At 69.5% G+C, this 112551-nt stretch carries 103 protein-coding genes and 1 pseudogene (1 of these 104 only partly in view); 70 read left to right on the top strand and 34 right to left on the bottom strand.

Going from position 1 to position 112551, the window contains the following annotated elements:
- The 3 genes in view from BSP109_RS07435 to BSP109_RS07425 are tightly spaced (each overlapping or abutting the next) and all read left to right on the top strand, a layout consistent with a single transcriptional unit that may run on beyond the window.
- On the top strand, positions 1-603 hold the 3' portion of the coding sequence (locus BSP109_RS07435) for a DctP family TRAP transporter solute-binding subunit (protein WP_101599864.1). Its footprint begins 420 nt before the window's first position; only the last 603 of its 1023 coding nucleotides appear in the window; its start codon lies beyond the left edge, outside the window; its stop codon occupies positions 601-603.
- Complete coding sequence (locus BSP109_RS07430) at positions 600-1604, top strand: phosphotriesterase (RefSeq protein ID WP_219618510.1); 1005 nt, start codon at positions 600-602, stop codon at positions 1602-1604. Before BSP109_RS07435 ends, BSP109_RS07430 begins: the two co-directional genes overlap by 4 nt.
- A complete protein-coding gene (locus BSP109_RS07425) occupies positions 1601-2248 on the top strand; it encodes a TetR/AcrR family transcriptional regulator (RefSeq protein ID WP_087004107.1) in 648 nt (215 codons plus the stop codon). The genes BSP109_RS07430 and BSP109_RS07425 overlap by 4 nt, the downstream gene beginning before the upstream one ends.
- Before the next feature lie 91 nt (positions 2249-2339).
- Here the strand turns inward: BSP109_RS07425 and BSP109_RS07420 are convergent, their stop codons facing one another.
- Positions 2340-4124: an L-aspartate oxidase gene (locus tag BSP109_RS07420; RefSeq protein WP_257944596.1), complete on the bottom strand. Its 1785-nt coding sequence runs from the start codon at positions 4122-4124 to the stop codon at positions 2340-2342.
- Between the two features lie 334 nt (positions 4125-4458).
- Here BSP109_RS07420 and BSP109_RS07415 point away from each other — a divergent pair, with 334 nt between their 5' ends.
- Together BSP109_RS07415 and BSP109_RS07410 are read left to right on the top strand one after the other, a co-directional pair.
- Entirely contained in the window at positions 4459-5715 is a 1257-nt protein-coding gene (locus BSP109_RS07415) for an aromatic acid/H+ symport family MFS transporter (protein WP_257944595.1), read from the top strand.
- A 79-nt stretch (positions 5716-5794) separates the two neighbouring features.
- Entirely contained in the window at positions 5795-6010 is a 216-nt protein-coding gene (locus tag BSP109_RS07410; RefSeq protein ID WP_101599863.1) for an aldehyde dehydrogenase family protein, read from the top strand.
- A 62-nt stretch (positions 6011-6072) separates the two neighbouring features.
- On the opposite strand, the gene BSP109_RS16900 is transcribed toward BSP109_RS07410, so the two are convergent.
- Positions 6073-6849, bottom strand: coding sequence for an IclR family transcriptional regulator (locus tag BSP109_RS16900; RefSeq protein ID WP_180959642.1), 777 nt, complete (start codon positions 6847-6849; stop codon positions 6073-6075).
- 146 nt (positions 6850-6995) lie between these two features.
- Here BSP109_RS16900 and BSP109_RS07395 point away from each other — a divergent pair, with 146 nt between their 5' ends.
- The 6 genes and pseudogenes from BSP109_RS07395 to pcaC all read left to right on the top strand — a co-directional run bounded on the left by BSP109_RS07395 (position 6996) and on the right by pcaC (position 12591).
- Positions 6996-8204, top strand: coding sequence for a 4-hydroxybenzoate 3-monooxygenase (locus tag BSP109_RS07395; protein WP_257944594.1), 1209 nt, complete (start codon positions 6996-6998; stop codon positions 8202-8204).
- 94 nt (positions 8205-8298) lie between these two features.
- The gene (gene pcaH / locus BSP109_RS07390) at positions 8299-9138 is read left to right on the top strand and encodes a protocatechuate 3,4-dioxygenase subunit beta (protein WP_101599860.1); all 840 of its coding nucleotides are present in this window, start codon (positions 8299-8301) and stop codon (positions 9136-9138) included.
- Entirely contained in the window at positions 9131-9784 is a 654-nt protein-coding gene (pcaG, locus tag BSP109_RS07385; RefSeq protein ID WP_257944593.1) for a protocatechuate 3,4-dioxygenase subunit alpha, read from the top strand. The genes pcaH and pcaG overlap by 8 nt, the downstream gene beginning before the upstream one ends.
- Before the next feature lie 15 nt (positions 9785-9799).
- Positions 9800-11227, top strand: a complete 1428-nt coding sequence (locus BSP109_RS07380) for a lyase family protein (protein WP_101599858.1) — start codon at positions 9800-9802, stop codon at positions 11225-11227.
- Positions 11224-11967: pseudogene (locus tag BSP109_RS17690) on the top strand (alpha/beta fold hydrolase); the annotation flags it as partial. The gene BSP109_RS07380 and the pseudogene BSP109_RS17690, both read left to right, overlap by 4 nt.
- Positions 11968-12195: 228 nt before the next feature.
- Positions 12196-12591: a 4-carboxymuconolactone decarboxylase gene (gene pcaC, locus BSP109_RS17685; RefSeq protein WP_256970173.1), complete on the top strand. Its 396-nt coding sequence runs from the start codon at positions 12196-12198 to the stop codon at positions 12589-12591.
- A gap of 134 nt (positions 12592-12725) precedes the next feature.
- Here pcaC and BSP109_RS07370 read toward each other — a convergent pair whose 3' ends face one another.
- Positions 12726-13868 carry an NAD(P)/FAD-dependent oxidoreductase gene (locus BSP109_RS07370; RefSeq protein WP_101599856.1) on the bottom strand — a complete coding sequence of 381 codons (1143 nt, stop codon included), beginning with the start codon at positions 13866-13868 and terminating at the stop codon, positions 12726-12728.
- 204 nt (positions 13869-14072) lie between these two features.
- On the opposite strand from BSP109_RS07370, the gene BSP109_RS07365 reads away from it, so the two are divergent.
- A complete protein-coding gene (locus tag BSP109_RS07365; RefSeq protein WP_101599855.1) occupies positions 14073-14831 on the top strand; it encodes a helix-turn-helix domain-containing protein in 759 nt (252 codons plus the stop codon).
- A gap of 185 nt (positions 14832-15016) precedes the next feature.
- Here the strand turns inward: BSP109_RS07365 and BSP109_RS07360 are convergent, their stop codons facing one another.
- The gene (locus tag BSP109_RS07360; RefSeq protein ID WP_101599890.1) at positions 15017-16252 is read right to left on the bottom strand and encodes a pyridoxal phosphate-dependent aminotransferase; all 1236 of its coding nucleotides are present in this window, start codon (positions 16250-16252) and stop codon (positions 15017-15019) included.
- Positions 16253-16440: 188 nt separating this feature from the next.
- Between BSP109_RS07360 and BSP109_RS07355 the strand changes: the two genes are divergently transcribed.
- Positions 16441-17196: a trimeric intracellular cation channel family protein gene (locus BSP109_RS07355; protein WP_101599854.1), complete on the top strand. Its 756-nt coding sequence runs from the start codon at positions 16441-16443 to the stop codon at positions 17194-17196.
- 82 nt (positions 17197-17278) lie between these two features.
- Here the strand turns inward: BSP109_RS07355 and BSP109_RS07350 are convergent, their stop codons facing one another.
- Positions 17279-17959, bottom strand: coding sequence for a hypothetical protein (locus BSP109_RS07350; protein WP_087004147.1), 681 nt, complete (start codon positions 17957-17959; stop codon positions 17279-17281).
- A gap of 142 nt (positions 17960-18101) precedes the next feature.
- On the opposite strand from BSP109_RS07350, the gene BSP109_RS07345 reads away from it, so the two are divergent.
- Entirely contained in the window at positions 18102-18713 is a 612-nt protein-coding gene (locus BSP109_RS07345; protein WP_087004151.1) for a DUF308 domain-containing protein, read from the top strand.
- Entirely contained in the window at positions 18710-21412 is a 2703-nt protein-coding gene (otsB, locus tag BSP109_RS07340) for a trehalose-phosphatase (RefSeq protein ID WP_101599853.1), read from the top strand. The genes BSP109_RS07345 and otsB overlap by 4 nt, the downstream gene beginning before the upstream one ends.
- 106 nt (positions 21413-21518) lie before the next feature.
- On the opposite strand, the gene BSP109_RS07335 is transcribed toward otsB, so the two are convergent.
- The 3 genes from BSP109_RS07335 to BSP109_RS07325 all read right to left on the bottom strand — a co-directional run bounded on the left by BSP109_RS07335 (position 21519) and on the right by BSP109_RS07325 (position 24444).
- Positions 21519-22778 (bottom strand): HAMP domain-containing sensor histidine kinase, encoded by a 1260-nt coding sequence (locus BSP109_RS07335; RefSeq protein WP_101599852.1) that lies wholly within the window; start codon positions 22776-22778, stop codon positions 21519-21521.
- Positions 22779-22793: 15 nt separating this feature from the next.
- A complete protein-coding gene (locus BSP109_RS07330; RefSeq protein WP_101599851.1) occupies positions 22794-23771 on the bottom strand; it encodes a response regulator transcription factor in 978 nt (325 codons plus the stop codon).
- A 70-nt stretch (positions 23772-23841) separates the two neighbouring features.
- Complete coding sequence (locus tag BSP109_RS07325) at positions 23842-24444, bottom strand: hypothetical protein (RefSeq protein ID WP_101599850.1); 603 nt, start codon at positions 24442-24444, stop codon at positions 23842-23844.
- Between the two features lie 169 nt (positions 24445-24613).
- On the opposite strand from BSP109_RS07325, the gene BSP109_RS07320 reads away from it, so the two are divergent.
- From BSP109_RS07320 to BSP109_RS07310, 3 genes are all read left to right on the top strand, one after another.
- Positions 24614-24910, top strand: a complete 297-nt coding sequence (locus BSP109_RS07320; RefSeq protein ID WP_087006417.1) for a hypothetical protein — start codon at positions 24614-24616, stop codon at positions 24908-24910.
- A gap of 93 nt (positions 24911-25003) precedes the next feature.
- Positions 25004-27097, top strand: a complete 2094-nt coding sequence (locus BSP109_RS07315; RefSeq protein ID WP_101599849.1) for a sensor histidine kinase — start codon at positions 25004-25006, stop codon at positions 27095-27097.
- A 4-nt stretch (positions 27098-27101) separates the two neighbouring features.
- Positions 27102-27839 (top strand): response regulator, encoded by a 738-nt coding sequence (locus BSP109_RS07310; protein ID WP_087006434.1) that lies wholly within the window; start codon positions 27102-27104, stop codon positions 27837-27839.
- 103 nt (positions 27840-27942) lie between these two features.
- On the opposite strand, the gene purB is transcribed toward BSP109_RS07310, so the two are convergent.
- The gene (purB, locus tag BSP109_RS07305) at positions 27943-29370 is read right to left on the bottom strand and encodes an adenylosuccinate lyase (protein ID WP_101599848.1); all 1428 of its coding nucleotides are present in this window, start codon (positions 29368-29370) and stop codon (positions 27943-27945) included.
- 205 nt (positions 29371-29575) lie between these two features.
- Between purB and BSP109_RS07300 the strand changes: the two genes are divergently transcribed.
- The 7 genes from BSP109_RS07300 to BSP109_RS07270 all read left to right on the top strand — a co-directional run bounded on the left by BSP109_RS07300 (position 29576) and on the right by BSP109_RS07270 (position 36967).
- Complete coding sequence (locus BSP109_RS07300) at positions 29576-29935, top strand: hypothetical protein (RefSeq protein WP_143275840.1); 360 nt, start codon at positions 29576-29578, stop codon at positions 29933-29935.
- Entirely contained in the window at positions 29932-30732 is an 801-nt protein-coding gene (locus BSP109_RS16895; RefSeq protein WP_143275839.1) for a hypothetical protein, read from the top strand. The genes BSP109_RS07300 and BSP109_RS16895 overlap by 4 nt, the downstream gene beginning before the upstream one ends.
- On the top strand, positions 30729-32375 hold the full coding sequence (locus tag BSP109_RS07290) for a hypothetical protein (RefSeq protein WP_101599847.1): 1647 nt from the start codon (positions 30729-30731) through the stop codon (positions 32373-32375). The genes BSP109_RS16895 and BSP109_RS07290 overlap by 4 nt, the downstream gene beginning before the upstream one ends.
- A 332-nt stretch (positions 32376-32707) precedes the next feature.
- The gene (gene pdhA, locus BSP109_RS07285) at positions 32708-33856 is read left to right on the top strand and encodes a pyruvate dehydrogenase (acetyl-transferring) E1 component subunit alpha (RefSeq protein WP_101599846.1); all 1149 of its coding nucleotides are present in this window, start codon (positions 32708-32710) and stop codon (positions 33854-33856) included.
- Position 33857: 1 nt separating this feature from the next.
- Positions 33858-34835: an alpha-ketoacid dehydrogenase subunit beta gene (locus BSP109_RS07280; protein WP_087006404.1), complete on the top strand. Its 978-nt coding sequence runs from the start codon at positions 33858-33860 to the stop codon at positions 34833-34835.
- 31 nt (positions 34836-34866) lie between these two features.
- Complete coding sequence (locus BSP109_RS07275; protein WP_101599845.1) at positions 34867-36360, top strand: dihydrolipoamide acetyltransferase family protein; 1494 nt, start codon at positions 34867-34869, stop codon at positions 36358-36360.
- Positions 36361-36553: 193 nt separating this feature from the next.
- Positions 36554-36967: a Fur family transcriptional regulator gene (locus BSP109_RS07270; RefSeq protein ID WP_087006399.1), complete on the top strand. Its 414-nt coding sequence runs from the start codon at positions 36554-36556 to the stop codon at positions 36965-36967.
- Positions 36968-36976: 9 nt separating this feature from the next.
- Here the strand turns inward: BSP109_RS07270 and BSP109_RS07265 are convergent, their stop codons facing one another.
- Complete coding sequence (locus BSP109_RS07265; protein ID WP_087006397.1) at positions 36977-37960, bottom strand: hypothetical protein; 984 nt, start codon at positions 37958-37960, stop codon at positions 36977-36979.
- 527 nt (positions 37961-38487) lie between these two features.
- On the opposite strand from BSP109_RS07265, the gene rpmB reads away from it, so the two are divergent.
- The 7 genes from rpmB to BSP109_RS07230 all read left to right on the top strand — a co-directional run bounded on the left by rpmB (position 38488) and on the right by BSP109_RS07230 (position 44341).
- Positions 38488-38724 (top strand): 50S ribosomal protein L28, encoded by a 237-nt coding sequence (gene rpmB, locus BSP109_RS07260; protein ID WP_087006394.1) that lies wholly within the window; start codon positions 38488-38490, stop codon positions 38722-38724.
- Entirely contained in the window at positions 38724-38891 is a 168-nt protein-coding gene (gene rpmG, locus BSP109_RS07255; protein WP_087006391.1) for a 50S ribosomal protein L33, read from the top strand. The genes rpmB and rpmG overlap by 1 nt, the downstream gene beginning before the upstream one ends.
- 6 nt (positions 38892-38897) lie before the next feature.
- Complete coding sequence (rpsN, locus tag BSP109_RS07250; RefSeq protein ID WP_087006388.1) at positions 38898-39203, top strand: 30S ribosomal protein S14; 306 nt, start codon at positions 38898-38900, stop codon at positions 39201-39203.
- 120 nt (positions 39204-39323) lie between these two features.
- Positions 39324-39608, top strand: coding sequence for an HU family DNA-binding protein (locus tag BSP109_RS07245; RefSeq protein WP_087006385.1), 285 nt, complete (start codon positions 39324-39326; stop codon positions 39606-39608).
- A gap of 140 nt (positions 39609-39748) precedes the next feature.
- Positions 39749-40600 (top strand): nitrilase-related carbon-nitrogen hydrolase, encoded by an 852-nt coding sequence (locus BSP109_RS07240; protein WP_087006381.1) that lies wholly within the window; start codon positions 39749-39751, stop codon positions 40598-40600.
- A gap of 20 nt (positions 40601-40620) precedes the next feature.
- The gene (locus BSP109_RS07235) at positions 40621-42879 is read left to right on the top strand and encodes a cytochrome c oxidase assembly protein (RefSeq protein WP_101599889.1); all 2259 of its coding nucleotides are present in this window, start codon (positions 40621-40623) and stop codon (positions 42877-42879) included.
- A 148-nt stretch (positions 42880-43027) separates the two neighbouring features.
- Complete coding sequence (locus tag BSP109_RS07230) at positions 43028-44341, top strand: MFS transporter (RefSeq protein ID WP_101599844.1); 1314 nt, start codon at positions 43028-43030, stop codon at positions 44339-44341.
- A gap of 92 nt (positions 44342-44433) precedes the next feature.
- Here BSP109_RS07230 and BSP109_RS07225 read toward each other — a convergent pair whose 3' ends face one another.
- The 3 genes from BSP109_RS07225 to BSP109_RS07215 form a co-directional block, all read right to left on the bottom strand.
- Positions 44434-44901: an SRPBCC domain-containing protein gene (locus BSP109_RS07225; RefSeq protein ID WP_101599843.1), complete on the bottom strand. Its 468-nt coding sequence runs from the start codon at positions 44899-44901 to the stop codon at positions 44434-44436.
- Positions 44902-44906: 5 nt separating this feature from the next.
- A complete protein-coding gene (locus BSP109_RS07220) occupies positions 44907-45257 on the bottom strand; it encodes a helix-turn-helix transcriptional regulator (protein ID WP_087006373.1) in 351 nt (116 codons plus the stop codon).
- A 132-nt stretch (positions 45258-45389) separates the two neighbouring features.
- Complete coding sequence (locus tag BSP109_RS07215) at positions 45390-45854, bottom strand: OsmC family protein (RefSeq protein WP_179207096.1); 465 nt, start codon at positions 45852-45854, stop codon at positions 45390-45392.
- A 229-nt stretch (positions 45855-46083) separates the two neighbouring features.
- Here BSP109_RS07215 and BSP109_RS07210 point away from each other — a divergent pair, with 229 nt between their 5' ends.
- From BSP109_RS07210 to BSP109_RS07180, 7 genes are all read left to right on the top strand, one after another.
- Positions 46084-46872 carry a methionine ABC transporter ATP-binding protein gene (locus BSP109_RS07210; RefSeq protein WP_087006367.1) on the top strand — a complete coding sequence of 263 codons (789 nt, stop codon included), beginning with the start codon at positions 46084-46086 and terminating at the stop codon, positions 46870-46872.
- A 13-nt stretch (positions 46873-46885) separates the two neighbouring features.
- Positions 46886-47557 carry a methionine ABC transporter permease gene (locus BSP109_RS07205; protein WP_101599842.1) on the top strand — a complete coding sequence of 224 codons (672 nt, stop codon included), beginning with the start codon at positions 46886-46888 and terminating at the stop codon, positions 47555-47557.
- 32 nt (positions 47558-47589) lie between these two features.
- Entirely contained in the window at positions 47590-48384 is a 795-nt protein-coding gene (locus BSP109_RS07200) for a MetQ/NlpA family ABC transporter substrate-binding protein (RefSeq protein ID WP_101599841.1), read from the top strand.
- Positions 48385-48603: 219 nt separating this feature from the next.
- Positions 48604-50160, top strand: coding sequence for a long-chain fatty acid--CoA ligase (locus tag BSP109_RS07195; RefSeq protein ID WP_308297907.1), 1557 nt, complete (start codon positions 48604-48606; stop codon positions 50158-50160).
- Positions 50161-50165: 5 nt separating this feature from the next.
- Positions 50166-51443 carry a beta-ketoacyl synthase gene (locus BSP109_RS07190; protein ID WP_101599888.1) on the top strand — a complete coding sequence of 426 codons (1278 nt, stop codon included), beginning with the start codon at positions 50166-50168 and terminating at the stop codon, positions 51441-51443.
- A complete protein-coding gene (locus tag BSP109_RS07185) occupies positions 51440-52636 on the top strand; it encodes an acyl-CoA dehydrogenase family protein (RefSeq protein WP_101599839.1) in 1197 nt (398 codons plus the stop codon). Before BSP109_RS07190 ends, BSP109_RS07185 begins: the two co-directional genes overlap by 4 nt.
- A gap of 58 nt (positions 52637-52694) precedes the next feature.
- Entirely contained in the window at positions 52695-53561 is an 867-nt protein-coding gene (locus BSP109_RS07180; RefSeq protein WP_101599838.1) for an SDR family NAD(P)-dependent oxidoreductase, read from the top strand.
- A 111-nt stretch (positions 53562-53672) separates the two neighbouring features.
- On the opposite strand, the gene BSP109_RS07175 is transcribed toward BSP109_RS07180, so the two are convergent.
- Positions 53673-54683 (bottom strand): LysR family transcriptional regulator, encoded by a 1011-nt coding sequence (locus tag BSP109_RS07175; protein ID WP_101599837.1) that lies wholly within the window; start codon positions 54681-54683, stop codon positions 53673-53675.
- A gap of 135 nt (positions 54684-54818) precedes the next feature.
- Between BSP109_RS07175 and mmsB the strand changes: the two genes are divergently transcribed.
- Positions 54819-55730, top strand: coding sequence for a 3-hydroxyisobutyrate dehydrogenase (mmsB, locus tag BSP109_RS07170; RefSeq protein ID WP_101599836.1), 912 nt, complete (start codon positions 54819-54821; stop codon positions 55728-55730).
- A gap of 214 nt (positions 55731-55944) precedes the next feature.
- Here the strand turns inward: mmsB and BSP109_RS07165 are convergent, their stop codons facing one another.
- The gene (locus BSP109_RS07165; RefSeq protein WP_101599835.1) at positions 55945-56781 is read right to left on the bottom strand and encodes a YggS family pyridoxal phosphate-dependent enzyme; all 837 of its coding nucleotides are present in this window, start codon (positions 56779-56781) and stop codon (positions 55945-55947) included.
- Between the two features lie 195 nt (positions 56782-56976).
- Here BSP109_RS07165 and BSP109_RS07160 point away from each other — a divergent pair, with 195 nt between their 5' ends.
- Entirely contained in the window at positions 56977-59013 is a 2037-nt protein-coding gene (locus tag BSP109_RS07160; RefSeq protein WP_101599834.1) for an NHL domain-containing thioredoxin family protein, read from the top strand.
- Between the two features lie 65 nt (positions 59014-59078).
- Here BSP109_RS07160 and BSP109_RS07155 read toward each other — a convergent pair whose 3' ends face one another.
- Genes BSP109_RS07155 through BSP109_RS16890 form a run of 3 tightly spaced genes read right to left on the bottom strand, consistent with a single transcriptional unit; the run spans position 59079 to position 62933 of the window.
- Positions 59079-60185: a hypothetical protein gene (locus BSP109_RS07155; protein WP_101599833.1), complete on the bottom strand. Its 1107-nt coding sequence runs from the start codon at positions 60183-60185 to the stop codon at positions 59079-59081.
- Positions 60182-61408 (bottom strand): hypothetical protein, encoded by a 1227-nt coding sequence (locus BSP109_RS07150; protein WP_101599832.1) that lies wholly within the window; start codon positions 61406-61408, stop codon positions 60182-60184. The genes BSP109_RS07155 and BSP109_RS07150 overlap by 4 nt, the downstream gene beginning before the upstream one ends.
- A 4-nt stretch (positions 61409-61412) precedes the next feature.
- Positions 61413-62933 carry an LPXTG cell wall anchor domain-containing protein gene (locus BSP109_RS16890; protein WP_146001099.1) on the bottom strand — a complete coding sequence of 507 codons (1521 nt, stop codon included), beginning with the start codon at positions 62931-62933 and terminating at the stop codon, positions 61413-61415.
- Between the two features lie 221 nt (positions 62934-63154).
- On the opposite strand from BSP109_RS16890, the gene dcd reads away from it, so the two are divergent.
- The 11 genes from dcd (at position 63155) to BSP109_RS07090 (ending at position 74911) form a co-directional block, all read left to right on the top strand.
- A complete protein-coding gene (dcd, locus tag BSP109_RS07140; RefSeq protein WP_101599831.1) occupies positions 63155-63805 on the top strand; it encodes a dCTP deaminase in 651 nt (216 codons plus the stop codon).
- Positions 63806-63811: 6 nt separating this feature from the next.
- Entirely contained in the window at positions 63812-64768 is a 957-nt protein-coding gene (locus BSP109_RS07135) for a hypothetical protein (protein WP_087006330.1), read from the top strand.
- Between the two features lie 145 nt (positions 64769-64913).
- A complete protein-coding gene (locus BSP109_RS07130) occupies positions 64914-67976 on the top strand; it encodes a Na+/H+ antiporter subunit A (protein WP_180959641.1) in 3063 nt (1020 codons plus the stop codon).
- Positions 67973-68524 carry a Na(+)/H(+) antiporter subunit C gene (locus BSP109_RS07125; RefSeq protein ID WP_087006327.1) on the top strand — a complete coding sequence of 184 codons (552 nt, stop codon included), beginning with the start codon at positions 67973-67975 and terminating at the stop codon, positions 68522-68524. Before BSP109_RS07130 ends, BSP109_RS07125 begins: the two co-directional genes overlap by 4 nt.
- Positions 68521-70170, top strand: coding sequence for a Na+/H+ antiporter subunit D (locus tag BSP109_RS07120; RefSeq protein ID WP_087006324.1), 1650 nt, complete (start codon positions 68521-68523; stop codon positions 70168-70170). The genes BSP109_RS07125 and BSP109_RS07120 overlap by 4 nt, the downstream gene beginning before the upstream one ends.
- Positions 70170-70808 (top strand): Na+/H+ antiporter subunit E, encoded by a 639-nt coding sequence (locus BSP109_RS07115; protein ID WP_087006321.1) that lies wholly within the window; start codon positions 70170-70172, stop codon positions 70806-70808. Before BSP109_RS07120 ends, BSP109_RS07115 begins: the two co-directional genes overlap by 1 nt.
- Positions 70805-71452, top strand: coding sequence for a monovalent cation/H+ antiporter complex subunit F (locus BSP109_RS07110; protein ID WP_257944592.1), 648 nt, complete (start codon positions 70805-70807; stop codon positions 71450-71452). The genes BSP109_RS07115 and BSP109_RS07110 overlap by 4 nt, the downstream gene beginning before the upstream one ends.
- Complete coding sequence (gene mnhG / locus BSP109_RS07105) at positions 71449-71940, top strand: monovalent cation/H(+) antiporter subunit G (protein WP_087006318.1); 492 nt, start codon at positions 71449-71451, stop codon at positions 71938-71940. The genes BSP109_RS07110 and mnhG overlap by 4 nt, the downstream gene beginning before the upstream one ends.
- Complete coding sequence (locus tag BSP109_RS07100; RefSeq protein ID WP_087006315.1) at positions 71915-72667, top strand: response regulator transcription factor; 753 nt, start codon at positions 71915-71917, stop codon at positions 72665-72667. Before mnhG ends, BSP109_RS07100 begins: the two co-directional genes overlap by 26 nt.
- 4 nt (positions 72668-72671) lie before the next feature.
- Positions 72672-74183, top strand: a complete 1512-nt coding sequence (locus BSP109_RS07095) for a sensor histidine kinase KdpD (protein ID WP_101599830.1) — start codon at positions 72672-72674, stop codon at positions 74181-74183.
- Complete coding sequence (locus BSP109_RS07090) at positions 74180-74911, top strand: hypothetical protein (RefSeq protein WP_087006308.1); 732 nt, start codon at positions 74180-74182, stop codon at positions 74909-74911. The genes BSP109_RS07095 and BSP109_RS07090 overlap by 4 nt, the downstream gene beginning before the upstream one ends.
- A 9-nt stretch (positions 74912-74920) precedes the next feature.
- Here BSP109_RS07090 and BSP109_RS07085 read toward each other — a convergent pair whose 3' ends face one another.
- Positions 74921-75736, bottom strand: coding sequence for an HpcH/HpaI aldolase/citrate lyase family protein (locus BSP109_RS07085; RefSeq protein ID WP_087006305.1), 816 nt, complete (start codon positions 75734-75736; stop codon positions 74921-74923).
- Positions 75737-75819: 83 nt separating this feature from the next.
- On the opposite strand from BSP109_RS07085, the gene BSP109_RS07080 reads away from it, so the two are divergent.
- Complete coding sequence (locus BSP109_RS07080) at positions 75820-76365, top strand: isochorismatase family protein (protein WP_087006302.1); 546 nt, start codon at positions 75820-75822, stop codon at positions 76363-76365.
- A 110-nt stretch (positions 76366-76475) separates the two neighbouring features.
- Here BSP109_RS07080 and BSP109_RS07075 read toward each other — a convergent pair whose 3' ends face one another.
- The 3 genes from BSP109_RS07075 to BSP109_RS07065 are packed head-to-tail and all read right to left on the bottom strand — an operon-like array spanning position 76476 to position 79850.
- Complete coding sequence (locus tag BSP109_RS07075; protein ID WP_101599829.1) at positions 76476-77483, bottom strand: glycine betaine ABC transporter substrate-binding protein; 1008 nt, start codon at positions 77481-77483, stop codon at positions 76476-76478.
- Between the two features lie 37 nt (positions 77484-77520).
- Complete coding sequence (locus tag BSP109_RS07070) at positions 77521-78447, bottom strand: proline/glycine betaine ABC transporter permease (protein ID WP_101599828.1); 927 nt, start codon at positions 78445-78447, stop codon at positions 77521-77523.
- Positions 78444-79850, bottom strand: coding sequence for a glycine betaine/L-proline ABC transporter ATP-binding protein (locus BSP109_RS07065; protein WP_101599827.1), 1407 nt, complete (start codon positions 79848-79850; stop codon positions 78444-78446). Before BSP109_RS07065 ends, BSP109_RS07070 begins: the two co-directional genes overlap by 4 nt.
- A 478-nt stretch (positions 79851-80328) precedes the next feature.
- On the opposite strand from BSP109_RS07065, the gene aroD reads away from it, so the two are divergent.
- Positions 80329-81075 carry a type I 3-dehydroquinate dehydratase gene (aroD, locus tag BSP109_RS07060; protein ID WP_101599826.1) on the top strand — a complete coding sequence of 249 codons (747 nt, stop codon included), beginning with the start codon at positions 80329-80331 and terminating at the stop codon, positions 81073-81075.
- A 33-nt stretch (positions 81076-81108) separates the two neighbouring features.
- Here the strand turns inward: aroD and BSP109_RS07055 are convergent, their stop codons facing one another.
- From BSP109_RS07055 to BSP109_RS07045, 3 genes are read right to left on the bottom strand one after another with little or no spacing between them, the layout of a single operon-like run.
- Positions 81109-81531 carry a DUF4235 domain-containing protein gene (locus BSP109_RS07055; protein ID WP_256970263.1) on the bottom strand — a complete coding sequence of 141 codons (423 nt, stop codon included), beginning with the start codon at positions 81529-81531 and terminating at the stop codon, positions 81109-81111.
- A complete protein-coding gene (locus tag BSP109_RS07050; protein WP_256970262.1) occupies positions 81513-82451 on the bottom strand; it encodes an aminotransferase class IV in 939 nt (312 codons plus the stop codon). Before BSP109_RS07050 ends, BSP109_RS07055 begins: the two co-directional genes overlap by 19 nt.
- A 34-nt stretch (positions 82452-82485) precedes the next feature.
- Positions 82486-83151: a TetR/AcrR family transcriptional regulator gene (locus tag BSP109_RS07045; RefSeq protein ID WP_101599825.1), complete on the bottom strand. Its 666-nt coding sequence runs from the start codon at positions 83149-83151 to the stop codon at positions 82486-82488.
- Between the two features lie 188 nt (positions 83152-83339).
- Between BSP109_RS07045 and BSP109_RS07040 the strand changes: the two genes are divergently transcribed.
- The 3 genes from BSP109_RS07040 to BSP109_RS07030 are packed head-to-tail and all read left to right on the top strand — an operon-like array spanning position 83340 to position 86332.
- Entirely contained in the window at positions 83340-84455 is a 1116-nt protein-coding gene (locus BSP109_RS07040) for a TRAP transporter substrate-binding protein DctP (RefSeq protein WP_180959640.1), read from the top strand.
- A gap of 1 nt (position 84456) precedes the next feature.
- On the top strand, positions 84457-85767 hold the full coding sequence (locus BSP109_RS07035; protein WP_087009203.1) for a TRAP transporter large permease: 1311 nt from the start codon (positions 84457-84459) through the stop codon (positions 85765-85767).
- Between the two features lie 16 nt (positions 85768-85783).
- A complete protein-coding gene (locus tag BSP109_RS07030; RefSeq protein ID WP_087009201.1) occupies positions 85784-86332 on the top strand; it encodes a TRAP transporter small permease in 549 nt (182 codons plus the stop codon).
- A 10-nt stretch (positions 86333-86342) separates the two neighbouring features.
- Here the strand turns inward: BSP109_RS07030 and BSP109_RS07025 are convergent, their stop codons facing one another.
- Positions 86343-87554: a VIT1/CCC1 transporter family protein gene (locus BSP109_RS07025; protein ID WP_101599823.1), complete on the bottom strand. Its 1212-nt coding sequence runs from the start codon at positions 87552-87554 to the stop codon at positions 86343-86345.
- Between the two features lie 334 nt (positions 87555-87888).
- On the opposite strand from BSP109_RS07025, the gene BSP109_RS07020 reads away from it, so the two are divergent.
- The 3 genes from BSP109_RS07020 (at position 87889) to BSP109_RS07010 (ending at position 92110) form a co-directional block, all read left to right on the top strand.
- The gene (locus BSP109_RS07020; protein WP_257944591.1) at positions 87889-90105 is read left to right on the top strand and encodes a M20/M25/M40 family metallo-hydrolase; all 2217 of its coding nucleotides are present in this window, start codon (positions 87889-87891) and stop codon (positions 90103-90105) included.
- Positions 90106-90265: 160 nt separating this feature from the next.
- The gene (locus tag BSP109_RS07015; RefSeq protein WP_256970422.1) at positions 90266-90763 is read left to right on the top strand and encodes a DUF3817 domain-containing protein; all 498 of its coding nucleotides are present in this window, start codon (positions 90266-90268) and stop codon (positions 90761-90763) included.
- 48 nt (positions 90764-90811) lie between these two features.
- A complete protein-coding gene (locus BSP109_RS07010) occupies positions 90812-92110 on the top strand; it encodes a hypothetical protein (RefSeq protein WP_101599821.1) in 1299 nt (432 codons plus the stop codon).
- An 85-nt stretch (positions 92111-92195) separates the two neighbouring features.
- On the opposite strand, the gene menC is transcribed toward BSP109_RS07010, so the two are convergent.
- Positions 92196-93314 (bottom strand): o-succinylbenzoate synthase, encoded by a 1119-nt coding sequence (menC, locus tag BSP109_RS07005; RefSeq protein WP_101599820.1) that lies wholly within the window; start codon positions 93312-93314, stop codon positions 92196-92198.
- 43 nt (positions 93315-93357) lie between these two features.
- On the opposite strand from menC, the gene BSP109_RS07000 reads away from it, so the two are divergent.
- Positions 93358-94698, top strand: coding sequence for a D-serine ammonia-lyase (locus BSP109_RS07000; protein WP_101599819.1), 1341 nt, complete (start codon positions 93358-93360; stop codon positions 94696-94698).
- Between the two features lies 1 nt (position 94699).
- Entirely contained in the window at positions 94700-95410 is a 711-nt protein-coding gene (locus BSP109_RS06995; protein ID WP_101599818.1) for an AAA family ATPase, read from the top strand.
- Positions 95411-95437: 27 nt separating this feature from the next.
- On the opposite strand, the gene BSP109_RS06990 is transcribed toward BSP109_RS06995, so the two are convergent.
- Positions 95438-96097: a TetR/AcrR family transcriptional regulator gene (locus tag BSP109_RS06990; protein WP_257944590.1), complete on the bottom strand. Its 660-nt coding sequence runs from the start codon at positions 96095-96097 to the stop codon at positions 95438-95440.
- An 81-nt stretch (positions 96098-96178) separates the two neighbouring features.
- Between BSP109_RS06990 and BSP109_RS06985 the strand changes: the two genes are divergently transcribed.
- The gene (locus BSP109_RS06985; RefSeq protein ID WP_101599817.1) at positions 96179-97759 is read left to right on the top strand and encodes an MFS transporter; all 1581 of its coding nucleotides are present in this window, start codon (positions 96179-96181) and stop codon (positions 97757-97759) included.
- Between the two features lie 59 nt (positions 97760-97818).
- Here BSP109_RS06985 and BSP109_RS06980 read toward each other — a convergent pair whose 3' ends face one another.
- Positions 97819-98997, bottom strand: a complete 1179-nt coding sequence (locus BSP109_RS06980; RefSeq protein ID WP_101599816.1) for a M20 family metallopeptidase — start codon at positions 98995-98997, stop codon at positions 97819-97821.
- A gap of 114 nt (positions 98998-99111) precedes the next feature.
- Here BSP109_RS06980 and BSP109_RS06975 point away from each other — a divergent pair, with 114 nt between their 5' ends.
- From BSP109_RS06975 to BSP109_RS06950, 6 genes are all read left to right on the top strand, one after another.
- The gene (locus BSP109_RS06975; protein WP_101599815.1) at positions 99112-100605 is read left to right on the top strand and encodes a glutamate--cysteine ligase; all 1494 of its coding nucleotides are present in this window, start codon (positions 99112-99114) and stop codon (positions 100603-100605) included.
- Between the two features lie 157 nt (positions 100606-100762).
- On the top strand, positions 100763-102235 hold the full coding sequence (locus BSP109_RS06970) for an IS1182 family transposase (protein ID WP_101599814.1): 1473 nt from the start codon (positions 100763-100765) through the stop codon (positions 102233-102235).
- 184 nt (positions 102236-102419) lie between these two features.
- Complete coding sequence (locus BSP109_RS06965) at positions 102420-103625, top strand: pyridoxal phosphate-dependent aminotransferase (protein WP_101599813.1); 1206 nt, start codon at positions 102420-102422, stop codon at positions 103623-103625.
- Positions 103626-103639: 14 nt separating this feature from the next.
- A complete protein-coding gene (locus tag BSP109_RS06960) occupies positions 103640-104101 on the top strand; it encodes a DUF1801 domain-containing protein (RefSeq protein ID WP_257944589.1) in 462 nt (153 codons plus the stop codon).
- Positions 104102-104133: 32 nt separating this feature from the next.
- Entirely contained in the window at positions 104134-105561 is a 1428-nt protein-coding gene (locus BSP109_RS06955; RefSeq protein WP_101599812.1) for an NAD(P)/FAD-dependent oxidoreductase, read from the top strand.
- 80 nt (positions 105562-105641) lie between these two features.
- Entirely contained in the window at positions 105642-106511 is an 870-nt protein-coding gene (locus BSP109_RS06950) for an SDR family oxidoreductase (protein ID WP_374700143.1), read from the top strand.
- Positions 106512-106762: 251 nt separating this feature from the next.
- Here the strand turns inward: BSP109_RS06950 and BSP109_RS17900 are convergent, their stop codons facing one another.
- On the bottom strand, positions 106763-107227 hold the full coding sequence (locus BSP109_RS17900) for a helix-turn-helix transcriptional regulator (protein ID WP_101599811.1): 465 nt from the start codon (positions 107225-107227) through the stop codon (positions 106763-106765).
- Between the two features lie 107 nt (positions 107228-107334).
- Between BSP109_RS17900 and BSP109_RS06940 the strand changes: the two genes are divergently transcribed.
- Positions 107335-107820, top strand: coding sequence for a hypothetical protein (locus BSP109_RS06940; protein WP_101599810.1), 486 nt, complete (start codon positions 107335-107337; stop codon positions 107818-107820).
- A 112-nt stretch (positions 107821-107932) separates the two neighbouring features.
- On the opposite strand, the gene BSP109_RS06930 is transcribed toward BSP109_RS06940, so the two are convergent.
- The 4 genes from BSP109_RS06930 to BSP109_RS06915 all read right to left on the bottom strand — a co-directional run.
- The gene (locus BSP109_RS06930; RefSeq protein WP_101599809.1) at positions 107933-108511 is read right to left on the bottom strand and encodes a hypothetical protein; all 579 of its coding nucleotides are present in this window, start codon (positions 108509-108511) and stop codon (positions 107933-107935) included.
- A gap of 512 nt (positions 108512-109023) precedes the next feature.
- Positions 109024-109662 carry a peptidoglycan-binding protein gene (locus BSP109_RS06925; protein ID WP_101599808.1) on the bottom strand — a complete coding sequence of 213 codons (639 nt, stop codon included), beginning with the start codon at positions 109660-109662 and terminating at the stop codon, positions 109024-109026.
- Positions 109663-110030: 368 nt separating this feature from the next.
- Positions 110031-110672, bottom strand: a complete 642-nt coding sequence (locus BSP109_RS06920; RefSeq protein WP_101599883.1) for a heme oxygenase (biliverdin-producing) — start codon at positions 110670-110672, stop codon at positions 110031-110033.
- Between the two features lie 71 nt (positions 110673-110743).
- Positions 110744-112551: fibronectin type III domain-containing protein (locus BSP109_RS06915; RefSeq protein WP_146001097.1), on the bottom strand; the 1808-nt coding region annotated here is incomplete at its 5' end.

Genomic DNA, 112551 nt, shown 5'->3' with positions numbered 1-112551 from the left:
CAGCTCTTCACGGACTTCGCAGACGAGACCGGTGTGAACACGCTCGGAGTGTGGTCGGCAGGTGCCCGGCACTTCACCGCGAACAAGCCGATCCTCGCCCCGGCGGACCTCGAGGGACAGCGCATCCGCTTCCCCGGATCGCCGCAGTTCCTCCTCAACGCCCAGGCGCTCGGCGCCAGTGCGACCGAGGTGGCGTACGAGGAGCTCTACCTCGCGCTGCAGCAGGGCACGGTCGACGGCCAGGAGAACCCGATCACCAACATCGCCTCGCAGAATCTGCAGGAGGTGCAGAGTGACATCAGCCTGACCGAGCACCAGCTGAACACGAACCTCGTGCTCATCGGTGAGATCTGGAACGAGTTCGACGCCGACCAGCAGCAGGTCGTCACCGATGCGGTCGCCATGGCCGTCGACGAGGTCACCGCCTGCGTCGACGAGGAGGACGCCGCCACGATCGAGGAGTGGGAGTCCGGCGACGAGTGGAACGTCCACAGCGATGTCGACGTGGACGCGTTCCGCGAGCAGGCCGTCAGCTGGTTCGAGGAGAACCTGGACGACGAGGCGCTCTCCGTCTTCGAATCGATCCGCGCTGCGGCTTCGTGAGGTCTGAGTCGCCCCTGCGCATCGTCCCGACGTTCACGGGCGACCTCGCGGCAGACGACCTCGGCCAGACGCTGCTGCACGAGCACCTGTTCGTGCAGCAGCCCGAGGTCGACCGCGCCCTGCCGGATGACGAGTGGGATGAGGACGAAGGTGTGCGCGACGCCGTCGCCCACCTCGACCTCCTCCACGAGCGGGGAGTGCGCACGGTCGTCGATCTGACGGTGCCCGGGCTGGGGCGCGATGCGGCCCTGGTGGCACGAGTCGCCTCGCGCACGCGCGTGCGGATCGTCGCGGCGACCGGCTGGTACACGCATGACGTGCTGCCGACCTTCTTCCGCCTCAACGGTCCGGGTCGGCTGGTCGACGGCCCGGACCGGCTCGCCGAACTGTTCGTCGGAGACGTCACGAAGGGGATCCAGGGCACCGGCGTGCGCGCGGGGGCGCTCAAGGTCGTCTCCGACGTCGACGGCATGACCGACGACGTGCACCGCGTGTTCGCGGCCGCCGCCCTCGCGCACCGGGAGACCGGAGTGCCCGTATTCACGCACTCGCATGCGCCTTCGCGCGGGGGCCTCGAGCAGCAGGACGTGCTCGAACGGGCTGGTGTCGGGCTCGACCGCGTGGTCATCGGACACGCCGGTGACTCCGATGACCTCGACTACCTGCAGGAGCTCGCCGCCCGGGGATCCTTCCTGGGCTTCGACCGCTTCGGCATGGAGCACATGGCGACGGACGCGCAGAGGATCGAGATGCTGCTCGCGCTCCTGGAGAGGGGCCTCGCCCCGCAGATCGTCCTGTCGCACGACGCCGCGATCTACAGCCGCGTCACTCCACCCTCGTGGCGACGCGAGCACACGCCGCACTGGACCATGCACCATCTGCACGATCGGATCCTCCCCCTGCTGCGGCAGAAGGGGGTCGGTGACGGTGAGATCCGTACGATGTTGAGAGACAACCCCCGCCGCGTACTGGTGGGACCAGGGAACGAGGGCCAGCGATGACCACGAACGACTCCGAGGACGTGCCGGCGCGTCAGCGGGATGCCGAGCGCACGAAGCGCGAGCTGCTCGAGGTGGCGACCACGGTGTTCGCCGAGGTCGGCTTCGCGGGTGCGCGCGTGGACGAGATCGCTGCCCGCACCAGCACGACGAAGCGGATGATCTACTACTACTTCGGCGGCAAGGAGCAGTTGTACACCGCAGTGCTCGAGAAGGCCTACCGCGGGATCCGCACGGCCGAGCGTGAGATCGATGTGGCCGAACTGGGCCCCGCTGACGCGCTGCGGGCACTGGCCGAGGCGACGTACGACCACCACGTGCAGCACAGCGACTTCATCCGGCTCGTGATGATCGAGAACATCCACCACGCGCAGTTCCTCAAGAGGATCGACACCCTGGGCGAACTCGGTCAGCCCGCCGTCGACGTGCTCGAGCAGATCATCGCCCGCGGGCGCGCCGAGGGCGTCTTCCGCGACGACATCGAACCGTTCGACCTGCACATGCTCATCAGCTCATACTGCGTGTTCCAGGTGGCGAACCAGCACACCTTCGGCCATCTCTTCCAGCGCCGGCTGCTCGAGGAGCCGATGGCGAGCCGGGCCCGCGCGATGATCGGCGACATCGTGGTGCGCTGGGCCGCGGCTTAGCCGGGTCGCGGTTCAGCCGGGCTGTGGCCCCGGCCAGGCTGTGGCTCAGCCGGGCTGTGGCCCAGCCGGTTCGCGCCCCGGCCGGCAGGCCTCACTCCACGAGCTTGCCGTCCTGGGATACGTCCCGCATGAGGGCCGCGATCTCTGCGGGGGCCTCGGCGAGGGGCTCCCGCTCCACACGGCCGGGACCGGCCCACACGAGGTTCACCCGCATCGCGGGGTCCTGGTCCGGGAAGTCCGCGCGGTTGTGGCAGCCGCGCGTCTCGCGACGCTCCAGTGCGCACTCGAGCGTCGCCCGTGCCGCGAGCAGCGACGACTTCAGGTCGAACGCGTGCGCGAGGTCCTGGTAGCCGGCCTGGTCGGGGTGCACCCCGATGTCCGCGCTGCGGGCCTCGATCGCGGTGAGCTCGTCGAGCCCCCTCCGCAGGCCCGCCTCATCGCGGACGACCCCGCAGTGCTCGGTCATCGTGTCGCGCACCGCCCGCTGGAGGGCGCGGATGTTCTCCGTGCCGTCGGCGGTGAGTAAGTCAGTGAGCTCGGCGCGGGCGGCGGTAACCGCCTCGGGCGACCTGGTCTGCACGACGATGCCGCGATGGTGGCGGGCGGCGGCCTCGCCGGTGATCCGGCCGAACACCAGCAGCTCGATGAGCGAGTTGCCGCCCAGTCGGTTCGCCCCGTGCAGGCCGGACGCCGCCTCGCCGATCGCGAAGAGGCCGGGCACGTCGGTGCTGTGGTCCTCGGGACGCACCCACACGCCGCCCATCGAGTAGTGGGCAGTGGGCGCGATCTCGATCGGCTCCCGCGTGATGTCGAGCATCTGCAGCTCCATGAGCGTCTGGTAGACGCGGGGCAGGCGCTCCATGATCTGCTGCCGCGGCAGGTGCGACACGTCCAGCCATACACCGCCGTTCGCCGTGCCCCGGCCCTCCTTGATCTCCGTGTACGAGGCGAGCGTGACGCGGTCGCGAGTCGACAGCTCCATGCGCTCCGGGTCGTACGTGGACATGAAGCGCTCGCCCAGGGAGTTGCGGAGGATGCCGCCCTCACCGCGCGCGGCCTCCGAGACGAGGGTGCCGGCGTCGGCCTCCGGTTCGAGGATGCCGGACGGGTGGAACTGGACGAGCTCCGCATCGCGGATCCGACCGCCGGCCCCATGTGCGAGCCGGAACGAGTCGCCCGTGTTCTCGTTGCGACGCGATGAGGTGCGGCGCCAGATCCGGTTGTGGCCGCCGCACGCCAGGATCACGGCGTCGGCGTAGATCAGATAGCGCTCACCCGTGTGCTCGTGGAAGCCGTAGGCGCCGAAGACCGCACCCTCGTCGTTCGTGAGCACCCTGGTGATGTAGACGTGCTCGAGGATCGGCACGCCCGTCTGCTCCGCGCGGCGCACGAGTGTCTTCTGGATCTCCAGGCCGGTGTAGTCGCCGGAGAAGGCGGTGCGCCGCCAGGTGTGGGCGCCGAAGAAGCGCTGGGAGATCCGGCCGTCCTCCTCGCGGGCGAACTGCATGCCGAAACGGTCCAGGTCCTCGATCCCGCGGGCTGCGCCCTGTGTGACGATCTCGACGGTGCGCGGGTCGGCCAGCCCATAGCTCTCCTGGAGCGTGTCCGCGGCGTGCTGCTGCCAGGAGTCCTGCGCATCGAGTGTGCCCAGCGCTGCGTTGATGCCGCCTGCCGCGAGCGTGGTGTGGGCGTCGTCGCGGGGCCGCTTCCCGACCGCCAGGACGTCGACGCCCTGCTCCCGCAGCTCGATCGCCGCCCGCAGTCCGGAACCGCCCGTCCCCACGACGAGGACGGAAGTGGAGATCTGCCGTTCGCGGGCCGCCGAGGTGCGGGGCGCCTCGTGCGGGGTGTGCGGGTGCGTGGTCGTCGCCGTCATGGGAGCCCTCCCTGAGGGGGTCGTCTGCGGAGCCGCCGGATGATGTGCGGCTCACTGGAACCGACGGTACGGGCGCGCACCCACGGCGGACAAGGGTTGCCTAACGTGCTGAGTCACTGTGTCTCGCGATGTGGATGTGAGATGAGACTGATGTACCTCACCTGCGGTGATGATGACTACGTGCTGTAGTTGGTGTGGCACGTGGGCGTGCCGTCCGGCGAAGCCGACGGTATCGATCGCGCTGCGATTGCACCGCACAGCGTGTGTGCCGCAGACTCTGTGGGTTCGGTCTCATGGTTCGGCATCGGGCCCGCGCCACACTCAAGGGAGAGCCATGCACACTCCGTCGCGCACCTGGATCGTGGTCCTCTGCTGGCTCACGGTCATGTTCGAGGGCTTCGACATCGTCGCTCTGGGCGCCATCATCCCCATCCTCACGAACCCTGAGATAGGTGACATGGGAGTCACCGCCGCGGATATGACGTTCGTGTCGACGATCTCGCTGGTGGGCGTGGCGATCGGTGCGGTCTGCATCGGTCCGATCGCCGACCGCCGCGGGCGCAGACTGCCGCTCATGGGCTGCGTGGCCCTGTTCTCCCTCTTCACACTCATCTTCCCGCTCATGCCGAACGTCGCGCTCATGGGCGCGGCCCGGCTCGTCGCCGGGCTCGGGCTTGGGGCGTGCATGCCGATCGCCGTGACGATGATGCAGGAGTCCGCACCTCAGGGCCGGAAGGCGAACGCGTCGACCGTGACGATGACCGGCTATCACGCGGGCGCCGTGCTGGCGTCGCTCGCCGCACTCGTCTTCCACGAGCACTGGCACTGGCTCTTCTACCTGGGCGGCGGTCTGGGGCTGCTCTCGCTCATCCCGATGTGGCTGAAGCTCCCCGAGACCGCACCCCCGGCGATCGTCGGAGCGGCGGCGACTGCGAATGCGAGCCCTACGGCGTCCGGCCCCACACTGAGCGTCCGCGACCTGTTCCGGGACGGGCGGTCACGCATCACCGTGGGCCTGTGGGTCGCGACCTTCATGGGGCTCATGCTCGTGTACGGCCTCAACACCTGGCTGCCGAAGATCATGGAGCTCGCCGGGTACAACGTGTCCAGCTCGCTCGTCATGCTGTTCGTGCTCAATGCGGGCGGCATCATCGGACTGCTGGTGGGCGGTCGTGTCGCCGACGCCCGCGGGATCAAGGGGACGATCCTCGCGTGGTTCGGCGCGGCATCGGTCCTGCTGGCAGCGCTCAGCATCCGCATCGCGGATCAGGTCGTGCTCAACGGGATCATCCTCGTCACGGGCGCGTTCGTGTTCTCCGCGCAGGTGCTCGTGTACGCGTTCGTCGGGTACCTGTATCCGAAGACGCTGGTCGCCACGGGGATGGGCTTCGCCTCCAGAGTCGGCCGGATGGGTGCGATCCTCGGGCCCCTGGCCACGGGCGTGCTCGTCACGATGAGCATCGCCTACCCGGGCGGCTTCTACATGTTCGCGGCTGCCGCACTCATCGGGTTCCTCGCGGTGCTGTCGATCCCCAAGCCGCGAGCGTCGACGTCGAAGGAGCTGCACGCCCTCGAGCAGTCGGGGGCGTGACGCGCGGCTAGCCCGCGCTCGCCCTGGGCAACGCGGTGCTGCTGAAGCCGGACCCGCGATCGGCGAGACGTGCGGCAGGATGCTTCCACGCGCCCACCTGGAGCTGGGCGGCAACGATGCGATGCTCGTGCTGCCGTGCGGTGCGGACGTGGACGCCGCCGTCTCAGCCGCCGCATTCGGATCCTTCATGCACGCGGGACAGACCTGCATGACGACGGGCCGCCTGGGCTCCGGCAAAATCCACATCAACGAGCAGACGGTCTCCGACGAGTCGCAGGCGCCTTCGGCGGTGTGAAGTCCTCCGGCAACGGATCCCGCGCGGGCGGATCGTTCCGGTGACCGGGACCTCTGGCGCGGTCAGTCGTTCGCCTCGGCGGCCTGCGCTTCCCGCAGCGCCAGGCGGATCGCCCGAGCGCCCGTCGCCAGCGCTTCGTGGATGCGCTGGTCCGGCAGTGCGGAGGCAGTGTCGACGACCGCGCCCAGGGCCGCGACGACCTCGCCGGTGGGCCCCGCGACGGGCACGGCGTAGCTGGTGGAGCTCGCGACCATGTGGCCGGGCAGCGTGGCGAAACTGGTGCGGCGCGCATCTGCCAGCACGTCGCGCAGCACAGCAGGATCGGTGATCGTCGACGAAGTCATGCGCGCGAGGTCCCGGCGCAGGTACGCCTCGCGCACGTGCTCCGGCTGCTGGGCGAGGAGGATGAGCCCCGAGGCCGAGGCGTGGGTGGGCAGCCGTCCCCCGACATGCGCGATGTTGGGGCCCGCCTGCGGCGCGGACACCCGCTCGAGGAAGAGCACGTCCGACTCGCGGATGATCGCGAGCTGCACGTGCTCGCCGATCCGGGCGTTCACAGCGAGCATGTGCGGACGGGCGATGCGGCCCATCGAGACCGTGTCCGAAGCGCGGTTGGCGAGCTCCCACATCCCCACTCCCACACGGATGCGGCCGGCGGGATCGCGGTGGAGGAGGTCGTGATCGATCATCTCGTCGACGATCCGGTAGGCAGTCGACGTCGGCAGGTCCGCGCGTGCGGCGAGCGAGGCGAGCGTGAGGTCGGGGTGCTGCGGGTCGAACGCGGAGAGGATCCGTACGACGCGACCCAGCACCGAATCGCCGCTCGAGGAGTTCGCCATGGCCTCAGCGTACGACGCATCCGCCTCGGATTCCCATTGAATGAGAACAGGCGGGATCGATGCAGAGTGAACTGGAACACTGTGGAGAGTCGGCCCCGACGTCCCTGTCGACCGCACCTCGACGTCCTCGATCCTCAGGAGGAGCATTGGCGCCCCCACCGGAAGAGCTCCGCACCACCGTCTGCATCGTGGGTGCCGGACCGGCGGGCCTCACGCTCGCTCACCTGCTGCACACGGCCGGCATCGACAGCATCGTGCTCGACGACCGCGACCGGGAGACGATCGCCACGACGCACCGTGCGGGAATCCTCGAGCAGGGGTCCGTGGAGCTGCTCGCCTCGACGGGCGCGATCTCCCGTGTGCACGCGCACGGTCATGAGCACGAGGGCACAGTCTTCCGCGTGGACGGGGTGGACCACCGGATCGACTTCCAGGGGCTCGTGGGCGCCTCCGTCTGGCTGTACCCGCAGAACGAGGTGTTCGTCGATCTGGCGCAGACGCGCGATGCCGCGGGCGGCACCGTGTTCTACGGCGTCAGCGACACGAGCCCGGCCGCCTTCGACACGGATCGCCCGCACGTCGACTTCACGGATGCGGACGGCACGCCGCGGCGGATCGTCTGCGACTGGCTCGTGGGCGCGGACGGATCCCGCAGCGTCTGCCGGAACGCGATCCCGGAGGCCGAGCGACAGCGCTTCTCCCTCGAGTACCCCTTCGCCTGGTTCGGGATCCTCTGCGAAGCCCCGCCCAGTGCGCCGGAGCTCATCTACTCCCGCTCCGAGCGCGGCTTCGCGCTCATCTCGCAGCGCAGCGACACCGTCCAGCGGATGTACTTCCAGTGCAGCCCGGATGAGGACGCCTCCGCCTGGTCGGACGACCGGATCTTCGCGGAGCTGCAGGCGCGGGTCGACGGCCCGGACGGCTTCGAGCTCACCACCGGTCCCGTCTTCGAGCGGACGGTCCTCCCGTTCCGGTCGTACGTGTCCGAACCGATGCGCTCCGGTCGCCTGCTGCTCGCGGGCGATGCCGCCCACACCGTGCCGCCGACGGGCGCGAAGGGCCTCAACCTGGCGCTCCAGGACGTCCGCGTGCTCTTCGAAGCGCTGCGCGACGCTGTGCTGTCCGGTGACGAATCCGGTGTCGACGGCTACTCCGACCGCGCGCTGCAGCGCGTGTGGAAAGCGCAGAACTTCTCCTACTGGGTGACGTCCCTCATGCACCGGGACCCGCAGGCCGGCGACTTCGAGACCCGTCGCCGGGCGGGCGAGCTGCGCGGCCTGCTGGAGTCCGATCACGGCAGGGCCTACCTCGCGGAGGCGTACACCGGCTGGCCGCGCGAGAGCAGGCTGACATGACGCAGCGAACGACAGAACCACAGACACAGGGACTGACAGTCGACGCGAACCACAGATCACGGACACACAGCGCCGACTCGGAGAGGAGTGCGACATGAGCGCGGAGACCACGCGACAGGATGCAGTCCAGGCCCAGGGCCAGCCGGAGACACAGGGCCCGGATGACGCCGCGGCGACGCAGCGCCAGATGACCACGGAGATCGAGGGCATCCACGGGGAGTACACGGGGCAGAGGGACAGCGGCGGGCGGGAGGAGTCGCAGCCGCGACTCGACTTCCCGCCCTACCGGTCCTCGATCCTCCGCCACCCCACGAAGGACCTGTTCCACACGGATCCGGAGACGATCGAGACCTTCTCGCCCGCTTTCGGCCACCGGGACGTGGGCGAGCTCGAATCGGATCTCACGATCCAGGCGAACGGCGAGCCGATCGGCGAGCGCATCCGCGTGCGCGGTCGCGTGGTCGACGGCGACGGTCGCCCGGTCGCAGGTCAGCTGGTCGAGGTCTGGCAGGCGAACGCCGCCGGGCGGTACATCCACAAGCGCGATCAGCACCCGGCCCCCATCGACCCGAACTTCACGGGCGTGGGCCGCACGCTCACGGGGCCGGACGGCTCGTACGACTTCATCACGATCAAGCCGGCGCCGTACCCGTGGAAGAACCACCGCAACGCGTGGCGGCCCGCGCACATCCACTTCAGCCTGTTCGGCACGGACTTCACGCAGCGGATGATCACGCAGATGTACTTCCCGTCCGACCCGCTGTTCGCGCTCGATCCGATCTACCAGTCGATCACGGATCAGAAGGCCCGCGATCGGCTGGTCGCGCAGTATGACCACGATGAGTCGGAGCACGAGTTCCTGCTGGGCTACCGGTGGGACATCGTCGTGAGCGGCAGCGCACGCACCTGGACGGAGGACGAGGGCGATGAGTGACATGACGAGCAGCACCGCAGCGGGCACCGCGGACCGGGCCGCGGCCTCGGGCCGGTACACCGGGGCCGACCTCACCACCGGAGACCTCGTCCCCACGCCGGCGCAGACGATCGGGCCGTTCTACGGGTTCGCCCTGGAGTACGAGCACGGGAACGAACTGGTGCCCGTGGGCAGTGCGCGAGCGGTGCGCCTGCACGGCACGGTGACCGACGGTGCAGGCACCCCGGTCCCCGATGCGCTGCTGGAGATCTGGCAGGCCGATGAGTCCGGAGCGATCCCGGATGTCGAGGGATCGCTCCTGCGCGACGGCTTCACCTTCACCGGCTTCGGCCGCGAGGGCACGGACGGGTCGGGGAACTTCACCCTCTCGACGGTCGACCCGGGGCCCACCCAGCCCGGATCGGCCCCCTTCATCTCGCTGTGCGTCTTCGCGCGAGGCCTGCTCAACCGCCTCTTCACCCGCATCTACCTGCCGGAGGACGAGGCGGCGCTCGCGGCCGACCCGCTCCTGTCCCAGCTTCCCGCGGACCGCCGGAAGACGCTCATCGCGACCCGCGAGGAGGACGGGAGCCTCCGCTTCGACGTCCGCCTCCAGGGCGACGACGAGACCGTGTTCCTGAAGTTCCCGAGGAACGATGACTTCTGAGGCAGGCTTGAGGGTATGACCGCAAGCGATCGTCCTCAGCCCGCCGGGACCTCGGCGGCGTCCGCAGACGATGCCACGATGCTGCTGTTCGCACCGGGCACCGCACCGGACGCCGCAGCGGTGGGCGACCGCGCGCTGCTGGGCGCGCTCGTGGAGGCCGAGGCCGGCTGGGTCGGCGCGCAGGCGGACCTCGGACTCGTGTCGCAGGAGACCGCCGCCGAGGTCGTGGCCGCCCTGGGCGCGCCCGCGGACTACCCGGTGGCGGACATCGCTGCGGACGCGGCCTCGGGCGGGAACCCCGTCATCCCGTTCCTGGCCCACGCGCGGCAGAAGGTCGCCGGGCTGCCGGGCGCCGATGCGCTTCACAGAGGGCTCACCAGCCAGGACGTGATGGATACGGCGATGGTGCTCGTCCTCGGCCGGACGATCGCGGTGGTGTCCGAGCGGTTGGAGGCCGTGATCAGTGTGTTATCGACGCTGTCGCGGTCGCACCGCAGCACGCCGTGCCTCGCCCACACCCTCACGCAGGCGGCGCTGCCCACGACCGCGGGGCTGCGGTTCGCGCACTGGACGCGCAGCCTCGCGGATGCTCGCGATGAGCTGGCACGTGTCGTCCCGACCGTCCAGCTGGGCGGCGCCGCGGGCACGCGCGCCGCGCTCGGCGAGATCCGTGCCGAAAATGAAGCTGGACTCAGCGGGGCTGACTTCGAGGCGGCATGGGCGGCCCGGCTGGGTCTTGCCGCGGCCGGGTACCCCTGGCACGTCGACCGGCTGCGGGTGCTCGGCTGGGCACAGGCGCTCGCGGCTGTGAGCCTCGTCGGCCAGCGGGTGGCCCGCGACGTGCTCACCGGCGCCCGGACGGAGGTCGGCGAACTGCGAGAGTCAGGCGGTGGGGGCTCGTCCGCGATGCCGCAGAAGTCGAACCCCACGGTGTCCGTCCTGCTGTCGCGGACCGGGCAGGAAGCACCGGGACTGCTCGCGACCGTCGCGCAGGCGGTGGGGCAGGCCGTGGATGAGCGCCCGGACGGGGCGTGGCACGCGGAGTGGACCGCGCTCGCCCGCCTGCAGCTCGGAGCGCTCACGAGCGCTCGCCTGCTCGGGGACCTCGCCGACCGGCTCGAGGTGGACGCCGGTGCGATGCGCCGGAACCTCGAGGCGGCCGGTCCCGGGGTCGTGTCCGAGCGACTCGTCCACGCCCTGGCGCCGGATGTGACGAAGACGCAGATCACAGAGGCCCTGGGCGCGGCGGCGGACGCGGGCGACGCGCGCGAACGGCTGGCGGCTGTGGTGCCCGCTGCCCGGCGGAGCGACCTCGGCGCACTGCTCGACCCGGCCGCGTACACGGGCGAGGCGACCGCTCTCGTGGATCGGATCCTCGCCACCCTCACCACCCTTGACCCCGACAGTTCCGCGGAAGACCCTTCGAAAGGATCGGACTCATGACGACTCTCACCGCCACGCACCTGCCGACGGGAGGTGCCGCTGACGCAGCCGCCGGCTCCCGCGTCCTCGTGGTCCTGCCGTCCCTGGGGACCGCCGTGCAGCCGCTGTGGCAGTACGCGACGGCGCAGCTGCCCAGCGACTGGACCGTGGTGGGCATCGACCTGCCCGGCCACGGACGATCAGCCCCCGTCGCGGCGCGCGCGGGCATCGCCCTGACGATGGAGGAGCTCGCGGAGCAGGTGCTGGAGTCCGTGCGGTCCGTCCTGCCGGACGTGGGGTCATTCGCTGTCGCAGGCGATTCCGTGGGCGGTGCGATCGCGCTGCAGCTGGCACTGTCGCATCCGGAGACCGTGGACGCGGCGGGCGTGTTCTGCTCCGGCGCGAAGATCGGGACGGCGGAAGCCTGGGAGGAGCGCGCCGCCTTCGTGGAGGAGGCGGGGACGCCCACGATGGTCGAGGGGTCCGCACAGCGCTGGTTCGCGCCGGGCTTCATCGAGGTGCAGCCCGTCGTGTCGACGGAGCTGCTGCATTCCCTGCAGGGGACCGACCGATTCTCGTACGCGGCGGTGTGCCGTGCGCTCGCGGCGTTCGACGTGCGGGATCGGCTGGGCGACGTGCGCGTCCCGATCCTGGCGGTCGCCGGTGAGCACGATCAGCCGACTCCGCCCGCGAGCCTGCAGGCGATCGCCGATGGCGTGCCGCACGGGCGGTTCGAGGTCGTCGCCGATGCCGCCCACCTCGTCCCGGCAGAGGCCCCCGAGGTCGCGGCCAAGCTGCTGCACGGGTTCCTCCTGGGAGCCGGGTCGGCGGTCCAGGGGAGCGGTGAGGGTTCCCCGGCGGGGGCCTCGGCGGGGGGAGCGGCCGCAACGGTCGGGCCGGTCGAGTCGGTCGCGACTCCCGGAGCCGGAGAGGCAGCTGGTACTGGCGAGGCGGCCGGGACAGCCGCGCCTGGTGTCACTGACGCCGGCCTGCCGGACCTGACGCGTTCCCAGGTGCACGAGGCCGGCACGGCGGTACGCCGCGAGGTCCTCTCCGACGAGCACGTCGACCGGGCGAACGCGTCGATCACGGAGTTCACGCAGGACTTCCAGGACTTCATCTCGCGGTACGCGTGGGGTGAGATCTGGACGCGGCCGGGCATCGACCGGCGGATGCGCTCTGCGGTGACGCTCACGGCGATGGTCGCGGGCGGCCACCAGGAGGAGCTCGCGATGCACGTGCGCGCAGCGGTCCGCAACGGGCTCACGCGCGACGAGATCAAGGAGATCCTCCTGCAGAGCGCGGTCTACTGCTCCGTTCCGAGCGCGAACACGGCCTTCAAGATCGCGGGTCAGGTGCTCGCGGACCTCGACGCGGAGAGGTGAAGCCGGACGAACCCCGCGAGTGAGTGCTAGGTGGTCCATCTGATCGATGAGTGGGACCACCTAGCACTCACTCGATTCTGAGCGGAGCCCCCGTGGAAGGTGGGGCTTCGGCTTGGTCGAGCCCGTCGTCAGCCTCAGTGCTGGGCGCTGAACTCCTCCTCCACGAGCGCCATGTTCGCCTGGGCGCCCGCCGTGACCCCGTCAGCCATCGCGCCGGCGACCATCATGCCGACGTTCGTGACGTTGCCGGCCGCGAAGACACCGGGGACGTTCGTCGCCTTCTGCATGTCGACGGGCACGAACTGACCCATCACGTTCTCCTCGACTGCCAGTCCGAGCGCATCGACGAGCACGGAGTCGATCCGCATGCGCGTTCCCACGAGGATCGAGTCGAGGGCGACCGGCGCCTCCAGTCCGGCGACGACGGCACCTGTGAGGCGCCGCTGCTCGTGGGCATCATCACCGCGGGAGCCAGCATCGCGGTACTCACCGCGGCGGGAGTCGTCGGCGCGGGAGCTGGCCTCGTCCGCGTCGGCCGCGTGATCGCTGAGGACCTCTCGCACCGCACCCTCGATGACCCGCACACCGCGCGATGCGAGGACAGCTCGGTCATCGGCGCTGGGGGCCGGCTGGTCGTGCAGCAGCACCGTGACGTCATCCGACCACTGCCGGATGAGCTTCGCCTGGTGCAGCCACATCGGACCGGTCGCCAGCACACCGATCCGGCCGCCGCGGACCTCGTATCCGTGGCAGTACGGGCAGTGGACGACGTCCTGCCCCCAATGGTCAGCCAGGCCGGGGATGTCCGGCAGCGTGTCGACGGCGCCGGAGGCGAGCACGATCCGGCGAGCGCGGACTGTCGAGGGGTCGCGGGACTCAGGGGCAGCGGCCTCGGCGGCGGGCGCCTCTTCTGCAGGGCGCAGTCCGGGTGAGGGGACCCGGGGGTCTGCGGCCACCGCCGCGATCGTGACTGCGAAGCCGTCTGCAAGGGAACCGCTCACATCGGTCACGGTCCCGTCGATGAGCTGGGCGCCGTAGGAGGCGGCCTCCGCGCGGCCCTTCTCCACGAGCTCCAGCGGATCGATGCCCTCATTGCCGAGCAGGTTGTGCGCGCCTGCGGCCGGTGCGTTCCGCGGCGACCCGGCGTCGACGACGAGGACGCTGCGCAGCGCCCTGCCCAGCGTGAGCGCGGCGCTGAGGCCTGCGACGCCGCCGCCGATCACGACGACGTCATAGGTGGGGACGTCATAGGTGGGAGTGTGCGGGGTCTGAGTCATGGTGCGCTCCTTCAGGTGGGGATGCATGCACTCTGGACCCGGGAGGGCTCGGGCGACGATAATCGTTGCTGAATCGGCAAGATGATGTGTCGGTATGTCCGCAAGACTGCCAGTGGGTCAGACGGCAGGCCGGCCAATGGGCAAGACGGCAAGTAGGGAAGCACGCAAGCCGCCTCGACGGCGAGGCGACGAGAGGGGACGCGTATGGATGCGGTCGACCGCGAGTCTGAGATCGCGACCGGGCGCGGCGCCGTGCGCGGGCCCGGGACAGTCCGAGAGCCTGCGCAGAGTGAGGTGGGGGAGGTCGTGGAGTCCGTGGGGCCTCGGCTGCGGGAGCGACGGACGGCCCGCGGGCTGTCACTCACCGCGCTGAGCGAGCGGACCGGGATCTCCGTGAGCACGCTGTCCAGGCTGGAGACGGGCGCGCGGATACCCGGTCTCGAGCACCTGGTCGCGCTCGCCCGCGCCCACCACGTGAGCCTCGATGCGCTCGTGGGGACGCGCTTCTCGTGGGATCCGCGGCTGCGGTACGACACGTACGAGGACTCGGGGCGGACTGTCATGCCCATCGCCCCGGCCGCAGGAGGGCTGTGGGTCGAGCACGCGATCATCAGGCCGCCGGCGTCGGGGATCGCGGAGCCTGCGGTCCACGTGCACGGGCACGAGGGGGAGGTCGGCGGTCATGGTGCGCACGGGGGTGGGCGCGGGCGCGGGCGAGCGCACGTCTTCGAGCCCGAGGCGCTCCAGACCCATCGCGGCTACGTGTGGCTGCTCGTGCTGGCAGGGTCGCTGCGGCTTCTCGTGGGTGCCCACGACCTCGTCCTTGATCCCGGCGAGGCCGCGGAGTTCGACACCCGTGTGCCCCACTGGCTCGGGCCTGCGGCGGATCAGCCGGCCGAGGTCCTCAACGTCCATGGCCCGGAAGGTCAGCGCATCCGCGTGCGGGCGCGGCCCAAGCAGTGAGAGCGTGCCCAGGGGAGTGCGCGGGGCGACCTGACCCAGACGGGGCGACGCGACCCAGATGGGGCGCCGCGACCCACCAACTTTGATCAGACCGCATAGGAAAGAAGCTGTGCGGCCTGATGAAAGCTGGTGGGTCGTCGGACCAGGGTGGTGGGTGCCTAGATCCGGCCGCACCGCCCGCTCGCTCAGGCCGCGGTGTCGGCCTGCTGCTCGTAGCCGTTCAGGAATTCGCCCAGGCGGTCCAGCGCCTCGTCGAGTACCTCCATGCTCGGCAGGGTCACCAGCCGGAAGTGGTCCGGCCTGTCCCAGTTGAACGCGGTGCCGTGGGACACGAGGATCTTCTGCTCCCGCAGCAGATCGAGCGCGAAGCGCTGATCGTCGACGATCCCGAACTTCTCCACATCGAGCTTCGCGAAGAGGTAGAGCGCGCCATCGGCCGGCTGGGCACTCACCCCGTCGATCTCGTTGAGCTTCCGCGCGGACAGCTCCATCTGCGCGCCCAGCCGGCCGGTGGGCAGGACGAGGTCCTCGATGGTCTGGTGCCCGCCCAGCGCGGCCTGGATCGCATGCTGTGCGGGGACGTTCGAGCACATCCGCATGTTCGCGAGCAGGCGGATCCCCTCGACGTAGCTGCTCGCCCGCTGGAGCGGTCCGGTGATCGCGAGCCAGCCCGACCGGTAGCCGGCGATCCGATAGGCCTTCGACAGGCCGGAGAACGTGAGGCACAGGACATCGTCGCCGGTGAGCGTCGCGAGGTTGATCATCTCCGCGTCGCCGTAGGTGATCTTCTCGTAGATCTCATCCGCGAACATGAGGAGGTCGTGCTCCCGGGCGAGCTCCACGAGGCCCTCGAGCGTCTCCTTCGAGTACACCGCGCCCGTGGGGTTGTTCGGGTTGATGACGACGATCCCGCGCGTGCGCGGAGTGATCTTCGCGGCGATGTCCTCGAGATCGGGCATCCAGCCCGCGTCCTCCGCGCACCGGTAGTGGACCGGGGTGCCGCCGGACAGCGCGACCGAGGCCGTCCACAGCGGGTAGTCCGGCATCGGCACAAGGATCTCATCTCCCGGATCGCACAGCGCCTGCATGGCGAGCGTGATGAGCTCGCTGACGCCGTTGCCCAGGTACACGTCATCCGCTTCGAGCGAGCGGATCCCCTTCGTCTCGTAGTACTGGACGACCGCGCGCCGCGCAGACAGGATGCCGCGCGAATCGCTGTACCCCTGCGCCTCCGGCAGGTGCTTGATCATGTCGACGAGGATGGCGTCCGGCGCCTCGAACCCGAACGGCGCAGGATTGCCGATGTTGAGTTTCAGGATGCGGTTTCCCGCCGCCTCCATGCGATCGGCCTCTTCGAGGACTGGTCCCCTGATGTCGTAGAGGACGTTGGCGAGTTTGGAGGACTGCGAGAACACGTTCATCCCTTCGAGGAGGATCACTGGTCGCCGAGGCCGTGCCCCGGTCTGAGGCCCACAGTACGACCGACGGACTCCGGATGTCGCACTCCGTAAGGTATGAACTGCCCTCCATTGCGCTGATCCAGTGCCCCTCCATTGGTATGCGGGACGATTTCGCGGCAGCGGTGCAGGTCCGCGGCTAGTCTGGTGACGTGGAACCGCTCATGCTCTCCCTCGACCTTCTGGGGGTGCTCGCCTTCGCCGTGTCGGGCAACCTGCTCGCCGCCCGGAAGAACATCGACATCATGGGCAGCCTGGTGCTCGGCCTGTGCGCGGGACTGGGCGGCGGCATGATGCGGGACGTCATCCTGGGGCGCGTCCCGAATTCCCTCCAGGAGCCGATCTACCTCATCCCGCCCGTCGTCACCGCGCTCACCGTCTATCTGCTGGGCCAGCGTGCGCTCCACGCCCGCGTCCCCATCGTCGCCTTCGACGCCCTGGGCCTGGGCGTCTTCGCGACGACGGGCACCACCATCGCGATGGATGCGGGGCTGCCGTTCGCCTCTGCGATCCTCCTGGGCGTGCTCACCGCAGTGGGCGGCGGGATGATCCGCGACGTCCTCGCCAACGAGATCCCGGCGGTCTTCAACGGGTCCGATCTCTACATCATCCCCGCGATCGTCGGTGCCGGTCTCACGGCGCTGCTCTGGGGCATCGGATGGTTCGAGTCGTGGGTCGCGCTCGTCATCGCGGCGCTGGTCTTCCTAGTCCGGATGCTCGCGTGGCACCGCGAATGGCGGGTCCCGTCCCCCATGCGCGGCTGGTCGTACTCCGGTGCGCGCAGCGTTCTTCCCCTCCGCGGTCGACTGTTCGCCTTCCGGCGTCCGTCAGGACGCGATCGCGGCGTGTTCGCCCCGCGCCGCTCGCGGAGGACCGCTGAGCCGGACGATCGCGACCCTGAGGACTGATGCGCGTGAAGCTGCTCAGACCATGAGGACTGACCGCGCATGCGGCCACCCAGTTCACGAGGTCTGACGCGCATGAGCACGCTCAGACGGTGACGAGGAGCAGGCCCGCCAGCCCGCCCACCAGCAGCGCGATGCGCGACGACCACCGTGTGCGCTGCACCATCTGACGCAGCCGGCGGCGGGCGGAGAATGCGGTGTCGAGGTCGACGCCCGGCGCGAACGCCCGCGAGTCCGCCTGCGTGTCCAGGACGGCGCGGCGCGGGGCGGACGGATCGAGGCGCACGGGCAGGACGCTTCGCTTCCGCACGCTCCCCGCGTCCACGGGATCGAGCGTCCAGTGGACGTCCGTCGAGAACATGCGCCCGGTCGACGTGCGGATCAGCAGTGTCGCGTCGAGACCCGCCCGCGGGCCGGGAGTGGGGTCCGAGGCCCTCATCACCTTGGCGATCGCCGGCGCTCCGGTGCGGCGGATGTGGGCTGCGGTCCGCCGATCGATCTCGAGGCGCGCCGCGGGCCGCATCCCCGCCAGCAGCAGCGCGCCGGCGGCCACCGCGAGACCCCACGGCCACAGAGCCAGGGTGGCGGCGACGAGGGGAGAGGCCTGCGCCGCATCCGGCAGGCCCATGACGCCGAGGGTCAGGAGGCTCACGAGCTCGCCAGCCACCATCCCGACGCCCAGGCCCAGGCACCACCAGAGGGCCGTGCGACCGACGGGGGTCGCACGGCCCTCTGCGATCGGCACGATGGTGCCCTCGTGAGCCATAACCGAACGCTAGATCGTTCGAATGCCGTGAGGGTGTCCGGAAAGTGAACGCGCGCGAGCCTCCGGCTGGTGGTTTGCCGGGCTTCAGCCGGTCTGCCGGGCCTCAGCCCACACCCAGCGGGTCATCGCTAGACTTGGCCCAGTGACTTCGACCTCGGCTTCTCCTCACCTGCGTCCGCTCGGCACCTGGATGGCCGCCCGCGGCGCTCTCGCGATCGTCTTCGGGATCGTCACCGTGTTCTGGCCGCGTGAGCAGATCGGCTCACCCGCGAACCTCAACATCTCGGTGTCCACCGTCGACGCGATCCTGCTCGCCTACCTCGTCCTCAGCGGACTCCTCGTCCTGTTGCAGGGCCTCGCGACGCGCACGGACGCGCGCATGGCGCTGCTGGGACAGGCCGTCGTCGTGATCCCGGGCGTCGCGTTCCTGCTCCTCGCGGACGTGCCCGGTGAGCTGCGCGCCGCGATCGCGGTGTGGGCGGTCCTCCACGGGATCCTCGAGCTGTGGATCTGGCGGCAGAACCGGGACGAGCGCATGAGCTCCGACTTCCTCATCGCCGGCGGCATCCACGTCATCCTGGGCGTCATCCTGCTCGCGGGGACGGACATGAATGCGCTCAGCGTCATGGGCTTCGCCGGGGCCGCGGCGATGATCCACGGCGTGTTCTACATGGTGGGCGGCTACTCCCGCCGCTCCCGCACGCAGGGCGGCGCTGCGGATGAGGCTGAGGACGTGGAGGTCGACGAAGCATGACCCTTCCGACGACCTCACCCGGCACGCTCCAGTCCGCAGCCCCCGCCGGCGCCGCGCGCGGCGACGGACTCCTCATCGACCTCGCGGAGGCGGCCCGGACACTCGGAGACGGCCTCTTCTCCCGTCTGGTGGAGCTGGCGCGCAGCCCCCGGCTGCTGGTCGCGACCGACTACGACGGGACGATCGCGCCCCTGGTCGACCGCCCCACACGCGCTTTCCCGCTGGACCTCAACGTCGCGACGATGCGCGCCCTGTCGTCGATGCCGTCGACGCAGTCCGCCGTCATCTCCGGCAGGTCCCTGCGCGATCTCGCGGCGATGTCGCGGCTGCCCCGGGAAGTGCACCTCGTGGGCTCGCACGGCGGGGAGTTCGGCATCGATGAGTTCGACGACCTCGCCCCCCAGACGCAGCAGCGGCTCACAGCACTTCGCGCCGCGCTGCTCGACCTGCACGGGGACCACCCGGACGTCTTCATCGAGTTCAAGCCGCTGGGTGCCGCCGTCCACCTCCGCGGCCGCTCGCCCGAGCAGCGCGAAGCGGTCACCGCGTGGGTGCGGGAGACCTGCGCGAGGATCGGGATCGAACCAGTCCGGGGCCGCGACGTCTTCGATCTCACCGTCATCCCGGGTTCCAAGGGCGACGCGCTCGAGGCGCTGCGGACGCGGCTCGGAGCGGATGCGGTCCTCTACATCGGCGACGACGTCGCCGATGAGACCGCACTGGCGACGCTGCGCGACGGTGACCTCGGCCTGCGCGTGGGCACGGACGGCGACACGCGGGCACACTCCCGCATCTCCGATCCCCAGACCGTGGGCATCGCGCTCGCAGCGCTCTACGAGCTGAGGCGCTCGTGGCTCTTCGGCCGCTCCTCGATCCCCGTCGAGAGGCACAGCCTCCTGGGCAACGGCCATTCGACCGCGCTGGTCGACCCGAACGGGCGCATCTGCTGGATGCCCCACCCGCTGCCGCACTCCGCGAGCGTGTTCTCCGAGATCCTCGGCTCCTCCGCCGCCGGATACTTCTCCGTGGGTCCCGCAGCGTCGGCAGCGGGCGGCAGGAGCCGCGCCGACAGCCGCGCGGACATCGCCAGGACGCGGCCGCTGACCCAGCGCTACCGGGACGACACCATGACGGTCGTGACCCGGTGGGCCGGCCTCGCAGTCGCCGACTACCTGGCTCCCGTGCCCGATGATTCGCAGGACACCGTCCTGGTGCGCGTGCTCACCGGCACCGCGCCCACGGAGATCCGCTTCGCCCCGCGCCTGGACTACGGCGCGGCACCCACCTCGCTCGAGGTCGAGCCGGGCGTCGTCCGCGTCGACAACACGAGCGAGCCGATGGCCCTCCACGCCGCCGGCATCGACTTCGAGATCGTCGAGGAGCACGGGTCCCAGACCGCAGTCGCACGAGTGGTCCCGGCCGATCTGCCGGGCGGTGAGCTTGTGCTCGCCTTCACCTGCGGCGGAGCCTCCGACTTCCTCGACTCCGTGCTCGCCGGCGATGAGCACCGCGTGCGCGCTCTCGCGGAGGGCTTCTGGGAGAACTGGGCGCGCTCGCTCGCTCTGCCCGAGCACATGCGCGAAGGCGTCGTCCGCTCCGCACTCACGCTGCGCGCACTATGCCACGCGCCCACCGGCGGCGTCCTCGCCGCACCCACCACGTCGCTCCCGGAGGGGATCGGCGGCGTCCGCAACTGGGACTACCGCTACACGTGGCTGCGCGACGGCTCCATGACCGTGCGCGCACTCCTCGACCTGGGATCGACGGCGGAGGCCGAGGGCTTCGTCCAGTGGCTGCGCGGCATCCTCGCCGAGGCCCCGGGGCCGGAGTTCCTCCATCCCCTGTACGCGGTGGACGGGTCCGCACTCACGTCCGAGGCGGTGCTCGAGCACCTGCCGGGCTACGCCGGCTCCCGCCCCGTGCGCGTGGGCAACGCCGCCGAGCACCAGGTGCAGCTGGACGTCTTCGGCCCCGTCGCCGAGCTGCTGCGGGACATCGTCACCGCTCGTGGCGCGATCGACGATGCGGAGTGGGAGCTGCTCGTCGCGATGGGCACCGCCGTCGAGGCCCGCTGGCACGAGGAGGACCACGGCATCTGGGAGGCGCGCCGCCCGCCCAAGCACAACGTGTACACGAAGGTGATGTGCTGGGTGACCCTCGATCGCGCGATCGACGTGGCGGACAGGTTCGGGCTGACCCTGCCCGGCGCGTGGCGGGGCCTGCGCGAGCAGATCGCGGAGGAGGTCACCGACCGCGGCTGGAGCGAGACCGCCCAGTCCTACACCGTGGCCTACGACGACGACGACCTCGACGCCGCCAGCCTGTTCGTCGGCCTGTCCGGGATGCTCGCGGCGGACGACCCGCGGTTCCTCGCCACTGTGGACGCGGTCGAGCGCGAGCTGCGGGAGGGACCCACGGTCTTCCGCTACCGCTACGACGACGGTCTGCCGGGGCTGGAGGGCGGTTTCCACATCTGCACGACGTGGCTCATCGAGGCGTTCCTGCTCACGGGCCGCATCGACGAGGCCCGGTCGCTCTTCCGACAGCTGGACAAGCTCCGCGGTCCCACGGGCCTGCTCGCAGAGGAATACGATCCGCTCGCCGAACAGCACCTCGGCAACCACCCGCAGGCGTACTCGCACCTGGGGTACATCCGCGTGGTGCGGCTGGCTGCGGAACTGGGCTGCTCCCTGGAATGACCTGACGACCGGACGACCGGACGACCCGGGCCCGAGGCGGTGGCTGAGTCGTCGGACCGCCGCCCGAGCGCGCGGGGCCCGGGGAGCGTGCGGGGCCGGGGGCGCGTCAGCCCGCCGGGACCTCGGGCGCGGGGGCCTGCGGGAAGCGGACGGTCGTGTGGGCACCGCCGTTCGGGCCGTTCGCGAACTCGATCGTCATGCCCAGCAGGCGGGCCTGACCCTGGGCGATGACGAGGCCCAGCCCCATCCCGCCGCCGCCGGCGGACACGAACCGCGTGGGCCCGGTCGCGACGATGTCCGGCGGGTAGCCGGGTCCCGAATCCCTGATGACGACGGCATCCGGCCGCGTCTCGACCTCGATGGGGTCCGCGCCGTGCTTGACGGCGTTCACGAGCAGGTTCGTGATGATCCGCTCGAAGCGCCGCTGATCCGTGACGATCCGGGTGTCGCCCGCGCCGTAGGCGATGTCGACCGGATGGCCGGCCAGGGTGCCGGAGCCCTCGAGTGTGGTCATGAGCGAGTGCATGCTCGCGTCGACGGAGATCGGCCCCATCATCGTCTCCGCGCGGCCCGCGTCCAGGCGCGAGACCTCCAGGAGGTCCTCCACGAGCACCTGCATGCGCGTGACGCGCTCCTTCACTAGTTCGGCCGGGCGGGACTCCTCCTCGAGCAGATTCGCGGCGTTCACGAGGCCGGTGAGCGGCGTGCGCATCTCGTGGGCGAGGTCCGCTGTGAAGCGCTGCTCGGACTCGATCTTCTCCGTGAGCCGCTCGACGGCGAAGTCGACTGCCAGCGCGAAGTCAGCGACCTCGTCGTTGCCGTAGTCGATGACGTCCGACACGCGGTCCGTGGTCTCCCCGTGCGCGATCCGCCGTGCCGCCTGGGCGCCCACGGTGAGTCTGCGGGAGATCTGGCCGGCGGCGAACGTGGCGATCCCGCCGATCAGCAGCGCGGAGCCGAGCATACCCAGCAGCACTGCCCGGTCGATGCCGGCGAGCAGCCTCTCCGACTCCGCCGTCGACTGGCGCACGGAGATCACGGCGGTGTGCGAGCCGACCTGGATCGGCGCCGCCGCCCACATGTAGTCCTGGTCGTCCGCACTGCTGAGAGTCGTCACGGACTGCCCCCGCAGAGCGGACTCGCGTGCATCCGCCGGCAGATCCGGATCGTCGATCATCGTGTTGAGCGCGAGCACGCCGGTGTCGGCGTACACGGTGACGGCCTGGTTGAGCTGCTCCGTCGCGTTCGCCCGTTGGCGCTCCCCCTCCGCGCGGGCCGCGGACTGGCGGACGACGACGCCGCAGGTGAGGGCGGCGATGACGACGGAGGTGATGACGAGGAGGACGATCTTCCAGCGCAGCGACATGAGTGGGGGCGACCGTCAGCCGGCGAACCGGTAGCCGAAGCCGCGGACCGTCTCGATCCGGGACGAACCGATCTTCTTCCGCAGCCGCTGTATGTGGACGTCGACGACGCGCGAATCACCCGCCCACTGGTAGCCCCAGACGGTGTAGGCCATCTTCTCCCGGGAGTACACGTGCCCGGGCTCCTCCGTCAGCAGCATGAGGATCCGCAGCTCCGTCGGGGTGAGGTGGACCTCCTCGTCGTCGATCTCGACGGTGAGGCGGCCGGTGTCGATCGTGAGCGACCCCAGCTGCAGACGACGGACGGCGGGCGACGCGGATGCCGGTTCGGGAACGGCCGTCTGCGGTCCGGGAGTCGGTCCGGGGGCAAGGGGAGACGGAGGGGCTGCGGGGGCGGTATCCGCGTCGCCCGCTCCGGGATCGGTCGGCCACTGCGGGTCCGTGTGCGTCGGGATCTGCTGGACCGGCAGAGGACCGGTGTCGACGGGGTCTGAGGAGTCGAAGCCCGGGGTGGGGCCCAGCACGTCGGGCAGCTCGCCGCCGCCGATGATGCGGCCTCCGGGGCCGATCGCCGCTTCGCGGGCGGTGTGGGCCGCGGCCGGCGCGGGGGAGTAGCCCATGGATCCGGTGCCCGCGGTGATGAAGCGGCGCACGACGGCGCGGATCCGTGCGTTGAGGACCTGCATGTCGAACGGCTTCGTCAGGTAGTCGTCCGCGCCCGCCTCGAGGGACTGGACGATGTCGATCGGGTCCGAGCGCGCGGAGATGACGATGATGGGCACCGTCGACCGTTCGCGGATCGCCCGCGTGATCGAGGCTCCGTTCATCGTGGGCAGCATGAGGTCGAGCAGGACCGCGTCCGCACCGTTGGCGGTGACGAACTCGTAGCCCTCGCGTCCGTCCTCGAACGCCGTCACCGTGTAGCCGAACCGCTCGAGGCTGATCTGCGTCGTCTCGCGGATCACCTCGTCGTCCTCCACCAGGACGATGTGCATGCTCTTCCTCTTCCCCCGCCGGTCTCCCGTGCTGCCTGTTCTTCGTGCGCGCTGTCCGTTCCCGTGCTCGTCAGTGCTCTCCCGCACTGGAGACACGCTGACCGGCTTCGAAGCGTCCGTCATGGAACCTGTAGACCTGGACCGACCAACCGGAGGGGCAGCAGACCTCGTCCGCAGGAGCGTAGCGCTTCTCCTGCTTGACCAGGGTCCCTCCGCGTCCGGGAGTCAGTGTGAGATCGTGCCCTGAAACTACCAGCTGGAGGGACGGTTCGCCGTCCTGCTCGCCGATGACGGCGGCGGAGAAGACGGTGTCGGTCCCCGGCTCCGTCACCAGCGCGACCTGGAAGGGGGTGCCGTCGATCTCCAGTGCGGTGCCCAGCGAGATGCACTCGTCGCAGTAGAGGAGGGCCTCCGTGGTCTGCGAGTCGATGGTGTGGGACCCCGTCGACGGGCGATCGAGCAGGTGGGAGCGGATGTCTTCGACGTCGAACGGCAGGTCCTCCGGAGCGACCGTCGTGTCCGGGGTGGCGGCGGCCTGATTGGGCTGCGCGGTCGCCTCGACCCGCAGGCCCCTGTCCGGGCTGTAGAAGAACAGCAGTGCCAGGAGCGCGACGAGGATGACTGCGGTGAACAGCGCAGCCCATCCGGGCAGTGAGAGCCGAGGTCGGAACACGTCTTCAGTGTGCCACGGCGGACGTGCCTGCGGTCGTGGGTGTCAGTTCATAGGTGCCGGGTCGTGGGTGACGGGTCATAGGTACCGGATCATGAGTGACGGGTCAGGAGTGCCGGGTCATGGGTGCCCAGGGAGATGCGGGACCACTCGACGGTAGACTGGGGTCATCATGGAGAAGCAGAAGACTCGGCGTCCCGACCGTCACGCGGGCAGGAAGAGCGTGCCTTACAAGGACGCGGTTCGGTTCGGCCTCATCGCGGCACTCGTCACGTTCGTCGTGAGCTCCGTCGTCACGCAGGGGAGCCGGTTCTCGCAGGAGGGCTTCGCCGCCATCGCCCACCTGGGGCTCCCCGCGCTCCTCGCGGGGGTCGCGTTCGTCGCCGCCACCGCAGTGGCGATGCTCCTCAACTGGGTCGTCTCCCGCAAGGACGTGGAGCCCACTGTGGACAAGCCCGTCCTCGACTGAGCCGGTCCACTCGCGCCTGCGGTCGGCCTCGTCGACCGTCGCGTCGAGGTCCGCGGGCCCGGCGAGTGCGCCGACTCGTGCACAATTGAGGCGATGTCCCCCATCATACGATCGTCCTCCGGACGCACGGAACCGGCACGGCCCGCGGCCGACCGGGTGCCGGGGCTGCCCGATTCCACCCCGCAGGGCGGGCAGGCGCGGCGCCGACTCCCGTTCGCGGATGCCGGAGTCGCGGGGCGGATCATGTTCGCGAACGGCGTCATGCTGGTCGGCATCGTGCTGCTCGTGACGACGCTGCTCTACTTCGTCATGAGTGAGCAGAACGACCGTCGCGCAGAGGACCAGTTGGGGAACACCGCGGAATCGCTCGCGCGCTCGACGCTCGTCGTCGACCACATCGTGTCGGTCGAGGCGGGCAAGGACTCAGGCGATGAGGAGCCGCTCCCCGTCTTCCTCAGCGGCACTCCTGAGAACGCGGAGATGATGGACCGGCTGGACGCCATCCGCGCTGACTACGAGGTGGACCTCGTCGAGGTCATCCCGCGCTCAGAGCTGGAGCGCAGCGAAGGGCTGGGCGGCACCGGAGTGGGTGCGGCGAATGTGCCCGAGGAGCGCCCTGCCGTGGTGACGTCGAACAGCGCGGGCGATTCGCATGCGCGCGCCGCCGTCTCCCGCCTGGACCTCGAGGAGCTGAGTGAGGGGGAGACGAGGGTCCGCTACATCGACGGGTCCGTCGACCTCCTCGTGGCCGCCGCCCCGATCATGGCTCACCCGTCGGATGCCGATGCAGCCGCCGGTGCCGACGGGAGCTCGTCCCGCACGCCGATGACCCGCTCGGACACCACGGCGGCGTCCGGCGACGCAGGGGAGTCTGCCGAGGAGCCGGAGGTGGTGGGAGCCGCGGTCGTGGGCCTCTCCCCGGACGCGGTGCGCGGGGGCTTCGTCCCCCAGGCGCGCACGATCTGGCTCCTGGGCGGCCTCACGGTCGTGCTGGGCGTCCTCGCGAACTGGATGACGCTGCGTGGTCTGCGCCGCGTCACGGGCGACTACGGCACGAAGGAGCTGGGCGCCGTCCTCGACTACTACTCGTCCGTGCTGCGTGCGGTGTCCGAGGGCCTCGTCCTGGTGGACCGCAGCCAGGGAGTCGTGTTCTTCAACTCGGAGGCGGCAGAGCTGCTCGGCATGTCGGACCAGCGTGCGCGGACGCCCGTTCCCCTGCAGGACATCGACCTCGACCATTCGCTCAAGGCGCTCCTGGCGGAGGGCCGCTACGCCCGCGACGAGATCCACTACACGACCCGACGCATCCTCGTCGTGAACCAGCAGCCGGCGTCGACGGCCCCCGACACCTGGGTCATGACGATGCGCGACCACACGGAGCTCCAGGAGCTGATCGGAGAGCTCGTGTCCGTGCGCTCGTTCTCCGAGTCGCTGCGCTCGCAGACGCACGAGTACGCGAACCGCCTCCACATGATCGTGTCGCTCGTCGAGACCGGTTCGTTCGACGAGGCCGTGGAGTTCGCGACGCGTGAGATCGAGCAGGCCGAGCGGCCCGCCGACAACCTGCTGGACGGGTTCGACCATCCGGTCCTCTCCGCGCTGCTGCTCACGAAGATGTCCCAGGCAGCGGAGCAGGGCATCCGGATGGAGCTCGACACCGATGAGCTGCGCGGGTCGATCACTGCGGACGATCGGGACCTCGTCACCATCGTCGGGAACCTCGTGGACAACGCCTTCGACGCGGTGAGCGTCGGGACGGTCCCCCCGGACCGGCGGACGGTGCGGGTGCGGTTCTCCGGGGCCGGGGACTCGGGCCTCGTCATCGAGGTGAGCGACGACGGCCCGGGCATCGCCGAGGACTCGCTGGACGACGTGTTCGAGCGGGGTTGGTCGACGAAGCACGACGGGGTCGCCGGGGACACCGGCGCCGGACGGCTCGAGCACACCTCGCGCGGGGTGGGGCTGTCGCTCGCCGTGCAGGCCGTCCGGCGGATGAAGGGCGCGATCGACGTCCAGGCGTCCGGGACCGAACTGGTCGATGAGGCGGAGCTCGCGGACATGGCCCCGCCGCTCAGCGGCGCGCTCTTCACCGTGTGGGTGCCGGGTGCCCCGCAGGAGCCGACGCACGACGTGATGCGCCCTCTGACCGGGGATGATGGCGCGGGAACGCCTGGGGATCTACGGTGAGCGCATGAGTGAAGCAGGTGATCCGACGGGGCGCGGAGAAGCCCCGTTCGGAGTTCTCGTGGTCGAGGACGAGGAGATCGCGGCGAAGGCGCACGCGTCCTACGTCGACCGCGTCGACGGCTTCCGCCTCGTCGGGATCGCGCGGAACGCCCAGCACGCCCTCGCCGCGCTCACGGACCGGATCATCGGGATCGACGCCGGCCAAGTCGATCTGGTGCTGCTCGACATGAACCTGCCCGACGGCCACGGGCTGATGCTCGTGCGCAGCCTCCGCGCGCGCAAGGTGCCGGTCGACGTCATCGCGGTGACCGCTGCACGCGATATGCAGGTCGTGCAGGAGGCGCTGTCCCTGGGAGTCGTCCACTACATCCTCAAGCCGTTCACATTCCCGGTCTTCAAGACCAAGCTCGAGGCGTTCCGCAGCTTCCGCCTGTCACTGGGAGCAGAGCAGGGCGGGAACGGCCAGATCACCCAGTCGCAGGTGGACGCCGCCGTCGAGGGCCTGCGTGCAGGGACCGGCCCGCAGCGGGCGAAGGGCGTGCCGGACGCCGTGCAGGACCAGATCCTGGGACTCCTCGCCGACGAGGGGCACTCCGCGGCAGAGGCAGCCGACCGGATCGGAGTCTCCCGCGTGACCGCCCGCCGCTACCTCGAGGCGATGGCGGACGTGGGGCTCCTGGAGCGGAGGCCGCGCTACGGCAGTGCGGGCCGCCCCGTCCTCGAATACGTCGCGATCGCCTGACGGCGGAGCCGACAGTAAGGACCGAGGCCGAGGCGGCTCGGACCGAGGCTGCTGGGACCGGGGCCTCCGGGCTCAGGTGCCCGGGACCTCGGCTGCGGTCGGTTCAGCGGGAGGCGCGCCAGGAGGCGGTCTCCTCCCGAGCGATCTCTGCGGCGATCCCCACGTACGAGCCGGGCGTGAGCGCCGCGAGGCGTGCGGCATCCTCGTCGGGCAGCCCGAGCCCGCCCACGAACTCCCGGAGTGCGGGGCCGTCGACGCGGTGACCGCGGGTGAGCTCCTTGAGCTTCTCATAGGGGTTGTCCATCCCTCCCACACCGCGGAGGAACGCCGCGCGCATGACGGACTGGATCGCCTCCGCGAGCACCTCCCAGTTGCGTTCGAGATCCGCGGACAGGGCGTCGGTGTTGCATTCGAGGCGCCCCAGGCCCTTGACGAGGTTGTTGAGCGCGAGCAGCGAGTGGCCGAACGCCACACCGATGTTGCGCTGCGTGGTCGAGTCCGTGAGGTCGCGCTGGAGCCGTGAGGTGGTGAGCGTCGACGCCAGCGAATCCAGCAGGGCGTTGGAGATCTCGAGGTTCGCCTCTGCGTTCTCGAACCGGATCGGATTGACCTTGTGCGGCATGGTCGAGGAGCCGGTCGCGCCCTCGACGGGGATCTGGGTGAAGTACTCCATCGAGATGTAGGTCCACATATCCGTGGCGAGGTTGTGGCAGATGCGGTTGAAGCGGCTGATGTCCGCGAACAGCTCCGCCTGCCAGTCGTGCGATTCGATCTGCGTCGTCACGGGGTTGAAGGTCAGGCCCAGGTGCTCGACGAAGCTCTGCGCGATGCCGGGCCAGTCGACGCCGGGGGAGGCGACGACGTGGGCGGCGTACGTACCGGTCGCGCCGTTGATCTTGCCGAGGAATTCGGTCTTCTCGATGCGATCCAGCTGGCGGCGCAGGCGGTGGATGAACACCGCGATCTCCTTGCCCATGGTGGACGGCGTCGCCGGCTGCCCGTGCGTGTGGGACAGCAGCGCTGTGTCCGCGAGCTCCTCGGCCATGTCTGCCAGGGAGTCGACGAGCGTCCGAGCGGTCGGCAGCCAGACGTCCTGGACGGCGCCCCTGATCCCCAGCGCGTACGAGAGATTGTTGACGTCCTCCGAGGTGCAGCAGAAGTGGACGAGCTCCGAGAGGTCGCCCGCGCCGATCTGATCGAGGAACTCCTTGATCGAGTACTCGACGGCCTTGACGTCGTGGACCGTGACGGCCTCGAAGGTCCGCAGCTGGTCGATCGTCTCCGCGTCGAACCCTGCGGCCCACTCGCGCAGCTGCGTCTTCTCGTCCTCGAGCAGCTCCCGCGTGCCGCGCACGGCGCCGGATTCGGCCAGGTGGATGAACCATTCCGCCTCGACGTGGACCCGATTGCGGTTGAGCGCAGCCTCGGACAGGTAGTCGATGAGCGGAGCGGCGTCGGCGCGATAGCGGCCGTCGAGCGGGCTGAGCGCGAGGGCGGGGTCGATCTGGGCGAGCTGCACACGGTTCGTCATGCGGCGATTCTCTCACGCGGGTGCGTGCGCACCCGAGGTCACCGTCCGGTACGCGGACGGCTCCCCGCGCGCACGGGTCCCTGGGGACCGGCGCGGCCGCATCCACAGGTCGCGGGCGGAGGTGGTGCACCGAGCCGCACGGGCGAAGGGTGTCAGGAGGCGAGGGGCCGGGCGGCGGAGAGCACGTGAGGGAGAGGTGGGCATCGTGACGGGTATCGAGGGGGCTGCGGCCGCGGTGATCGAGGCGCTCGAGGCGGACAGGGCGGTGTGGGTGGCGCAGGCAGGTGAGATCGGCGCGATCGTCGCTCGCAGTCAGGACGCGCAGCACGTGGAGTGGAGCTCCTCGTCCAGCGGAGCATTCAGGGACGCGCTGGCCGGCTGGGTGCGCGACGGGCACGATCTCATGAGTCTGGCCGACGACGTCATCGTCGCGATGACTGCCCACATCGATGCGCTGCGCGAGGTCGTGGACGCCCTCGCCGCGGCCGCGGCAGCGGGAGGCGAGGGGCCCGGCCTGCCGCTGCCCGGGCTGGGGAATCCCGTTCCCTTCGGAGGTCTCCTGTGAGTCGGACGGATGCGCCGGACGGCCGGCGGGTCTGGTGCGCGGTGAGCGCGCTCGACGTCTTCTCCGCATCACTGAGCCGCGGTGGAGGCTGGCCCACGGTGCTGCGTCCGGCATCGGTCGCGCAGAGGCTCGATGCCGCAGGCTCTGCTACGGCGGGGTCTGCTGCGGCGGGCTCTGCTGCGGCGGGCTCGGCTGAGGCGACAGCGTCATGCGCGAGGACTGCTTGGCCTCCCTCGGCTGCGGGTGAGAGGCCGGCGCAGGGCGCAGGACTCTGCGACCGCGTGATGGGCTTCGCGGACACGGCGCCGGTGCGCGCGGTCCACTGGTTCCTCGGACCGCGCGGGACGCTCATCGCCGAATCCGCGTGGGGGAGTGCCATCGCCGCGGTCCTCGTCGGCTGGGCACCCCACGACGACGGACGTGCGCAGGGTCGCCACGGAGCAGCAGCCGAGGTCGACGTCGCCGGCAGCCATTCTGCGGAGCGCCGTGCGCCTCTGCCCGGGGCGCTGCTGCTCGGCGTGTTCGACACCGCGGACACCGCGCGCCGCCTCGCAGAGCTCGTACCGGAGCCCGCACATGCTGACCTCGCAGTCGTGGGGCGGTGGGCGCTGCCTGACGGATGCCCTCCCATGCGTGTGCACTCCGTCGTCCATCCGGAGCCTGGAGTGCTGCGACGGGAGCTCGTCACACAGCTGACTGAAGCGTTCGAACGCTCGCAGGAGGGTGCACGGCAGGAGGGTGCGCAGGCCCGTGCCGAGGCCAGCACACGTGCCCGTGTGCAGGACCCGCGCCGATGAGTGCGGGGCCGGCGCAGGATGTCACTGTCACCGGCGGGTCGGGTGGGACGACGGCGCGTCTGGACGACATGCGGGCAGGTGCCGACGTCCTCTCCGCACGCGCCGAGGAGTTCGAAGCGGTGCTCGTGACGCTGGCGCGTGCGGAAGCGGACGCGACGGTCCTCGCGCTCGCCGCGTCGCCCGTGACGGGAGCGGCGCTCGAGGTCGCGTGCGCGCGGTTCTTCGCCCGGTCGGCGGGCGCGGGCCTGCGGATCCGGGGCATCGCCTCAGCGCTTCGGGGATGCGCGGACGCCTATGAATCCGCCGATGCGCTCATCGCGGCCTCCTTCGCCCTCGTGCTCGACACCGCCGCGAACGTGGCGGGACACATGGTGCGCGCTGTCGTGTTCCATCCCGTCACGATGCTCGTCGTCGGGAGTGCGGCGGTGCAGGGGCTCGTGGTCGGCACCGGTGTCGTCCATGTGTGGAATGCGGCGAAGGACGCGGGAGTCCTCGAGCACATCGAGCAGGTCACCGGGATCGACGTCGACGAGGTCGCGGAGCACGGAGCGGAAGCGGTGCTCGGCGTCCTGGCGGACGGTGCCGTGTGGGTGGTGCAGGGTGCAGGAGAGCACTCGGAGCTCACCGGGGCGGCGATGGAGCACGTCCTCCCGGGCTTCGTCGCAGGGTTCCTGGGCGTCCCTCCGGGCCTCGTGTTCACCCCTGCGGACTGGGGTGCGATCCCGCGGGACTCGCAGACGCTGACCGGCTTCGTGCTCGCAGGCCTCTCGCCGTTCGGGTTCTTCGGGGACCAGAGCCTGCTGCCGGATCCGCAGCATCGCCCACCGGTCGACGTGCGCGAGGTCGACGACGGTGACGGTCATGGACGGCCCGGCGGGGCCTCCGCAGGCCACGCGCACGCACCGGGGTCGGTCCGGGCGCTCTGGGAGCGGCAGTGGGCGCAGTCGCGGGGACGGGACAACGGGCGGGTGCGGGTCGAGCAGATCGAGGGCGCGGACGGTCGGAGGAGGCACATCGTCTACGTGCCCGCGACGACGCAGAACACGCTGCGTGCGGGGCAGGAGACCACCGACCACACGACGAACCTCGAAACGGCATCCGGTCGACGCTCCGCACAGCACGAGGTGGTGCGGACCGCCATCGAGGAGGCGGGGGTCGAGCCCGAGGACGAGGTCATGCTCGTCGGCTACTCCCAGGGCGGGCTGGTCGCCGCGTCACTGCTGGCGGATGAGGAGTTCCGTCAGCGCGTCAACGTCACGACCGTGTTCACGGTGGGGTCGCCCGTGTCGGACTTCGCGCCGCCGGACGGGGTGGACATGCTGTCCATCGAGCACGAGCAGGACCTGGTGCCCGACCTCGATGGCGCGCGCAATGCGGATACGGCGGACTGGGCGACGCTCACGGTGGACCTCGACGAGGCGGAGCAGAGGGAGGCGCTCGCCGGGAAGGGGTGGAGCCAGGAGCGGATCGACGCGGCCTTCGACGGGCCCGTCTACGCACACGGGGGCGAGCTCTACGACAACACCCTGACCGGCCTGGAGGAGAGCGGGCACCCGGAGCTCGCGCAGTGGCAGGAGCGCAACAGCCGGTTCTTCGACGGACCGCTGGGGAGCACGCACTCCTTCGAAGGCACGCGACCGTGAGCATCACCGTCACGCGACCGTGAGCATCGCGTGCCCATGGCACTCTGACCTGCGAATACTTGGACATAAAAGTATGACGTCAGAGTGATTGTGGGCGATCGCAGGTGGTCGCTGAGGGGGCTGTTCGGAACCTCTAACGCGGAATGCGCGGCCGTACGTTGGGAAGCACGACAGTAGAACGACTCAGGTTGGCACGGCTCACGCGCTCAGGTATCGTAAATCCCACGATGTGAAACGCATCACGACAGGAGTGCCCACACAACCGTGGACACTCCACCATCCGAGCGCTGTACCCACACCCGGGAGCAGCGTCCAGGAGAGGAGAAGGAACGATGACGTCCGAGATTTCAGCGGGAGCGCGTGCGAAGAGGCAGGCGGGACCGCACATGATTCAGATGCTCACCCCGGAGGGGGAGCGTGTCAGCTCAGGCGAATACGACGTGTTCGCGGCTGAACTCGACACGCAGGACCTCTTCGGCTTCTACCGCGACATGGTGCTGGTGCGCCGCGTCGACGCGGAGGGCCAGGCACTGCAGCGCCAGGGCCAGCTGGGCCTGTGGGCGCCGCTGCTGGGCCAGGAGGCCGCGCAGATCGGCCTGGGCCGCGCGCTGCGGAAGCAGGATTTCGTCTTCCCGACGTACCGCGAGCACGGCGTCGCATGGACGCGCGGGATCGACCCCACGGAACTGCTGGGCATCTTCCGGGGCCAGAGCCACGGCGGGTGGGACCCGCAGGCCAACCGCTTCCACACCTACACGATCGTGATCGGCTCCCAGGTCCTCCACGCGGCCGGCTACGGCATGGGGATCCAGATGGACGGCGACGTGGGCACCGGTGACATCGATCGCGATTCGATCGCAGTCGCCTGCTTCGGCGATGGTGCGAGCTCGCAGGGCGACGTCTCGGAGGGCCTCACGTTCGCCGGCGCGTTCAACGCCCCGGTCCTCTTCTACTGCCAGAACAACCAGTGGGCGATCTCCGAGCCCACCTCCATCCAGACTCCGACCGCCCTGTACCAGCGGGGCAAGGGCTTCGGTATCCCGGGCATCCGCGTCGACGGCAACGATGTGCTGGCGACCTACGCGGTGGCGCGCGCCAGCGCGGACTCGATCCGCGCGGGCAACGGGCCGCTCCTCATCGAGGCCTTCACGTACCGCATGGGTGCGCACACGACGGCCGACGATCCCTCGAAGTACCGCAGCGATGCGGAGACGGAGGCGTGGGCGGCGAAGGACCCGATCGTGCGGCTGCGCCGCTACCTCGAGAACCAGGGCGTGACCGCGGACGAATTCGCGGCGATCGACGCGGAAGCAGATCAGATGGCCGCCCGCATCCGCGCCGCGTGCGTCGAGATGGCGCCGCCTCCGCCCGCAGAGATGTGGACGCACGTCTACAGCGAACCCCACGCACTGGTCGATGAGGAGCGCGACGCCTACCTCGCCTACCTCGACTCCTTCGCCGACGTGGAGGAGCACGCCTGATATGACGAGCACCATGCCTCTGTCGAAGGCGATCACAGCGGGACTGCGCAAGGCGATGGAGGATGACCCCAAGGTCGTGCTCATCGGCGAGGACATCGGGAAGCTCGGCGGCGTGTTCCGCGTGACCGAGGGCCTGCAGAAGGACTTCGGCGAGCAGCGGGTCATCGACGCGCCGCTCGCGGAGTCCGGAATCGTCGGCACGTCCATCGGAATGGCGATCCGCGGCTTCCGTCCCGTGATCGAGATCCAGTTCGACGCCTTCATCTTCCCGGCCTACGACCAGATCGTCACCCAGGTCGCGAAGCTCCACGCCCGCACCGGCGGCAACGAGAAGATCCCCGTGGTCATCCGTGTCCCGTACGGCGGCGGGATCGGTTCCCCCGAACACCACTCCGAGAGCCCGGAAGCGGTCTTCGCGCACCATGCGGGCCTGCGGGTCATCTCCCCGTCGACGGCCCACGACGCGTACTGGATGATCCAGGACGCGATCCGCAGCGACGACCCGGTGATGTTCTTCGAGCCCAAGCGCCGGTACTGGATGAAGGGCGACGTCGACACGGACGAGCGCGGTGCCGCGACGCACTCCGCTCAGGTCGTGCGCGAGGGCACCGACCTCACACTCGTGTCCTACGGACCGCTCGTCCCCACCGCTCTGGATGTCGCGAATGCGAAGGCCGACGAGGGTGCGAACGTCGAGGTCATCGACCTCCGCAGCCTCAGCCCGATCGACTTCGACACCGTCGAGCAGTCGGTGAAGCGCACCGGTCGGCTGGTCGTCGCCCATGAGGCCCCGGTGTTCCTGGGGCTGGGCGCTGAGCTCGCCGCGCGCATCACCGAACGCAGCTTCTACCACCTCGAGGCCCCGGTCCTGCGGGTCGGCGGGTTCCACACTCCCTATCCGCCGTCGAAGCTCGAAGAGCACTACCTGCCCGACCTCGACCGCATCCTCGACGCCGTCGACCGGTCGCTCGCCTACTGAGCCCGGTCGACCGAGTCTCCGAAAGGACACCATGTCTGACGTCTTCCTCCTCCCCGATCCGGGAGAGGGACTCACTGAAGCCGACATCGTCTCGTGGAAGGTCGCCGCAGGCGACGCGGTGACGGTCAACCAGATCCTCGTCGAGATCGAGACTGCGAAGTCACTCGTCGAGCTCCCCAGCCCCCACGCGGGCACGATCGGCGCCCTGCTCGTCGACGAGGGCGAGACGGTCGCGGTGGGTACGCCCATCGTCCGCTTCGGCCCGGTGGGCGGGGAGGACCCTGCCCCGGCCACCACCTCGGGCGCGGAGGCATCCGCCGCCGAGGCCGCTCCCGCCGAGCCGTCCGAGGAATCCTCGGGCGCCACACTCGTGGGCTACGGGGCAGTCGCCTCGTCGTCCCGGCGCCGCCCGCGCAAGGCGGCGGCCGGCGGTGCAGCCGCACCGTCCGCGCCCGCCCCGTCCGGGAGTCCGGCGACCGGTGGCGCGGCCCCTGCCGCGCCCGCGGCCGCCGTCCCGCCGCCCGATGACTTCTCTTCCGCCGCGGGGGGTGCGCCACAGGCCGGGGGCGACAGCCGGCCGATGGCGAAGCCGCCCGTGCGGAAGCTCGCGAAGGAGCACGGCGTCGACCTGGCGGCCGTGACACCCACCGGGGCGCGCGGCGAGGTCACACGGTCCGACCTCCTCGCGCACCTCGAATCCGGCGGTTCCGCAGGCACGTCGACAGCCGGTGGCGCCGCAGTCGGTGCCGCTGCAGTCGGTGCCACCGCCGGCGCAGCGGCGGCCGGAGCCGCAGCGGCGAGCGTCGGGGCGGGTGCCTCGGCGGCGAACGCGTCGCGCGAGGAGCGCGTCCCCGTCAAGGGCGTGAAGAAGGCCATGGCCAACGCGATGGTCACCTCCGCGTTCACCTCACCGCACGTGACGATCGGCGTGGAGGTCGACGTCACCGGCATGATGGATCTGGTGCGCCGGCTCAAGGCCGACCGCGCACTGGGCGATGACGTGCGTGTCTCCCCGCTCCTCATCATCGCGAAGGCGGTGACCCGGGCGGCGATCATGTACCCCTACATGAACGCCCGCATGGACGGTGACGAGGTGACGCTGCGCCACTACGTGAACCTCGGCATCGCCGCGGCCACGGACCGCGGTCTGATCGTGCCGAACATCAAGGATGCGGACGCGATGGGGCTGGCGGATCTGGGCCGCGGCATCGGCGAGCTCGTGGAGGTCGCCCGGTCGGGGAAGACCCCACCGGCAGCGCAGTCCGGCGGGACGATCACCATCACGAACGTGGGTGTGTTCGGCGTGGACTGGGGCACTCCGATCATCAATCCGGGTGAGAGCGCGATCGTCGCCGCGGGACGAGTGCAGAAGAAGCCCTGGGTCGTCGGGGATGCCATCGTGCCGCGCGAGGTCATGACGCTGACGGTCTCCGCGGACCACCGCGTGGTCGACGGCGAGACCATCTCGAAGTTCCTCCGGGACGTCGCCGATGTGCTCGAGGATCCCGTGCGCCTCATCTTCTGACGCGGTGCCCCGTGCGGGGCACCGGCAGGACGCAGATGCGCATCTCTGTGCTGCACAGAGCGCGGGCCGGTGACGCGGGCCGGAAGCGCTGTTATCCTGCCGAGCAGGCGGTTGCGACGGATTCGGGCCGCTCTTCGACGGTTTCGGGCCGTGTGACGAAAGGGTAGGGGTGTCGCCTCATCAGAACGCGCCGATGCGCCGGCGGAGGCGATCCGCTCAGCGTGATTCGCTGGTCGCGATCATGGATCGTGATCGCCGGCTCATCTCTGCGCAGGAGCTGCACACGAATCTTCGCGCCGCAGGCGCAGAGATCTCACTCGCGACCGTCTACCGCCACCTGCTGAGCCTCAGCGAGAAGGGCGAGATCCACACGGTCCACGGTCGCGACGGCGAGGCACTGTACCGACGCTGCGGCGATCGCCTCCACCACCACCTGCGGTGCCACGGCTGCGGGCGGACGGAGGAGATCACGGCGCAGGTGGAGCAGGACGCGATGCTCTCGGCCGCCGCAGACGCGGGCTACGACGACGTGCAGTTCACGATCGAGCTCGCGGGCCGCTGCGCCGTCTGCCGGTCATGCGGCGACCAGGGGCATCGGGACGCCTGACGAGACGACTCAGTCGTTGAGTGCGGTCGTCCCGTCCGGGCCCTCGGACGTCGAGAGCTTCTTCGCGAAGCAGTTGTCGCGGTCCAGGCCCAGGTTCGTGCAGGTCGCGAGTGCCTCGTCGGGACTGTCGTAGGGCTCCGCGAGGACGGTGACCCAGAAGTCCGCGAGCCGGAAGCTGCTCCAGTCGCCGCTCCACAGGAGGATCGCCTCCGGATGCCGCCTCTGGTTCTCCTCGAACTCCTCCAGGATCGCCTGGTCGTCCCACGTGCGTCCGTTGGCCTCGAGCCCCGGCTTCTTGGCGCTCAGCTGCACGACCCACTGATCGGCGAGCTGCTCCTCTGCGACACGGGTCCCGTCGGTCACGTGCGCGCTCAGCTGCTCGTCCGCCGTCGCGGGAGCGCCTCCCGTGTCGTCGGGTGCGGGGCTGTCCGCGGCCGAGGAGGAGCCCGGGGATTCGATGTCGGTCGCCTGGATGCCGCGGTCCGGTCCGAGGAACGCGACTCCCAGCCCGATCCCCAGCGCGAGGACCGCCAGCGTCGCGATCACGCCGATGAGGACGGGGCCGGTGCGTCTCCGGCGGACGCCGTGGTCTCCCGGGGCAGCGGCGGAGGTCCGCCCGGCTGCGGTGCCGCCCGCGGATGCGGAGGCGGCGCCGGGAGCCGCAGGGGCGGGGCCCGCAGTGGGCCGCTTCGTGGGGCGGGGAGGGACGGCGCCGTGGGTGACCGGGGCCTCGGCGGGGGCGCCCTGTGCCCGGGCGGGGTGCGATGGGACGGAGCCCGACCCGGACGGGCCGTGCGGGGGGCCCTGCTGTGCGGGGAGTTCCGCGGAATGGCGCGCGATGTATTCGTAGTAGGTGGACCGGTCGTGCGCTGCGGAACCGCCGGCACCGGGTGCGTCTGCTCCTCCCGTGCGCGGCCCCGAATACTCGTGCTCGAAGCTGTGGGCCTTGCGGATCCGCGGACGGGGCGAAGAGGGTGGCTCCGGGGAGCTCATCGGGCCCCGAGCGTTCGGTGCCCGACCCTCACGGGGTCTGGCAGGAGATGCATGCTGTCACTCTTGCACGCGAGGGCGGGTGCGGCAACACCGACCGCAGGCACGCGAGTACGGGTGGGCGGACGCGACCGGCGGGGAGCGCTCCAGCGCGACTTGCCGCACGAGGGCCCGCTCGCATAGGATTGTGGACTGTTGTGAACGCGGCGCGTCGTCCTGCACGATTCGCCGCACGTGCTCATTGAGCGCTGCACGTATGCTAGGCCCTCTCTCACAGGCTTCGGCTACAGCGCTGGTGAGACATCACGTGCCCCGTCACTCGACGAGGCGCGTACGCACACCCGCACCGGGTGTCTGCATATCACCGCTCGCGGTTCCAGAGGCGTGTGCCCGCACACGCAGGAGCTGCACCCGGTGGAATCTGTGCTGATGTCTGCGAAGGATGCAGGCAGACGATCGGATCAGCGCGTGTCCGCACGTGGGATGCCGGTCGGTGCTTCACCGCCGCCAACTGTGAACTGGAGGAAGTCATGGCAGCAACCTGCCAGGTGACCGGGGCCGTCCCCGGTTTCGGACACAACGTGTCCCACTCGAACCGACGCACCAAGCGTCGCTTCGACCCGAACATTCAGAAGAAGCGCTACTACGTGCCGTCTCTGCGCCGCAACATCACGCTGAACGTGTCCACCAAGGGCATCAAGCTGATCGACGCGCGCGGGATCGACGCTGTCGTGAGCGACCTCATCTCGAAGGGAGTGAAGCTCTGATGGCAAAGGCCCAGGACATTCGCCCCATCATCAAGCTGAAGTCGACTGCCGGCACCGGGTTCACCTACGTGACCCGTAAGAACCGCCGCAACAACCCGGACCGCATCGTGCTCAAGAAGTACGACCCCGTGGTCCGCAAGCACGTCGATTTCCGAGAGGAGCGCTGAGCGCACATGGCTAAGAAGTCCAAGATCGCACGCGAGAAGCAGCGTCAGGTCATCGTGGAGCGCTACGCCGAGCGCCGCGCCACGCTGAAGCGCCAGCTGGTCAGCCCGGACAGCACCGATGATCAGCGCGAAGAGGCCCGTCTGGGCCTGCAGAAGCTGCCCCGCGACGCGTCGCCGGTCCGCCTCCGCAACCGCGACCAGGTCGACGGCCGCCCGCGCGGTCACCTCCGCAAGTTCGGCCTGTCGCGCGTGCGCTTCCGCGACATGGCGCACAAGGGCCAGCTGCCCGGTGTGACGAAGTCCAGCTGGTGATCTCCTGAGGATCCGCGTGCCGGATCCTCTGAACGGGGGTCGACGTCTGGTAGTTTCGGACCAGTCGTAACCCGAACACAGCACTGAAGCAGTACTCCAGTCCTGAAGGAGGACACATCCATGGCTAAGAACCGCAGCGAACTGGTTGCAGAGGTCGCAGAGAAGTCCGGTCTGACCCAGAAGCAGGTCTCCGACGTGCTCGACGGCGTCTTCGAGTCCTTCACTGAGGCTGTCTCCAGCGGCGAGAAGCTCACCATCCCGGGCTGGCTGTCCGTCGAGCGCACCGAGCGTGCAGCTCGCAAGGGCCGCAACCCGCAGACCGGTGCCGAGATCGAGATCCCGGCAGGCTACTCCGTGAAGCTGTCCGCCGGTTCGAAGCTCAAGGCTGCTGCCGGCACCAAGTGACACGAGTGCGCTCACGCGCATGATCGCCGAAGGGCGGTCGGGATCCTCCGGGACCCGGCCGCCCTTCTGCATTCAGCCGGCACTCTGCGACCACCTGCCCGCGTTCGCCCGCGGTCATCCCGCGGCGATACCCTGGGGCCATGCGCATCTCTGGAATCCAGCTGGGTTACGACGACCACGAAACGCTCGCAGACCGCGTCGTGAGGGCCGCGGACCTGGTCCGCACCCAGCATTCGTCCGACCTCATCGTCCTGCCCGAGCTGTGGCCGTCCTCCGGCTTCGGCTACCGCAGCTGGGGCCCCGCCGCCCAGACCCTGGACGGCCCGATCGTCACAGCCATGCGCGCTGCGGCACGGGACACCGGCGCCCACCTCCACATGGGCTCCCTCATCGAGGGGACTCCCGAGGCCCTCGAACGGCTCGCCTCCGTCGACCACGATGTGAAGCGCCTGCCCGAGCTGCCCGACGGCGAGCGCGGCCTGTGGAACACCTCGGTGCTCATCGACCCGGCAGGGGAGATCATCTCCGTCTACCGCAAGATCCACCGGTTCGGCTTCGGCAACGGTGAGCCCAAGCTGCTCGAGGCCGGTGAGGACATCGTCACCGCGCCGATCGAGGTCGACGGGCGGACCGTGACGCTGGGTCTCGCGACGTGCTACGACCTCCGCTTCCCCGAACAGTTCCGCGCGCTCCTCGATGCAGGTGCAGAGGTGTTCGTCGTCCCCGCGGCCTGGCCCGCGCCGCGCGTCGATCACTGGAGCCTCCTCGCCCGTGCGCGCGCCGCAGAGGACTTCTGCGCGATGGTCGCTGTGAACACCGCCGGCTTCCACGCGAAGACCCAGATGGGCGGGCACTCGGTGATCCTCGACGCGTCCGCGAGCGTCCTCGCGGAGGCCGGACCAGACGAATCGATCATCACCGCGGACATCGACATCGAAGCGATCCACTCCCGCCGGACGTCGTTCCCCGCGCTGGGCGACCGACGGCTGTGACGGAGGGTGTGCGGAATGCGGTGAGTGCGTCGGCCAAGGCGACCCCGGCGACCCGCGGCGACGCGACCACGGGGATCGAACCCCAGGTCCGGATCGCCGCGGTCCCGCTGTTCGTCCTGATCGGCGCTCTCGCGGGCTCGATCGGACTCATCGCGACGGGAGCGGCAGCGCCGACGGTGCTCGCGGACTCCGGCCCGCTGGGCCGGTGGGGCCTGCCGATCGCCGAGTTCGTCTTCAACTCCGCGATGGCGCTGACCATCGGCTCCCTCCTGCTGGCCGTCGTCGTGTTCCCACGCACCACCGGACGCAAATCCTCCCGCATCGACCCCGAATGGAATCGTCTGCTGGGCGTCGCCCAGGTGGCCTCGGCGGTCTGGACCCTCTCGTCCGTCGCCGTGCTCGTGCTGACCTATGTCGACACCGCGGGTGCTCAGGCGTTCCAGGGGGAGTTCTCCGGTCAGCTGTGGTCCTTCATCACGGAGATCGACCTGGGCCGCGTCTGGCTGGCGATCGTCGGCCTCATCGCCGTGGGCTCCATGCTGGTGTTCGGCCTGCGCTCGTTCGCCGGAGTGGCAGCGGCTCTCGTCGTGTCCGCGCTGCCGATCCTGCTGCTGTCGATCCTCGGCCACTCCGCAGAGGCCGATGGGCACATCGAGGCGGTCGGCAGCCTCTCGATCCACCTGGTCGGCGTGGTGATCTGGCTGGGCGGCCTCCTGTCGCTCGCGCTCATCGCACCCGGTCTCACGCGTCGTGCGGACCTCGGCTCGATCGTCGCCCGCTACTCGACGATCGCGCTCATCGCCTACGCGCTGGTGATGTACTCGGGACTCACGAACGCGCTGCTGCGCGTGGGCGGGATCGACGACTGGCTGACACCGTACGGGGTGGTGCTCGTCACCAAGCTGGCGCTCACGATCCTGCTCGGCTTCGCCGGATGGTCCCATCGCCGCGCGGTGATCGGGCGACTGCCCGGCGCCGTCCCCGCGCCGACCGCGCCCCGGACCGGGTCCGACGCACCCGCCGCGAACCGCGAGGGAGCAGCGAGCCGTGCGGGAGCAGCGAGCCGTGCGACGGCCTCGGGCGCGGCACTGCTGTTCTGGCGACTGGTGCTGGGAGAGATCGTCCTCTTCGGTGCGGCGACCGCGCTGGGCGTGGTCCTGTCGCGGACCGCGCCGCCCGTCCCGGACGAGCCGCCCGCCGAGCCGACTGCGTTCCAGATCCTGTCCGGCGAGACTCTGCCACCGGAGCCCACGGCCGCCCGGTACTTCACGGAGTGGCTCTTCGACCCGATCTGGGTCGTCATCACGGTGGGCGCGGCGGTGCTCTACCTGCTCGCGGTCAAGCGGCTGCGCGATCGCGGTGACTCCTGGCCGATCCACCGGACGATCTGCTGGCTGCTGGGGCTCGCGGTCCTCTTCTACGTGACCTGCGGCGGCGCGTCGGTCTACGGCCGCGTGCTGTTCTCCGCCCACATGCTCCAGCACATGGCACTGGTCATGATCGCGCCGATCCCCCTGGTGCTCGGGGCGCCGGTCACCCTGCTCATGCGCGGACTCGCGCCTCGTCGGGACGGATCGCGGGGCGTGCGCGAATGGGTGCTCGCGATCGTCCACTCGCGCTATGCGAGGTTCTTCTCGCATCCGATCGTCGCGGCGATCAACTTCGCGGGCTCGCTCATCGTCTTCTACTACTCCGGCATCATGTGGTACGCGCTCGACACCCACATCGGTCACGAGCTCATGATCCTGCACTTCCTGGCGGCGGGGTACTTCTTCGCGCAGTCGATCATCGGCGTCGACCCGGGGGTGAACCGCTATCCGTACCCGGTGCGGCTCCCGATCCTCCTCGTCACGATGGCCTTCCACGCCTTCTTCGGCATCTCGATCATGTCCTCGACGGCACTCATCGCCGGCGACTGGTACGGGAACGTGGGCCACGGATGGGTCAGCGCGATCGAGGATCAGGCGCGCGGCGGAGAGATCGCGTGGGGGATCGGCGAGTTCCCCACACTGGGGCTCGCGATCATCCTGGCCGTGGAGTGGTTCCAGTCCTCGACACGGGAGGCGAAGCGCAGCGATCGCGCGGAGGACAGGTCCGGCGATGCGGAGCTGGAGGCGTACAACGCCATGCTCGCCGGACTCGCCGCGGCGAACGAGGGGCCCCCGAAGGGGAGTACGGGTGCCCCGGTGGGGAACGGGGAGCGCTCGAAGGAGAACGGGGAGCGCTCGACTGATCGTTCCCGACCGCCACAGGCCGGGAGCCCTCCCGCGGAGGAGTGAGCACCGCTGCTGCGGACGGCCTCTGCAGACGGCATCTGCAGATTCGCAGGGCGCGGGCTGACTCCTCTCTGGGAGTGTCGCCTGAATCCTTGCACTGCGGGCCGCATGCTGGGTGACGTACGGCACACGAGTGGGCGACGCGGCTTCGATGGCTGGAACGGTCGTCGAATGGTGCGAGTTCTTCCTCTATGCGTCCGCCGCGACGCTGGTCTTCAACCACATCCTCTTCCCGCAGTCGGACAACCCGTTCGACGCGGTGCTGCTGGCCTTCGGGTCCTACGCGGTCGGCTTCATCGCACGGCCCGTGGGCGGCATCGTCTTCGGCCACTTCGGTGACAAGTACGGTCGCAAGGCCCTCCTCCAGTTCTCGATCATCCTGGTGGGCGTCTCGACCTTCCTCATGGGCTGCCTGCCCACCTTCGATCAGATCGGCTACGCCGCTCCGGTCATCCTCGTGCTGCTGCGCCTCATCCAGGGATTCGCCGTGGGCGGCGAGTGGGGCGGCGCAGTCCTCCTGGTCGCTGAGCATTCGCCGCCGAAGGACCGCGGGTTCTGGGCCTCCTGGCCGCAGTCCGGCGTGCCCCTGGGCAATCTGCTGGCGACGGGGGTCCTCTTCGTCCTCACCGCGGTCCTGTCCAACGAGGCATTCCTGTCGTGGGGCTGGAGGATCGGCTTCTGGCTGTCCGCCGTCATCGTCATCATCGGCTGGTACATCCGCACCCGCGTGTCCGATGCCCCGATCTTCCAGGAGGCGCACCAGGAGATCCACGAGGAGGATGCGGGCTACGGCGTCGTCGAGGTCTTCAAGCGCTACCCCCGCGGAGTGTTCAGCGCGATGGGCCTGCGCCTGGTGGAGAACATCCACTACTACCTCGTCGTCACGTTCTCCATCACCTACCTGTCGATCCAGGTGGGCATCGACAATGCGGAGATCCTGGGGCTCCTCCTGGGCGCCCACGCGCTCCACGCGATCATGGTGCCGTTCATCGGCAAGCTCACCGACATCGTCGGCCGCAAGCCGCCGTACCTGATCGGCATCCTGCTGACGGCGACCTGGGGATTCTTCGCCTTCCCGCTGTACGACACGGGCGACGCGCTCCTGATCTTCATCGGCATCCTCGCGGGCCTGATCTTCCACGGGTTCATGTATGCGCCGCAGCCGGCGATCATGTCGGAGATGTTCCCCACCCGCATGCGCTACTCCGGTGTGTCGCTGGGCTACCAGGTCACGGCGATCGTGGCCGGTTCGTTCGCCCCGATCATCGCGACCGCTCTGCTCAGCGCAACGGGTTCGTCGATCCCGATCGCCATCTACCTGGCCGTCGCCGCTGCGATCTCGCTGGTCGCGCTGTACTTCACGAAGGAGACCCGCGGCGTCGACCTCATGGACGTCGACCGGGTGGACTCCGAATCCCGTGCCGCCCGTCGTCACGGCAGGCTCGAGGAGCACCCGGGCCGGTGAGGTCCTGACCCTGCCCGCGGTGCGCACTGAGGCGCCGGTCACCCGAGGGGTGGCCGGCGCCTCAGTGCGCGCGGTGTGGGGACTTCGCGGCTTCAGCCCGGCAGTTCACCGCGGAGGTGCCGGTCCAGGTTGGTGAGCGCCTCGTCCCAGCCGTCGTGGACGAAGCCGTCACCGGGGTGCCCCGCGATCCCGCGCAGGTGGAGGACGAGCTCCGTCTGCTCGCCCTGCGGGCTGAAGGTGAGTGTGATGACGGGAGCGCTCTCCACGGGCGTGTCCGGCTCGCCCCACGTGAAGACGAGCCGGTCCTGGGGGAGGACCTCGAGGAACTCGCCGCCGGTCGGGAACTGCTCACCGGTCTCGTCGTTCGTCATCGTGTAGCGATAGCGGCCGCCCGCGCGGACGTCGAACGCCACGGAATCGGTCGTGACCCCGAACGGACCCAGCCACTGGGCGAGTTCGGATTCGTCGGTCCACGCCCTCCAGACGAGGTCTCGTGGTGCGTCGAGGGTGCGGGTGATCGAGAATTCGGGGATCTGATCGGTGCTGTCTGCGGTGGTCATCGTGCTCACTCCTGAACATCGTCGTTCGTTCTCGCTGTCATCGCCTCGAGGTGGTGCTCGAGTGCGTCGAGGCGAAGATTCCAGTCGCGGCGCTGCTCCTCGACCCATGCCGCGGCGTCGCCGAGCGGCTGGGCCTCCAGCGACAGCGTCCGCCACTGGGCCTTCACCGTGCGCGTGACGAGACCCGCGCGCTCGAGCACCTTGAGGTGCTGTGAGATCGCAGGCGCACTCATGTCGAACGGTTCGGCCACCTCGCCCACCGTGGCCGGTCCCTGTGCCAGGCGACTGAGGATCTCCCGGCGGGTGGGATCGGCGAGTGCGGCGAAGATGAGGCTGAGGCGGTCTGTGGCTGCCATTGAAGCAACTCCTTCATGAAGGAATACCTTAACTGTAGACCCGGTCGAGGTCGGGGTCAAGGGGTGATCGTCTGTGGCGGCGGTGGGTGGCGCTAGGTGGCACTGGGCGGCACTCGGCGGCCCTGGGCGGCCCTAGGCGGAGGAGTCGGGGGAGTCGGGGGAGTGCGGCTCTGCCACGACCGTCGCCGTGCCCCGGCCGCTGAGCAGCTTCGAGATGGGGCACCGCGCGTGCGCGGCGGCGGCGAGCCGGTCCGCGGACTCCGGATCGGCGCCGGCGAAGGACACGAAGGCCGTCGGGGTGAAGGCGAACCCGGGTCCGGAGGCATCCTCGTGCAGGGTGACCTCGACCCGGACCGTCACATCGCGACCTGGTGCGACGATGCGGGCGCTCCCGGAGAGGCAGGTCGCCCACGCGAGGGCCAGGAGCTCTTCGGGATTCGAGGGGTGGTCTCCCGGCTCCGGCGATTCCGGCGGCGGGCTGAGGAGGGGCGAGCGCACCGCGACGCGCCACCCGGTGTCCGTCACGCTCTCGCCGTCAGAGCCGGTCCGGTTGACCGCGGTCGCGGTGTACAGCACGGGCTGCGGGTCCTCGGTCATTCGACGTCCTCTCCCCGGCCGCAGCTCTGCGTGTGAGGCGGCAGGTCCGTCCATCGAGGGTGTGCGCAAGCTAATACCCGCACCCCCTCCACGGTGGTCACGACCACCATAGACTGCTGGGGTTGCCATGAAGATCCAAGGGAATTCACACGCGCCCTGAAGCCGGTCTTCCTGCGTGCCGCCCCGTGCGGGCACGCAGCCCCGCGAGCACGCTGGAGAACCCCGCCCCATGTCCGACCGCCCCGCACCGCCCGGCACGAGCTCGGCAGACGAGCGTGCGCCTGCCGCGAGCAGCCCTGCAGTGGACCTGCGCGGTGTCACGAAGCGATTCGGCTCAGTCACCGCACTCGATGACGTGACGCTCGCGATCGAGCGGCAGGAGATCTTCGGAGTGCTGGGTGAGAGCGGGGCGGGGAAGTCCACGCTGCTGGAGCTGCTGGGAGCGCTCGCCCATCCGACGGACGGCACTGTGCTGCTGGACGGGGTGGACCCGTCGACGCTGTCCCCGCGGCAGCTCAACCGGCTGCGGCACGGGATCGGCACCGTCTTCCAAGGCTTCAACCTGCTGGGCAATCGCACGGTCCGACAGAACATGGAGCTGCCGCTCACGATCCAGCGGCGCAGCGATCCGGAGCTGCTCGCCTCACTGCTCGCCTTCGTCGGGCTCGAGCACCGCGGCGACCACTATCCGGCGCAGCTGTCCGGCGGGGAGAAGCAGCGCGTCGCGATCGCCCGTGCACTGGCCACGCGGCCCTCCGTGCTCCTGGCCGACGAACCGACCTCCGCCCTCGACACCTCGACGACGGCGGACATCCTCACGCTCCTGCGCAGCGCGCGCGACGAGTACGGCACCACCATCGTCGTGGTCACCCACGAGCTCGACGTGGCGAAGGCGATCTGCGATCGTGCGGCGGTCTTCGAGCGGGGGAGGCTGCGCGAGACGCTGACGGTGAACAGTCGACGGCGAGACGCGGACGGCAGCTACCTGGAGCACGCGCGGAAGGCGCTCACGGAATGACGGAGGTGCGCGCGTGAACGAGATCCTCGACGTCTTCGCGGAATCCGGCGACAAGATCGTCGAGGCGCTCGTGGAGACGGGGTACATGGTGCTCGCCGCCATCGTCGCGGCGGTGCTGCTGGGCCTGCCGCTGGGCACCCTGATCTTCCTGACGCGGCGGGGCGGCCTCGTCGAGAACCGCGGCGTCTGGATCGTGGCGGAGCTCTATGTCACGATCGTGCGCTCCTTCCCGTTCCTGCTGTTCGTCGTCTTCATGATCCCGGTGACGCGGCTGGTGTTCGGGACGACGTTCGGGACGACCGCGGCGTCCTTCCCCCTGGCCTTCGTCGCGATCGCGATCTACGCGCGCCTGGTCGAGCAGATCCTGCTGGAGCTGCCCAGCGGCATCCTCACCGCGGCCCGATCCATGGGCGCGAACATCTGGCAGACGGTGACGAAGTTCCTCTACGTCGAGGCCCGCTCCGGGCTGGTGTACGCGCTGACATCCGCGACGATCAGCTTCGTGTCCTACTCGACCGTCCTGGGCGTCGTCGGCGGAGGCGGGATCGGCGACTTCGCGCTGCGCTACGGCTACCAGGAGTACCAGTTCACCCTCATGTACACGGCGATCGTCCTCACGATCGCCGCCGTCCTGGTCCTGCAGACGGCAGGCCACCTGATCTCCCGCGCTCTCGACAAGCGATGACCGACCACCGCACTCACGAAGGAAATGACACCATGACCCGTCGCACGCTCCTGCCCGCCGCAGCGCTGACCGCTGCCGCACTCACCCTGTCCGCCTGCGGTGCGGACGGAGGGGGCGGCACGACCACCCTCCAGGTCGCCGCCGCCACCCCGCCGATGACGGATGTCGTCGAGGCGGCCGCCGAGGCGATCGGCGACGGCTACGAGATCGAGATGATCGAGGTCGCTGACTACGTGCAGCCCAACGCGATGCTGGCGGCCGGGGAGATCGACGCGAACTTCGTCCAGCACATCCCGTTCATGGAGGAGTTCAACGAGGGCAACGACGCGTCGCTGGTCGGCGTGCAGCCGGTCTACCTGACGGCCGTCGCGTTCTACTCGCAGGAGCTCGATTCCATCGACGAGCTGCCCGACGGCGGACACGTCACGCTCCCGGCGGACAGCTCGAACCTGGGGCGCGCGCTGCAGATGCTGGCGGAGGAGGAGATCGTCACCCTGGATCCCGCAGCCGAAAGGTTCGAGGCCGGCATGGACGACATCACGGAGAACCCGCGCGATCTGGAGTTCGTCCAGGTCGAGCTGCTCCAGGCGAACGCCGCCTACGAGGAGTCGGACGCGGTGTTCAACCTGCCCGCCTTCGCGAATCAGATCGACCTGAGCCCGTTCGAGGACGGTCTGACCTTCGAGGAGGACCAGCAGTTCGCGGTGACGCTCGTGTCCCGTGAGGACAACCAGGACTCCCCGGAGGTCGCCGCGCTCAAGGAGGCCTTCACGAGCGAGCAGGTGGTGGCGGTCCTCGAGGAGTTCGAGAACACCCCGGCGTTCTGAGCGGCGGGATGCGCGTATCCCACCCTCTGAAGGTGAGCTGAGGGACAGCTGAGGCGGCTCCTGAGGCGCCGCGTGACGGACTGCACCCTGCTGTGTCCGTCAGGCTCCCTAGACTGGGCGGTGTCCGTGCGGCACCAGACGCACCCGCACGGCTCACCACCCGGCCCGGTGGCGAAGTCCATCCGGGACGGTCGACGATGAGGGGGTCCGCACGTGCCGATGACGCAGGCGATGCTGGAGACGGCCGCGCAGCATCCCGACCGGCCGGCGATCGTCGGTGAGGGTGAGAGCCTCACGTACCGCGAACTCATCGCCGACTCCTCTCGCCTCTTCGCCGTCGTCGGCGGCCTCCACCGCGCACAGGCTGATCCGCCGGCACCCGCCGCGGAGACCCGCGGGATCCCGATCGCGGCCATCAGCGCGGAATCGGCGTTCGCGACCGCCCGCTTCGTCGTGGGACTCGCGGGGTTCCGGGCGGTGTCCGCGACGATCGATCCGCGCTGGCCGCTCGAGCACCGCGTCGACGTCGTCCTCACGACGGGGATCGGCCTGGTCGTCACGGACACCGACGATCTGGCCCCCGCGTTGGCGCAGCGCGGGTGGACGGGGACCGTGATCGGCCTCGACGACTTCACCCGCCGCATCGACGGGCTGCGCGGGGCCCCGACCGGCCCGCCCCTGGAGCGGCCTGCGGTCCGCGACGGGGACGAGGCGTTCCTCATGCTCTTCTCCTCCGGCACGACGAGCAACCCGAAGGCGTTCCTCAAGACCCGCGACCAGTACCGGGCGAACGCGGCGGTCTCCACGGCGCACCTCGAGCCGTTCGCAGGCGTCGCGACGCTGGCCCCCGGGCCGGTCTCCTACAGCCTCACCCTCTATGCGGTCGTCGAATGCATGGCCACGGGCGGCAGCGTGCACGTCGCCGACGGGTTCGACGCGCTCGCCCTCGCCCATCGCATCGACGACGAGGCGATCACCCGCGTCGTCGTCGTGCCGGCCGTGGTCCGCGCGCTGACAGACGCAGCCCGCCGCGCTCCCGAACGCTTCGCGCGCCTCGACCTGGTGGTGACCGGCGGGGCGAACCTGCCCGCGTCGATCCGCGCAGGCCTCGCCGACGTGCTGCCCCACGTGAGGCTCATCAGCTACTACGGCGCCGCAGAGATCGGCTTCATCGGCGACAGCCGGGACGGCGACGGGACGCTCATCAGCATCTACGACGGCATCGGCGCACAGATCCGGGAAGAATCCGGGGACCTGGCACCCGACGGGGAGATCGGCACTCTCTGGATCCTCGCGGCGGCATGCTCCGCGGGCTACCTCGCGGGCACGACCGACGAGGTCCTGGTGGGCCCGGACGGCTGGGCGTCCGTCCACGACCAGGGCCGGATCGTCGACGGACGGCTGGAGCTCGTGGGCAGGGCCGGGGACATCGCGATCACCGGCGGGCACAAGGTCGCTCTGCCCGAGGTCGAACGCGCCTTCGACGACCTCGTCGGCCTGAGAGACGTGTGCGCTGTGCCCCTGCCGGATCCCGCGCTGGGCACCGTGGTCGCACTGGTCATCGAGGCCGGGGCTGGTGAGGGGCCGGCGGGCTCTTCGGCGAAAGCTGCTCTGACGAAGGACGTCCTGCGCGAGCACGCCCAGGAGCGGCTCGCGCCCCAGTACGTGCCGCGGCGCTGGTTCCGGGTCGATGCGCTGCCCCGCACCGTGGGCGGCAAGATCCGCAGACCGGCGACGCGAGACCTCGTGCTCGAGGGGAAGGCAGAGCGGCTGTGACGGAGATGCGGCGCGTCGTGGTCACCGGGCTGGGTGCGATCACACCCAGCGGGAACAGCGCAGACGCGCTGTGGGAGGCGGCCCGCGCCGGCCGCAGTGCCATCGGCGTGCTCGAGGGTGAGGAGTTCGCAGATCTGCCGGTGCGGATCGGCGGCCAGGTGCGCGACTTCGACCCCGAGGCGCATCTGCCGCGCGCACTCGCCCGTCGCCTCAGCCCGGTCCAGCAGTGGGCGATCGCCGCAGCGGACCAGGCGGTCGCGCAGGCGACCACGGCCTCGGGAGCGGTGCCGGTTCCAGGGGACCTGCCGTGGGATCCGCAGCGCCTCGTCGTCCTCGCCGCCACCGGATCCGGCCCCGTCGACGCGATGCAGGCCGCGACGCGCGCCTATGACGCGGGCGGGCCCCGGTCGGTGCCGCTGACGCTTGCGATCTACGGTGCGCCCGATGGTGCGGCGGCCCTGTTGAGCCACCGGTACGGCGCGCTCGGCACGTCGCACGGCGTGAGCGCGACGTGCGCGTCCGGCGCGGTCGCGCTGGGGGACGGGCTCCGCCTCATCCGGCACGGGTACGCGGACGCGGTGCTGGTCGTGGGGATGGAGGACTGCCTGGGCCCGGTGAACCTGTCGTCGAACGCGAACCTGCGAGCGCTCGCTGCGGGATGCGAGGACGACCCGGCTTCCGCGAGCCGCCCCTTCGACCGGGACCGGTCCGGTTTCGTCATGTCCCAGGGCGCTGCGGTGATCCTGCTCGAGGCCGAGGACACCGCCCGCGGTCGCAGCGCCGAGGTCCTGGCTGAGCTGGCGGGCTTCGGCGCCTCGAGCGATGCCCACCATCCGACCGCCCCGCACCCTGAGGGCCGCGGTGCGGCGCTGTCGATGCGCGTCTGCCTCGCGGATGCAGGGCTGGGGCCGGAGTCCGTGGACCATGTGAACGCCCACGGCACCGGCACGCCGGCCGGGGACGACGCGGAGGCGACGGCTCTGTCCGACGTGCTGGGGCCTCGGGCGCGGGAGGTTCCGGTCACGGCGACGAAGTCGACGACCGGGCACCTGCTGGGAGCCGCCGGCGTCGTCGAGGGGATCCTCGCGATCCGCACGCTGAGGGACGGACTCATCCCGCCCACCCTCAACCTGGACGATCCGGAGTTCGACCTCGACGTGGTGCGCGGCGAGGCGCGGCGGGTCGACGTGCGCACGGTGCTGTCGACGTCGTTCGGCTTCGGCGGGCACAACGCGGCGGTCCTGTTCACGCATGGAGAGAGACACGAGGAGGAAACACGATGACGGATTCGCATGAGGCACCGGCGGCTGCACGGGAGGCGCGGCACGAGCAGCTCGCGCAGACCTACCTGCCCGATGACCTGCTGGAACGGTTCCGGGGGAGGGCGGCCGACTATGACCGGGAGAACGCCTTCTTCTACGACGACCTCGAAGAGCTGAAGGCGTCCGGGTACCTGCGGCTCTTCGTGCCGGAGTCGATGGGCGGCCCGGGTCTCACGCTGCACGAGGTCACGCGACTGCAGCAGCGGCTGGCGACGGCGGCACCGGGCACCGCGCTGGCGGTCAACATGCACCTCATGTGCACGGGTGTCGTCCACGCGATGGGGGCGCGCGGGGACCACTCGCTGGACTGGGTGCTCGAGGAGGCCCAGGCCGGTGAGGTGTTCGCATTCGGGATCAGCGAACCGGCGAACGACTGGGTGCTGCAGGGGTCGAACACGCAGGCCCTGCCGCAGGACGACGGCGGCTACCTGCTGAGCGGCGTGAAGATCTTCACCTCCCTCACCCCGGTGTGGACGCGGCTGATCGTGCACGGGCTCGACACCTCTGATGCCGCGGAACCGCGGCTGGTCTACGGGTTCCTCGATCGCAGTGCCGACGGGATCAAACCCTCCGATGACTGGGACGTCATGGGGATGCGTCCGTCCCACAGCCGCGCGACGATCCTCGACGACGTGCGGATGGAGCCGGAGCGGGTGGCCAGGCGCATCGAACCGGGTCCCGTGCCGGATCTGCTCACGTTCGCGATCACGAGCAACTTCCAGCTGCTCATCGCATCCGTCTACGCGGGTGTGGCGCAGCGGGCGCTGGAGCTGGGGGCGGAGGCGCTGAAGAAGCGGAAGTCCGCGAAGAGGGGCGTGTCCTACGCCGAGGTGCCGGAGACGCGCGTGCGCCTGGCCGATGCGCACATGGACTACCTGGCGGTGCCCGCGCAGCTGGACTCCTACACGCGGGACTTCGATGAGCTCGCCGACCACGGGGCGGGCTGGCCGCTGCGGCTCGTGAGTGCGCGGATCAACGCGTCGCGCGCGGCGCGGAGGACCGCGGAGGCCGCACTCATGTGCTCCGGTGGAAGCGGATTCGGCAACGGGAACGAGATCAGCCGCGTGTTCCGGGATGCGACTGCCGGGCTCTTCCACCCGCCCAGCGAGGACGCGGCCCGGCCGATGTACGCGGCAGCGCTGCTGGATGAGTGAGGTTGCTGGACAGGTGAGTGGGGGCGTGAGGGCCCGCTCCTGACGTAACGTGGGTCACATGAGTGAACTGCTGACCAACCGCCGCGCCCTCGTCACGGGCGGAGCCTCCGGGATCGGCCGGGCCGTCGCGCTCGCCTTCGCCGCAGAGGGGGCCCACGTCATCCTCGCCGACCGGGACGGGGACGGTGCACGCGCGGTCGCCGACGAGATCGCGGAAGCAGCAGGCGCGAGCCGCGCGGATGCCGGTGAGACGGGTGGCCCCTACCGCGACGCGGCGCCTGCGGCGGCCGGCACGACGGCCACGGCGAGAGTCAGCACCGCGGAGGTGTGGGAGGTGGACCTGGCGGACACCTCGGCGCTGGAGGAGCGGTTCCGCGGCTCACCGCTGGACGTCGACATCCTCGTGAACAATGCAGGCATCCAGCGGATCCATCCGCTGGAGGAGTTCCCGCTGGAGGAGTGGCGGTTCATCCAGACGCTCATGCTCGAATCGCCCTTCGTGCTCACGAAGGCGGCGCTGTCCGCGATGTACGAGCGCGGGTGGGGCCGCATCATCAACCTGTCGTCGGTCCACGGGATCCGCGCGTCCGCGTTCAAGTCCGCGTACGTCGCCGCGAAGCACGGGCTCATGGGGCTCATGAAGACGACCGCACTGGAAGGCGGGCCCAAGGGCGTCACCTGCAATGCGATCAATCCCGGCTACGTCATGACGCCGCTGGTGGAGTCGCAGGTCGCGGACCAGGCGACGACCCGCGGGATCAGCGAGGACGCAGTGCTGGAAGAGGTCTTCCTGGAGCATTCTGCGGTCCCGTCGCTGCCGGGGGCGGAAGACGTCGCCGCGATCGCCGTGCTCATGGCGTCGGAGGCCGGTCGGGCGATCAACGGCTCCGGGTACTCGATCGACGGGGGCTGGTCCGCGGAATGAGTGCGTTGAGTGAGTGGAGAGAGAGTGCGGAGTGAGTGAGGCGCCGCCCGTCGTGCCGAGCGGACATTCCAGCACATTGAGTCGTCACTCCTGCACACGAAACGGGGCTTCTCAGTGCTGAATTGATGACTCAGTACGTGCTGCTGAGGGGAGGCCGTCGCGCAGAGCCAGCAGGACCTGTTCGACGGCGGGACGGCGGAGGACCTCCGGGCGCACCGCCGCCCAGTACTCCATCGGCCGTGAGAAGGCCGGGAGGACGCGCACCAGGGTGGGGTGGGTGGGACCGCCCGGACCATCGTGAGTGCGACCGGCGCGACCGGCGCGATGTTCGCCGCGGTCCGCCGGAGCCTCCTCGACGGCGGTGGTGGGAAGCAGGCCGATCCCGACGCCCAGCTGCGTCGCACGCACGTGCAGATGGACCTCATTGGAGCGGAAATGGCCCGCAGGCTGGGGCAGCCCCTCCGTCGCGTGTGCCAGATCCTCGACGCTCAGCGAGTGCTCCGGATAGTAGATGAGGCGGTGCGCTGACATCTGGGCGAGCGACTCCGGCTCCCCGTTCTCCTCGATGTACTCCTGCGAGGCGAAGAGGCCCAGCGAGTAGTGCCGGAGGAACTGTGCGATGGACTGCGGGGCGTCCGGACGCCCGACCACGACCTCGATGTCCACCCCCGACCGGTAGCGGCGCGCCCGCTGGGTGGCTGTGAGGACCTCCACCTGCAGCCCGGGGTGCACCCGCTGCAGCTGCGCGAGGACCGGCAGCGCGAACCAGTCGGCGTAGCCCGCGGGTGCGGCGAGGCGGACCGTTCCGGTCAGCGCATCAGCCGCTTCGTCCCGACCCGTCGTGGAGGCGGCGGAGGAGAGCGCGGCCTCCACGGCCTCGGCGGCGGGCAGCAGTCGACGACCGCGAGGGGTCAGCTCCCACCCGTCGGGGGAGGCGGCGAGGACGCGCTCGCCCACCGCCTTCTCCAGTGCCGCGATCCGGCGGGACACCGTCGTGTGGTTGACGCCCATGCTGGTCGCGGCGGCCGTGTACTTGCCCAGGCGCGCGACGGCCAGCAGCGCGAGGAGATCATCCGGTGCGATGCGCAGGCTGGGGGAGGGGTGTGCGTGCGGGCTCGTCATGTCCGCATGCTATCTGCACACACGCACACCATCGGTGCGCAACCTGCGAGCGGTCGTGCTCTGCGCCGCTGCTCGGCGGGGAATAGGCTGGTGCCACGCACATCACATCTCGTATGCATCTTGCAAGGAGGCAGCATGGCACACATCGGTTGGATCGGGCTCGGGAATATGGGCCACCCCATGACCAAGAATCTCATCGCCGCGGGGCACACGGTCACCGGCTATGACGTCGTCGAGGCCGCGATCACGGCCGCCGCTGCGGACGGGGTCACCCCCGCAGCATCCATCGCCGAGGCCGTCGTCGGCGCAGACGTCGTCTTCACGATGCTGCCCAAGGGTGAGCACGCCCGCACCGTGTACCTCGACGCGGACGGTGTGCTGGACTCTGCGAAGACGTCGACGCTGCTGGTCGATTCGTCGACGATCGACTTCGACTCCGCACGGACGCTCCACAAGGAGGCCCGCGAGCGGGGCTTCCGCTTCCTCGACGGCCCGGTCTCCGGCGGCATCGGCGGCGCGCAGGCAGGGACGCTCACCTTCATGCTCGGCGGTGACGAGGACGCGGTCGCCGAAGCCAAGCCGATCATCGAGGTCATGGCGGGGAACATCTTCCACGCCGGCGGCGAGGCGGCAGGCCAGGCGGCGAAGATCGCGAACAACATGCAGCTGGCGATCAGCCTGCAGGGCGTCGTCGAGGGCGCAGTCCTCGCGCAGCGCTTCGGCCTGGATCCCAAGGTGTTCTTCGACATCGCATCGGTGTCGTCGGGCGATTCGTGGCCGCTGCGCAACTGGTACCCGGTCCCCGGCGTGGTCGAGACCTCGCCGTCGGAGCGCGAGTTCGCCGCCGGCTTCTCCACGATGCTCATGCACAAGGACCTGGGCCTGGCGCTCGCCGGTGCAGAGTCGCAGGGCGTCGACCTGCCCGCGGCATCGCTCGTCCACGAGAAGCTGCAGCAGCTGATCGATGACGGCTGGGGCAATTACGACACGTCGATCCTCATCCGCAACGTCGACCCTGAGTCGAAGGGCCTCCCGAAGGAGAAGTGACGGGCTGACGAGCCGTTGGGCCGACTGGCGAGACGCGGTCCGGCGGGGGGCCTGTCGTGGCCGGCTTGAAGCCAGCACGCTCGCAGCCTCCACACCCAGAGCCATAGCCACCAACTTTCATCAGACCGCACAGGAAAGAAGTTGTGCGGTCTGATGAAAGTTGGTGGCTTCTGCTGGTTGTGAGGGCGAGAGGCGGTCCGGCGGCAGCTGGAGGTCAGCCCCGCGCACCGAAGATCGTCGAGCCGACGCGGACGATCGTCGCGCCCTCCTCGATCGCCAGGGCGTAGTCCGCGCTCATCCCCATCGAGAGATCCGTCGCACCCTCCGGCAGCACCCCTGTTTCGCGGAGGCGCGCGGACAGCTCCCGGAGCTCCGCGTAGGACGGGCGGATCTCCTCGTCGCTCGTGCCGGGGAAGCCGATCGTCATGAGGCCGCGGATCCGCAGGTGGGGGAGCTCGCGGACCTGCTCCGCGAGTTCCTCCGCTGCATCCGGCGTCACTCCGAACTTCGAGTCCTCCCGTGACGTGTTCACCTGGAGAAGGACGCCGAGCAGGGGTGCGTCTGCGGCGGCGTGCAGCGTCCCCGGGGCCTCGGTGACGAGCGCCTCATGACCCTCCGCTGCGAGAGCGGCGATCCGGTCCGACAGCTTCTGCGCGACCGCGAGGCTGTCGATCGACTGCACGCACACGGCACCCGCTCGCAGGGTGTGGTTCACCTTGTTCCGCTGCAGCGGGCCGATGAGGTGGGGCTCGTGGGGGATGTCCGCGAGCTCGGGGGCCTTCGCCTGCAGCTCCTGCACCCGGTTCTCGCCGATGAGCGTGTGTCCCGCCTGAAGCGCGACGCGGATGCGCGCAGCCGGCTGCGTCTTCGTCGCCAGCATGACCCGGACGGCTTCGGGATCGTCGTGGGCGGACTCCGACGCGGTGCGGACATTTTCCGTCACCTGTGCCAGGCGCTCGCGGATGGTGCGGGCGTCGTCGCGCGCGGCCTCCTGCGGAACGGCGCCCTGTGTGGCGGCGGATGAGGCATCGGGTGCGGTCTGGTCACTCATGCCGTGATTGTCTCAGAGTGCGCGCACGCCCTGTTGAGACCTCCACGTGCAGCGAGTACCGCGGCGCCGCGACTGGCCCCCGGGCGTGTGCCAGCCCCCTCGTACAGTCGCCGGGAACACGGGAGGCGGCGCGCATGTTCCCTCGTGTGACACGCGCGCACCGCGCGGATGCGCGCAGATGGGAGAATCACCGGCATGACCGCTCAGCAGAACACCTCCACACAGGCCGAGGTCCCCGCCGCGGCTGCCGCTCCCGGGACTGCCACCGCGACGGCGCCTCCCGCCCGGAACGGCATCCGCCTGCGCGCCCCGGAGCTCACCGGCCGCCGGTGGATCAACACCGGCGGGGAGGACCTCACACTCCAGGACCTGCGCGGCAAGATCGTGCTCCTGGACTTCTGGACCTTCTGCTGCATCAACTGCCTCCACGTGCTGGACGAGCTGCGTCCGATCGAGGAGAAGTACGGCGACGTGCTCGTGACGATCGGCGTGCACAGCCCCAAGTTCGAGTTCGAGCGGACAGTCGAGGCCGTCGACCAGGCAGTCGAGCGCTACGGCGTCGAGCACATCGTCCTGGACGATCCGGACCTCGTCACCTGGCAGGCCTACACCGCGCGCGCGTGGCCGACGCTCACGCTCATCGACCCGGAGGGCTACATCGTGGCCTCGATGTCCGGCGAGGGCCATTCCGCGGGTCTCGCATCCCTCATCGAGGAACTGGCCGCTGAGCACGAGGCGAAGGGCACGCTCCACCGCGGCGACGGCCCCTACGTGCCGCCGGCACCCGTCGAGCGCGACCTGTCCTACCCCGGCAAGGTCATCCGCCTCGCTGACGTGCCCGGCCACGAGGGGAACCTCCTCGTCGCGGACTCCGGCCACCACTCGCTCGTCGAGTTCGACCCCAACGGCACCCGCATCCTCCAGCGCATCGGCACGGGCGTGCGGGGACGCACCGACGGAGCGGACGACACCGCACAGTTCTCCGAGCCCGGCGGGATCACCGAACTGCCGCGCGATCTCGCCGACGCCGCCGGCTACGACCTCGTCATCGCGGACACCGTCAACCACCTGCTGCGTGGCGTGCGGCTGGGTGCACCCGGCGAAGCGGCCGTCGTCACGACGCTGGCCGGCACCGGCGAGCAGTTCATGGTGGGCGCGCACGACAACGTCACCGACAAGCCCGGAGCGCAGGCGCCGTTCGAGGAGCCCGGCACCGCGATCAAGCTGTCGAGCCCGTGGGACGTCCTCTGGTCCGCGGAGTCGGAGCGCGTCGTCATCGCGATGGCCGGCAACCACACGATCTGGGACTTCGACCCTCGCACCGGCGTCGTCCGCCAGCTGTCGGGCACGATGAACGAGGGGCTGCGCGACTCCGCCTCCTCGGACGAGCCCGCGTGGTACGCGCAGACCTCCGGCCTCGCCCCCGCGGCAGACGGGACGATCTGGATCGCGGACTCGGAGACTTCGGCGCTGCGCCGCCTCGACCCGCGCGACGGCACCGTCACCACACAGGTGGGCGTGGGGCTCTTCGACTTCGGATTCCAGGACGGCCCCGCAGCGGAGGCCCGCCTCCAGCACCCGCTGGGCGTCGCCGAACTGCCCGACGGGTCGGTCGCGATCGCTGACACCTACAACGGCGCGGTCCGCCGCTACGACCCGCTGACGAAGACCGTGAGCACTCTGGCGCGCGGCCTCGCGGAACCGTCCGACATCCTCGTCGTCCTCCCCGAGCACGCGGAGGGTACGGCCGCCGACGCCCGCGAGGCTCACCTGCTCGTCGCCGAATCCGCGGCGCACCAGCTCACCGCCGTGTCGATCCCCGCGGAAGCGCTCGTCGTCGCAGAAGGCGCGCAGCAGACGACGCGGCCCGCGACGACCATCGGCGATGGCGCACTCGAGATCGAGGTCGGCTTCACCGTGCCGACCGGGCAGAAGCTCGACGACCGGTGGGGCGATCCGACGCACCTGCAGGTCTCCTCGACCCCGCCGGAGCTCATCGCCTCCGGCGCCGGCGGCCAGGACGGCATGTCGCGGTCACTGACGCTGAACCCCGAGGTCCGCTCCGGCGTCCTCCACATCACCGCGCGCGCGGCGTCGTGCGATGGTGAGCCCGGCGGTGAGATCCCGCTGCATGCGGCCTGCCACCTCTACCAGCAGGACTGGGGCATCCCCGTCGAGCTGGAGGCCGGGGGAGACGACGTGCTGCGGCTGGACCTCCGCGGCACGAACTGACGAGGCTGCTGGGCTGACGAGGCGGCCGGACCGCCGCCGAGGCCGCCCCACCGCAGGCGCAGCAGTCAGCTGCCGTCCGCGACCGGTGCCTCGTCGGCCGGTCCATCGTCTGGACCGTCGGGTTCGTCCGCATCCTGCTCCGCGTCGGACTCCTCGCCCAGACCGGCCCCGCCGGACAGTCCCGCTTCGAGCGGCTGGATCGCAGGCTTGCCGTCCTCGATCGTGACAGCGGCGCTGAACGTGAACGAGACCGGTTCGTCGAAGTCCGATTCCATCGCCGTGACGATGTCGCGGTAGCGGCCGGACACCTGGGCGACGCCCTCCGCCGGCGCGGTGACCAGGCGACGGCGCTCGGTCGACAGCTGCACGTCCGGGTACTCGACCATCTCCCACGACACGTCGCCGAGCATCGTGTTGACCGTGTCGTGCCCGAAGGTGCATCCGGCCGGCATGAGCGTCGTCGCGGTGACGCATTCGTCCAGGTGCTCGTGCACGAGGCGCTCGACCTCGGCCCGCAGCTCCTCAGTGGGCTCGGCGGCCAACTGGACCTCGACCTCGGGAGCGGATCCGTCGACCACTGCGTTCTGCGCAGTGGAGCGGAAGTAGTCCTCAGCGAAGCCCACGCTGTACTCGACGGGGTAGAGGACGGGCAAGCCGTCGCGGGACGCAGGCACGTCCGCGTTGTTGATGCGGACGGTCGAGGCTCCGTCGACGACCAGGTCGAGCCGCGGCAGCGTTCCCGGATCGATGAGCCAATCGGGGAACATGCCCCACGTGCCGGGAGCCCTGACCAGCGAGAACTCCTGCGTCTGCGTCGTCCCCGCCAGATCGAATTCGGCGGTGACCGCCGCTGTGTCGCCGTCCACCTCGGCGTGCGTGACGGACACGCGGGTCGGGAGTGAGGGGGCGCCTTCCAGCGCGGCGTCGGTGAGCGCCCACCCGTCGGTGATCTCACCGGTGACGAGTCGTCCGAGCGCGGCATCCGCGTCCGCTCGGTCCAGCGCCTCGAAGTAGGCGCTCACGGTGCGCGCGGGACCGTACGCGACCATCCCGAGGACCGGCACGCTGGTGACGGTGAGCACGACGACCAGCAGCCCGGCGATGGCCAGGCTGCGTGCGCGTGCTGCAGAGGTGCGAGTGCGGACACCCGCGGATTCGTCGTGGTCTGTCATTCCTCGACCGACCATACGTGGATCCGCTGCGTGTCCACCTCCGCCCAGAGTCGCGAGCCCATGGTGATCCGCCCGAGCTGGCTCTCCAGATCGGGTCCCAGCCCGGGCTGGAGGAGCGCCCACGTCCCGGGCGCCGGTGCATCCGCCGCTGAGGCCCCGCCGGGCTCCGCGGCGGCCGTGCGGTCGTCGGGAACGCCCTCACCCGGACTGTTCGCGATAGGACCGCCGGGGGTGGCCTCGCCGCCCAGGGCGGGGGTGATCGCACCCCAAGCACGGCGGGAGGAGGCGTCGAGGACGTCGGCGACGAGGGGGAGGCCCGCCTCGTTGTCCGCGGGGGACAGGCGCACCTGCAGGAGGCTGCCCTCGTCGCGGATGCCGATGACGATGACTTCGAACACGGACTCGCCGCGGAATGCGGGGTCGAATTCGTCGACGGACAGCGTGACCGCGTCCGTGGGGATCGCGAGGTACACCTTGCCGTCCAGGTCGGTGCGTCGCCGCACCTGCGAGTGTCCGATGCTCAGCCAGCCGCGGCGGGCGAGGCCCGACATGACGTTCGCGCCGGCCAGCGAGGCGGTGAGGCCGCCGCGCGGGCGGCCCAGGATCGTGGTGGCGTCGCCCTCCTGAGCGACCTGCTCCGCGTCGAGCTCGATGGTCCGGGCGCCCAGGACGAGCGCGTCGACCGGGGAATCCGTCGACAGGACGGCGCCCAGACCGCTCGTGCGCAGCTCACGCACGAGGATCGATCGCAGTCCTGCACGCTGATGCCCGGGGACGTCTGCGAAGGGGGAGTCGAGGACGACGTGCGTCACGTCCGCGGCGGTCTCGCCCACGAGGACGACGGCGGCGAACCGCAGCCGCGCGCGTGAGACGAGTGAGAGGTCCTCGATCCGCGTCCGCGGACCCACATCGGATGCGAGCCCGACGCGGGTGAGGACCTCCTGCTGACGAGTCGTGTCCGTGACACCGGTGTGCGTCTGCAGCCAGCGGCCCAGCCGCTCCCGGGCCTCGCGGCCCTCGCCCGCAGGGGCGGGGAGGGCGCGCGTGCCGGGCTGGTCCGCGACAGCACGCAGAACGGCGCTGACGTCCTCGGCCCGCCCCATGAGCACGAGGTCGTCACCGCCGTTCAGCGGCGTGCTGGTCAGCGGGTCACCGGAGAGCCGCACGGCGCTCAGATCCAGAGCGGATCCTGCGCGCTGCGCCGGCTCCCCGATGCCTGCCATGGAGTCAGAACTCCGAGGGGTCGGCCTGCGCGGAACGACGGCGCGTCACGACGACTGCCGCGGCACCCACGACCAGCAGGCCTGCGCCCAGCGCCAGTCCTGTGAGCTCGGTGCCCGTGCGCGGCAGATCCGCGGCGCTGCCCGAGCGCGATCCGTCGCCGGATCCGCCCTGGTCGCCCGAACCGCCGCCCTCGGAACCGTTGTCGTCGGACCCGTTGTCGTCCGAGTCGTCGGCTCCACCCTGCGAGTCGTCCTCGTCGTCTCGTTCGACCTCGGTCCCGTTCGTCACGACGGTGAACTCACCGGTGAGGTCGTCGAAGCCCTCACCCGAGGCGACCACTGAGTAGGCGCCCAGCACGGCCTTGCCGTCCGGGTGCAGCTGGAACACGGCGGTGCCGTCGTCGTTCACGGTCTTCGAGGTCTCGAACGTGGAAACCTGTCCCTGCTCGTGAGCCACGCTCAGCGACACCTCGGAACCGGCAGCGGCATCCGTGACGGTGATCGTCACGCCGCCGTCGGAGGACGAGAACGCCTCCGAGGTGATCTCGGTCGGGTCGATCGCGAGCTCCGGATCGACGTCCTCCTCGGGATCGTCCGTGGTGGTCTTGGTCGGTGTGGGTTCCGCGGTCTCAGTGGGCTCCGCAGTCTCTGTCGGTTCAGCGGTCTCGGTGGGCTCCGCCGTCTCCGTCGCCTCGGGGGACTCCGGGGGCGGCGGCGGTGCGGGCATCCTCGGCTGCCGGGTCTGCGTCGGTGTCGGCGACGGCTCAGCAGTCTCCGTGGGCTCCGCCGTCTCTGTGGGCGTGGGCTCCGCCGTCTCAGTCGGCTCTGCCGTCTGCGTGGGCTCTGCCGTCTCTGTGGGCGTTGGCTCCGCCGTCTCAGCCGGTTCCGCAGTCTGGGTCGGCTCTGCCGTCTGCGTGGGCTCTGCGGTCCTGGTCGGAGTCGGCTGAGCCGTCTTCGTCGGCGTCGGGGTCGGCTCCGCGGTCTCCTCGACCTCGTCGACGACCTCGAAGGAGACGGGCTCCGTCTTCTCCTCGGTCTTGAGGTCTGTGAGGTAGAGCTTGTAGGAGCCCTGCGGCACCTTCGCGTCGCCAGTGATCGTGAAGAAGTAGCGCCCGTTGACCTCGCCGTCCTCCGTGACGGTGAGCTCGGATTCGGGCGAGTACTCGGTGCCCTCTGTCCCGACGACCGTGACGGTCGCCTTCTGCTCAGGCGTGAATCCGGTTCCGGAGAAGCGGATGCCCTTCTGCTCGTCCGCGATGTCCTCCTGGGACACCTCGGCGACTTCGACGATCGCCTGCGGATCCGCGTCGTCGGAAGCGTCGTCCGTGGACTGGCTCTCCGGCGCTGCGGAGTCAGGTGGGCTCACCGTGGCAGGACCACCGGTGGGGATGTTGTCCGGAAGCTCGACGGAGTCGGAGCTGTCCGTGGTCGGGGAAGCAGTTGAAGCGAAAGCGGGAACGGCGATGAGGCCGGAAACCGCGGCGGCTACTGCGGGGGCAAGAACAAGAATTTTCGAAGTCTTCACAGTGTTGCCTTTCGGTCGTTGTTGCACACGACCGCGCAGTCGGCAAAATCCTCCCGGCACCCTCTGGCTGAAAGGGGAAGGCACCAACGTGCGCGGGCGTAGTCAAAGGCCACTGTAGAGCATGAACGTGACGAATTCGAGATTCTCGGAGGAAACGAGGTGCATGGACTGCATTCCGTGCTGTATGGGCGTCCTCGCGCAGGGCGCGGTACATTGGCCGGGTGAGCCTCCTTTCCGACCGTGACATCAGCGCTGAGATCTCCGCCGGCCGGGTGAGCCTGGACCCGTACGACCCGGCCCTCATCCAGCCCGCGAGCATCGACGTGTGCCTGGACCGGTACTTCCGCCTCTTCGACAACCACAAGTACTCCGTCATCGATCCGGCTGCGCACCAGCCGGAGCTCACCCGGCTCGTCGAGGTCGATCCGACGGAGCCGTTCGTGCTCCATCCCGGCGAGTTCGTGTTGGCGTCGACGCTCGAGCTGATCACGCTCCCGAACGACGTCTCGGCCAGGCTCGAGGGGAAGTCATCGCTCGGCCGACTGGGACTCCTCACCCACTCGACCGCAGGTTTCATCGATCCGGGCTTCTCCGGCCACGTCACCCTCGAGCTGTCGAACGTCGCGACTCTGCCCATCACGCTGTGGCCGGGCATGAAGATCGGTCAGCTGTGCTTCTTCCGCATGTCGTCGGCCTCCCAGTCGCCCTACGGATCGGTCGGCAACCTGAACAGGTACCAGGGGCAGCGAGGCCCCACGGCCTCCCGCGCGCATCGTGACTTCTACGTGTCGCCCGCCTGCGGCGACGGCGCCGCGACTGCACCGTCCGGCTCCGCGGAGGCCGCTTCGGGGCCTCAGTCGTCGGAGGGGTGACGCGGCATGAGCATCGACCCCCGCGTCGCCGCATTCGCGGAATCGCACCTGCTGCTGCTCGACCCGGAGCTGGAGCCGTTCGACGTTGTGAGCCTGCTGCGGAACATCCGGCCGACGCTTCCCACGGGTGACCCCGTGCAGGGTGAGAACGGCGCCAGGTCATACCGGATGTCCCGGTACTCGCAGCTGGTCGGGCCGTTCTCAGTCGATCAGCGGATGGCGGACGCTCTGAGCCTGCCGCGGGACGTCTCTGCACTCTTCGCGCTCGAATGCCCCCGCGACCGGGAGCCGGTCCCTCCGCCGTCCTGGATGCCCGACATCGACGGGTTCGTGTCCGCATTCCCCTCCGGGCTCCCGTGCAAGGAGGAGGGGCGCGTGCTCGACGAGGTCCTCGCGGTCGCCCGCCGGCTGCGGCTCGCCGTCCGCCTGGCCGACGAGCCGGACCTGGGCCTCCGCATCCTCCGCCCCGACACGGAGACGAACCCGAACATCTTCGTCTACTCCGAGAACTGGCTGAAGCCCCAGGTGCTGCTGACGCAGGTCGCGAGCGTGGCGCCGCAGGTGCGGTGGCCGCGGCCGCCCAGCCCCCTGGAGGCGGCCCGTGCGCGGGAGCTGGGTGGGGGTGACGGCCCCGTCGAGCTGGACGGGTATGCAGTCGAAGTCCCCCTCACCGAACAGCTGGGCCCGCGTGCCGGGTTCATCGAGATCCAGGTCGCGCTCGACGAGTACACCCCGACGGCCCTGCGCGATCATGTGTCGGGGCCGCAGATCGCCTACACGCTGCGATGGGTCGACACGGACAACCGCGGCCGGTTCGCCGACATCGACGACGAGCTGCGGGCGATCCGCACGGAGGCGATCGGCGTCCTCGAGCGATGCGCCGCGGTGATCATGACCGCCGTCGGCGGAGCGGGTGTCGATGAGAGCGGCTTCCTGGTGTCCGCACAGCAGCTGCAGGGCTGATCCGAGGAGGCGGGTCATATTCCTCCTCATTGACCTCGCGCGCAAGCAGGCTTCCGGAATGTGAGATATCGATTCGTTCGGCCCAGGTGCCCTGTGGAAGAATCGGTAACCGCGACCGGAGACTGAAGGGCTGGGGTGTGAGCCGATGGGTGTGCTGCTGGGATCCCTGTTCCTCGCAGCGCTCGCCGCCCCCCTGATCTTCCGTGCGCTCGGCCGCACCGGATTCGTCGCACTGTCGCTCGTGCCCTTCGCCGGCCTCGTGTACTCGCTCACCCTCATCCCCACGGTCTTCTCCGACTCGCCGGAGCCCGTGGTCGAAGTGCTCGGGTGGATGCCGCAGCTGTCGATGTCGATCGTGCTGCGCATGGACGCGCTGTCCTGGATCTTCTCGCTGCTGGTCACCGGAGTCGGCGGCCTGGTCTTCATCTACTGCAGTCGCTACTTCGACGCCGACGAAGTGCGCCTCGCCCGGTTCGCGGGCGTCCTCATGGCATTCGTCGGGATGATGTACGGCCTCATCGTGGCAGACGAGCTGCTCACGCTCTTCATCTTCTGGGAGGGCACGACGGTGTTCTCCTACTTCCTCATCGGTCAGTACGCGGGCAGGCAGCAGTCGCGCCGCGCCGCGCTGCAGGCGCTCATCGTCACGACGTTCGGCGGGCTGGCGATGTTCGTCGGGATGATCCTGCTGGGGGTCCAGTACGGGACCGGACGGATCACGGAGATCGTCGCGATCGGGTACGACGGGCACGGGCTCACCGCGCTCGCGATCGTCCTCATCCTCATCGGCGCCCTCTCGAAGTCCGCGCTCATCCCCTTCCACTTCTGGCTGCCGGGCGCGATGGCGGCCCCCACGCCGGTAAGCGCGTACCTGCACGCGGCCGCCATGGTGAAGGCCGGCATCTATCTGATCCTCCGCCTCGCCCCCGGATTCGCGGACATGCCCTACTGGCGCGAGGGCCTCATCGCCGTCGGACTCCTCACGATGCTCCTGGGCGGCTGGCAGGCGCTGAAGGAGACGGACCTCAAGCTCATCCTCGCCTACGGCACGGTGTCGCAGCTGGGCTTCATGACGATGATGGCGTCGTTCGGGGACCGGGACGTCACCACCGCCGCTGTGGCGCTGCTGCTGGGCCACTCGATGTTCAAGGGGACCCTGTTCCTCACGGTGGGCATCATCGACCACCGCGTCGGCACCCGTGATCTCCGCAAGCTGTCCGGCTACGGGCGCTCCTACCCCCTCATCGCCGTGTTCGGCACGGTGTCCGCCGCATCGATGGCGGGTCTGCCTCCCACGATGGGCTACCTGGCGAAGGAAGCCGTCTACGGCACGCTCCTGGACCACGGGACGAAGCTCGCGATCGTCGCCCTCATCGGCGTGTTCCTGGGCTCCGTCCTCACCGTCGCCTACTCCGCGCGCTTCGTCTGGGGGGCGTTCGCCTCGAAGCCGGGAGTCGAGGCGACCGTCCGCACAGAGCGCGACGGGCCGCTGTTCACCGCTGCGCCGGCAGCCCTCACGCTCATGACGATCGGCGGTGCGTTCGCAGCCGGGGCCATCGACCGGATCGCGACCAGCTGGTCCTCCCAGCTCCCCGTGGATCCCGCCGCGGACCCCGCGGAGCCCTACCACATCGCGCTCTGGCACGGTTTCGAGCCGGCGCTCCTGCTCTCCGCCCTCACGATCGCCGCGGGCCTCACGATGTTCGTGTTCCGGCGGCAGGTGAGCCTCTTCCAGGCAGCTCTGCCGGATGGGATCGACTTCCACCGCAGCTACCGCAGGATCATCGGCGGACTGGAGAAGACCGCTGCGTTCGTGACCGCACGCACCCAGCGCGGGTCGATGCCGTTCTACCAGGGCGTCATCTACGTGTTCGCGATCGGCGCGCTCGGCATCACGCTGCTGAACAACGACGTCTGGCCGGAAGAGGTCGTGTGGGTCGACAGCGCGGTGCAGGTGCTGCCGGCCGCCATCATGGTGATGGCGGCCGTCATGGTGACGCGCATGACCAAGCGGTTCGCCGCGGTCGTCGTGTGCGGACTGACCGGCTACGCGATGGTCGTCTTCTTCGCGCTCCAGGGAGCCCCGGACCTCGCACTCACCCAGATCCTGGTGGAGACCATCACGATCGTGGTCTTCGTGTTCGTGCTCCGGCGCCTCCCCGCTCGGATCGGCAAGGGCGACAGCAAGGTGACCCCGGCCCTGCGCACCGTCATCGCGGTGTCGTTCGCGGTCGTCATGATGGTCCTGGCGGTCGTCGCCCTCGGAGCCCGCCAGCACCTGCCGATCTCCGATGCGTTCCCCCGCCTCGCCTTCGACGGCGGCCACGGTCAGAACATCGTCAACGTGACCCTCGTCGACATCCGTGCGTGGGACACCATGGGCGAGCTCGCCGTGGTCATCGCGTGTGCGATCGGCGTCGCCAGCCTCGTCTTCGTCACGGGACAGGGCGACAGCATCTCGCCGCTCGGCGCCCCCCGGCGCGGTCGTTCGCGATTCGTGCCCGTCACAGAGCCCGTCCGCCCCCGTCCGCTCGACCTCAGCGCCACGCCGGAGTCGCGGATCCACACGGATCCGGCCTGGGAGGCGCCGTCTGCGCAGGAGAAGCGCAATGCGTGGCTGCTGGCCGGACGCACGCTCGCGCCCGGCAACCGCTCGATCGTCCTCGAAGTCGCCGTCCGACTGCTGTTCCACGCCTTCCTCGTCTTCTCCGTCTACCTGCTCTTCGCGGGTCACAACAACCCCGGCGGTGGCTTCGCCGCCGGACTCGTCGCCGGACTCGCCTTCATCACCCGCTACCTCGCCGGAGGCCGCTACGAGTTCGCCGAGGCCGTTCGGCTGCCCTCCGGTCTGCTCATGGGCGTCGGCATGCTGCTGGCTGCGGGCACTGCGGCGGGGGGCTTCCTCTGGGGCGATTCGGCGCTGCAGTCGTTCTACGTGTCCACCGACCTGCCGATCCTGGGATACGTCAGCTTCGGCTCCTCGGTCATCTTCGACATCGGCGTGTACTTCATCGTCGTGGGGCTGGTCGTGGGCATCATCCGCAGCCTCGCGGTCGAGGTGGACATCCAGCTGGTCGAGGACGAGGACCGCATCGCGGACGAGCTGCCCAACGACGTGGACACCGCGGAGTACGAGCGGATCCGTGAGCTGCTGGGCCGCACGGACCGGCTCGACGTCGACGGAACGAGTGCAGGGGGCCGACTGTGACCCCGCCACTCGTCATGGTCATCGCGATGGGAGCGATGTACGCCGCAGGCATCTACCTCATGCTCGACCGTTCGCTGACCCGCGTGCTCCTGGGGTTCCTGCTCATGGGCAACGCGACGAACCTGCTCCTCCTGCTCACCGGCGGGCTGCCCGGGCGTCCCCCGCTCACGGACGGGGAGAACTTCTCGACCGACGGGATGCTCGACCCGCTCCCGCAGGCGCTCATCCTCACGGCGATCGTCATCTCCTTCAGTCTGACGGCCTTCCTCCTCGCGATGGTCTACCGCTCCTGGCGGTTCGTGCGCGACGAGTCCCTCCAGGACGACCTCGAGGACATGCGCGTCGCACTCGAGGCGACCGGCGGATCCGGGGAGGAGGCCGGGACGAGCGGCGAGTACGAGGACACCGAGTTCGGCGATGAGGCGCTCACGCCCCTGGACGACGATGCACCGGACCTCGACGAGGACGGCACGCCGGAGGAGCGGGCCGAGCTGCGAGAGGCGCACGAGGCGGCGTCGGATCACGACACGGAGGAGGAGACGCGATGAACGACCTCCCCGGCCTCATGCTCGCCCTGCCGATCATCCTGCCGCTGCTGGCTGCGGGCGCGACGCTGATCACCCTGCGCAGCTCACGTGCGCAGAGCATCATCACGATGGTCACGCTGGCCGCGACGACGACACTGTCGCTCCTCCTCCTGGTGCACGTGGACCAGAACGGACCCGTCGTCCTCGCGGTGGGCGGCTGGGCACTGCCGTTCGGCATCGCCCTCGTGGCGGATCGACTGGCGGCGCTCATGCTCGTCGTGTCGAGCATCGTGACGCTCGGGGTCTACATCTACGCGACGGGTCAGGACACATCGCGGACGGAGAAGAGCGACGACACGCCCGTGTCGATCTTCAACCCCGCCTACCTGATCCTCTGCGCAGGGGTCTCGAACGCGTTCCTCGCGGGTGACCTCTTCAACCTGTACGTCGGCTTCGAGATGCTGCTGGCGGCGTCCTACGTGCTGCTCACCCTCGGTGCCACGACCCAGCGGATCCGCGCGGGCGTCACGTACATCGTCATCTCGCTCGTCTCCTCGCTGATCTTCCTCGCGGCGATCGCGCTCATCTACGGTGCGACCGGCACGGTGAACATGGCGCACCTGTCCGACCGCCTGTCCGAGCTCCCGGTCGACATCCAGCTGATCCTCCACGTCGCCCTGCTGATCGGCTTCGGCATCAAGGCGGCGGTCTTCCCGCTCTCCTTCTGGCTGCCGGACTCCTACCCGACCGCACCGGCGCCCGTCACCGCCGTCTTCGCGGGCCTGCTCACGAAGGTCGGCATCTACGCGATCATCCGCACGGAGACGGTCCTCTTCGCCACGTCGGATCTGCGGGCACCGCTGCTGGTCGTCGCAGGTCTCACGCTGCTCGTCGGGATCCTCGGTGCGATCGCGCAGTCGGACATCAAGCGGATCCTGTCCTTCACCCTGGTGTCCCACATCGGGTACATGCTGTTCGGGGTTGCGATGGGCACCCACCTGGGCCTGACGGCCGCGATCTACTACACGCTGCACCACATCGTCGCGCAGACGGCCATGTTCCTCGCGATCGGACTCCTCGAGCTGCGCGCGGGATCGACCTCGCTCCGCAAGCTCGGCGGTCTGTCGACGCTCGCGCCGTTCATCAGCGTCCTCTACCTCATACCCGCGCTCAACCTGGCGGGCATCCCGCCCTTCTCCGGCTTCATCGGCAAGGTGGCGCTCTTCGACGCGGGCTTCCACTCGTCGGACTGGCTCGTGGGAATACTCGTGGGCGTCGGCACCCTCACCTCGCTCCTGACGCTCTACGTCATCGGGAAGTCGTGGAACCTGGGGTTCTGGCGGGAGCCCGCGGACGCGGACGAGCCCACGCCGGCACTCGTGGCCGAGGCGAAGGAGCGGCGCGACTCGCTCGCCCGGACCGGGACCTGGAAGAGCACGGTCCGACTCCCCTCGCTCATGACCGGGGCCACGGCTGCCATGGTGATCGTGTCCTGCCTGCTCACGGTGCTGGCACAGCCGCTGTGGCAGGTGTCGTCCCGCGCCTCACAGGGACTCATGGGCCCGGAGACCTACACTTCGATCGTCCTGGACGACGACGAAGCGGACGGTGTGGGCGACGGCCGCCACGCGCCCGTGCCGGAGAATGGCCAGGGGGGTGAGCGGTGATGGTGGCACGCAGGCGTCGCCAGGGCTTCGTCGAGCAGCTGCTCTACGTGCTCGTGCTCATCGTCGTCTGGGTATTCCTGTGGGACGAGGTCAGTGGGATGGTGGTCATCAGCGGCGCGCTGCTGGCGTTCGCCCTGATGCGAGCCTTCTACCTGCCGCCCATCCAGCTGTCGGGCCGGCTGAACTTCTACTACGGGGCCTATTTCCTCCTGTGGTTCATGCTCAACGTCCTCATCGCGTCCTTCCAGGTCGCATGGCTCACCGTGCGTCCCCGACCGGTGGACGCGGGGTCGGTCATCGCTGTCGACCTAGCGACCCGCTCAGACCTGCTCATCACCCTGGTCACCATGGTGAACGGGCTCATCCCCGGATCCCTCGTCATCGAGATCGATCGTGCCCGCGCCGTGGTGTTCGTCCACGGACTCAACTGCGCGGACGAGGAGGAGCTGGAGCGCGTGCGGGAGAAGACCCACCAGATCGAGACCCTGCTCATCTGCGCGATCGGCTCGCCCCACGACATCGAGGCGCTCAACGACGCACGGGCGGAGCGCGGTCTGAAGCCCGTGCTCGAGAAGCGCGCGATCCGCGAGCGCGCTCGGCGTGCACGAGCGGCGAAGGAAGCGAGGGCACGAGGATGAACGGTCAGCAGGGCATTCCGCTCGTGTCCGTCGATGACGGCATGGGGCTGACGATCGCGCTCGCGATCGGTGCGGTCTTCCTCGCGGCTGTGGTCATCGCGATCGTCCGCATCGTCCGGGGGCCGTCGATCCTGGACCGCATGATCGCGACGGACGCATTCCTCGCGACGATCATGTGCGGTCTGGGCGGGGTGGCGGCCTTCAGCGCGAGGACGGACCTCTTCCCCGTCATGCTCATCATCGCGATGTTCGGCTTCGTCGGTGCGGTGGGGGTTTCGCGCTACGTCTCCCGCGCTGACCTGCGGACCACGTCGCGATTCCGCAGGATGGGGCGCGGGCAGGGGTCCGGCACCATCGGAACGGCCGACGGGTACGAGCCGTCGGTCCCCGAACTCGCGATCGAGCTCGTGGAGGCCCGGCGGATGGATCCGGAGCGAGCCGCCCGGATGGAGACAGCCGGAACGGACCTGCACACGTCATCGATGCGAGTGAACGCCGATCCCGACGATGTGTCGCAGGGACACGCGACACCGTCCGAGGGGAACCTCGACGCGGACCCGGCGGCGGAAGCCATCGCGGATTCGGACACGCAGTCGTCCGATGCGGAGCACCGTGACGACGAGACGCGCGGAGGTCAGTCATGACCCTCGACATCGTGTCCACGATCTTCATCGCAGGTGCGGCACTCCTCTCCCTCGCCGCGGCGATCGGTTCAGTGCGCTTCCCCGACCTCCTGTCGCGCATGCACGCATCGTCGAAGCCGCAGCTGTTCGGCCTCGTCATGGTGATGTTCGCGGTGGCTCTGCAGATCCAGCAGTGGGGTCCGGTGACGACGATGCTCGTCATCGTCCTGTTCCAGCTCTTCACGGTCCCCGTCGCCGCGCACATGATCGGCAGAGCCGGTTACCGGACGAAGCACCTGCGCCGTTCGATGCTGTACCGTGACGAATTGGACGACGCCGTCGCCCGCGCGCAGGCCCGTGACGTCCACGCGCGCGAGGCTGCGGAGCGTGAGCAGGCGGCGCAGGCCGCACGCGACAAGGACCAGGAGACCGCCGACCAGTCCGGCGGGTCCGCGAGTGGAGAAGACAGGACCCCCAACGATCATGACGAGCCAGACACCGGACGCTGAGCCCGACGCCCCACTCGTCCTCGTCGCGGACGATGAGCCGGATGTCCTCGGCGCAGTGGTCCCCTTCATGCAGAGGTCCGGGTTCCGCGTCATCTCCGCTGACGACGGCAAGCTCGCACTGGACGAGATCCGCCGGCACCGTCCGGACGCATGCGTCCTGGACGTCCTCATGCCCGGTGCGGACGGCCGTGAAGTGCTCCGCACCCTGCGCCGCGAGGAGAACTGGGTCCCCGTCGTGCTGCTCACCCAGGTGGGCGAGGCCGTGGAGCGGGCCATGGCGCTGGAAGAGGGCGCCGACGACTACCTCAACAAGCCGTTCGACCCGCACGAGCTCGTGGCCCGCGTCCGGGCCGTGCTGCGCCGCACGAAGAACGACGGTCCTCCGCTCGCGACCGCAGCAGTGCTCCGCTCGACGTTCGGCCTGGCCCTGGATCGCGTGGGACGCCGCGCCTGGCTGGGTGACCGTGAGCTCGTCGTCACGCCCAAGGGCTTCACGCTGCTGGAGTACCTCATGGTCCACGCCGATGAACTGGTCGAGCGCTCGCGCCTCCTCGAGGTCCTGTGGGGGTTCGACGATGCGGTGGGGACGCGCGCGGTCGACTCACGCGTCGCGGAGCTGCGGCGCGTGCTCGGTGAGGACGCGGCAGACCCCCGGTGGATCGCGACGGTGCAGGGTCGGGGCTACCGCTTCGTCTCCTCCGTCACCGGTGCCGATTCCCTGAGGTGAGCAGATGAACTCGTACCTCGTCTTCGAGATCCGCATCTGGCTGGTGCTCGTCCTCGTCCTGCTCGTGCTGGCCGCCGCAGCGGTGGGGGTGTGGTTCCTGCTCCGATGGATCCGCCGCTCCCGCGATGCCGCGGTCCAGGAGACGCGGGCGGCTGCGGAGGCGGACGCGCTGCAGCGACGCAATCGCATGCTCATCCGCCTCGATCACGAACTGAAGAATCCGCTCACGGCACTGCGGACGTCCGTGGCCACCGTGAGATCGGCGGCGGAGGAGGACGCTCCGGACGGGAAGATCATCTCCCAGTCCGCGCGGCAGATCGACACGTCGGCCAGGCGCGTCGCCCGCCTGCTGGCGGACCTGCGCAAGCTCGCAGACGTCGAATCGCGTTCGATCGACTATCGCCGCGTCGACATGGACGCTCTCATCCAGCAGGCGGTCGAGGACGCCCGCACCGCTCCCGGAGCGGAGGACCGGATGATCGTCGCGACTGTCGCGCGCGCCCCGTGGAAGCTCCCCGATGTGCTGGGAGAGGAGGACCTCCTCCTCTCCGCCATCCTCAACCTGCTCGGCAATGCGATCAAGTACTCGTCCGATACGGACACGGTGGAGCTGCGGGCCAACGAGCAGATCATCGACAAGCACCGCTGGGTCGTCGTCGAGGTCGCGGACACGGGGTCGGGGATCCCCGTCGAAGAGCAGCAGTCCGTCTGGGACGAGCTGCATCGCGGTTCGCGGGTGCGCTCTGTCGCGGGCTCCGGCATGGGGCTCTCCCTTGTCCGTGCGATCGTGACGCGGCACGGGGGGTCGGTCGAGCTGTTCAGCCAGGAGGGGATCGGCACGTCCGTGCGCCTCGTCATCCCCGTGCTGGGAGACGCCCCGCCGCCCGGAGAGCTGGAGGGCTACGGCGCACGGGCTGCGGCCGGATCGCGTCCCGTGCAGCCGTTCCAGGATCAGAAGGCCCACACCGGTCCGGGTGCGGGGCAGATCCTGCCGCCTCGCGAGCCGAACTCCGAGGAGCGGCGGATCATGGGAACGCCGCGCCGCACGTCGAAGCGCAGGATCCAATCCGTCAACGGTGAGCTCGTCGATACGAGCACGGGGGAGAACTTCGGCCCGACCGGCGGCCAGCAGGTACAGAGCGGACCCGGGTTCGATTCCGGACCGTACCGTCGCTTCAAGCCCCCGCACCCCTCTGGCGGAGCACCCAGCGGCCCGCAGCCGCAGGGCACGCCCCCTCCAGGAGGGCAGGCCTCGGGCGTCCCCGGACCGGTCGGGGCGGCGGGCGCGCAGACGCCGTACGGATCCGCGCCCGGAGCACCCGCGCAGTATGGTTCCGGTCCCGCTCCGCAGGCTCCCCACGGATCCGGTCCGGCACCGCAGCCTCCGTACGGATCAGGTCCGGGTCCGCACCCGCCCACCGGATCAGGACCTCCGCCCTCGCGGGGGCCCGGTGGTCCTGCGCCGCAGAACGGTCCCGGCACCGGAGACCCAGGTGACGGAGAGCGCACGCCGTGACCAGGCGCCTGTCCCCGCAGCAGCGGCGCTGGACCGTCGCCGCGGCCAGTGCCGCTGTCATGCTCATCGTCAGCGGCTGCGGCCTCGTCGGCGTGCGCGTCTCGGATGAAGCCGGCGGTCCGCTGCGCATCGGTGCGCAGCCCACGATGGGTCCTGAGCCGGACCCCACGGAGACCCTCGACCCGGCGCTCGCGGACCACACGCTGCAGAACGTGCGGTTCACCGACGGCTGTCCGGCACGGGTGTCGATCCACGTGCCGACCGACTGGACCGGCAACGCGTCGGCCTCCTCCTTCAACGCCAGGCCCTCCGATTCGGGGCTGGACGACGCACGGCTCTCCGTGTACTGCTCCGAGGCGTACAGCGGGTCCGCGTCGGAGTCGGTGGCCTCGATGCAGAGCTACCAGTTCACCGATTCCGCGACCACGATCAGTGCCGAGCGCACCGGGCAGGCGGGGCCGGGGTACTTCTGGACATACGAAGCGGAGCTGGGTCCGGAGGAGGCCTTCTACATCGACGAGCCGACGTCCGCCGTGGGCAGCGTCGTCGGCTACCCGATCGCCGGGAAGGTCTACCAGATCCAGTTCAACTACTACTTCGCCAGCGACGACGCGGACGCCCGTGCACTCGCAACCGCGTCGATCGCGAATCTCGCCGTCGAGGGCTCCGAGATCGGTGCGCCGCAGTGGTCGAGCAGTCCGGGGTCGAGCACTCCGGGCGACGGCTGACGGCGGGGGTCAGTACCCCTGACGCGGAGCGGCCTCGGCGGCCTGTGTACCGGTGGCATGCGCACGGATGGCGGAGTGGCCCTGCGCAAGCCCCCGGGCGAAGACTGAGAGGTCCGCGCCGTCGGAGAGGACGGTGAAGCCCTTGTCCCACGCCATCTGCGCGAATTCGACCGACGGGCAGAAGATGCCGGTCGCCGTGCCGGAATCCCGGCCCGCTGCGACGACCGCATCGAGGGCGTCGAGGAAGGACGGGTCGTCCCAGCGACCGGGGACGCCCAGGTTCGTCGACAGGTCCAGGGGACCGACGAAGAGCACGTCGACTCCGTCGACCTCACCGATCGCGCGAGCGTTCCGCACCGCCTCCGGCGTCTCGATCTGCGGGAGGAAGACGGTGAACGCGTTCGCATTCGCCTGACTCACCGCAGGATCGCCGCCCCGGTAGAGGTCGTGCGGGAGGCCGAACGCCGAACCCCGCTGGCCCAGGGGCGGATACTTCATCCACGAGACCATCTCCGCGGCCTGCTCGGCAGTCTGTACCCAGGGCATCATGATGCCCTCTGCGCCGGCGTCCAGAGCAGTCGTCACGAGGTCCTTGCGGTGTCCCGCGACCCGCACGAAGGACGCGATGTCCAGGCGCCGCGAGACGGCGAGGGAGTTCCTCACGTCGTCCAGCGACCAGCCCGTGTGCTCGAGGTCGTAGAGGATCCAGTCGGAGCCGCCCTGCGCGGCCAGTGCACCGATCCCCGTCGTCGCGAATTCGAGGGTGAACATTCCTACCTGGGGAGCGCCCGTGCCCAGGGCCTCCTTGAACGTCGTCGTCGTCATGCCGCCACAGTAGCGGACGCGCGCGTCTCCTGCGCCGTCAGCGCCGGTCGCGGTCCGGGGAGCCGGCGTGGGATCCTGGAGCCATGGATGCTCTTCTTCTCGTCGACACGACCCGCGAACATCTCCCGTCGCCGGCACCGCAGCCGCTCATCGATCTGGTCGACCGCGCCCGAGGCGTCGGCGGGGTCATCGTGCACGTCGCCGACCGCTCGGTCGACGATGTCGCGGACGCAGCGGACGCATCAGGCGCGACGGACGCCGTAGACGAAGCAGACGCAGCTGGCGCAGCCGACACAGACGCTGCGGACGACGCAGACGTCCAGCCGCAGATCGATTCCGTGGTCGGCACGACGACGGACGAGCTCGTCCTCGTCTCCGCGGTGCCGGACGCCTTCGAAGGAGTCGACGACCTTGCGGAGGGGCTGGACGACCTGGGGGTCGATCGGATCATCATCGCGGGATCGAACGCACGCGGAGCACTGCTGGAGTCGGCGGCGGCAGCGCTCGCGATCGGCTTCGAGCTCACCGTCGTCCGCGACGGGATCGGCGAGCCCGGTGAGTGGGTGGAGGAGCTGGAGGCCGCGGGTGCGGTGGTGAAGAGCGGCGCGGACGTGTGGCTCAAGATGTGACGGCGCGCAGTCGTCGCGCGTGCGATCTTCTCGCATGCGAGGAGGGCCGGGAGCGGACGTGATGTCCGCTCCCGGCCCTCATCGTGGGAGCCGTGGTGCCTGCGCGGGTATCAGCCCGCCAGTGCGCCGGCCTTCCAGTCTTCGACGAACGACTCGTTGTCGCCGACCCACTCTTCGACGGCGCCGTCGAGGTCTTCGCCGCCGTAGTTGTCCTCGGAGAACATGACGTTCTCCAGGCTGGACAGGTTCTCGTCATCGATCACGAGGTTCTTCAGGAGCTGCGTGGCCCCCGGGTTGTCATCGGAGAACCCGGGACGTGCGAAGTTGTAGATGACCTCCGCGTCGCCCATGGCGCCTTCAGGATCCTCGAGGTCGCGGACCGGGAACGCGTCGTAGGCCCAGTGCGGACGCCACAGGGTCACGAGGACGTCGTCACCCGCCTCCGTCGATGACTGCAGCTGCGCGAGCATCGCCGGGGTGGACGAGATCGCGAACTCGTAGTCCTCGAGGCCGTAGGTCGGGATGGCCTCTTCCTCGGTCACACGGGTGAGACCGGCTCCGGCCTCGATGCCGTAGATGGTGCCGCCGAAGTCGTCGACCATATCGGGCAGGTCGGCGATCGACTGCGCTTCCGAATCCTCGTTCACGGCGAGGGTCAGCTTCGCGTTGTCGTACCAGCAGCCGGCGGCTTCGAGGTCGTCGCCGAACTGCGCGATGTAGTCCTCGTGGGTGACGGGCAGCCAGCCGTCCATGACGAAGTCGATGTCGCCTTCCGCGACGGCGGTGAACGCCGGTCCCGCGTCGAACGCCTCGACGGCGACGGTGAAGCCGTCCTCCTCGAGGACGTGCTTCGTGAGGTGCGCAGCGGCGAAGGACTCGTCCCAGCCGTTGAACGCACCGATCGTGATGTCCTTGTTCTCGTCGGATGCGACGTCCGCCTCTGCGGACTCTTCGCCCGGCGTGCAGTCTGACCAGTCGGTCTCGCCGCTCGCTGCGGTGTCGCCGCTCTCGTCACCTCCACCGCCGTCGCTCCCGGCTTCCGTGGCACCGCAAGCGGTGAGGGCGAGGATACCGGCCGCCAGTGCGCCGGTCAGCGGCATGAGCTTCGTAGCCTTCATGTCTGGACTCCCTTTCGTGAGTAGTCGTCTGTTCCGCTCAAGCGGTTGCGCGCTTGGCGCGCTCGAGCGGGGTCTTCTGTCCGAGTCCTGCGGTCATGCGGTCCAGGAAGACCGCAATGATGACGACCGCGAGCCCGGCTTCCACACCGATGCCCACGTTGAGCCGGCTGATCGCGCCGACCACTTCACCGCCGAGGCCGCCGGAGCCGGCCATGCCGGCGAGGACGACCATCGACAGGGCGAGCATGATGACCTGGTTGATGCCGGCCATGATCGTCGCCATGGCCAGCGGCAGCTGGATCTTGAAGAGGATGTGCGACGGGGTGGCGCCGAATGCCTGTCCGGCCTCCACCTTCTCGCCGTCGACCTGGCGGATCGCCAGTTCGGTCAGCCGGACGCCCGGGGGCATTGCGAAGATGATCGTCGCGAAGGCGCCGGGGACGATCCCCACGCTGAACATCACGATCGCCGGGACGAGGTAGGCCAGCGCCGGCATCGACTGCATGAAGTCGAGGACCGGCTTGACGATCGTCGACACGACCTGCGATTTCGAGGCGAGGACACCCAGTGGCAGAGCGAGCGCGAGCGCGACGATGACCGCCACGATCACGAGCGCCAGCGTGGACATCGAGTTCTCCCACTGGTCCAGCGCCCAGATGGCGTAGAAGCCCAGGAACGTGAAGAGTGCGACCTTCCAGTTCGACGCCGCCCACGCGATGCCCGCGAAGATCAGCATCATCATGATCACGAGGAGGGCACGCAGCACGCTGGATTCGGCGATCGTCTCATTGTCCACGAGTACCTTCGGGAACGACAGGACGAGGAAGAGGCGCTCGTACGAGGTCTGCATGAGCCACGTGAAGCCGTTGATTAGCCATTGGAAGACCACACCGAACCAGCCGATGAACGCATCCGCCCAGTCGCCCAGCGGGATCCGGGGGTAGAGGAAGTCGAGGTAGCTCATCGGTCAGCTCCCTTCGTGTCGTCGGCCGGGCCTTCGAACGCGGGGCCACTCGCCCCGTCTGCGAACGTGGACGATGCGGCGTGAGCCGGCTCATCCTGGTTCCCAGCGGCTGCGATGCCCGGCTTGGGCTCCGGAGCGTCCGAGTCGTCGAGTGATGGATCGACATCGTCCTGGGGCTCGACTGATGTTGGCAGGGGAGTCACAAGGGGCATCTCGCCCGTCTCCGGCCCCAGCTGCGACATCGAGTTGAGCACCGCGATGCGGGGGATGACGCCCAGCAGGCGATTGTCGTCGTCGACCACTGCGAGCGGCACGCGCGCTGTGGAGGACGGTGCGAACAGTTCCGACAGCGGAGTGTCCGGCCCGACCGTGAGGATGCCCTCGGTCTCGATGTGGTCGCTGAGCGCGGTTGCCTCTTCCCGCGCGGCGCGGACCGCGGCACTGTCCGACACGGCGCCCAGCAGGTGCCGGGTGTTGTCGATGACGAACAGGCCGGACACGCGTTCGCGCTCGAAGAGGCGCATCGCGGTGCGCGGGTTCGCCGAGTGACGGACTACGGCGTTGGTGTCCTGCATGATCGACGACGCGGTGAGCACACGGGTGCGGTCGACGTCCTGCACGAAGTTTGCGACGTAGTCGTCCGTAGGGCGGGTGAGGATGTCCTGTGACGTACCGATCTGAGCGATCCGGCCGTCGCGCATGACCGCGATCCGGTCGCCCAGGTACATCGCCTCGTTGAGGTCGTGGGTGATGAAGACGATCGTCTTCCCGAGGGAGGCCTGCAGTTCGACGAGCTGGTCCTGCATCTCGCGACGGATCAGCGGGTCGAGTGCGGAGAACGCCTCATCCATGAGGAGGATGTCCGTCTCCGCGGCGAGCGCGCGGGCGAGGCCGACGCGCTGCTGCATTCCGCCGGACAGCTGGCTCGGGTACTTGTCGCCCCAACCGCCCAGACCGACCGTGTCCAGCCACGTGTCGGCGCGCTCGATGGCTTCACCGCGCGCGACGCCCTGGAGGTTCAGTGCGTAGGCCGCGTTCTCGCGAACCGTGCGGTGCGGGAGGAGCGCGAAGTGCTGGAAGACCATGGAGATGTGATCGCGGCGGGCCTGACGCAGTTCGGTCGTGCTCATGGCGCCGATGTCGTTGCCGGCGATCTCGATCGTGCCGGCGGACGGTGTCCAGAGGCCGTTGATCATGCGGATCAGAGTGGACTTGCCCGATCCGGACAAGCCCATGACGACGAAGATCTCGCCCTTGCTGACTTCGAAGCTCGCATCGATGACGGCTGCGGTGCCCAGGTCGGTGAGATCGGAGCGGTCAGCGCCTGCCTTGATGCGCTTGACCACCTCCTTCTCGTTCCGTCCGAAGACCTTCCAGACGTGCGAGGCGCGGACTACTGCCACGTGACCGCATCCTTCCTATCGTGGACGTTTCTCTCGACGAACCCGGGTGACGACCGAAGGGACCTGGTGTCGGGACCTGGTGTCGACCTCGGTCGTCGGAGAACCGACCGGTGGTGGGGTGAGCGAACGGCTGGACGACCGGACGCACAGCGCGTACACCGGACGTCGCCGTGATTCCATCGACTCAGTCTAACCCGGTGCTTGTGGATAACTCTGTGGAGTATGGAGGTGAGGGTCAGGCGGCACCAAGAATGCTCACATCGTCAGCGCTCTCACCTGCAGGAACGTCGTGCCACCTCGTTACCCTATTGTTAGGCGGTTTCCGAGTGGTCCTTGTGCGGACTCTCAAGAACGAGGTCATCCGCGTACGCTCGTGAGCGGTGTGCCACGATGCGGAACTCCCGGAGCAGCGCTGCGGACACGGGTGCGGACCGGCTTCCCCTGACCGGGACGTCACGGGCGTCGGTAGAGTGCCGACATGAAGCCGCTCCCGTTCGTGCCCGATGCCCGTCCCGCGATCATCGTCCCGATCCTCGCCCGGACCGGCGAGGCAGCTGCGCGTCAGGCGATCGCGGCGTCCTCCCACGAAGGGGTCGACGTCTACGAATGGCGGATCGACCCCCTGTTCGCGCCCGATCGGCATGAGGGGCGAGAGGGCATCATGGCTGAGCTCGAGCGCTCATACGACGCCTTCGCCCGGTCGCAGATCCCGGCCCTCGTCACGGTCCGATCGGAGGCCGAGGGCGGATACTGCCCGGTCGACGCGTATGCGGACGCCGTCTCAGCGGCGATCTCGTTGGCGCCCGAGGCGGTCGACGTGGAGCTCGGGCGCGGTGGATCCGCAGAGCTCCTGTCCGCAGCGCGTGAGCGGGGTGCGGCGACCATCGCGTCCGCGCACGCGTGGGAGTCGACGCCTTCGGCGAGTGAGCTCGACGAGCTGTTCGCCCAGATGGCAGGGGCCGGCGCGGATGTGGCCAAGGTCGCGGCGATGCCGCACTCCATGGACGATGTGCTCACGCTGCTGGGCGCGACGTGGCGCGCCTCCCAGGCGCACGAGATCCCGGTCATCGGGATCGCGATGGGGGAGCTGGGCCGTGTGACGCGACTCTGCGGTGCGGAGTTCGGATCGGCGGCGACGTTCGCGACCGTGGGCACGGGCTCCGCGCCCGGTCAGATGACTGCGGAACAGGTCGACATGGTCAGGTCGATCCTGCTGCGCGGCTGAGCGCCGACTCCGCGTCGCTCAGCCGCTGCGCGCTCAGTTCTCGAGGCGCGCCTTGTTCGGGCGCATCGCCTTGGGCAGCGATTCCTCGCCGAACCTGTTGCGGATCGTCTTCGCCGCGTAGCGCTGGATCGTCAGCTGCACGACTGCGACTCCCACTCCGGACACGATCGTCCAGGCGAGGGCTTCGCTGAGGCCGATCTCATCGTCGTTCGGGTTCATCGGGACTGCGCGGTGCGTCGACTTCTCCCACACCGCGGCGAGCGCCTTGCGGGTCGCCATCGCGGCGAGTGCCGTGCCGCCCACGCCGATGATCTGCCATGCGATCTTGCCCATGTTCTCCTCCTGCTGATGGCGGGTGCGCTGCGTCTTCCTCCTCAGCCTAGCGTCTGCGGCGAGCGGTCGCGCAGTGGCGGCGAGGGTGCGGCCCGAGGCCGTGATCAGGCTGCTCGGATCCATCCGTGCAGGCGGGACGTGGAGGCCGGGTCGTGCGGGAGGGTCTTGCCGTCGACCTCGAGCACCGGGACGGCCGTGCGGACGGAGGAGACGAGCCATGCCGCGTCCGCTTCGAGGACGTCGTCGATCGTGAGGTCCGCGTATGCGACGGCCAGTCCTGCGGCCTCGGCGCCTGTGAACACCGCGCGCTGGGTGGTGCCGTGCAGCAGTCCCGCGCGCGGATCGGGAGTCAGCAGCGTGTCGCCTCGCTGGATGACGAGGTTCGACGTCGGGCCCTCGAGGACGATGCCGTCGTCGGACACGAACAGCGCTTCGTCCGCGCCCTGCGCGACGGCATGGCGCGCGGCGGCCTGGTTGACCGCATAGGACAGGGTCTTCGCGCCGATGAGCAGCCAGGGCGCGGACTCGCCCACGTAGGCGTCGTACCCGCGGTTCAGCGTGACGACGCGGACCCCGTCCGTGCGCTGCGCCCGCTGGCCGTCGGTCACTCCGATGGGGAACGCCCAGCCCCGGGCGCCGTGCGGGACGCCGGCGGCGCGATGCGCGGTCGGATCGGCATGGGCATCGAGCCCGCGGGACATGGCGTACCGGACGGAGAACTCTGTGACGGGCCCACGGGCGGTGCTGAGGTCAGCACTGCCGATGACTGCGGTGATGACTGCGGCGACCGCCTCCTCGAAGAGCTCCCGCGGCGGTGCCGGCAGGTCGAGCATCGCGGCGGACTGCTCGAACCGTGTGAAGTGCGGTCCCTCGCTGTGCACGCGGGGTGCGCCGGTCTCTGCGTCGACGGAGACGAGGACGGTCTCGAAGATGCCCTCTCCCCGGTGGATCGCGAGGTCCTCGACGGGGAACTGGGCCGACTCCAGGTGCGTGCTGGTGACCGTTCCGGCATCGATGTCGATGAGGGCGAGGGCTGTTAGCATGCGGCCCATCGTAGGCCGGGAATGATCGATGCGGTCAGCCGCGGCGGGTTACCCCGTCCGTCCAGACCTCTGCGAGGGTCTTCGCGATCGAGGCGACGGACGCGGGTGACGTGTTCCCGTACCCGGGGTTGAACCGCTGCAGCGCGTAGAACTCCGTCATGGACCCCAGCAGCTCTGCGGCCACACGGGTGTCGAGGTCGGGGCGGATCGAGCCCTCGCGGATGCCGCGGTCCAGCGAGTGCTGGATGCGGACGTGGAAGCGGCGGCGCGCGTAGAGTCCGATCTCCGCCACGTGCGGATCCGAGGGCGCGAGTTCGATGAGGATGCCGAAGAGGTCGTGGTTCTCCCCGTAGAGCTCGAGGTAGGCGAGCGTCGTCGCCTCGACCGATGCGCGCGGATCATCGGGGTCCCACGGGGTGCTCACCGATCGGTACACGTCCTCGTGGAAGATCGTGAGCAGTTCGAGCATGAGGGATCGGCGGTCCTCGAAGTACCGGTAGAACGCCCCTGCGGAGATGCCTGCCGCGTCAGTGATGTCGGAGACGCGCACGAGCCCGTATCCGCGCTCGCCGAAGAGCCGGCGAGCCGACGCCAGCAGGCGTGCGCGGGTCTCGCGTCCCTTCGGGGTGGTGGGGCGGGGAGGGGTGGGTGGTGTGGGAGGGGGCTGCGGCTTCGGGGGAGTGTCCTGACGTCTGTCCATGGTCATCTCGTTCGGATGTCGGAAGTGGTCGGTGGAACGGAGTCTACGACGGAGGGTCGCACGGACACCGCTCGAAGGAAAAGTGAGATCATCTTTACAGAATGCCGATTCCACCGTAGCGTGTGGCGCGGTCGCCGATGGAGGCGACGCTCGACTGTGGACCACGTGGACTCGATGAGGAGATCGCGATGAGATGGAAACTGCCGCCTGTCAGGGCGGCCGGAGCGGCAGTCACTGCGTGCCTGCTGGTGAGCGGCTGCGCGACTGCAGAGGCCGGTGAGCAGCCGACCGTGCTGCGGGTGTCGTCGGGCCTGAGCAGCCTCAACATCGCCTGGACGGCGGGCTCCATCCCATGGATGGAGGAGGTCGAGGAGAGGACGGGCGGCGACGTCACGTTCGAGTCGTTCACCGGCGGCGAGCTCGTCGAGCTGCGCCGTGAGACGCACGCGCTGGAGTCGGAGGTCATCGACATCGCGCTCATGCTGCCGATCTACCAGCCGGACCAGTACCCACTCGTCGAAGTGACGATGCTCCCGCTGAAGGAGTCCGACACCCTCATCGGCTCCACGGCGTGGAAGAGCCTCGTGGAAGGCGAGGAGGCGCTCTTCGACGGCCAGACGTACCACGAGTGGCAGTTCGAATCGGAGGGCCTGAAGGCCCTGCCCCTCCACACGACTCCGGAGTACTCGGTGTCGACGACGGGCGCCGCGTTCGAATCGACGGAGGTGCTCGAGTCGCTCCAGCTGCGTACCGCCTCACGCGTGCAGAACATCACCGCAGAGCTCTTCGGGGCGAACACGGTGTCGATCCCCAACGCGGAGGCGTACGACGCCCTGAGCCGCGGCACGATCGACGGCGGGTTCGCCGCGGTCGCGGACTGGGGGAACTACGGCCTCCAGGACCTCTACCGGACGACGCTCACCGGCGTGAACTTCGGGCACTTCAATCTCAACATGGTCATGACCGACGACACGTGGAACTCCTTGGACCCGGAGGTCCGGGACATCATGCAGCAGGCTCTCGAGGACACGTACGAGCAGGCGGCGGGCACGTGGATGGACCGGACGGACGAGACGCGCTCCTACAACGAGGACGAGGCCGACGGCCGGTTCGTCGACCTCGCCGATGTCCCCGACGAGGTGCGGACGCCGATCGAGGAATCGGCGAGCGCCACGTGGACCGAATGGATCGACATGATGGAAGCGCGCGGACTGCCCGGCCGGGAGGCCGCCGAGCAGTGGAAGAAGGCGGTCGAGGACGCCGGCGGAGAGGTGCCGGACGGCGCCCTCGAGGACGGTGCCTGACATGGGTGCAGAGATCGTCATCGCCATCACCCTCGTGCTGTTCCTCGGTGCGCTCGCGGTCGGTGCGCACATCCACACCGCGCTCTTCCTGGTGGGGATCGTGGGGATCCTCCTGCTCGAGGGCCCGGGGATGGTGCTCGGAATCGTCGGTCCCCAGCCGTTCGGCAGAGTCGCCGCCTATTCGCTCACCACGATCCCCCTCTTCGTGCTCATGGCGCAGTTCGTGCTGCAGGCGGGCATCGTCAAGGACGTCTTCACCCTGGTGAGCCGCGCGTCGCGGGGCAGGGCGGAACCCCTCAGCGCCCTCACGGTCACGGCGGGAGGTCTGCTGGGGGCGGTGTCCGGGTCGGGCTCCGCGACCTCCGCCGCGCTCGGCAGGGTCGCGATGCCGGAGCTCACGCGATACGGGATGTCGCCACCGCTCGCGGGAGCGACCGCTGCCGCCGCCGGTTCGCTGGCGGGCATCATCCCGCCGAGCATCATCCTGATCATCTACGGCGTCGCGACGGAGACGGCGATCGGCAACCTCTTCATGGGCGCGATCCTCCCGGGCCTCGCCGTGATGCTCGTCTACGTGGTCGTCGTCATCGTCCTCTACGCCATCGATGAGAAGAAGGCGGGGAAGCCGCGGGAGCCGTTCGTCGCAGAGCCGATCGGGATCGGGCGCACTGCGATCGCGCTGGGAACCGGTGCCGTGATCGTCGTCGTCGTGTTCGGCGGCATCTACTCCGGGATGGTGACGCCCACGGAGGCGGGTGCAGTCGGATCCTTCGCGGGGTTCGTCTCCGCCCTGCTCCTGAAGAAGGTGAACCGTGAGTTCCTCACGACGGCGCTCACGGAGACGGTCAAGATCTCCTCGATGGTGCTGCTGATCATCATCGCCGCGCAGGTGTTCAGCAAGTTCGTCTCGCTGTCGCTCATCCCCCGCCGCCTCATCGACGCGCTGGGACCGCTGGTGGATCGTCCGATGCTCCTCCTGCTCGTGCTGGCGGCCGTGTTCTTCGTCCTCTTCATGTTCCTGGAGGGGGCGGCGGTCATCCTCATGACCGTGCCGATCCTGCTGCCGGTCATCGCGGAGACTGACATCGACCTGCTCTGGTTCGGCGTCTTCATCTCGATGCTGTGCACGGTGGGTACGATCTCGCCGCCCGTGGGGTTGTCCGTCTTCGCGGTATCGGGGGCGACGGGCGTCCCTTCGGGGCCGGTCTTCCGCTACACGGTCTGGATCGCGCTCGTGACGACTGCGCTCGTCGCTGTGGTCATGATCCTGTTCCCCGAACTGGTCACCTGGATTCCATCCCTCGCGGGATGAGTGAGGAGTGTCGACAATGACTGAGATGCAGGCATATCGCCGCTTCAAGAAGGTGACGACCGCGGGCGCGGTGCTGAGCGGGATCGCGGTGTTCGTGCTGATGGCGTTCATCGTCACGGACGTCGTCCTGCGCAATCTGGGCGGCGCCTCGATCCCGGGCGGCTTCGAGATCGTGGAGAACTACCTCCTGCCCCTGATCGTCTTCCCGTCCCTGGCATGGGTCTGCGGGTCCGGCATCATGCCGAACATGGATCTGCTGATCCCCCGGCTGTCGGGGAAGGCCCGTCATCGGACGGTGCAGGTGATCGTCGCGGTGGAGGTCGTCGTGATCGGAGTCGTGTTCCTCGCGGCAGCGGTGCACGGCGTCTGGCACGTCGTGCACCAGTCGTCGTTCCTCGCGGGACTGACGATGCTTCCGCAGTGGCCGACCCAGCTGCTGGCCCCGCTGGGGCTGGGCCTGCTGTTCGTCGAGTGCTGCTTCGTGCTGCTCGTGAATCGGAAGCGCGACGAGGCCGGCTTCACCGTGGATCGCGGACCCGCCGAGGTCGTGCCGGACGGGCTCTGACCCGCGGCGGTCACGCGACGGAGGTCCCGAAGAGGAGACCCAGGAGGTACGTGACCGCGGCGGCGCCGAAGCCGATCGCCAGCTGGCGGAGCGCTCGGGGCAGCGGTGCGCGGCCGGAGAGGATGCCCACGATCCCACCGGTGACGAGCAGTGCCAGCCCCACGAGCGCAGCGGCGAGGATCACGGCGGGCGTCCCGTTCATGCCGAAGACGAACGGCAGGATCGGGATGACGGCGCCGGAGGAGAAGAAGCAGAAGCTCGAGATCGCCGCGCTCAGGCCGGTGCCCAGCTCCTCGTGGTCGTCGGCCGTGCCCGTGGCGGGTGCCGGGTCGCCGCGGTGCCCGGCGATCGGCCGGCGGTGCACGGGCGACTGTGCGGCGCGGATCTGAGTCGAGGCGGCCGAGGCCGCCTGGTCCTCGTCCATGCCGCGGGCGCGGTAGACGAGCGCGAGTTCGTTCGCGTCGAGGTCCAGGTGGGGGATCACGTGGCGGGACTCCGGGTCCGGCTCCGAGGCCTCGAGCAGCTCTCGCTGCGATCGCACCGACACGTATTCGCCGGCTCCCATCGACAGCGCGCCTGCCAGCAGGCCCGACACGCCCGTCAGCAGGACCGCGGCGGGGGTCATGCCGGCCGCGGCGACGCCGAGCACCAGCGCCAGGTTCGACACGAGGCCGTCGTTCGCTCCGAACACCGCGGCGCGGAAGCTGCCGGAGAGCCGGGCCCGCGACTGCTGCGCGAGCGCCCTCACGACCTCGGCGTGGATCGTCTCGTCGGCCGCCATGCGGGAGGTCGCCCACCGGTCCGTGGCGTAGGGCGACTGCGATTCGGACTGCTGGGCGAGCGCGAGCACGAACACGGAGCCGAACACCCGGCCCAGGAATGCGAGGACGAGAGTGCCGAACGACGGGCGTCGGCGCGGCTCCGCGTAGTCGCCCAGCAGGGTGATCCAGTGCTGCTGGTGCCGGGCCTCCGCCTCGGCGAGCGCTGTGAGGATCTCCGCCTCCTCGCCGTCGCGGCGCTGGGCGAGCGTACGGTAGAGGCGCTCTTCGAGCCGCTCGTTCGCGAGGTGCTTCTGCCACCGGCGCACCAGCGCGCGGTCGGGACCGGACAGGGTGTCCGACACCGTGTAGATGGGACCGGTGAGCGGTTCGCGATCCTCGTCCGGGGTGAGTGCGGGTCCTCGGGAGTCCGCCCCCGGATCGTCCGGTCGCTGGTCCGTCATGCGTGTCGTGCTCCCTCGGAGCGCCCGGAGGGGGCGCTGATCGTTCGTCCGGTGTGCGGTGGTCCGCGTTCGTGGAGAGTCTAGGAAACCACCGCGGTGAATTCAATACTTGCGCAACTGGTTGATCGATTGGGGAGGAGCGTCTCCACGGGCAGCGACGGCCGAAAATCAGCTCGCACTCAGGTTCGTTATCGGTTCGTGACCTCGTGTCGTGACCATTCCGTTACTGTGTAGATCGTGTGATTGCGATCACAGGACGCTGAGCGGGGACTCCCGCGGCGCGTGATCCCGAAGGACGCACAGCACCTCTGCACACGGCATCGGAAGGATGACCATGCAACCTGTACACACAACGGCCGGGCGCGCTCTGCGCTGCACGGTGGGGGTCGCCGCGGCGGCCGCACTGGGCCTGGCCACTGTGGCACCGGCTCTCGCCTCGCCGACGGCCCCTGACGGGCCGACGGAGCACACCGACATGGATGTGACGGGCGCGGATGCGATGGAGCATCTGCAGCAGCTGTCCGACATCTCGCTCGCGAACGCCGACGACGGCCACCGCGCACTGGGCACAGCAGGATACGAAGCGGCCTCCGAGTACGTGGAAGGAGTCCTCGAGGGCACCGGCGCCTTCGACGTCTCCCGCCACTACTTCGACGTCGCAGACCAGACGTTCGGGGACGTCGCGCTCACCGTGGGCGACACCGACTACGACGTCGAGGCCTTCGCCTACACGGAAGCCGCGGACCCCGCACTCTCCGACGCAGTCCTCGCGCTGCCGGTCGACGACTCCTACGGTGACGGCGCCGGAGGTGAGCTCGGCTGCTCCCCCTCTGATTTCTCCGACGTGACCGACAAGATCGTGCTGGTCCAGCGCGGCGAGTGCGCCTTCGGTGAGAAGACGGCGAGCGCGACCGAGGCCGGCGCGGCCGGCGTCGTGATCTACAACACGGAGGCCGGGCCGGTCAACGGCACGCTCGGTGAGCGGATGGAGGGCAGCGCCCCCACCCTCGGACTGCAGCAGGCCGATGGCGAGGCGCTGCGCGACTCGCTGGTCGAGGCGGCCGAGGCGGATCCGGCTGAGGAGATCACCGCTGACTTCACCCTCGAGACCGAATTCACCACGGTGGAGACCTGGAACGTCATCGCAGAGACCACTGCGGGCGATGACGACAGCGTGCAGATGATCGGCGCGCACCTGGACGGCGTCGCGGAGGGCCCGGGCGTCAACGACAACGCGTCCGGTGTCGCCGGCATCCTGGCGGCGGCGGAGGCACTCGCGGCGCAGCCGACGGACGTGGACCACACCGTGCGGTTCGGGTTCTGGGGTGCGGAGGAGGTGGGCCTCGTCGGCTCCACCGAGTACGTGGCCTCGCTGCCCGCCGACGATCTCGATCGGATCCAGTCCTACCTGAACTTCGACATGATCGGTTCGGAGAACTACGTCGTCGGCACGCTCGACTCCGACGGCTCGGATGTCCCGCTGCCCCCGGGCGTGAATGTGCCGGAGGGATCGGCTGAGCTCGAGGCGATCTTCACCGACTTCTTCGACTCGAACGATCAGCCGCACGTCGGCACGGAGTTCTCCGGGCGCTCCGACTACCAGGCGTTCATCGACAACGGGGTGCCCGCCTCCGGCCTCTTCTCCGGCGCGGACGCGATCAAGACCGCGGAAGAGGTCGAGCTGTTCGGCGGCACCGAAGGCGTCCAGCAGGATCGGAACTACCACACGATCGACGACACGATCGAGAACGTGTCGACCGAGTCGATCGACATCTTCACCCCGGCGATCGCGTTCGCCGCGCACTCCGTGGCCTTCGACCTCGTCGACGGACCCACCGATGATCCGACGGACGATCCGACGGGTGAGCCGACTGATGACCCGACCGGCGAGCCCACGGATGACCCGACGGGTGAGCCCACGGATGACCCGAGCGATCAGCCGACGGACGAGCCGACGGACGATCCGTCGGATCAGCCATCGGACGACCTGGCGCTCACGATCGCACCGGAGACGGTGGGGATCTCCGACTTCGTGGACGCAGACAAGGGCGTCGACCTGCAGGTGACCGGCCTGGAGCCGGGCGACGATGTGGACTTCTCCGTCACCCCGACCTCGGGTCAGAACACCGAAGAGGCCGTGATCGCGGCATCCGCGGATGACGACGGCGTGGCGAGCACCAAGGTCTACGGCACCAACTCGGATGCCGCGGACGACTACATCGGCGACTACTCCGTCGAGGTCGACGGCGTGGACTCCGCGGATGCGAACGCAGGTGCAGAGCAGGCGGCGGCCGAGGCCTCGGCGGCGGACCTGAGCGGCACGTTCAGCGTCGTCGCGGACGAGGACGCACCCGACGGCGGCGATGACGGCGACGAGGGCGACAACGGTGACGACGGTGACGACAGCGGCAACGGCGGCGATGACGGTGATGACAGCGACAAGCTGCCGCGCACCGGCGCCGACTCGCTGCCGCTCTTCGCGGCCGGCGCAGCACTGCTGGTGGGCGGCGCAGCGGTCGTGGCCGCCACGCGCAGCCGCCGTCGCAGCTGAGCCCGGCGCGCAGCGGGAAGGGACTCGTCTGCTGACGCGGTCCACCCACGCGACGCGCTGACCGGCCGGTGAGCCGAGCGAGCGGGCTCCGAGCACTCCCTGGGGGAGGGCTCGGAGCCCGCTCGCATTGTGCTCATGGACTGAGCGATGGATTCTCGCGATGCAGATGCCGCGTGCAGTCCGCGACGATGACCGGGACGATGACGGGATGACACCCAAGCGCCTGTTCACCATCGTCGCGATCGGCGAGGCGATCACCTGGACCCTCCTGCTGCTGGGGATGTTCCTCAAGTACGTCACGCGGTCGACTGAGGTGATGGTGAGCATCGGCGGTGGAGTCCACGGGTTCATGTTCCTCGCCTACTGCGTCGCCACGGTGTTCGTGGGGGTGTCGCAGCAGTGGGGCATCCGGGCCATCCTGCTGGGCCTGGGCTCCGCGATCATTCCGTACGCCACGATCCCGTTCGAGATCGGGGCGAGGCGCCGCGGTCTGCTGGACGGTGCGTGGGGCCTGGCTGCCGGTGGTCGCGAGCCGAAGACCCTGCTCGAGCGCCCCATCGCATGGGGCATCCGGAAGCCCGTCTCCGCACTGCTGACAGGGGTGCTGGCGGTCGCCGTCGTGTTCACCGTGCTCCTGATCCTGGGTCCGCCCGTCTGATCTCCTTCATACTGGTAGTCCGCAACGTCGCCGTCGCTAAGGACAGCCATGCTCCAGTCCACACTTCCCGAGATCCTTCTCCTCGTGCTCCTCGTGGTGGTGCTGGCAGGCTGCGTCACCGTCGTCCTCGCCGCGCTTGCCGGCCTGCGCCGGATCGCCGCGCACCTTGCCGAGGACCGGGCGGAGCGCCGCGAGCAGGCTGAAGCCGCTGCGGAGCACGAGGCGGAGGACGCGCGTGCGAGGACCGCACTCGCAGACGCCCAGACGGAACTGCTCCGCGCGCAGACTCGAGCCGCGGAGGCTGGTGTGCGTGCCGCGGAGGCGCAGGAGCGCGCCGCAGAGGCGCAGGAGCGCGCCGCAGACGCACAGACGCGAGAGGCGGAGGCGCGACAGCTCGCGGTCGAGGCGCAGACGCGCGCTGCGGAGGCCGAGGTTCGCGCTGCAGAATCGCAGGGGCGCGCTGCGGAGGCTCAGGTGCTCGCGGCAGAAGCACAGCAGCGAGCCGCCGAGGCCGCGGCTGCCGGGACTGCGAGGCAGGCCGGACCGCTCGAGCGAGACGGGGAGAAGGGCGGTCCTTCCGCCGAGGCCGTCGCGAGCGGATCCGCGGACGGTACGACCGACCGCCCGACCACGGGCACGGACGGCACCGGTGGCGCACCGGGATGGAACGATGCGCTGGCCGACATCCAGCAGGCGCTGGGCGGCATGGGCGGCCTCAGCGGTCTGGGGAATCTGGCGAACTGGGGAGGTGCGGGCGGCCTCGGCGGCGCGTCCGGCAGCGGCTCGCGCGGATCGTCGAAGGGCGCTTCGCCGCTGGATCCCGAGCTGTTCGACAGGCTCCCGGACGAAGTCCGCAGGATGCTGCGCGATCTGCAGAAGCGCAGAGGCGACGGGCTCGACACGGATGCGCTGCGGGGCTGGCTCAGTGATCGGCTCGGCGGCTGGGGCGACCGGGGGAGTGCCGGATCCGGCACCGACGGTGGTGCGGGCGCAGGTGACGGTGCGGGTGACAGGTCCGGTGACGGAGAGGCCGGCGCTGCGGGTGGCTCAGGCCGCCGCATGGGCTTCCAGCCGGAGCCGGAGCCAGGATCGGAGTCCGGGTCAGACACAGCAGAAGGCCCGCCCGCGGGAGTGTGGGACATCGACGATGAGGTGACCGATGCGACCGGCGGGATCGACGTGAACGCGCTGATCGAGGACGCACTGCAGGACCGCAGGCGACGCCAGGGTGGCGCGACTCCCGGTGAGCGCGCGGATTCTGGCACCACGGACGACGGGGGCGTCGCTGAGGATGAGGGGGACGCTGACGACGGGGGAGACTCCGCGACCGGCGACGAGGAGCGCTGACCCGGAGTCTGATCTTCCGCAGCCTGAGCTTCCGGTGCCCGGTCGGTCCGGTGCCCGGTCGGTCCGGTGCCCGGTCGGTCCGGAGTCAGCGGGTGATGTCGATGGTCTCCGTGCGGAACTTCTCCAGCTGACCCGGGTCGATCGTCACGCCGAACCCGGGACCCGTGGGGATCTCGACGGCGCCATCGCGCTGCACGATCTCCTCTGTGATGTCCTCGTGGAAGAAGCGCTTCGACCCGGAGATGTCGCCCGGCAGTGAGAAGCCGGGCAGCGTCGCCAGCGCGGCGTTCGCCGCGCGCCCCAGGCCGGTCTCGACCATGCCGCCGTGCCAGACGGCGACCCCGTGTGCGGATGCGAGGTCGTGGATCCGCTTCGCCTCGAGGAAGCCGCCCACGCGTCCGGGCTTGATGTTGATGACGGCTGCGGCGCCCAGCGAGATGGCGTCCGCTGCGGACTCTGCGGACACGATCGACTCGTCCAGGCACATCGGCGTGCTCATGAGCTTCGCGAGCTCGGCGTGCTGGCGGATGTCCGCCTCGCCCAGGGGCTGCTCGATGAGGAGGAGGCCGTAGTCGTCGAGCTTTGTGAGGTGCGCTGCGTCGACCAGCGTGTACGCGGCGTTCGCATCGACCTGGAAGAGGAAGTCGTCGCCGTACTCCTTGCGCAGCGCGGCGACGGGTTCGAGGTCCGCGCCGGGCTTGATCTTCAGCTTGATACGGGCGTAGCCCTCATTCAGGTAGCCGCCCACGGCCTCGAGCAGTTCGGGGATCGACCGCTGGATGCCCACGGAGACGCCCGACGGCACGGAGTCGACGACACCGCCCACGTACTCCTTGAACGACTGGTTGCGCATCTTCAGCTGGGCCTCGAGCACCGCCATCTCCAGGGCCGACTTCGCCATAGGGTGGCCGATGATGGGCTTGAGGTGCCAGGCGACGGTCTCCGCCGTGAGGTTCTCCACGTCGAAGAGGATCGGGGCCATCCAGTCGCGGGTCACCGCGATGCCCCCGTCCACGTATTCGTCGGAGTAGAGGGGCGAGATCATCGCAACGGATTCGCCCCACCCGGTGATCGGTCCGGACTCCGTGTCGAACGACGCCTCGACGAGGTAGCAGTGCTTCTCCGTCTGCCGTGCGAACGAGGTCTCGAACGGTGTGACGAGCGGAAGGGACACGCGGTGGAGGCGAAGCGATGTGAGCTGCATGACATCACACTAGCAATCGAGTCTCAGGGGTAGCGTTCTGAGCATGACGAATGCGGCGGCGGTGCGGGGCGGTCTGAGCGACGAGGCCGACACGGCGGTCTTCGACGACCTGGTGGCAGGCCGGCCGACGGTGTGGATCCCCGGTGCAGCGGCTGACGACACTCGCGCTTCCATCGTGTCCTCGACCCGTACTCCAGCGCTGACTCCCGCCCTCATCGACGCGGCGGAGGAGCGATTCCGCTGGTTCGCGCCGCTCTTCGAGGAGCTGTTCCCCCAGACCCGTTCGCAGGGCGGTGTCATCGAGTCGCCGCTGGAGAAGGTCGCATCACTCAGCCGTGCCCTGGGGGAGGAGTTCGGAGAGGACTTCCCGCACGAGCTATGGGCCAAGCGTGACGATGCGCTCGCCGTGAGTGGGTCCGTGAAGTCGCGTGGTGGGATCCACGAGGTGCTCGAGGTCGCGCTGGGAGCCGCCAGGGACCTCGGCGTCGACCTGGACAGCGGCCCGCTGGTCTTCCTCGACGAGGCGGTGCGCGAGCGCATGGCGCGCATGCGGATCGTCGTCGGGTCCACGGGGAACCTGGGCATGTCGATCGGTCTCATGGGCGCGATCCTGGGGTTCAGCGTCACCGTGCACATGTCCCTCAACGCGAAGGCGTGGAAGAAGGACACGCTGCGGGCATCCGGGGTCGAGGTCGTCGAGCACGACACGGACTTCACTCAGGCCGTGCACGCTGGCCGTGCCGCGGCGGAGGCGGATCCACGCGCCCACTTCATCGACGACGAGAACTCGCTGAGCCTCTTCGCGGGCTACGCCGTCGCAGGGAGGCGGCTCGCGGGTCAGCTGGCGGCGGCCTCGGTCGTGGTGGACGAGGACCACCCGCTCACGGTCCACCTGCCGTGCGGGATCGGCGGGGCGCCCGGCGGGATCGCGTACGGACTGTCGACCGAGTTCGGCGATGCCGTCCGGTGCGTGTTCGTCGAGCCGGTGTCCATGCCGGCGTTCCTGCTGGGCAGGCTCACCGGCCTGGACGACGGGATCGCCGTCGCGGATGTGGGACTCGGTGCGCTGACAGTCGCGGACGGGCTGGCCGTCGGGAGGCCGTCACGTTTCGTGGGGAAGGCCGTCGGGCACCTGCTGCACGGGTACGCGACGGTCACCGATGACGATCTCCTGCGCACTCTGGCCGTCGCCGAGGCCACTGCCGGGCTCCGGCTGGAGCCCTCCGCCTGCGCGGGGCTGAGGGCGGCTGGCCGGTTCGCGGGCGCTGGTCCGACCGAAGCCCCCGGCACCCACATCGCATGGCTGACGGGCGGCTCGCTCGTGCCGGACCAGGAGTACGAGGCACTGCTGGAGGCCGGGCGACGGCTGCTGAGGGATCCCTGACATGGACACCTTCAGCACCCTGCCCGTCCGGAGGATCGAGGAGCATCGCCTCGCGCCGATGGAGCGCGAGAACTGGCCCGCGACTCTCGCACCCGTACGGCAGGTGCTCGACGACGGATGGGACCTGAGCCCGCTCACCGTTCTGGTGGGCGACAACGGGGTGGGGAAGTCGACTCTCGTGGAGGCACTCGCGATCGCCTTCGGCCTGAATCCCGAGGGCGGCACCCATTCTGCGACGCACCGGACACGCGCCACGGAGTCCGAACTGCACGACCATCTGCAGATCGTGCGCGGGGCCGGCGCGTCGAAGCGCGGAGTCTTCCTGCGGGCAGAGACGATGCACGGCCACTTCAGCTACTTGGAGTCGATCGGCTCCAGCGGGCTGCACGCCCGCAGTCACGGCGAGGCCTTCCTGGACTACGTCACCGAGCGGTCGCGCATCTCTGGTCTCTGGGTGCTGGACGAGCCGGAATCGGCGCTGTCGTTCTCCGGGTGTCTCGCGCTGATCGGCGCCCTGCGAGACCTGCGGGCTGAAGGATCCCAGGTCGTGCTGTCGACGCACTCACCCGTCCTCGCAGCATTGCCCGGCGCGCAGATCTTCGAGGTCGGGGAGTGGGGGCTGCGGCGCTGCGACTACGACGACCTCGAACTGGTGCGGAATCAGCGCTCGTTCCTCGAGGCGCCGGATCGGTACCTGCGGCACTTGGAGTGAAGGGCCGGCGGTCGTGCCCCTCTCGATTCACGAACTGCTGCGCGCCTGGACTCCGTCGAGGATGACGTCGAGACCCTCTGTGAACCAGTCCCGTTCGCCAGGGGTGAGCGGATACTCGATGAGGCGGCGCAGATGTGGGAGGTCGGTCAGATCCAGATCGCGCAGACGGTGCTGCCAGGCAGTGCCGAGGTCGCCGTCCTCGCCGCCGTTCCTGTCCCCGAGGAGGACGCGGGCACTGCCCTGAACGTAGTTGTTGATCGTCATGATCGCGCGGGCGGCCACGTCTGGCCTCAGGTCCAACTCCTCGAGAGCTGCCAATGCCCAGTCCATGGCAGTCAATGAAGCCCTGCCGAAGGGTGGGGTGACGGTTTCACCGGCGGTGAGCATCCACGGGTGTGCGACGAACGCCGACCAGTCCTGCCGGGCGAGGATGTGCATGCACTCCCGCCAACCCAGACCGGATGCATCGGGATACGGGTGTTCGGCGGTCACCCGGTCGACCATGGCGACGATCAGCTCGTCCTTGTCGGGCACATGCCGGTACAGCGACATCGCGCCTGCATCCAGTCGGTCGGCAACGCGCCTCATCGTCACCGCTTCCAAGCCGCTCTCGTCTGCGAGCGCGACGGCGGCGATGACGATCCTGTCGCGCGACAAGGGGCCGGACGGGCCGACTCGTGGATTCACCTGACCTCCTGCACGCAGTCTAGCGAGACGAGTACACCGTACGCTACGCTCGTTGCGTACGGTGTACTCAAAGGGGGAATCATGCAGGATGCCACTCCTCGTCCAGCGGACGAACGATCGCGGTGGATCGGTCTCGCCGTCCTGACCCTGCCGGTGATCCTCACTTCCATGGACATCACGATCCTGCACATCGCGATCCCTGCGATCACGGAGGAGCTGACGCCGACCGCCGGCCAGACGCTCTGGATCCTCGACGCCTATGGCTTCCTGCTGGCCGGGCTCCTCATCGTCATGGGAAACATCGGCGACCGGATCGGCAGGCGACGGCTGCTGCTGATCGGTGCTGCCATGTTCGGCGCGGCCTCGGCCCTCGCGGCCTTCGCGCCGACTCCGGAGGCGCTCATCGCCGCACGCGCTCTGATGGGGATCGGCGGCGCAACACTGATGCCCTCGACCCTCTCGCTGATCCGCGGAATGTTCAGCGACGCGGCCGAGCGCACTCGGGCCATCGGCGTCTGGACCGCGAGTCTGTCCGGTGGGATCGCACTCGGCCCGATCATCGGAGGGCTGCTGCTGGACTCGTTCTGGTGGGGGTCGGTGTTCCTCATCAACGTGCCGGTGATCGTGCTCCTGCTGGTGCTCGTGCCACTTCTCGTGCCGGAGTTCCGCAGTGCGGCTGCTGCGCGGCTGGACCTGGTGAGCGTGGTCCTGTCGTTCGCGGCGATCCTGCCGCTCGTCTGGGCGATCAAGACCGCTGCCGAGGACCTCGCCCTCGGTGTCGAACCTCTGGTCGGCCTTCTGGCCGGCCTTCTCTGCGGCGCGGCGTTCGTCCTGCGGCAGCGACGGATCACAGCGCCGCTGATCGACCTCGGTCTCTTCGCCGACCCCCGTTTCAGCGGCGCGGTCCTCGGTTCGGGACTGGCGATGTTCTCACTGGTGGGCGTGATGCTCTACAGCGCTCAATACCTGCAGCTCGTCGAAGGACTCTCACCACTGCTCGCGGCATTCGCGCTGCTCCCGGTCATGGTCGCAGTCGGCGCGATGGCTGTGCTGGCGTCCGTCCTCGTGCGCCGCTTCGGATATCCGATCGTCTTCGGGGCCGGCGCTGTCGTGGCCGCCGGGGGAATGCTCGCCTTCAGCAGCGTCACCGTCGAGGGTGGCCTGGTGCTCGCCATCGTCTCTTCAGCCTTCATCGGTGCCGGCATCGCACCGATGATGACTCTGGCGACTGACGTCGTGGTCGGCTCCGCACCACCAGACCGGTCCGGAGCTGCGTCCGCGCTGTCGGAGACCGCTGCAGAACTGGGTGCAGCGCTCGGGATCGCCGTGCTCGGATCGATCGGCACGGCGATCTACCGGTCCCGAGTGCTCGACTCCATGCCTGCTGACGTCCCCGAAGAGGGGGCCGAGGTCGTCAGCTCCAGCCTCGGAGCCGCCTTCAGTGTCGCCGAGCAGCTCCCCACGGAGAACGCTGCCCATCTCGTCGAGAGTGCGCGGAGCGCCTTCATCGACGGGCTCGGCGCCGCGTCCGTCGTCGGTGCGCTGATCCTGGTCGCCGCAGCCGTCCTGTGCCCGCTGCTGCTGCATCGGGGACGCGTTCCTAAGGGATCAGTGTCTGCGGACCCCGAGGTCGGTGGCGAAGACGGTCGTGCACACCGATGAACACGTTCAGTGCGCACTCCACTCAGCTGGGAGGTCAGTGGAATGCGCACTGAGCGGGTTCAGCCCAGCTGGTCGGCGATGAGTGCGGCCAGCAGAGCCGTGCGCGGCGCGATGTACGACGACAGCGCGTGCTCGTGCTCAGCATGTGCGCCATCGCCCACCGCGCCCAGGCCGTCGAGCGTCGGGATGCCGTCGCCTGCCGTGTAGTTCCCATCCGATGCTCCGCCGACCTCGACGCCCCGCGGCGGCTCGATGCCGACAGACTCCGACAGGGCCGCGGCGCGGTCGAACAGCGACTCAGCCATCGCGCGCTCCATCGGCGGCCGGTTGATGCCGCCCTGCACCTCGATCGTCGCGCCGTCCAGCACCGGCCGCAGCGCGCGGATCGCGTCGTCGACCCGCTGGAGCTCGTCCTGTGTCTTGGCGCGCACATCGACGTCGAACCGTGCGAGCGCCGGCACCGTGTTCGTCGTCGTCCCGCCGCTGAAGACGGTGGGGGTCACGGTGGTGCCCTGATCCGGGTTCGCCAGGCCCGCCACGGCCAGCATCTGGTGGGACATCTCGAGTCCTGCGTTCACGCCCTTCTCCGGGTCGAGGCCCGCATGGGACGCCCGTCCGTGGAGGACGATCGTGTACATCGACGTGCCCTTGCGCGCGATCTTCAGCGCACCACCCTCACCGGCTGCGGCCTCCATGACGAACGCGGCGCGCGCCTGTGCGGCCTCCTCGCGCAGCAGCGGGGCGCCGGTGTGTGAGCCGACCTCCTCATCGCCGGTCACGACGATGCTGAGTCCGTCCACCGCCTCGGGCCCGCCCTGTTCGATGAGCATCGCGGTGGCGTGCACGGACATGACCGCGCCGGTGAGCATGTCGAAGCTGCCTGGCCCGCGGACGACCCCGTCCTGGTGCGAGAAGGGGATCCGCTCGAGCGTGCCGTGCGGCCACACGGTGTCCTGATGGTTGACGAGGACCACCTTCGCGGGGCCGGAGCCGAACCGCAGCCTCAGGTGTGTGACGCCGTCGACCGTGACGGTCTCCGGAGTCGCCCCCAGTCGCTCGGTGACGAAAGCGGCGAAGTCCTGGGCGCCTCGGGCGACGGCCTCCAGGTCCGACGACGGGGTCTCGATCGAGATCGCCCGCTCGATGTCCTCGAGCATCTGGGGGAGACGGGACTCCGCGGCGGACAGGAGCGCGGGGTGGTCGAGGGAGGCGTCCGAGTTCGAGGTGGGGTGCGTCATGCCTCCGATTCTAGGATCAGTGCGCTCGCGATGGTCGGCGGGTGGGACGGCGGTCGACGATCCGAAGGGCGGAACACGAGACGAGACCGTGGTCGGTGTGCCACTCTTTGTCGCATGGGAGAAGCAGTCGGATCCGTCCGATACACGCCGCGCGAGCGGACGCTCTATCGTCGCAAGCTCCAGGAGAACCTGGAGACCTTCGATACGTATCTGCAGAACGCGAGCTTCGAGTCGAAGGGCACGATCGGACTCGAGCTCGAGTTCAACCTCGTGGACGAGCACGGCGCGCCGGCGCTTGCGAACCTCGATGTGCTCGACACGCTGGACGACGGTGATTTCCAATCGGAGATCGGCGCCTACAACCTCGAGGTCAACATGCCGGTCTCGCGGGTGCGGGATGCGGGGCTCAAGCAGCTGGAGAAGGGGCTCGACGAGCGCCTCGCGAAGCTCCGTGCGGCCGCTCGCACGCACGACGTCACGCCGGTCTCCATCGGCACCCTGCCCACGGTGACGACGGAGCTGCTCGAGGACGAGCAGTGGATCACCCCGGAGAACCGCTACCGGGCGCTGTCCACCGCCGTCGTCGAGGCCCGCGGCGAGTACGTGGGCATCGACCTGTCCCGCGAGGACCACTACGCGCCCGACTTCACGGACATCGCGCCCGAATCCACGTGCACGTCGATGCAGCTGCACCTCCAGGTGGCGCCCAACCGCTTCGCGGACGCGTGGAACGCGTCGCAGGCGATCGCCGGCGTGCAGATCGCGATGGCGGCGAACTCGCCCCTGTTCCTGGGGCACCGGCTGTGGCACGAGTCCCGCCTGCCCGTGTTCGCGCAGTCGATCGACACCCGCACCCCGGAGCTCGAGCATCAGGGCGTGCGTCCGCGCGTGTGGTTCGGCGAGCGGTGGATCACCAGCGTCTTCGACCTCTTCGAGGAGAACGTCCAGTACTTCCCGCCGCTCCTGCCGGAGACCCGGGAGGCATCGGGCCGTCCGATCCTCACCGACAACGGCACCCCGTACCTGCATGAGCTCAACCTCCACAACGGCACGGTCTGGCGGTGGAACCGGCCGATCTACGCGCCCGGTCGGCGCAGCGCCCACATCCGTCTGGAGAACCGGATCCTGCCGGCAGGGCCGACGACCGTGGACATGGTCGCGGATGCCGCGTTCTACTACGGACTCATCGCCTTCCTCGTGCGGGAGAACCGGCCGGTGTGGTCGCGGATGACGTTCGCGGAGGCGCAGGAGAACTTCGAGAACGGTGCCCGCGACGGGATCGGCGCGCGCCTGACGTGGCCGCGGCACGGCACGATGGACGTCGCAGAGCTGGTGCTCGAGACGCTCGCCCCGCAGGCACGTGAGGGACTGGAGCAGCTGGAGGTCGATGAGGAGGTCATCGACGAGTACATCGGGATCTACGAGGCCCGGGCCCGCACGGGCCGCAACGGCGCCTGGTGGCAGCGGAAGGCGCTCGACGCGTTCGCCGGGCGCGCACCGGTCGGCTCGGTCGAGCGGGAGGAGGCGCTGCTCAAGGTGGTCCGCCTCTACACGCAGAATCAGCAGGACGGCCGTCCCGTGCACACGTGGGAGCTGCCGGGGGAGTGAGCCGCGTGTGCGGCTCACGTGCGGTCCCATCCCCCTAGGTGCGTGGGTCAGTATTCACCGGCACCCACGCCGGGGCGCGCAGACCCAGCCACGAGCCCTTGCGAAACGCTTCCACCAGATCCCTGCGGAGCACTCGTGGGGAGGGGAGAATGGTGGGATGAGCACCAGTGGTGAGGAACTCTTCACGCTCGACGCGCAGTCGCCGGATTCCCGCCCTCGGCAGTCGCCGGCGGGTGAGGCAAAGCGCTTCCGCGAGTACGACCAGTCGCAGCAGTTCCTGCTGCCTCCGAGCCTCGATGACTGGCTGGCTGTTGACGACGAGGCCCGGTTCATCTCCGAGATCGTCGATGACGTCCTCGATCTGACCGATATCTACGCCTCATACGAGAAGCTGCGGGGAGCTCCACCGTACGATCCGGCGATGATGCTCAAAGTCCTCCTCTACGCCTACTCCACCGGCATCACCAGTTCCCGCAAGATCGAACGCGCCTGCCAGCGAGACATCGCGTTCCGCTGGCTGTCGGGCAACCAGACCCCGGATTACCGGTCGCTGGCCCGGTTCCGCAAACGCCACCTCGATGCGTTTGGGGCCGTGTTCACCCAAGTGCTGGCGGTGTGCGCGCAGGCAGGCATGGTCAAACTCGGTCGGGTGGCCCTGGACGGGACGAAACTCCATGCCGATGCCTCGAAGCACAAGGCGATGAGCTACGACCGGATGGATGCCAAGCTCCACGCCTTGCAGGCTGAGGTCGAGGCCCTGGTGGCTGATGCTGAGCGGACCGACGACGCGGAGGACGCCCAGTACGGCGAGGATCAGCGCGGCGATGAGATCCCGGCCGAACTCAAGGACCGGACTCGGCGGATCGCGAAGCTGCAGGCGGCGAAAGCTGATCTGGAGGCCGATGCGCAGGCAAAGGCCGGGCAGAAGGCCCGGGACAAGGCCGCCACAGCACAGAAGTCCCCGGCCGAGCAGGAGCAGGCCGCCGAAGATGCTGCCGACCAGGCGGTGCCGGAGCCCAGAGCGCAGCGGAACTTCACCGATCCCGAAGCCCGGATGATGAAGACCAACCACGGGTTCGACTACGCCTATAACGGCCAAGCCATCGTTGATGACACCAGCCAGGTCATCATCGCTACCGATCTGGGCCAGCAGGCCACCGACGTTCAGCAGTTGATTCCGATGCACGAGACCATGACCGACCAGCTGCGCCAGTCCGGAATCGAGGAGGATCCGGCAGTGTTCCTCGCCGATGCCGGCTACTGCTCGAAAGCCAACCTGGCGGCCGCCGACCAGTGGCCGGCCACTGCGCTCATCGCCACCGGCAGGGAGCTGAAGGGCGAGACATTCACCACCGCCCAGGACCCGCTGCCCGAGAAAGCAACTGCGCGGGAGACGATGGCTCACCGGCTCCGGCAACCCGACGGGCATGAGCATTACGCGCGCAGGAAAGCCATCGTCGAACCCGTATTCGGCCAGATCAAGACGAGGCAACGAGCCGGGCAGCTGCGCCTGCGAGGGCTGGCGGCGGCCAACGGTGAGTGGGTACTGCACGCTCTCTGCCACAACCTGCGCAAACTCCGCCTGGGCAGTGTCTTTCAGGCCGGGAAAGGGGCCGTGACCCCGGCCTGACGAGCCTTTCCGGGCATCCGTGGCCGGTTTCTGGGCCTGCGCACGTGCCAGTGGCCCCCTGAGGACGCACTCTGTGGGCTTTACGCAGCGTTATGGAAGCTCGAGCGATCGGGTTGAGCCCAGGGCCGATCGATGCACGTAAGCCTTCAACCCGTTTCAGACCCACGCACCTAGAGTGGTGGACATGGAGCAGACTGCACGTATGAAGCCCACGATCTCCCGCCGTTCGGCGAAGGTGCGCCCCTTCGCCGTCATGAATATCCTCAACCGCGTCTTCGAGATGCGGTCGCAGGGTCGTGACGTCATCTCACTCTGCGTGGGTGAGCCGTCCCAGGGCGCGCCCGCAGTCGTCCGCCGCCGAGCCGCCGAGGTCGTGCTCGACGGGACCGGCCTGGGCTATTCGGAGGTGTTCGGGATTGTCCCGCTGCGGGAGCGGATCGCTGAGCACTACAAGCGCTGGTACGACGTCGACGTCCCGATCGAGCGCATCGCCGTGACCAGCGGATCGTCCGGTGCGTTCGACATGGTGTTCCTCGCGAGCTTCGACGCAGGCGACCGGGTCGCGCTCGCCACCCCCGGCTACCCCGCGTACTCGAACATCCTCCGGGCGCAGGACGTCGAGGTCGTCGAGCTGCCCTGCGGCCCGGACGTCCGGTTCCAGCCGACGGTGGAGATGCTGGAGGCCGCGCACAGCCAGGCCCCGCTCAAGGGCCTCATGCTCGCCTCGCCCGCGAACCCCACCGGCACGATGATTGAGAAGCCGGAGCTCGCCGCGCTCACCGCGTGGTGCGAGTCCAACGGCGTGCGGCTCATCTCCGACGAGATCTACCACGGTGTGACGTTCACGGACTCGCACGGGACCTCGGCGCTGGAGTGCGGTGACGACGCAGTCGTCATCTCCTCCTTCTCGAAGTACTGGGGGATGACGGGGTGGCGGCTGGGCTGGGCGATCCTGCCGGAGGACCTCGTCGCCCCCTGCGATGCGATCGCGGGGAACCTGTCGCTGTGCCCGCCGGTGCCGGCGCAGCACGCGTGCGTCGAGGCCTTCACCGACGAGGCCTACGAGGAGTGCGATGCCGCCGTGGTGGGGTTCGCCACCGCGCGCCAGCACGTGCTCGACGCCGTCGACGACCTGCAGTGGAAGGACATGGCCCCGGCCGACGGGGCGTTCTACATGTACTTCCGCGTCGATGACGTCCTGGGGCCCTACGCCGATGCGTCGGACTGGTGCGCCGGCCTGCTCGAGACGGAGGGCGTCGCGCTGGCGCCCGGCGCCGATTTCGATCCGATCAACGGCCACAATGCCGTCCGGCTGTCGCTGGCCGCGGGACCGGAGAACATCGCCGAGGCGCTGGTCCGGATCCGCCGCTTCCACGCTTCGCTGGGCTGAGGACGGGGGAGACCGTGGCGCATTCCGAGGAGCGACGGGGGAGTCTGACGCGCGGCCACACCGGTGTGACGGCCGCGGACGTGAAGACGACGCAGACCGACGTGGATCCTGCCGCGTGGGTGGAGCAGCTGGAGTGGCCGCGCCGGCGGGAGCACGGCCGCCTGCTGCTCGAGGTGTTCGGGCGGGTCACGGGCGAGCAGCCGGTGATGTGGGGGCCGACGATGGTGGGGTACGGCGAAGTGCACTACGTGTCCTCGGCGGGTCGCGAGGGCGACTGGTTCCTCGTGGGCTTCAGTCCCCGGAAGGCGAACATCTCCCTCTACGGGCTGCAGGGCTCGGCGCGCTCCGACGAGTTGCTGGCGCAGCTGGGCAAGCACCGGGTCGGTGCGGGATGCGTGTGGATCAACAAGCCGGAGGACGTGGACCTCTCCGTGCTCGAGGCCCTCATCCGGGAGACCTGGGCAGCGGTGGAATGAGACGACCACCGGGTCCGTGACAGGATGCAGAGATGACGAAGGCCATCGTGATCGGCAGCGGCCCCAACGGTCTCGCCGCCGCAGTGACCCTCGCCCGGAACGGGGTCGAGGTCACGGTTCTGGAGGCGGCGGACGAGGTGGGCGGCGGCACGCGATCCGCGGAGCTCACCGTCCCCGGCCTGCTCCATGACGAATGCTCAGGATTCCACCCGCTCGCCGTGGACAACGTATTCACCCGGTCCGTCGATCTGGCGGATCACGGTCTGCGCTGGTCCCGGCCAGATGTCCAGTACGCCCATCCGCTGGACGGGGGCGGCGGAGCAGCGGTCTGGCAGGACGTCTCCACGACGGCACGGCACCTGTTCGATGACGGGGCACGGTGGGCGCAGGTCTTCGGGACGCTGGCGACGCACTTCCCCGACATCGCGGATGACTTCCTGCGCCCGATGCTGCGTGTCCCTCAGCATGTCCTGAAGCTCGGGATGTTCGGGGCGTTCGCAGGCCCACCGGCGTCGTGGGTCGCCCGGCTGTGGCGGACAGAGGAGGCGCGGGCACTCTTCGCCGGTGCGGCAGCGCACTCGTTCCGGCCGCTGGATTCTCTGCTGTCCTCGGCGATCGGGGTGGCTCTGGGAACCGCCGCGCACACGTACGGCTGGCCGGTGGCGGAAGGCGGTTCGCAGAGCATCGCCCGTGCGATGTGCGCGTCGCTGGAGAGCTCCGGCGGGACAGTGGAGACGGGGATCCGAGTCGACGCACTCGCCGATCTGCCTGCTGCGGACATCGTCATGCTCGATACGAGCCCCGCAGCGGCAGTCCGGATCGTGGGTGACGCGCTGCCGCGACGGGTGGCGCGGGGACTGAGCCGGTTCCGACACGGTCCCGGTGCATTCGTCGTGAACTTCGCCGTCGAGGGCGGGATCCCGTGGACCTACGAACCAGCGCGTCGCGCCGGCACTCTTCACCTGGGCGGGCGCTTCGACGAGATCGCTGCTGCCGAGGCCGCGATCAACCGGGGGCTCATGCCGGAGAAGCCGTTCGTCCTTCTGGGTCAGCAGTACCTGGCGGACTCGCAGCGTTCGCGCGGCGGTGTTCATCCGGTCGACGCCTATGCGCACGTCCCGGCCGGCTACGACGGCGATGCGACGAGGGCCATCGAAGACCAGATCGAGCGCTTCGCTCCCGGCTTCCGGGACCGTGTCATCGCGCGGAACGTGCGCACCACGACTGAGGTCGCAGCCGTCAACGCGAACTTTGTGGGCGGCGACATCGTCAGCGGCGCGAATTCGGCACTGCAGCTGGTCTTCAGGCCGCGGCCCGCTCTGGATCCCTACTCGTTGGGAGTGCCGGGGCTCTTCCTCTGCTCGGCGGCGACGCCACCGGGTGCAGGAGCGCACGGCATGGCCGGGTACAACGCGGCGATGTCCGCGCTCGCGCAGTGCGGTGGCGATCGACGAGCATGAGCAGCGTCGATGGGCAGGCGACGGCGTGCCTCGTTCCCATCGGCGACCGGATGAACGGCTGAGATCCAGGAGGAACGGATATGACCGAGACAGAGCACAATGCCGAGCAGCGCGATGCGGAGCGCGGCGCTGAAGCCGCGCCGACCATCTTCATGACGGGAGGAAGCCGCGGGATCGGGCTCGCGATCGCCACGAAGCTGGCGGCAGGAGGCGCGAAGGTCGCGCTCATGGCGAAGACGGATACACCGGACCCTCGCTTGCCGGGCACGGTGCACACTGCCGCGGCGCAGATCGAGGAAGCCGGGGGACAGGCGCTTCCGATCATCGGAGACGTGCGGGACGACGTCGCGGTCGGTGAGGCGATCGCACGCACGGCGGAGCGCTTCGGCGGGATCGACATCGTCGTGAACAACGCGTCGGCCATCGCGCTGCAGGGCTTCGGTGAGTTGTCGATGAAGCGCTACGACCTCATGCAGGACATCAACGCGCGCGGCACGTTCAGCGTGCTCTCCCATGCGCGGGAGCATCTGCTGAAGTCCGCTCGTCCGCGCGTGCTCACACTGTCGCCTCCGTTGGCGCTGGAGTCGCAGTGGTTGGCGGAGTACGCGCCGTACACGCTCAGCAAGTTCGCCATGACGATGCTGACGCTCGGGTTCGCGGAGCAGCACCGTGCTGAGGGTGTCGCAGCGAGCTGCCTGTGGCCGCAGACCCTCATCGCCACGGCGGCAGTGCAGAATGTGGTCGCAGGTGACGAGGGGATGAAGTCCGCCCGCCGCCCGGAGATCATGGCCGATGCCGCGGCACGGGTCCTCTCGATGTCGGCGGATGAGGCGAACGGGCAGTGCTTCGTCGACGAAGCGGTGCTGCGGGATGCGGGGACCAGTGATTTCTCGCAGTATCTGTTCGAGGGGGCGACCGAGGAGAGCCTGGAGAAGGACCTCTTCCTCTGAGCGGACGGTTTCTCTGTGCTGGCGGTTCCCCTGAGCGGACGCCGCCGTGCGGTGCTGGCGGGCGGCTGACCCGTCAGCCTGGCACGTTGATTCAGCAGTTCGGCACAGTGAGTCGACATTCCTGCACACGGGACAGGTGATTCCTGTGCAGGATTGATGGGTCAGTCGAGCTGAGGCGTCCGTCCGACGGCGACGCGTGCGGGGCCGGCGAGGACACGCGCTCCCGGCGGATCACCGCTGCGGCGGCCCGCTCAGTCGTCCTCGGGGTGCTCCAGTGCGTGATCGAGTGCGTCGATGAGGATGTGCGACACGTGCGCGTCCTTGAAGGAGTAGATCGCCTCACGCCCCACCCGGTCGACGTCGACGAGGTGCAGGCTGCGCAGCTGCTTGAGATGCTGCGAGACGAGCGGCTGCGACAGTCCCGTCTCGTCGACGATCTCCGTCACGCTCGCCTCTCCTTGCGTGAGGACGAGGAGGATGCGCAGACGAGAGCTGGCAGCCAGAGCCTTGAAGACCTCGGCGGTCCGTTCGATCGCAGCTGCGTCATAGGGGGGCGTGCGGACTTCGCCGACCTCCGGCTCGCAGATCTCGACGGGACCGGGCTGCGCGCCGGAGGGAGGAATCGCCGTCGGGCCGCGGCGCAGACCGCTGCCCGCTGTCCCGCCGACGGAGGAGTACCGGGCGCGGTCCTGCGACCCGCGTGTCTGATCAACCATGGGCTGAATCGTATCGCTCCGCTGACCGATCGTGCCGGGAGCGTCCTCCGCGCCGCCGCACCACGGGCCGGTTTGGACCGCCACCGCGCGCCTGGCAGGATTGTGGCATGCGTTACATCGTCGCGATCGCCGCCGCCGTGCTCGTGCTCCTGCTGCTCGCGGCCACGACCGGCTTCGGAGACTGGCCCCGACCGTGGGGGCCGCTGTCCCGCGGAGCGGTGGGAGGCGTCATCGCGATTGGTGTCCTGATCATCTGGGAGCAGCTCTATCCCCGCGAGGACTCGCTGACGGACGAGGAGAAGGAGCGGATCGCACGCGAGGACGCCCAGGGCGTGAGTGTGGTCAACACGGTGTCGGGCGACTCGGCGTCGGACGGCCCGGTGTCGGGTGAACCGGTGCTGGATGACGCGGACGGCCCGGTCCAGGACGAGGCCGCCGCCGAGGTCCCGGAGACCGCCGCCGGGACCTCCGCGGCCGCGATGGACCAGTCCGCGTCCGCTGAGGCGGGGGCCGGTCCCACCGACGGCGCTGCGCCTGCGTCGGACCCGGACACTGCTCCTGCCCCCGTCGACGACGAGGACCCCCGCACCTGAGTACGAGGGTCCTGCAGCCGGCCCAACCGGTCCAACCGGCCCAGCCGGGTCAGCCGACCCAACCGGTCCAACCGGCCCAGCCGGGTTAACCGGCCCAACCGGGCCAGCCGGGTCAGTCGATGGGATCGACGTCGTCGTTGTCCGCGAGCAGTTCGTCGGCCAGCGGCTCCCACTTGTCATAGGCATCGGGGAACGCGGATCGCTGCACGGCCTGCGCTGCGGCTCCCGGGCCCATGTCCTCCCAGCCGGCGATATCGTCGAGGCCCGGGTTGGTGACCTCGTCGTTCGTGCCGAAGAACGACTGGGTCGCGTGGACGGGGTCCGTGACGTCCTCCTGTGAGCCCCAGCCCATCGACGGCCGCTGCTGGAAGAGTCCGGCGGAGTCGCGGTCGCCGCCGTCCAGGTTCTCGAGGCTCGACTCCTGCATCGCGGTCATGAGCGCGATCGTGATGGCCTCCTCGGAGACGTCATCGGCCTTCCCCGTGCCGATGATCGTCCGAGCGTTGTCGACCTGCTCCTCGGAGAGGCCCGAAGCCGTCACGTCAGCGGCTGCGGCTGCGACGCCGCTGTCCGCGGGGGCCGCGAATGCGGAGGAGGGAGTGAGGAGGAGGCCTGCTGAGAGGGCTCCGGTGGTGAGGGCGGCGGCCAGGAGGCCCGTGCGTGTGACGGCCTTCCGAGACGAATCCGGCATAGGGGCTCCGTTCAGGATGTATGGGGTTCAGGGCGCACGCGCTGTGCTCGTGCTCGGCGAGGTCGATGGGCGACGACGCGGAGACCACGGTGACAGCCGCAGAACCCCGGTTTCAAGCGGCTTGAACGCGTTCGACCGCGTGAGGGGCCCTGCGTGGACGGCGAGCCCAGAATGCTGAGCGAAGCATGTGAAGCATCCCGAGGCGCCGTTACCGCATTGTGATGCGGAACGAGCGGACCCGCGATTGAGCGCGCAGAAGATAACGAATTGATAACTGTCAAGGTGCTCCGTGTTCACTCAGCGACCGCTGGACACAGGGGGACCCCGGGTCGGAACGACCCGGGGTCCCCCTGTGTGATGAGCGTCGGTCACGGACCGTTCAGGCGGTACGGGACACAGGTGTCATCCTGCCCGTACGGATCCGCGCTCTCGCACTCCACGGCGCGGCTGGTTCCCGCCTGCTCGAGACCGCTCCACGAGGTCACGGACTCCTCTGCGAGTGGTCCGGGGTGTCACGCGATGGGTGCGACATCGCCGTTCTGGGAGAGCAGGTCGCGTGCGAGCTCTTCCCACTGGGCATAGAGGTCCGGGTACGCGGACCTCTGGACGGCCTGCGCGGCGTCTCCCGGCGCCATGGACTCCCAGCCGTCGATCTGCAGCAGCCCGGGGTTCGGGCCCTCCGGGTTCACTCCGTAGAAGGACTTCGAGGAGTAGACCGGGTCCATGATGTCCTCCGGGGTCCCCCATGCCATCGCGGGGCGCTGCTGGAAGAGACCCAGCGAATCGCGGTCCCCGTAGTCGAGGTTGAGCATGCTCGACTCCTGCATCGCTGTCATGAGCGCGATGACGATGCCCTGGTCCGGGATGTCGGCACCCCGTCCCACAGCGATGATGGTGCGGGCGTTCTCGACCTGTTCGGGACTGAGCTGCGCCACGGTCGTGTAGGCCTCGATCCGCTCGGTGTCGGTTGCGTTGAAGGGGGTGAGCGCGCTGCCCGAGGTCTGGCTCGCAGCGGTGGTCGGCTCGGCTGACGGTGCGGCCTGGGCGGAGGAGGGGAGGAGCAGCGGGGCCGCGGCGAGGGCTCCAGCGCTCAGGACGGTTGCGGCGATGAGTCCCGTGCGTGTCACGGGGCGTGTCGACTGTGTCGACATGTCGGATTCTCCTGTCGTCTCCGTGTGGAGCGGCGGGGCTTCGCGCGGTGAGCCCGCCGCTGGTGTCAGGTGCATCCGGATGCGGAGACCACGCTCGCAAAGCGGACGGACGCGCACAAGAGGCCCACACGTCCTGGACCGTTCCGGGCCGGTCCTGGAACGGTCCAGGACAGGAGAGGGGAATGGTGTGCGCCCAACTCCTGTGAAGTGCGTCTCCGTGGACGTGACCGCGTCGTGATGCGGCGAAGGGCGTCCTGGTGAGAGGGCATGCAGAAGGTCACAGTGAGGTCACTGGGAAAGTCCTCACCATTGGCCGATCAGTGCCTGGTCGTGCCGTTTCCGCACAGCCCCCTCGCCGGCCGCGTGGGTCACGCGAGTGAGTCGAACAGCTCCTTCGCCAGGATGAAGCCCGCCCGCGCCTCGTCGACGAAGGCGTCCCGCTGCGCCTCTGTGAGCGGCGCAGCGTCGAGCGCTGCTCGGTACTGGTCCTTGTACGGCTTGTGCTTCTCGATTCCCTCGAAGCGCCATGTCCGCAGGGACTCCGCGGGCAGGTCGTAGTGCCGGGCCGCGAGTCTCCCGATCACCTGGCCGCCCGACAGGTCGCCCAGGTAGCGCAGGTAATGGTGGGCGAAGTAGCGCTCCGGGGCGTCCTGCGGAAGAGCCGCAAGGCGGTCGACGTACGTGCGGGTCGCCGGGGTGGCCGCCGCGGGAGCGGTTCCGGTCCGCAGGTCCGCGAGGTCGGCCTCGAGGGCGGCGACGCGGTCCAGGCGCGGATCCAGCACGCCCGCGAGCTCCGGCGAGTCCGCGAACCTCGCCTCCGTCGCCTCGAGGGCGCGGTAGAGATGGAGGTACTGCTCGAGCAGTGAGACATAGGCGTCCCGGTCCAGCTTCCCTCCCAGCAGGTCGCCCATGAAGGGCGAGTTCTCCGCCTCGTCGTGCGCGTCCTGCGTCTGGGACTTCACGCGGGTGGAGAACGCAGTGTCCGTGGGAACGGCGTCGACAGCGGTCATGGAGGTCTCCTCAGAGGTGTGGTGGTGTGTGTGGCCGGTGTGGTCAGTGGTCTCCGTGCTGCGGTGCACGCTCATACGAACATCCTCGGATCGAGCCCCAGTCTTCTCCGGAAGTAGACCACTGAGGTGATCGTCGCCGCAAGGCCGGCCCCCGCCGTGATCCCGCCGATGACGATCGCGCGAGTGGGCAGCGAGGAGTCGCCCGCGGCCTGCTGGGCCATATCCGAGAATGCGGAGCGGTCCTCGTCGAAGTCCGCGGCTGACGGGTCGGACGCACCGTCGGGAGCGCCGCTCCCGCTTCCGGCCCCGCCGCCGGTGCCGCCCGTTCCCGAGGCCGAGCCCCCGGCACCCGGACCGGCACCCGGTGCGCCGTCGCCGGCTCCCGCTGCGGCGGAGCCGCCTCCGCCCTCGCCCGAGTAGTCGCCGGGTCCGGAGTCGTAGTCGTCGGAGAAGGCCACGGTGAGCGGTTCGGTGGGCTTGTACGGATCCCGTGCGCCGCCGGAGGTGAACCAGTAGGAGAACTGTCCCGTCTCGTCCTGGAAGTCGACGAAGTCGCTGGGGAACGAGCCCCAGTGGGCGTCGTTCTCGGAGCTCTGGGGAGCCTGCCCGGTCGGGTTGCCCTCTTCACCGCCCACCCGGCTGTCACCGGCGTCCGCTTCACCTCCGGAGCCGTCGTACGACACGCCCAGGTATTCGGGAGTGACGGTGAACCCTCCGTCGGAGTCGGCCTCGTCGGTGTCGATTCCGCGCACGTTCGCGAGAGTGACCTGGCGCTCCTCGAGCTCGCCCCACTGCGACGCGTCGTACATGGAGGCACCATAGCCGCCGACCGTCGCCGTCACGGTTCCGCTGCCGCTGCCATCGATCTCGAGGACGGGGTCCTCGGCCCACCAGTAGGTCATGCCGCCGTAGAAGACGACGGTGAAGCTGCCGTCCCACTCGATGCGCTCGCCGCCGTCGTCCAGCTGCTCGCGCTCGCCGCCGGTGATGACGACCTGCTGCTCGGACCACTGGTCCTTGCCGTTCGTCGACAGCGGGGTCCCGTTGCGGTCCAGGCACTTGTTCGACCAGTCGGCTGCGGTCCATCCGCCATCGGCGGTCGCCTTCCGGATCGACGTGTTGCCTTCGGAGGTGCTGTAGAGCGAGTCGTCCGCCCAGACCTGCGAGGATCCGTAGTCGCCGGAAGCGCCGGCGGACAGGAAGTTGCAGCCGCCGAAGTAGGCGCCGGAACCGGCCTCGCGGTTCATCGCCCAGCGGAAGACCGCACCGTCGCCGGATTCAGGTGAGTCCTCGGATCCGCCGCGGTCGCCGTCGCCGCTGCCGCCATCGTCCGGAGGCTCCGGAGTGGGTGCGGGGGAGGGCTCTCTGTGCTCGGCGGTCGTGAAGGTGACGTACTCCCAGTCGCTGGAGAGGCCGTAGGAGCTTCCGGATTCGCCGTCGTCGTAGTTCATCGAGCGGACGCGGGCGGTGTAGGTCGTGCTCGGTTCGAGACCTGCGAACCGGGTCGACGTCACCGCGCCGTCGACCGTGCGTCCGGTCCATTCGGCGTCGTCACCGTTCTGCTCGCCTGCGGCCCACTGGGCCTGGTAGGCTGGCGGGACCTTGTCGTCCTGGTCGCCGGCGTCGTCGTCCTTCGCCCCTGTGGGGCGGTCCCATGAGACGGTGGACGAGCTGCTCGAATCGTCTGAAGCCTCGACGTTCTGAGGCTCCTTCGGAGTGTGGCCCGGATCGAGGTACTCGAGTGATTCCGTGGTGTAGTCGATCGTGATGGGTGCTGCGGTCTTCTTCGCATCGACCTGTCCGCCGGAGGTGTACCAATAGGCCGCCTGACCGGTCTCGACATTGAAATCGACCCAGTCCTGCGGGAACGAGCCCCACC

Source organism: Brevibacterium sp. Mu109 (assembly GCF_900169375.1).
In the GTDB taxonomy this organism is placed as follows: domain Bacteria; phylum Actinomycetota; class Actinomycetes; order Actinomycetales; family Brevibacteriaceae; genus Brevibacterium; species Brevibacterium yomogidense_A.
This window is presented reverse-complemented; position numbering and strand designations above follow the sequence as displayed.

Excerpts from the sequence above, each read along its gene's own strand:
- BSP109_RS07055 (WP_256970263.1), bottom strand. The coding sequence starts at position 81,531 with ATGGATCCGAGCAGCCTGATCACGGCCTCGGGCCGCACCCTCGCCGCC.
- BSP109_RS06970 (WP_101599814.1), top strand. The coding sequence starts at position 100,763 with ATGAGCACCAGTGGTGAGGAACTCTTCACGCTCGACGCGCAGTCGCCG.
- BSP109_RS07420 (WP_257944596.1), bottom strand. The coding sequence starts at position 4,124 with ATGACGGCGACGACCACGCACCCGCACACCCCGCACGAGGCGCCCCGC.
- BSP109_RS07210 (WP_087006367.1), top strand. The coding sequence starts at position 46,084 with ATGTCCGACCGCCCCGCACCGCCCGGCACGAGCTCGGCAGACGAGCGT.
- BSP109_RS07185 (WP_101599839.1), top strand. The coding sequence starts at position 51,440 with ATGACGGATTCGCATGAGGCACCGGCGGCTGCACGGGAGGCGCGGCAC.
- BSP109_RS07320 (WP_087006417.1), top strand. The coding sequence starts at position 24,614 with ATGGAGAAGCAGAAGACTCGGCGTCCCGACCGTCACGCGGGCAGGAAG.
- BSP109_RS07120 (WP_087006324.1), top strand. The coding sequence starts at position 68,521 with ATGAACGACCTCCCCGGCCTCATGCTCGCCCTGCCGATCATCCTGCCG.
- rpmB (WP_087006394.1), top strand. The coding sequence starts at position 38,488 with ATGGCAGCAACCTGCCAGGTGACCGGGGCCGTCCCCGGTTTCGGACAC.
- BSP109_RS07230 (WP_101599844.1), top strand. The coding sequence starts at position 43,028 with ATGGCTGGAACGGTCGTCGAATGGTGCGAGTTCTTCCTCTATGCGTCC.
- BSP109_RS07220 (WP_087006373.1), bottom strand. The coding sequence starts at position 45,257 with ATGGCAGCCACAGACCGCCTCAGCCTCATCTTCGCCGCACTCGCCGAT.
- BSP109_RS07155 (WP_101599833.1), bottom strand. The coding sequence starts at position 60,185 with ATGACAGACCACGACGAATCCGCGGGTGTCCGCACTCGCACCTCTGCA.
- mmsB (WP_101599836.1), top strand. The coding sequence starts at position 54,819 with ATGGCACACATCGGTTGGATCGGGCTCGGGAATATGGGCCACCCCATG.
- BSP109_RS07095 (WP_101599830.1), top strand. The coding sequence starts at position 72,672 with ATGAACTCGTACCTCGTCTTCGAGATCCGCATCTGGCTGGTGCTCGTC.
- BSP109_RS07370 (WP_101599856.1), bottom strand. The coding sequence starts at position 13,868 with ATGACTCAGACCCCGCACACTCCCACCTATGACGTCCCCACCTATGAC.
- BSP109_RS07365 (WP_101599855.1), top strand. The coding sequence starts at position 14,073 with ATGGATGCGGTCGACCGCGAGTCTGAGATCGCGACCGGGCGCGGCGCC.
- otsB (WP_101599853.1), top strand. The coding sequence starts at position 18,710 with ATGACCCTTCCGACGACCTCACCCGGCACGCTCCAGTCCGCAGCCCCC.
- BSP109_RS06920 (WP_101599883.1), bottom strand. The coding sequence starts at position 110,672 with ATGACCGCTGTCGACGCCGTTCCCACGGACACTGCGTTCTCCACCCGC.
- BSP109_RS07415 (WP_257944595.1), top strand. The coding sequence starts at position 4,459 with ATGCACACTCCGTCGCGCACCTGGATCGTGGTCCTCTGCTGGCTCACG.
- BSP109_RS07115 (WP_087006321.1), top strand. The coding sequence starts at position 70,170 with ATGGTGGCACGCAGGCGTCGCCAGGGCTTCGTCGAGCAGCTGCTCTAC.
- BSP109_RS07175 (WP_101599837.1), bottom strand. The coding sequence starts at position 54,683 with ATGACGAGCCCGCACGCACACCCCTCCCCCAGCCTGCGCATCGCACCG.
- BSP109_RS07425 (WP_087004107.1), top strand. The coding sequence starts at position 1,601 with ATGACCACGAACGACTCCGAGGACGTGCCGGCGCGTCAGCGGGATGCC.
- BSP109_RS07130 (WP_180959641.1), top strand. The coding sequence starts at position 64,914 with ATGGGTGTGCTGCTGGGATCCCTGTTCCTCGCAGCGCTCGCCGCCCCC.
- BSP109_RS07410 (WP_101599863.1), top strand. The coding sequence starts at position 5,795 with ATGCTTCCACGCGCCCACCTGGAGCTGGGCGGCAACGATGCGATGCTC.
- BSP109_RS07075 (WP_101599829.1), bottom strand. The coding sequence starts at position 77,483 with ATGAAGGCTACGAAGCTCATGCCGCTGACCGGCGCACTGGCGGCCGGT.
- pcaG (WP_257944593.1), top strand. The coding sequence starts at position 9,131 with ATGAGTGACATGACGAGCAGCACCGCAGCGGGCACCGCGGACCGGGCC.
- BSP109_RS07225 (WP_101599843.1), bottom strand. The coding sequence starts at position 44,901 with ATGACCACCGCAGACAGCACCGATCAGATCCCCGAATTCTCGATCACC.
- BSP109_RS07280 (WP_087006404.1), top strand. The coding sequence starts at position 33,858 with ATGACGAGCACCATGCCTCTGTCGAAGGCGATCACAGCGGGACTGCGC.
- BSP109_RS06980 (WP_101599816.1), bottom strand. The coding sequence starts at position 98,997 with ATGACGCACCCCACCTCGAACTCGGACGCCTCCCTCGACCACCCCGCG.
- BSP109_RS07245 (WP_087006385.1), top strand. The coding sequence starts at position 39,324 with ATGGCTAAGAACCGCAGCGAACTGGTTGCAGAGGTCGCAGAGAAGTCC.
- BSP109_RS07035 (WP_087009203.1), top strand. The coding sequence starts at position 84,457 with ATGGGTGCAGAGATCGTCATCGCCATCACCCTCGTGCTGTTCCTCGGT.
- BSP109_RS07240 (WP_087006381.1), top strand. The coding sequence starts at position 39,749 with ATGCGCATCTCTGGAATCCAGCTGGGTTACGACGACCACGAAACGCTC.
- aroD (WP_101599826.1), top strand. The coding sequence starts at position 80,329 with ATGAAGCCGCTCCCGTTCGTGCCCGATGCCCGTCCCGCGATCATCGTC.
- BSP109_RS07085 (WP_087006305.1), bottom strand. The coding sequence starts at position 75,736 with ATGACGACGACGACGTTCAAGGAGGCCCTGGGCACGGGCGCTCCCCAG.
- BSP109_RS07180 (WP_101599838.1), top strand. The coding sequence starts at position 52,695 with ATGAGTGAACTGCTGACCAACCGCCGCGCCCTCGTCACGGGCGGAGCC.
- BSP109_RS07135 (WP_087006330.1), top strand. The coding sequence starts at position 63,812 with ATGAGCATCGACCCCCGCGTCGCCGCATTCGCGGAATCGCACCTGCTG.
- BSP109_RS07335 (WP_101599852.1), bottom strand. The coding sequence starts at position 22,778 with ATGTCGCTGCGCTGGAAGATCGTCCTCCTCGTCATCACCTCCGTCGTC.
- BSP109_RS07010 (WP_101599821.1), top strand. The coding sequence starts at position 90,812 with ATGCTCCAGTCCACACTTCCCGAGATCCTTCTCCTCGTGCTCCTCGTG.
- BSP109_RS07000 (WP_101599819.1), top strand. The coding sequence starts at position 93,358 with ATGACGAATGCGGCGGCGGTGCGGGGCGGTCTGAGCGACGAGGCCGAC.
- BSP109_RS07160 (WP_101599834.1), top strand. The coding sequence starts at position 56,977 with ATGACCGCTCAGCAGAACACCTCCACACAGGCCGAGGTCCCCGCCGCG.
- BSP109_RS06950 (WP_374700143.1), top strand. The coding sequence starts at position 105,642 with ATGACCGAGACAGAGCACAATGCCGAGCAGCGCGATGCGGAGCGCGGC.
- BSP109_RS07015 (WP_256970422.1), top strand. The coding sequence starts at position 90,266 with ATGCAGATGCCGCGTGCAGTCCGCGACGATGACCGGGACGATGACGGG.
- BSP109_RS07275 (WP_101599845.1), top strand. The coding sequence starts at position 34,867 with ATGTCTGACGTCTTCCTCCTCCCCGATCCGGGAGAGGGACTCACTGAA.
- pdhA (WP_101599846.1), top strand. The coding sequence starts at position 32,708 with ATGACGTCCGAGATTTCAGCGGGAGCGCGTGCGAAGAGGCAGGCGGGA.
- pcaH (WP_101599860.1), top strand. The coding sequence starts at position 8,299 with ATGAGCGCGGAGACCACGCGACAGGATGCAGTCCAGGCCCAGGGCCAG.
- BSP109_RS07110 (WP_257944592.1), top strand. The coding sequence starts at position 70,805 with ATGAACGGTCAGCAGGGCATTCCGCTCGTGTCCGTCGATGACGGCATG.
- BSP109_RS07330 (WP_101599851.1), bottom strand. The coding sequence starts at position 23,771 with ATGCACATCGTCCTGGTGGAGGACGACGAGGTGATCCGCGAGACGACG.
- BSP109_RS07050 (WP_256970262.1), bottom strand. The coding sequence starts at position 82,451 with ATGCTAACAGCCCTCGCCCTCATCGACATCGATGCCGGAACGGTCACC.
- BSP109_RS07190 (WP_101599888.1), top strand. The coding sequence starts at position 50,166 with ATGCGGCGCGTCGTGGTCACCGGGCTGGGTGCGATCACACCCAGCGGG.
- BSP109_RS07200 (WP_101599841.1), top strand. The coding sequence starts at position 47,590 with ATGACCCGTCGCACGCTCCTGCCCGCCGCAGCGCTGACCGCTGCCGCA.
- BSP109_RS07045 (WP_101599825.1), bottom strand. The coding sequence starts at position 83,151 with ATGGACAGACGTCAGGACACTCCCCCGAAGCCGCAGCCCCCTCCCACA.
- menC (WP_101599820.1), bottom strand. The coding sequence starts at position 93,314 with ATGCAGCTCACATCGCTTCGCCTCCACCGCGTGTCCCTTCCGCTCGTC.
- BSP109_RS06975 (WP_101599815.1), top strand. The coding sequence starts at position 99,112 with ATGGGAGAAGCAGTCGGATCCGTCCGATACACGCCGCGCGAGCGGACG.
- mnhG (WP_087006318.1), top strand. The coding sequence starts at position 71,449 with ATGACCCTCGACATCGTGTCCACGATCTTCATCGCAGGTGCGGCACTC.
- BSP109_RS07215 (WP_179207096.1), bottom strand. The coding sequence starts at position 45,854 with ATGACCGAGGACCCGCAGCCCGTGCTGTACACCGCGACCGCGGTCAAC.
- BSP109_RS07040 (WP_180959640.1), top strand. The coding sequence starts at position 83,340 with ATGAGATGGAAACTGCCGCCTGTCAGGGCGGCCGGAGCGGCAGTCACT.
- BSP109_RS07195 (WP_308297907.1), top strand. The coding sequence starts at position 48,604 with ATGACGCAGGCGATGCTGGAGACGGCCGCGCAGCATCCCGACCGGCCG.
- BSP109_RS07315 (WP_101599849.1), top strand. The coding sequence starts at position 25,004 with ATGTCCCCCATCATACGATCGTCCTCCGGACGCACGGAACCGGCACGG.
- BSP109_RS07070 (WP_101599828.1), bottom strand. The coding sequence starts at position 78,447 with ATGAGCTACCTCGACTTCCTCTACCCCCGGATCCCGCTGGGCGACTGG.
- BSP109_RS07150 (WP_101599832.1), bottom strand. The coding sequence starts at position 61,408 with ATGGCAGGCATCGGGGAGCCGGCGCAGCGCGCAGGATCCGCTCTGGAT.
- BSP109_RS07165 (WP_101599835.1), bottom strand. The coding sequence starts at position 56,781 with ATGAGTGACCAGACCGCACCCGATGCCTCATCCGCCGCCACACAGGGC.
- BSP109_RS07310 (WP_087006434.1), top strand. The coding sequence starts at position 27,102 with ATGAGTGAAGCAGGTGATCCGACGGGGCGCGGAGAAGCCCCGTTCGGA.
- BSP109_RS07380 (WP_101599858.1), top strand. The coding sequence starts at position 9,800 with ATGACCGCAAGCGATCGTCCTCAGCCCGCCGGGACCTCGGCGGCGTCC.
- BSP109_RS16900 (WP_180959642.1), bottom strand. The coding sequence starts at position 6,849 with ATGGCGAACTCCTCGAGCGGCGATTCGGTGCTGGGTCGCGTCGTACGG.
- rpmG (WP_087006391.1), top strand. The coding sequence starts at position 38,724 with ATGGCAAAGGCCCAGGACATTCGCCCCATCATCAAGCTGAAGTCGACT.
- BSP109_RS07025 (WP_101599823.1), bottom strand. The coding sequence starts at position 87,554 with ATGACGGACCAGCGACCGGACGATCCGGGGGCGGACTCCCGAGGACCC.
- purB (WP_101599848.1), bottom strand. The coding sequence starts at position 29,370 with ATGACGAACCGTGTGCAGCTCGCCCAGATCGACCCCGCCCTCGCGCTC.
- BSP109_RS06955 (WP_101599812.1), top strand. The coding sequence starts at position 104,134 with ATGACGAAGGCCATCGTGATCGGCAGCGGCCCCAACGGTCTCGCCGCC.
- BSP109_RS17900 (WP_101599811.1), bottom strand. The coding sequence starts at position 107,227 with ATGGTTGATCAGACACGCGGGTCGCAGGACCGCGCCCGGTACTCCTCC.
- BSP109_RS07030 (WP_087009201.1), top strand. The coding sequence starts at position 85,784 with ATGACTGAGATGCAGGCATATCGCCGCTTCAAGAAGGTGACGACCGCG.
- rpsN (WP_087006388.1), top strand. The coding sequence starts at position 38,898 with ATGGCTAAGAAGTCCAAGATCGCACGCGAGAAGCAGCGTCAGGTCATC.
- BSP109_RS06985 (WP_101599817.1), top strand. The coding sequence starts at position 96,179 with ATGCAGGATGCCACTCCTCGTCCAGCGGACGAACGATCGCGGTGGATC.
- BSP109_RS07270 (WP_087006399.1), top strand. The coding sequence starts at position 36,554 with ATGCGCCGGCGGAGGCGATCCGCTCAGCGTGATTCGCTGGTCGCGATC.
- BSP109_RS07290 (WP_101599847.1), top strand. The coding sequence starts at position 30,729 with ATGAGTGCGGGGCCGGCGCAGGATGTCACTGTCACCGGCGGGTCGGGT.
- BSP109_RS06995 (WP_101599818.1), top strand. The coding sequence starts at position 94,700 with ATGGACACCTTCAGCACCCTGCCCGTCCGGAGGATCGAGGAGCATCGC.
- BSP109_RS07080 (WP_087006302.1), top strand. The coding sequence starts at position 75,820 with ATGGATGCTCTTCTTCTCGTCGACACGACCCGCGAACATCTCCCGTCG.
- BSP109_RS07360 (WP_101599890.1), bottom strand. The coding sequence starts at position 16,252 with ATGAACGTGTTCTCGCAGTCCTCCAAACTCGCCAACGTCCTCTACGAC.
- BSP109_RS06925 (WP_101599808.1), bottom strand. The coding sequence starts at position 109,662 with ATGTCGACACAGTCGACACGCCCCGTGACACGCACGGGACTCATCGCC.
- BSP109_RS07100 (WP_087006315.1), top strand. The coding sequence starts at position 71,915 with ATGACGAGCCAGACACCGGACGCTGAGCCCGACGCCCCACTCGTCCTC.
- BSP109_RS06940 (WP_101599810.1), top strand. The coding sequence starts at position 107,335 with ATGCGTTACATCGTCGCGATCGCCGCCGCCGTGCTCGTGCTCCTGCTG.
- BSP109_RS07265 (WP_087006397.1), bottom strand. The coding sequence starts at position 37,960 with ATGAGCTCCCCGGAGCCACCCTCTTCGCCCCGTCCGCGGATCCGCAAG.
- BSP109_RS06930 (WP_101599809.1), bottom strand. The coding sequence starts at position 108,511 with ATGCCGGATTCGTCTCGGAAGGCCGTCACACGCACGGGCCTCCTGGCC.
- BSP109_RS07020 (WP_257944591.1), top strand. The coding sequence starts at position 87,889 with ATGCAACCTGTACACACAACGGCCGGGCGCGCTCTGCGCTGCACGGTG.
- BSP109_RS06965 (WP_101599813.1), top strand. The coding sequence starts at position 102,420 with ATGGAGCAGACTGCACGTATGAAGCCCACGATCTCCCGCCGTTCGGCG.
- BSP109_RS07350 (WP_087004147.1), bottom strand. The coding sequence starts at position 17,959 with ATGGCTCACGAGGGCACCATCGTGCCGATCGCAGAGGGCCGTGCGACC.